We start from the raw sequence: 113,541 nt of genomic DNA on the forward strand, positions 1-113,541 counted from the left end.
CTTCCGCCATCTTTGCGGCTGCGAGCAGGGCTCAGAAGGCCGTTGATTGGATGCATGCGCAGCAACCTTCTAGCGAACTCAGCGCCGCCGCGTAGCCGACGGTTCAGCGGCGGGCCCCAATGCGGCTCGCCGCTGTACCGACGCTAATTGCCCCTCCACCGTCCTTGCTCTGTGAAGCAGGGCGAGGTTTTGGCTTGCCAGGCTACGCTTTTCTTCCGCATGCCGCTTGGCATCGGCGCGCAAGAGGGCAATTTCGGCCTCCAGCTCGCGAACCTTTTCGGCTAAGTCCTTCGAAGGCCCGGGTCCCTCAGCGGCGGCCTCGATTTCATCGAGGATGTCCCGATGTGTCGTGTAGAGCGGGTTTCGGCTTTTTCCCGCCTCACGTGCAACTGAAGCAGGGCTGATCCGGACGATCCGCCCCTGATGATCCGGATGGCGGCCCTCGCCGCGTACCAGCCGGGCCAAGGCGGCGCGGTAGGCTCGAGCCGCCGACGTAGCGGAAGGCGAGCGTGGTTCACTCATCCTTTTCTCCGATCCTGGTCAGGACAGTGTCGCACTGTTCGATCACCTCTGTCAGAACGGCGGCCGTCATGGCGTTGGCCCGCGGGAGTAGATCTAAATTCCGGCTTCGACGATCGCGCCAGTAAGGCGCATGGCGCAGTTCAATCACCATGTTCGCGCAACCCAGGCAGACGGCCGGGCTCCGGCCAGCCTCGCTCGGACCGACCTCGCCGCCGCAACGACTGGTCTCCCGCTGGAACACGCACCAACCATAGTCGCAGGCATGGATGCGCAGATCGGTATCGGTGAGAACGAACTCGATGTAATCCCGGCGTACCTGCTCACCCGCTCGTCCCCGGAAACACGCGTTGTTCGCTGCGATTCGCTCGCCCATGCGACCGGCAAGTCGATCACTCAGCAGCATCCTTTCCAACGCCGTCGCCGTTTCAGCCCGGTTTTCGTGTTCGATCAGTTGGCGGAGATCGAAGTCGTTGCCGACGTACCCCCGCGCGGTCATGGCGACCGATGCATGCTTGAAGTGTTCGGCAAGGCCAAGAAGCTGCGACCTGTCCTTTCGGGCAATGAATCGTGCAAAGGTCTTGCGGAACTGGTGTGTGCTGAACGACCAGGGCTCTCCCTCGTGCAGCGGCACCCCGACGTGGCGCGCAAAATCGTTGATCCGCCAGCCGATATGCATATGGGTCACCGGTACGACCTCGCCATACTGCGTGTTCTTGACGAGGAAGAGCTCACGCCTTCCGGATGCTTTGCGCAGCGGCGCGCTCAACTGTTCAAGCAGTTCCACTGCCTTCACAACCGGCTCTGGGGCAATCCAGCGTTCCATTCGACCGCCATGCTGGTCAACCGTCTTGAACAACCTCGCCACCAGGTAAGCTTGTTCGACACCGGTTTCTGCAATCGGGTGGGACTCTATGGCGCCAATTTCGATCGACAGAATCTCGCTCACGCGCATGCCGACAAAGCCGGCGATGACGATGTAGCACGCCTCCACGAGACGAGTGGCGGCGTGGCGGACCGCATGGGCGCCGAGCAGTGCTTCACCGGCAGGGCCTGTCAGGTTTATGCTGCGCAATGCCTTTCGAACATGATCCGAGGCCTGCCTTCTGGTCCCTTGTGTCAGCCCAGTTTCATGGGCCTGGCGGCGGACAGTCTCGGCTCTCACGATGGTCGGGCCATAAATTTCCACCCACTGAAGCGCGGTATTCAGCAATGAGATCGCAATGGGGTCGGGGATGAACGGGATCGCACCGCGCGTAGCTGGGGTCAATCCTGCCGCTTCATAGGTGGTTTCTTGTGGCAAGGGATCGACCAACGGGGCATCATTGAGCTTGGCTCGCTGTCGATAGAGATCCTTCAGCACCAACATGTAGTTGACGATGGTGTTGGCGGTGATTGACTTCGCCTTCAATCCTGGACGCGTCGGCAGCCAAGTCCGCAGGCGCTCCACGGCCCCGGCATCAATGCTGCTGAACGTCTCCAGTCCGTCAAGCGCCATCCACCCAATCATGGTTTTTAGTGTCACGGCTTTGCTATGCACCGACGCTGGCGACAGACGTTTGCGCCCGGTCGGAGGGTTCACAGTCATCGACCATAGGAACTGCTTTGCCGCCCTATGGAGACTGCGCCATGCCGTTTCGCTGATGACAGCTCCCTCCGGCAACTCTGGCGTCCAGTTTATCTTATTCTGGTCAGCGCGCCGGCCGGCAGTGCGGATATCGAGCAGCCATTCATCGTCGCCGAAGCGACTCCATGGCGAGACCGGCGCTTCAGCCCATCCGGCCACAACGGGATTTTCGGCGAGCAGCGTTTTCATTCGATCACCGGCAAGGCTGGCGCCTCTTTCATAGACGCAGCCAGGTGAAGCTCGGATGAGAAGCGCGGCAAGATGTCGTTCTCGAGGATTTCCAGTTTCGGGGCGTAAAGAAGACGCCAGCGATCTGGCGCCAGTTCCTGACGCGCCGCGACAAGCGCATCGCGCGTGGATATCAGCCGCGCCAGAACATCCGGATCGAGCGGGATGACGGCGTTCGGGCAGGTGAAGCAGCCAAGCCACGCCGTACACAGCCGGCCAACTTTCTGACCTTCCCCGACGCCGGCGAGGGGATCCTTGCAAGTGAAGCCGGCAGCCGTGGCATACGCGGCGTCGGTTGCCGATATTTCGTCCCTCCGCTCAGGAGCGTCAGTACCACGAACAATATCGACGAAGCGTGCCTGCAGGTCGCCGACGATGCGTTCTTGGGCTCGTCGGACGATCGGCCGATCGATATACCGTTGCGTTGTGTCGGGGGTGACATGGTTGGCGAGAACCTGGGTTTTCAGAATGTCGTGGCCGAGTGCCTCGTGTGCGAGGGTAAGTCCCGTTGTGCGCAGGGCCGCCAAGGTCAAAGCAAGCGGGTCTCCTTTCTCGTCAACGAGATCGTGGCGCTGCACAAAGAGCCGAACATGCTTGCTGGCCAGATAGTTGGGGATCAGCTGTGTTGCGCGTGAACCGTTTATGCTCGCAACAAGGAACAACCGATCGCGGTCGTCAGCGGGAACGTGCGGCAGCAACCCCGCCGTCATTTCCAGAACTCTGTCGACGAGGTTTGGTACCGACAGGCTCTTGTCGCGCAGGAAGCTTCGACGTTGGAGTCGGCTCGAACGGCCCTTCGACCATGTCATCACCTCTCGCCCCTCAAGAAGCAGATGATCGCTCATGCAGTCGCGCCGCAGGTCGCGCAGGGCTTCGGGGTTGGCATAGCTCTGCGCGCCTATGGCGATCATGTATGGGATCAGCGTTTCGGGCAGGGCATGAAGATAGCTGGAAAGCTTTTGGTTTCCGCCGTGTCGAACCGAGGCGAAGTGAAGCCGCCAGCGCCCGGAACCTCGCTTCAGCGTAACGTTCTGCGGAGGCATCAGTCCGCCGTAATGCTCGACAATAACTGCAAGCATCACGCCGAGGTCGTCGAGGTTTAGCCGGCTGAGGTCACGTTCCCTTGCGATCGCTTCTCGGTCAACCTGTGAGAGAAGTGCCTTTCCCCTTTGGAAGGTCGCCCAGCTCGCCTCGATGTCTTTCCGGGCCGCCGCCAGAACAGCTTCCATCTCTGATCGGCTTAGCGCCTCTCGCGGGCGCGTCTCCGCATTCTTACGAGGAAAGGCATTGAACGGGATTTCAAGATCGCAAGCAACGAGGTCGGGTCGGTTGTGCTTGAGCCAGCCGATCATCTGCTTGAGCACCGACCAGCTGCCATGACGAGAACTCTTGGTCCATGGCTTAGCATTGAGCCAGGCTATAAAGGCGTGCAGCACCGCCGTATCGACATCCCCCATCGACGTGATCTCGGAAGTATGATCGTTCAGGAAGGCAAACCAGCGAGAAAGTGTGTTGAACGCGCCTTCGCGAGTAGCCGGGCTGTGGCCGGCATGATGGTGACGGAAGGCAAGCGCAATTTCGGCTGCAATCCTCGGCGCAGTTCGATAGACGGTGAAGTCGAAGCTGCTTTCCGGTCGACCGTTGGGATCAAGGAAGTTGACCACTAGAGAGCCAGGCACGCCCACAAGACCCACTGGTGATGGATCGAGCCGATAATCCTTGCGTCGCTGTGCCATTATAACAAAGCCTCATAAAGGTTTTCGACCGATGCCTCCGCAAGCGTCAGGTCTGTCGCCACAACGCGCAAATAGATCGCCGTAGTGGTCAGATCGGCATGTCCCAGGAGAACTTGCAGAGTGAGGAGCGGATTGAGCTCCGGCTCCTGTTGTGTCCGCCGTTGCAGGAACCGGAGCATCGAGGTCGCAAAAGTATGTCTCAGCGCGTGGAAGCTAGCAGTCACACCGGCTGCCGTGGCAGCAGCGGCGAACATCGCGCCTACGCGCCGAGCACTCACCGCCCGTCCAGCTTCCGTCAGAAAGACCGTATTTGGTTCCGCATAGTTCGGGTTTCGGGATTTCGCGCGCCGTATAATGGCGGCGCGCTCCTCACGTACATAGGCAAGCGTACGGTCGACCAAAGGCTGTGGCGGATAAACGGTCCGCGCTTTCCCGCCCTTGGTGGTCTCGATCTTTATTGCGGTAAGGGCATCCGAGCTTTCCCGCGGAAGCACGCGCAGCCGCAATCCGGCAACTTCCATCCGGCGCATACCGGTGGTGACAGCCCACTCCACAATCAATCGATTTCGCGAGTCCAGCCCGCTCATCACCTGGCGCATTGTTGCGGGTGACAGAGGTCTCGGCAATGTCGATGTTTGTCGGACCGTCAGCTCATTGACAGTCTGGCGTCCACCAGTGGCGTCGACGTGCGCCAGGAAACCCTGCGGTCGGCTTCGCGATAGTGCCAACTCGTCCGCGGTAAATGGCAAGTGGTGAGCAAGGCCCGCACCAACGCACCATCGGTAGAACAGGGCCAACGTTCTGATGCGACCATTGATCGTACCGCGCGCGTAAGCGCGCCTGGTATGATCGCTTGGACGAAAGAGCATTCGATCTCGGTAAGCTGCGATCTCCGCTACTCCGATCGCGTCCCACACCCATTCATTGGCCTCAAGCGTCTGCCACCAATCGTAGAGAGTCTCTCCATAGGTGCGCCATGTCTGCCGACTGCGCGTGCGTCCCCGCACCAGAGCGATGTGCAGCAGCCACGCGCAAGCTGGTTCGACAAGTCGCATCTCGTTATCGAGAAGCATGGGGACGCCCGGGCGTGATATGCCGTGCGGCGCAAACTCTTCGGTGGTGAATAACAGTTCGGCCATGGGTTCCCCAATTCGCGCCGCCCGCCGCTTTGCCGGGCAGGCCCTCGGGCCCGCCCGGCAAAGCGGCGGGCGTCCCACGCAACCAAAACTGTCCTGATTCTAGTTCAGGAAGATGACAGAAAGGACGCGCTGGAGACGGGTCCTAACACGAGCTTGGACACTGGACCGGCCACCCGAGGCGACTCGCGCGCGACCTGTCCGGCTCCTTCGGGTCCAACACCTATGCGCGCGAGGAACTGGTCGCCGAAATCGCATCAGCCTTCATCTGCAGCAGTCTCGGCATCGAGCCGAGCGTGCGCCATGCCGACTACATCGGCTCATGGCTGACGGTTTTGCGCGAGGACAACCGCGCCATCTTCCGCGCCGCAAGCCATGCCTCGAAAGCCGCCGATTTCCTGCTTGGCCGCAATGTCGATGTCGAAGGCGAGGCACATGCCGAAACCGCCTATGGGAGCGCGCAATCCTCACACGCGACCGCCTTGCGCCTCTGATGACGCAAAGCCGCGCGCAACCAACTCGACAGTTCTTTTGAGGTTGCCCTAACGCCGATGGCCGGCGTTGGCGTCGATCGTTCATCGGACCGAGGTTCGCAAAAAAAGAGGGCGGCATTGATGCCGCCCTCTCGTTGCGAAAGCTGCCAGAGCTGGATTAGAAATCCATGCCGCCCATGCCGCCCATGCCGCCGCCGCCCATGCCGCCAGGCATGCCGCCGCCAGCCGACTCCTTCTTCGGAGCCTCCGCGATCATGGCTTCGGTGGTGACCAGCAGGCCGGCGACCGAGGCCGCGTCCTGAAGAGCCGTACGGACAACCTTGACCGGATCGACGATACCCATGGCGATCATGTCGCCATACTCGCCGGTCTGGGCGTTGTAGCCGAAGGTCGCGCCCTTGTTCTCAAGGATCTTGCCGGCAACGATCGATGCTTCCGCACCGGCGTTGGCCGCGATCTGGCGGGCCGGAGCCTGAAGCGCACGACGCACGATGTTGATGCCGGCGGCCTGGTCGGCATTGACGCCGGTGGCCTTGATGTTGGCCGAAGCGCGCAGCAGCGCGACGCCACCACCAGCAACGATGCCTTCTTCGACGGCCGCGCGGGTCGCGTTGAGGGCGTCATCGACGCGGTCCTTCTTTTCCTTGACTTCGACTTCCGTCGCACCGCCGACGCGGATCACCGCAACGCCGCCGGCGAGCTTCGCCAGACGTTCCTGCAGCTTCTCCTTGTCGTAGTCCGAAGTGGTCTCTTCGATCTGCTGCTTGATCTGGGCAACGCGGCCCTGGATCTCGGCCTTCTTGCCGGCGCCGTCGACGATGGTGGTGTTCTCCTTGGAGATCGACACCTTCTTGGCGCGGCCGAGCATGTTGAGGCCGACGTTCTCGAGCTTGATGCCGAGGTCTTCCGAGATGACCTGGCCACCGGTGAGGATGGCGATGTCTTCCAGCATGGCCTTGCGGCGATCACCGAAGCCCGGCGCCTTGACGGCGGCGATCTTCAGGCCGCCACGCAGCTTGTTGACGACCAGCGTGGCCAGAGCCTCGCCTTCGACGTCTTCCGAGATGATGAGCAGCGGCTTCGAGGTCTGCACGACGGCTTCGAGAACCGGCAGCATGGCCTGGAGGTTGGACAGCTTCTTCTCGTGCAGGAGGATGTAGACGTCCTCGAGCTCGGCAACCATCTTGTCGGCGTTGGTGACGAAGTAGGGCGAGAGGTAGCCGCGGTCGAACTGCATGCCTTCGACGACTTCGAGTTCGGTCTCGGCGGTCTTGGCTTCCTCAACCGTGATGACGCCTTCGTTGCCGACCTTCTGCATCGCTTCGGCGATCATCTTGCCGACCGAAGCATCGCCGTTGCCGGCGATGGTGCCGACCTGGGCAACCTCTTCGGAGGTCTTGATCTTCTTGGCGTTCTTGATCAGGGTCGCAACGACGTCGGTTACCGCGAGGTCGATGCCGCGCTTCAGGTCCATCGGGTTCATGCCGGCGGCAACGGCCTTGTGGCCTTCCTGGACGATCGACTGCGCCAGAACGGTCGCGGTCGTGGTGCCGTCGCCAGCGATGTCGTTGGTCTTCGAAGCAACTTCGCGGACCATCTGCGCGCCCATGTTTTCGAACTTGTCCTCAAGCTCGATTTCCTTGGCGACGGTGACGCCGTCCTTGGTGATGCGCGGGGCGCCGAACGACTTGTCGATGACCACGTTGCGGCCCTTGGGGCCGAGCGTGACCTTCACCGCGTCAGCGAGGATGTTGACACCGCGCAGCATGCGCTCGCGGGCATCGCGGGAGAATTTTACGTCTTTGGCAGCCATTTTTAGCTCCTGGCAGGGGCTTCAATCGAGCCCGGGAATTCAGTTGACGAAAGGGCCTGATATGAGCCGATGATGCCCATGATGTCGGATTCCTTCATGATCAGAAGGTCTTCGCCATTGAGCTTGACTTCCGTGCCCGACCACTTGCTGAACAGGATGCGGTCGCCGGCCTTGACGTCCAGCGGGACCAGCTTGCCAGCTTCGTCACGAGCGCCGAAGCCGACAGCGATGATCTCGCCTTCCTGCGGCTTTTCCTTTGCCGTGTCGGGGATGATGATCCCGCCAGCGGTCTTGGATTCGGATTCGACCCGGCGAACGACCACGCGGTCATGCAGCGGGCGGAACTTCGACTTTGCCATTTTCGGATTTTTCCCTGGTGCGCTGTTGAGGGGTTTTTGTTAGCACTCGCGATGGACGAGTGCTAACGCGATAGTGAGGTAGGCTGTAAGCGGGCACTCGTCAAGACGGACGAGGGCAGGCGAGGAGCTCTGGCCCCCTCCCCGGTGGAACCCAACGCATACGCGGCATCCGCGTTGATGGCTGCGAGCCCCACATTTCCATTGAATTCGGCGTCATGACGCCAACTTGCTCGCGCCGCTTCCAAGTCGTCAGTCGTGCTGCCGTCAGCACGAACATAGGGCTGCGCTTCACTTCCCGTCGAAGCCGCGGCAAGCAGCGTCGCCGTCAGCACGCTCCTTTGCAGATGCTTGCCAAAGGTGGACAGTGAGCGCACCTGCGCCGGGCTGTTGGTGCGAACGTAAGACGTCATTGACAACTCCTTTTTGCAAGTCGAGCCCCTTCTCCACCTTCGGCCGCCGTCGACGCGAAGAAGTCCGCATCGCGTTGAAGACGAGCTGCGAAAAAGAGAAAGATGTGTTTGATGGCTGCGGCCCCAACGGTGCCTTCAGATTTGAGATCACTTCCGCCGCGAGCGGCTGAAGCTCCTCGCAACGTCAAATCGAATCTGCTGCCAAGCCTCCAGGAAAGGAGAGCATTGCTCATCTCGCGCTTGTGCATGCAGTCAACCTTCGATCCGTGTTGCCACATCAAGAGCAAATGCCGTGCCAAAGCTCACTGGGAAGTGAACGCATGGCTCTCCCTGAAAACCTCACAAATCCAGCATGGTCAATTGTGCGGAACCCGACATGCGTCTTCTGCCACTGTCAGCTTTCGGACAGGCATGACGCGTTTCGCGCCGACCACCGGTCGATCGGTTTTGGGGCCGGTCTGTTCGCCTCATAAGAGCGCGTTACATTGCGTAGCGGTTTCCCGAGCGCCGCCACATGACACTGGACCTGCAGGTAGCACCGGCTTCTCATCCAGCCTTACTTTGGCCCCCTCGCGTATCAAATTCCCGCTGGCGAGCCCTGCTTTCATAGATCGCACCATGCCGGATGTCTGCTCTGGCGCCCGACCCGCTGGCACGATCTCGATCCGGCATAAGGGCGCAGCATCTTTGCAGGCCGTTTCATCCCGGCGTCCTGCTTGGCTGACAGACCGCACTTGGCGAGCGGTCTCCATGCTCTCTCCAAGGACCATCCCTGCGGCTGGCTTGTCGACCTATGGGCGGGTCCGGCCGCCCGAAACCCTCGCGCCATCAGCTTTTTTCCCCGCCGCCTGCGGCGGCTTCCTCGCGCCGCTTCGCTCACAAAAAAGCTGCCCGCTCGGGTCCTTCACTGTCGCTGCGGCCCTGTCGGATTCAGGCGGTCCTGACGCGCCCATTACGGTGCGCCATCGCAGGGGATGGTCCCCGGCGAAACCACAAAAGGAGACTTCGAAATGACCGCGATCGGTTACGTCAACAAGCAGGAAAACGGCGCCTACAAGGGCCAGTTCAAGACGCTCAGCGTCCGCGCCGACATCGATATCGTCCCCAACCAGGCCAAGAGCGCCGATAACCATCCCGACTTCCGGGTGCTTACGCAAGGGGTCGAAGTCGGCGCTGGCTGGATCCGCACCGGCGAGACTTCCGGCAAGGATTATGTGAGCCTGTCGATTGCAGCGCCGGAGTTCGGACCGCGCAAGCTCTACGCCAATCTCGGCCGAGCCGCCGGCCAGGACGATCACGACACCTACGCCATCATCTGGAACCCGGCCGACTGACCGGCCGAGATAAGAGCCTCGCGCCGCAGCCCCGGCGCGGGGCTCATTCCCAGGAGTTCCACCCAAACCCCGTCCGCCCTAAAGGGCGGCGAAAACTCTCCCCCGACTCTTCGCCCGTCCCCGAGACGATCTCCCTCGCCCATCCTCGCCCTCGCTTGTCCGAAGCGAAACGAGGATCATCATGGACGACGAAAACGAACGCGCGGCCCGCGCGAAAAAGGGCAGCCCGTTTCTCAGCACAGCCCAAGCCGCCTTCTATATCGGGCTCTCCCAGCGCACGCTCGAAAAGATGCGGCTCAAGGGCGGCGGCCCGAAATTCCGCAAGCACGGCCGCTATGTCCGCTATCACATCGACGAACTCGACCATTGGTCGAAAGGACACCCGCAGCACTCCATCGCCGGCGATGGCAAGGCCGGTTCCGGCCAGGGCGGCACGGGAGGCCGTTCATGAGGCGGCGCCCTTCCATCCATCTGATCGGCAGCCGCCTGAGGCGTGTTCGAGCCCGTAAGACGGTCGCCTTGGCCGCGGCCGGTCTCGGTCTTTTGGGCTTCACGGCGCTGGGAAAGCCCGCCCCTTGGCTGGTCTGGAACGCCTCGGCCAGCGCGCCGATCGGCCTTTACCGCATCGCTGCGGGAGCGCTGGCGCGTGGCGATCTCGTGCTCGTGCGCCCGCCTGAATACGCGGCGTATCTCGCCGCCGAGCGCAGCTATCTGCCTCGCAATGTGCCGCTGGCAAAACGTCTTGCAGCGCTGCCGGACGATAATGTCTGCGCCTTCAATGACGCCATCATCATCGGCGGCGACATCGTCGCGCGCCGGCTCAAAATCGACGCCGAAGGCCGACCTTTGCCATGGTGGAACGGCTGCCGAGCGCTCGGGGATAACGAGGTTTTCCTGCTCGGCAGCGACAAAAACCGCTCCTTCGACAGCCGCTATTTCGGGCCTGTTCCCACTCAAAATGTCATCGGGAGGCTCGTACCACTATGGACCGAGTGACCCTCCTCTTGTTGGGCATGATCGCCATTGCGCCATGCGCCTGTTCCGCCTCGACCGGCGCTGAGCCGGTCGCCATCTCCCAAAGTCCGCAGCTGCGAAAGTGGCAGACGTTGGTATCGGAAGCAAGCCGGCGCTTCCATATTCCCCAAGCCTGGATCTATGCCGTCATGGCTGCCGAAAGCGGCGGCAAGACAATGCGCGGCGGCCGCCCCATCACCTCCCCCGCTGGCGCCATGGGCCTCATGCAGGTGATGCCCGGCACCTATGAAGAGATGCGGGTCGAACACGGCCTTGGGCCTAACCCCCACGATCCGCGCGACAATATCCTGGCCGGCACGGCCTATCTCAGTGCCATGTATGACCGCTTCGGATTTCCTGGCCTGTTTGGCGCCTACAATGCCGGTCCCGAGCGCTACGACGAGCATTTGAAGCGTGGCAAACCGCTGCCAGAAGAGACCGTCGAGTACCTCGACCAACTCAAGGCGGCCGGAGTTTCGGCGGCCGACATCGAGGCGTTCGAAAGCCAATCTGTCGCTCCAAAGGCGCAAATCGCTCCTCTCGGACGGTCGCTGTTCTTCATTCATGACGGTGTTCACTCAGGCGTGCGAAACGGCGATCTCTTCGTGCCGCTCGGCAAGGACGGCGCGCAGCCGAAGGAGCCGGTGCGTTAGCCATGGCGGACGGGGGCGCGTCTGGCGGGGCTGGGCGCGGAAGGCAAGATAAAGGTACCGCCTCCAGGAGGCGGTTAAATCTTTGTCTGCACATCGTTTTTCCGGGAGGCTGCCGCCGGTGCCAAGAGGGTTTGACGTGTAAGTGTCTGATTTTGCTTGATATGTCTGGGAGGCTCGCATTAAGGATGACGAGTTCAGGCCGAAGCTCGGCAAAATCGGGTCGCGCGGCTCGAAGGCCGGCAAACGCTATGCCGGCCAGGTTCGTGCGGCGATCAACCGGGCTGGCGGCCGGCCGCAACGCGGTGGTCGCTTCACAGGAAGCCGGACAGGGCGCGGCGGGGCGGCCGCCGCACTGCTGAAATCGCGCGACCGGTATGCCGCCTTCCGCCAGCGCCGGGTGATCGTCAAGGCGCGGGTCGTCAAGCTCGCCGGCAAGGGCGCGGACGGGGCGCGTGCCCATCTACGCTATCTTCAGCGCGACGGGGTCACCCGCGAAGGTGAACCTGGCGAGCTCTACGGCGCCGACAGCGGCCGCGTCGACGGCAAGGCGTTCATCGATCGCGCGGACGGCGACCGCCATCAGTTCCGCTTCATCGTCGCTGCCGAAGACGGCATCGAGTACGACGACCTCAAGGCGCTGACGCGGCGGCTCATGGCGCAGATGCAGGAAGACCTCGGCACGAAGCTCGACTGGGTCGCGGTCGATCATTTCAACACCGGCCACCCGCACAGCCACATCATCGTCCGTGGCAGGGACGACCGTGGCGAGAACCTGGTCATCGCGCGCGAATATATCTCATCTGGCATCCGCGAGCGGGCGGCCGAGCTGGTCAGCCTCGATCTCGGTCCGCGAACCGACCGCGAGATTGAGCTTCGCCTGCGCCGGGAAATGGAGCAGGAACGCTTCACCAGCATCGACCGTCGGCTGCTCAGCATGCGTGATGATGACGGCCTGGTCTCGCCGGGCGGTCCCGACGCCATTCGCCAGACGCTGCACCAGGGACGGCTGCGCAAGCTCGAGCGGATGGGTCTGGCCGCGGAGGTCGGCGCTGGCTCCTGGCGCCTCGACGATGAGCTCGAAGCCACGCTGCGCCGCACCGGCGAACGCGGCGACATCATCAAGACCATGCACCGCGAACTGACCGGCAAGGGGCTTGCCCGCAGGGCCGCCGACTGGGTGATCCACGATCGATCCGGCGAGCCCGTCCAGTCTCTCGTCGGTCGCGTTGTCGCGCGTGGACTGGCCGACGAGATCAATGACCGCCATTACATGATCGTCGACGCCGTCGACGGTAAGAGCCATTGGATCAACATCGGTAGAGGCGAGGCGATGGAAACGATGCCTAATGGCTGCATCGTGCGTGTCGCGCCAAGGAACACCGAGCCGAGGCAGGTCGATCGTACCATCGCCGAAATCGCCGCCGCGCATGGCGGCCGTTACGACGTCGATATGCACCTGAAGCATGACCCATCCGCCACCGAGAGCTTTGCGCGAACGCATGTGCGGCGGCTGGAGGCGATCCGCCGCGCGACCGGCGGCGTCGAGCGAGAGCCGAACGGCACCTGGCTCATCGCGCCGGACCATCTCGATCGCGTCGCGAATTATGAGGGCCAGCGGGCCAGGGCCGAGCCTGTCGTTGCCGACAAGCTCTCCTCAATGGCGCTGGAGCGACAGGTCAGCTTCAACGGCGCCACCTGGCTCGACCGGGAGCTGGTTGCCGATAGACCCGAGCCTTTGCACGGATCCGGCTTCGGCCGCGACGTGAGAGAGGCGCAAGCTCGCCGGCGGCAGTGGCTGATCGCGCAAGGCCTCGCGCATAAAGAACAGGATGGGATCGTCTATCGAGCCAACATGCTTTCGATCCTGCGCCAGCGAGAACTGAACCGTGTTGCTGGCCAACTGTCGGAGGAACTTGGCCTGCCCTATGCCGAAGCGCGATCCGGAGGACGAGTAGAGGGTACGCTCCGCCGCTCCGTCGAGCTTGCCAGCGGAAAATATGCCGTCGTTGAAAAGTCGCGCGAGTTCACGCTGGTGCCATGGCGGCCGGTGCTTGAGCGCCATGTGGGCAAGGAGGTCTCCGGTGTCGTAAGTGGGGAGGGGATTTCATGGACCGTCGGCCGGCAAAGGAGCGGACCTGGTGTTTCGTGAGATGGTGTACAGCTTTTTAGCCAGCGGCGCGGGCAGCCATGCGAGCCCGCGTAGACCTTATGGCCGCACGCCCGCAATCGGTCGCATGGACCTGCCAGGCGGGGCGGCTTTGGAGCGTTCGGACCCGACACGCTGCGTGAGTGGCCAGACTTCGAGCGCTCGAAGATGCGGACTGTTGTCTGCTGGCCGGCGTTATTCCGGCTGGCCTATGACCGCGGCGCAACAGTTCACCGCTGAAGTTGCCACGGGCGAACATCGACAAGAGAAAAAACACCATTGCGCGATACAAATCGCCGTTGAAAGCGTTTAGGTTGCATGCGCTTCGCCAAGTAAACGGATACCCCAGAAGAGAGCCATGACCACGGCCCGCCATATCGTGACGCTGCTTAAAAGCCACATTGCCGGCGACGAGGATCGTTTCCTCTCTATCGCGATGCAGCTTGCTGCGCATGAGGCACGTCAAGGCCATGGTAAGCTTGCTCAGGAGCTCAAGGATCTGGTCGACGCAGCCAAGAGCAGGGACGCCCGGATTGTCAAGAGCAGTCGGCCGGTTCCCCTTTTTCAGCCAAAGGGCGAGCTCGCAGGGCTCCTGCATGTGCGCTATCCGGACCTGCGACTGACCGACATGATTTTGCCGGACAGTCTGCGCTCGCGCCTGCACCGCGTGCTGGGAGAGCAGCGCCAACAAGCAAGCTTGCGCGAGCACGGGCTTGTTCCCCGTCGCAAACTGCTTCTGGTCGGCCCGCCAGGATCAGGCAAGACGATGACCGCATCGGCATTGGCCGGGGAGCTTCATCTGCCCCTTTTCACGATCGTCCTCGATGGTTTGATCACCAAGTTCATGGGAGAGACTGCCGGAAAGCTGCGGCTTGTTTTTGATGCAATGCAGGCGACGCGGGGCGTCTACTTCTTTGACGAATTCGATGCCATCGGCGCGCGTCGAGGCGAACGCCAGGATGTTGGCGAGATTCGGCGCGTGCTGAATTCGTTTCTGCAGTTTCTCGAGCAAGACGACAGCCACAGCCTGATTATTGCGGCAACAAATCATCCCGAGCTGCTCGACAGAGCTTTGTTCCGCCGTTTCGACGATGTCATCGAATACGCCGTGCCCGATCGGCCGATTATAGAGGCGCTGCTTCGGGCTCGACTCGACCGCTTCGACACCAGAGGGCTTGCCTGGAACGAGGCGATCTCTCAGGCAGAGAGACTGTCGCAGGCCGAGATCACGCGCGCGGCCGACGACGCTGCAAAAACCATCATATTGCGGGGGGGAAGCGGATCACCTCGGAAGCGCTCATCGACGCTCTGAAGGAACGCCGGCAGGCGTCGCTGTTTGAGTAGCGACAGCACAGATCATAATGGCAGACGATTTTCCGCGCGACCGCGCCCATATCCACCTTCGCAACAACGGCATTCGGGAAGCCTATCGGCGGCCCAACCAACTTATACATGCACCGCCGCTGCCGGCGCGTGATCGGGCGTCGCATGCTGCGGCCTTGACGCAATCCATCGAACAAGCGGTCGAAAGTGCACGCCAGCAGATTGCGGCGCGTGACCCCCAGCTGTCGGTCGGCACGCCTGGCTTTTACCTCGCGATCGATCTGCCCATGTCCGGACGGGCGGCCCTCGACCAGTTGGCCGATCGTCGCCAGCACATGGAGCTGGTCGCCGTCCATGAGCCAACTCAACCCGGTGCTCCCATCACAGCGTCGGTGTTCCTGCCGCAAAGCGCGCAAGCCTATTATTTGCGGAAAGTCGAGGCGTATCGAGACGTTGATACTGACCGCGGCAGACCGCGCAACGAGCCGCTCGTCTCCCGCATGGAGACAGTCAGGCTGGCGACTGCACGATCGTTGTTTACCGACCACGACGACCTCTTCCCCCAGGCCGCTGACGAGCAGGTGTGGTGGGAAGTCTGGCTGCGCGACGGTCGCCGCGAGAACTTCGAGCACATTGCCGAAGCCCTGAACATCACTTTGCGCACGCATGCGGTTAGGTTTCCGGAGCGGGTGGTCATGCTGGCCCTCGCCAGCACGGCAATGCTCGACCGCATGATTGCGCACAGCGATGTCGTCGCCGAGCTGCGGCGCGCGAAGGATACGCCGTCCTTCTTCCTGGGCCTTGGCGGCGCGGAGCAAAGGGACTGGAGCGACGAGCTTCTCGGGCGCGTCAGACCGCCTCAATCCGATATTGCGGTCTGCATTCTCGACAGCGGCGTGCGTCGCACCCACCCGTTGATCGAACCCGCACTTGCCGTTTAAGACTGGCACACCGTCAAACCGGCATGGGGCAGCGACGACACACCTGCGTGGAGCGGCCACGGGACGCGAATGGCAGGTGTCGGCCTGTACGGTGATCTGGTCCCGCTCCTGGTCGGAGGCGATCCAGTTCCATTGCCCTTTCGGCTGGAGAGTGTTCGTATCCTTCCGCCAGAAGACGAGGCAAACGATCCAGAACTCTATGGCGCGATCACCGCGGAAGCGATCGCCCGCGCCGAGGTGCAGGCGCCGGAGCGCCGCCGCGCGATCGCAATGGCTGTGACAAGCGCCAGTCCGGCGCGTGGAAGGCCCACATCGTGGTCTGCCGCTATCGACCAACTCTGTTTCGAAGAGGAACAGCGACGCTTGATCGTTCTCTCTGCCGGCAACATCGGCGATGACCTCATGCCGGCCGAGCATTTGACGCGCAACGATCTGGAAGCAGTCGATGATCCTTCTCAGGCCTGGAATGCGCTGACGGTCGGCGCTTTCACAGAAAAGGTCGATATCATTGACACCGACTTTTCGGGCTACGCTCCGATCGCGCCGGTCGGCGAGCTCTCGCCGCGCAGTCGCACTTCGGTCGTTTGGGACAGGCAGTGGCCGGTGAAGCCCGAGGTCGTCTTCGAAGGCGGCAATCTCGCCCATGACGGTGTGTTGCCCGGCGAGCCGATCGACGATCTGCAGATATTGACCACTTTCTGTCGACCCGAACTGCGCCACTTCACCACCCTCGGAGATACGAGCGCGGCAACGGCCCATGCCGCACGGATGGCGGGACTAATTCTATCAGCGCGCCCCGAGCTGTGGCCTGAATCGGTTCGCGCCCTGATCGTCCACTCGGCCGAATGGACTCCGGCGATGCGCGCACGCATCGATGCGTGCAACGGAGCGAAGGGCGAGATCCAGGCGCTCGTGCGGCGCTATGGTTACGGCGTGCCAGATCTTGGGCGCGCGCTTCTGTCAACGGTGAACGACCTCACGCTTATCGTTGAAGATGAGCTTCAGCCTTTCCAGCGCGAGGGCGGCGCGGCTGCCAAAACGCGTGACATGAAGCTGCATCGCCTGCCTTGGCCGAAGGAGCAGCTCGCGGCGCTCGGCGCTGCCCAGGTCGAGCTCCGCGTCACGCTGTCCTATTTCATCGAACCCAACCCCGGTGAACGCGGATGGACCCGCCGGCATCGTTACGCGTCCCATGGTCTTCGGTTCAGAGTAAAGTCAGCGACCGAGACAGTCGACGAATTCCGAGCCCGCATCAATCAGGCCGCTCGGGACGAGGAGGAAGGGGCGCCTGCTGGAGGCGGAGAAGAGTGGCTGCTCGGCACCTTCCGCGATCGCGGCTCGTTGCACGCCGATTTCTGGTCGGGCAGCGCCGCCGATCTCGCCGAGCGTGACGCGATCGGCGTGTTCCCGGTCGGGGGCTGGTGGAAGGAGAAGCCTTACCTGGAACGCGTCGACGCTCTGGCTCGGTACGCCCTGATTGTGACGATTCGGGCGCCTGGGGTCGATGTTGACATCTTCACACCCGTCGAAGCAGCCCTGACTGTCGAGACGTCGGTCGAGACCTGATGCAGCACTGTCCAAACCGGCCAACAACGGAGGTTTGACCAGCCTCTGGTGCCATGGCGGCTGGTGCTGGATCATCACGTCGGCACGGGATCATGCGCGGAGGACGATAGGCCGGCAAAGGAGCGGGCCAAGCGTGTCATAATGGCGCCCATGGTCACGCCCACAAGCCGCGCCCCCTGCGTCTACGGAGAGGTGCGCGTCTGCTTAGGCGGCCGAGACATCGCTTACCTGATCAACGCGCTCCGTATTTGCGCCTGTAAGCGGCAATGAAATCGTCGTCGCTACAGATGCAGCGGCCGCTGGAGTCCTTGGCCTTCGGATCGTGCAAGTGAGAGCCAAGGGGGCGCAGAAGATTCACCCGAGTGCTCGTCGTCGGGCTCATGGGAAACCCCGCACTATGCTTGACCAAATCCGCGGCAAGCATAATCCCGGCAAGCACCGACTGAAAGGCCATCGGAACCACAGTTCGAACGCGGCGACTTCCTTCGCTAAGCTGGAACACCAGACCGCCGCAGATAGCCTGCTGATAAAAGGAGCGCAGGGGCTGGCCGACAAACGGGGCTAGCGGTTCAAACGGCACAGCCATCGCTGTAGCCACGCGAACTACAAAGTCGTTGGGAACTCCGGCATTTGTCTGCAGGAGCGTTTTCACCTGCTCGTGTGCTTCCGGTATTCCGAGTTCCTCGGCAATCAGCTGGTGCTCGTCCTTGGATTTTCCGGATGGCAGGTACATGCAACAAAGGCAAGCCTGGCCGTCATCGAAACCATGCCGGGAGATACCGAGATCGTGCTCCTGCATCCAAGCGTTTGCGATCCATCGCGGCAGTGCACCTTGGACAGCCAGACGGTCGGCGGCGGTGTCAAGCGCCACACCCACTTGGTCTAAGACCCAATTGCCCCGGCGCGCAACATATTCTGCCCACGTCAGAGGGTGCGCCTCGACCTCAAGGCCAGTCGATCTAAGGGCGGTGGCTGCAAGAACCGCCTTGGACATACCAATCTCCGCCTGGCCGGCCAATGCGTAGCGCTGCAGGTTTGAGAGTTCGATCGCTTCGTGATCGATTACATGCAGACGACCCTTGAGATCGGGTTGTCTCGCTAGCGCCCAAAGCGAGCCATGGCCTATCGCACCGAGCCCAACGAGGTGGGTTTCGCCAAGGTCGACTGGGAAGTCGATCGGGCCAGCCTCCCCGGCTTTGGTCTTGTCGTAGCTGCATAGCGAGAGGTCGATGGTTTCGTCCAACTCGGCGCCGGTCAACTGGGCGGCGAAGATAGTTCGAAAGACGTTGGCGGCGCCGAAGCAACTGGCGGCGCCAGCTCCAAAAGGCAGCAGACTTGGGCCAGAGCCCACCGGGTCCGTACGCGACAGCTTTGCCGCCCAACCGTCCGATCCCACGAAAAAGATCGGGCACCGGAGTGATGGGCGCGTTACCCCTGCAACGACGCAGACGGTGGCAGACTTGCCGGAACGCCGGATGCCGACTTTTGGATTGATCGACTTTGCCAAGCGCTCCAGCGCTTGGGCTTGAGAGCTCGCCGCGCTGTCCAGCGGGAGTATCGCCAGAACCGGGTAGAGCCTAGCGAGCAATCTCACCGCAAGATCTAGTGTCGCCTGGCCTTCGGCGCAGGAAGCGGCCTGATGGTCGAAGGCGACTGCCACGACCTGCTTTTCAAGAGCTGCTTTGAAGTCTCCCAGATGAAAATCGGCCAGGACCTGAGATGCCGCCGTGGCGGCACGATCGATGAAGTTAGCGAATGCCATTGTTCAACTCGATATCATGATCATTCGCGACAGTGCCGCGGGAGGGAGCGCATTCCATTTGGCCTTTTCGTCAAGCCGATAGGCGGCGACCCGAGCAAAATCGAAAGGCTCGCGGGCGAAATTCGGCACTACCAGCGACAGACACCCAACCGTGGTAGCAACCGCATAAGCGTCGTCCGTCGTCGAATGGTAGGCGCGGCCCGGATGGCTGTGAATCTGGGCCAAGAGTTTCAGGCCGCTTTTGTAGAGCCAGACATTGAGCCGGTGCAGTTCTTCGGCCGCAACGATCACGCAAACGCCATCGTTTGTCCGAATGTGACGCTGCGCCGGGATAACCGTCTCTGTTACGGCAAAGTGCCGGTCTTGCTGAACGCCGACCCAGAGCGCCATCCCCTCATTGCCTTCGCGACCAACTGAGCGCAGATGCCCATGCGTGGTCGAGATGCAGCCGCGCGGGAGAGTCACGATCGTTACATCTCTCAAACCAGTCATTCTTGTATCGCCTGAGGGGATACCACCATTCCTACGATTGCCGGTGGGAGTTGAATCTGCAACTGCTCTATAGGAATGATTCCGTACTTGATGATCTTGTCCAGGATGAAGGCCAAACAGCCTTCGCCAGAACCCCGATGAAGTAGCCATGGATCACCTGAATGGGCTGGATTGTCGTGGTATTCCCGGACGCCCGCCATGCACAGGAATGGTTCGTCCTCGGGACTGTTGGCCTGGATGAAGTCCGTCAGCGGCACGGCGTTCTGCTGGATGAGAGCTCCTATCATCTCCGGCGGCGTTCCGGGCAGCGGCGGACGTCTAAGCATTTTCAGGTATAGATCTTTCCGGGCAATCGGATGACGCGTAAACGGATCGACGAAGACCACGGACGGTGGTCTTAAGTCGTAGTCGGTGAAGTCGACCTCGCTCGCTGCGCTGATCACCCGTGGTTTTAACTTGAGGCTTGCGAAAATGAAGAAAGCGCGCGGAAAGGTCGCCTCGATCAAGAAGCAGCCCTGAGCCCGATAGACATCAGCATATGGCCGGAACCGGCCGATCTCCCGATCAAACTTCGCTCGGGAGACCTCCGGATCCACACTTTGGGGTTTAGGCACCTGCGACGCCCGCCTTCAGGCTGAGGAACAGGGTCACAGTATTCGGGAAACCGAAATCGCCAAGCTTCTTGTCGACGTCGAGCAAGTTGCCGGCCTCATCCTTCAATTCCCAATTCTCGGCTGGTTGGGCGACATTCTGCGTGTTCTCAAGGGCTTTGGTACGAATGACGTGAAGCGGCTGGTTGGGATTGGCTTCGACCTGCGTGGGCTGGCCGTTCACCACCATCGTGATCTCGATCTTGCCCGGCCCGCCGCCGTGATTATCGCCCTTACCCGAATCCTTCGACATTGTCCTACTCCTGTGGCTTGCCAACCGTCCCACGCCCTGGCGCCCACCTGCGAGTGAGACCGGCGGTCTTCAATCGTTCACCCGGCGCCACGGCCGCGAGTACGCGAAAGACAGGGGATAAGCTACCGAATCGGTGCTTGCCTTCTTTTATGGGTGACTTGAGCCGCAAGTAAATGGTCTCAAATTGCTCCTCACAACTATAATCGATTATAGCAATGCGAAAATATTGGCGACACGCCTATTCATCTGCTCTCTCACTCGCCTGCTCCGTGCTTGGCAAGGGGAGCTTTGACTGCGTCACGCGTCCCCCAATCCTGCAACGCATTCACCCGAGCCTGCGCGACACCAGCGCCCGCACCGGCCGTGATCCGCAGAACGAAACGCTGATCGTGGCGTTCTATCGCGAACTGGCGCTGCTGTTCTGGCTAGACGATTGCAACGACGTTGGCCTGATCGCGCCGGAGCAGCTCGCCGCCGTGGAGCAGGCGCTGGGGCACGGCGTACCGTGCGTTCTCTCCGGATTCGAGGGCTGCGCTCAGCTGCGCGCTTCGCTGGTGCTGGATCGGCGAACGGCGCCGGCCACGGTGGCCGCTGGCTGGGAGTACATCCATTTCGAACACTGCGCACTGCCCGAGTTGGACCTGACGCAGATCGACCTGCGCGCCTCGCTGCTGGGCAAGGCTATGCGCGCGCCGCTGCTGATCAGCTCTATGGCCGGCGGCATGCCACGGGCCGAGGCCATCAACCGGCATTTGAGCGAGGCAGCGCAAGCCTTGCGGATCGCCATGTGCGGTTCGCAGCGTGTGAGCCTGCAATCCCGTAACTCCCAGGGGCTAACGCGCGCGCTGCGCCGCCTGGCGCCAGACATTCCCTTGCTGGCCAATATCGGCGCCGCGCAACTGCGGGAGGCCGACGGCCTGGACCTGGCGCGTCGCGCGGTGGACGCGCTGGAGGCCGATGGGCTCATCGTCCATCTCAATCCGCTGCAGGAAGCGGTACAGCCGGGAGGGCGACCGCGACTGGCGCGGCGTCCTGGCGCTGATCGCTGGCGCCGCGCGCATCGTGGGCGTGCCGATCGTGGCCAAGGAAGTGGGGGCGGCCTGTCCGCCTCGGTGGCCTGTGCGCTCGTCGAGGCGGGCGTGGCGGTAATCGATGTCGCCGGCGCCGGCGGCACCAGTTGGGCCGCAGTGGAGGGCGAGCGCGCCCGCAATGCCGCCGACCGTGCAGTGGCGATGTCATTCGCCAATTGGGGGATTCCCACCCTGACCAGCGTGCAGGCGGTGCGTCGGGCGCTGCCAACGGTGAAGCTGATCGCGTCGGGCGGGATCCGCGATGGCGTCGACGTGGCCAAGGCCATCCGCCTGGGCGCGGACATCGCCGGGCAGGCGGCCAGCGTGCTGGGCGCGGCGACAGTGTCCACCGAGGCCGTTGTCGCGCATTTCGAGATCGTCATCCGCCAGTTGTTGGGTCACCATCAAACCAATTTGACGCCCCGGGACAATATCGTCCGGCATTGTCCGGTGTGCGACGATGTTGGGGATGCGACATAGGCGGATTGCCGTGTATTAAACCGCTTTTCCTTTGGCACGCATATTGCGCCCTATCGGTAAACCTCGTCATGGGCCGGCGGCAATCGCTCGGAGATTGTCGAAATAGCACAATCTGCCGGGGTGACATCCGGCCCGACTAGAGCAGGACCTTTCAGATGATGCAGAAAAGCAAGCGGCCATACTCGCGGGGAAATAGTCGCGTCAGGGCTGCATGGACGCTCTTTCCTGGTTGTTTCGGCGACGGACGCCAACTCTTCAATCGGCACCCGAACCAGTGCCTGGATGTCCAAGGAGCGCCCCTGTTGCGCGTGCCTGGCTGCACCCGCGTGCTGGCTCTCCTCCAAGGCGACGCTCGGCGCTGCTGCAGACCGGCGACGAGAACCCAACTTCAAAATTAGCATTCCGAAAACCGAAAGAAGTGAACAGGTATGTCCAGGATCGGCGCTTTGACGCGCGCGGCATGGCGATCGGCAACTCAGACGCTGGCCAAGGGTTCGAAAAGTTTACACCCGACGCTAGCGCCGGCCGATTTCAAGCGCGCACTTACGATCAACGATCGATATGGCGGGCTCACTGTCAATGTCCCCAAAATGCCTTTCTGGCTGACCGGGGGTGAAGCCTTCGTCTACCGCCGGACTAGCCACGGCGAGCAGCAGTTCATGCAGGTCGATGCTGCCACGGGTTTCAAGCGGCCCGCTTTCGATCAGGCGCGTCTGGCGGCAGCGCTAAACAAGGTGAGCCATGAGAGCTATCAAGCCGGCAATCTTCCGTTCGACCGTTTCGAACTGAGTGAGGATGGTCGCAGGCTCGACTTCCAGATTGAAGACACCCGGTGGAGCTGCGACCTTGCAAGCTATGACTGTACCAGCACCACATTCGATGCAAGGAAAGGGGACCGTAGGGAGCTCAGCCACCGCTACACGCCGCCAGCGGAGAACAACCCCGACAAGAGCAACGCGTCGCCCGACGGCAAATGGATCGCCTATATCAAGAACTGCAACGTTTTCCTGCGCAGCGAGGACGGATTGCAGGATGTTCCTCTGAGCCGGGACGGAGCCGAAGGCAATTGCTACGTCTTTTCGACGCTGAGCTGGTCGCCGGACTCGCGCCACCTCGCCGCTTACCTTGTTCGCCCCGGCTATAGGCGAGAGGTCCGCTACCTCAATTCATCGACGGACCAGTTGGAGCGGGAATATTCAACAATATTCTATCCCAGGCCGGGCGATGTCCTTCCGCTGCCCCAACCAGTCCTGTTCGACATTGCCGGCCGGCGCCAGATCGTGATTGACGGTGCCCTCTTCTCGAACGTCTTCGAACTTTCCCCTCTCCGGTGGTGGGCGGACAGCCGCGGCTTCACTTTCGAATATAACCAGCGCGGGCATCAGCTCTATCGCTTGGTCGAGGTAGACGCCGCCTCGGGCCGCGGGCGCTCCCTGATCGATGAGACCAGCGAGACATTCGTGGATTATTTGCCGCTGGGGCATGGCCAGGAGGATGCCGGAAAAATCTTCCGTTACGATGTCGATGACGGGAAGGAGATCATCTGGGCATCAGAGCGCGACGGGTATGAGCATTTGTATCTTTTCAACGGCCGGACAGGCGCGCTCGAAAACCAGATCACCCGAGGTGAGTGGGTCGTCCGGAGGGTCAACCATGTCGATCCGGTGAAGCGTCAGATCTGGTTCGAGGCGAGCGGGATGAACTCGCAGGAGGACCCCTATTGGGTCCATGCTTACCGCATCGGCTTTGACGGCAAGGGACTGACTGCACTGACGCCCGAACCGGCCAACCACCATATCGAGTTCTCGCCTGACAGGCGCTATTATGTCGATCTCTGGTCACGCATCGATCTGCCCCCGCGCATGGCACTCTACCGCGCCAGCGACAATGCCAAGCTCCAGCAGATCGAGACGGCCGACATTTCCGAGCTCGTCGCCGCAGGCTGGCAGCCGCCGCTCAGTTTCCATTCCAAGGGGCGCGACGGCAAAACTGACATCTGGGGTGTGCTCCACCTGCCAGCCAACTTCGACCCGACGAAGAAATACCCGGTTGTGGAGAATATCTATGCTGGACCCCACGGCTCCTTCGTCCCAAAATCCTTCTCGCGGTGGACAGAGCCGCTCACGCAGCTGGGCTTCGTCGTTGCTCAGATCGACGGCATGGGCACCAACAACCGCTCCCGCGCCTTCCATGATGTTGCTTGGAAGAATCTGAAGGACGCAGGATTTCCCGATCGCATTCTGTGGCACAAGGCGGCGGCCGCGCAATATCCATGGTACGACATATCCAACGTCGGCATTTTTGGCGCATCCGCCGGCGGCCAGAGTGCAGTCAGCGCGCTGCTCTTTCACCCCGATTTCTACAAGGTCGCCGTCGCCAAAAACGGCTGCTTCGACAACAGGATAGACAAGACCTGGTGGAATGAACTGTGGATGGGGTGGCCGGTCGGCATTGAATATTCGCAATCCTCCGCCGTTGACAATGCTCACAGGCTGCAGGGCAAGCTGATGATCGCGGTCGGCGAAATGGATGATAATGTCGATCCGTTTTGCTCGTTCCAGCTTGCCGATCGACTCATCAAGGCAGGAAAAGATTTTGACATTGTCTACGTTCCTGGTGCCAATCACCATACTCTAGGCACCTACACCGAGCGCAAACTCCTAGACTTCTTCGTTCGCAACATTCTCGGTCAGACCCCGCCCGACTGGAACAGCAAACCGATCGAGCTGGAGTAGCTTGTGGCTCTTGCAATTGTTAGCTCGCCTTATCGGCTGTAATCAGGGCGAGGCGCGAGCAAATCTGCACCGAAGGACGATCGTGGAGTCTAGGACTTGCGCTGCGTATTGAGGATAGGCTCGCCGCGACGTTGGTCTGAGCAAACTGCTTGATAGGCACGCCTGCAGACCGCGTGTGTGCGATTGCAAGATCCCCTATCAGCCTGGTGTGAAGCGTTCAGGGGAAAAGCCGCACCCAACGCCGCTTCCGCTCGCCGTAACGCTACGGCGGTGCGGCCCACCCGATCCGCTCGACGAGCATAGGAACACATAGGTCCCCGAACGGACGATTACCTTGGCAATAGAAGACCCTCGTCGGTCATCGCCGCTGTGGGTGGCAGCCCGTCGGTCTGGAGCTGCCACGATTCTCATCCTCGCGTCACATATGAGCTGAAGCTTTCCGGATCGGGTATCCAATCGGCATCCAGTTGCTCGGCGATATGGTTGAATTCTACCTCAGGACAAGAGTGAGTAGAGCAGCCCCGCTACGAAAATCCTATCCTGGTTCGTTTGACGCATCGACTATTCAGATTGATTGGCGTGATACCCGGCGCGGCCGCAACACGCTAGGCCGTCAACCGCTGAGCAGAAAACCAGCCTTCGCCTTCCGCGGCGGCGGACCTCGTCAGCCTTTCGAAAGCTTGCCTGAGTAGGTTGCTCATGTGATCTGTGGAAGTGAGGCTAGCGTGCACCCGTACAAACTGGACATTCATCGTAGCAGCTTGGCTGCAGGTGCAGCACGCCGTACCGCACGAGCAAGCGGACAAGCCGGCCAAGCCGGTTTTGAGCAGCACTTGGGCGAATTGCAGGCGGCGGATGAGTTGATGAGTGCACCAGGCGAGGATGTCCTCGTCAATGGCTCGCATGGCAAAGGTGAGTTGAGACCAACGAAGAGGCAGAGGATCCAAAGCAATCTGCAGCATGCTGTCACTGAGCGGCAACCAGGTCAGGTTGGTGACTCAGGCGCTCGCGCGATGATGCAACTCCCTGCCCATCAGGTGGGTACATCGGAACGGGAGGCGCAGCTCGCGATGCAGGGGGATGAGCACGAATACACCCCAGCGCCGCATCTCGATGGGTCGATGCCCTCGACAGTGCAGCCGGATCGTCCAATTGTGGCCCCCGACGGTGCCGACAAGCGTCCTGTTTATTCCAACGATGCCACCGCCATCGAAGGGCTGAAGTCTGCACTCCTTGCGGGTAAAGCCAGGCCGGACACGGTCACTCGCAGCGCAAATTCTCTTTTCGGCTTTAGTCGTTGGCTCTTTCAAAACAAAAAGCCAGGGTTTGCTGCTCGGCTTTACCATCCGTCGCTGAGCCAGGATCTCGAGGAGTACGAGAGTAGGGGTGGTTCCTCCACAGTGGCTGGCGCACTGCGTCAACTGATGAAGCCGATAGGCGGAGCCGCCCCGATTGTGGGTCGCGCTGTCCTGAACCCCCATCCTGACGACGCCGCGCTCACTAGACATTTCAGATCCGCGAGCGGCTACGCAACTGCTCTTAACCATTTCAGTCATTACCTACGTCAAAATGACAAGCTCGGGATTGCGGGCCGGATTTACGATGAATCGCTGGATAAAGATGTTGAGAGCTACAAGGCCGCCTCCTCTACTCGTGGAGCTCCGATCGAATCTGCACTGGTTTATATCCGCAAGCACCCGCCGCGCGTTATACTCGGGAGTCATCTGGAAAACGCGGTCAGCATGGAGGCTCGTCCCCGTGGCGACGCTGCTCAGCATACCGCACCACAGCAGGGATTCGATTGGCCAGAGGAGCTCCTGCCGGTAGGTTATAAGGAGGGCACCGATCTACCATTGTCTCTCGCCCCAACCGCGCACCAACACCAAGCACCCGACTTTGGAGAGGCCGTCCCTCACTTGAACTGGCGCCACGGCGACCAGGGCGCCCCGGAGGGGCTGGTAGCTGCACGGGACAGGAGCAGCCCGCTGCCAAGCGAGGCGGTGCCACATAAATCTGGACGGGGACTCGCTACGCAGCCCAGATTGTGGGCGGAGAAATCCGCCTCGCCAGAGCTCTTTCGACGGCGGGCGGAGCAGGCTCTGCCGGCGTCCGCCAGAGGTGTGGAGACATCCTCCGCGGTTGATGAAGCCGCCGCTCGCCAAGCTTTGGCTTGGTTGCAGCAGGAGATGGAGGGGATCGAACCGATGCAGGATCCTCATAAGGTGGCTACACCGGAATCTGAGGCGCAGCTCGTCAGGCAGAGGGATGAACACGAATCCACCCCAGCACCGCATCCCGGAGGTGGTGGTTCGATGTCCTCGACAGTGCAGCCGGATCGTCCAATTGTAGTCCCCAACGGTTCCGACAAGCGTCCTGTCTATTCCAACGATGCGACCGCTATCGAAGGGCTGAGGGCAGCATTCCACGCGGGTAAGGCCAGCGCGAACACGGTCACTTTCAATGTAAATTCTCTTTTCGGCTTTAGTCGGTGGCTCCTTCAAAACAACAAGCCAGGGTTTGCTGCTCGGCTTTACCATTCGTCGCTGGATCAGGATCTCAAGGAGTACGAGAGTACGGGTGGTTCCTCCACCGTGGCTGGCGCACTGCGTTACCTCAAGAAGTCGACAAGCGGAGCCCCGATTATGGGTCGCCCTCTCGTGATCCCCTATCCTGACGATGCCGAGCTCATTAGAGATTACAGAGCCGCTTCGACCAAGGAGTACCTGGCAGCGCCTGCGACCGGACGGAATCCAGATACCGTGGGCGGCTATACAAATTTTCTTAGACATTTTAGCCAGTATCTGCGTCAAAATAACAAGCCTGGGATTGCCGCTCGGATTCACGACAAATCGCTGGATAAAGATGTTGAGAGCTTCAAGGCTGTCTCCTATGGTAATAGACTAAGTATCGGTTCTGCATTGGCTCACCTCCGGGATATCCTGCCGCGCATTGTGCTCGGGCGCGAAACTGTCCTTGCTGCTCATCCGGCAGACGCAGTCACCAGGCGCGTTGGGGCCGCTGCTGAAGCTGGGCCAGCGGCACCGGCAAGAGCTCCCCAACCCGCCTCGCCAGCAACCGCTAAGCTGCCAGGCACCTACCGCGGCCTTCCACTGGTTGATGTGACCACACTGACGACCAGTTCCTCTGGGGCTCAGATCGGGGCGCTCGATCCGACAGCCCCGTCCAACGTTGCAACGGGGCGGGTGCTCGGCGCCGCCGAATGGCTGAGCGACGCCCATGTCCAGAGAGATTACAATTTGCTGGAGCGGCAACTGCAGGGGATCAATCCGGCGCTCGCTGCCCGGACTCGGCTGGTGGATCCTTCCGTATCCCATCTACTGCGACACACGTCGCCGCAAGACGCTCGAGGCATATTGCAGTCCATCTATAATCAAAACAACGCCACAGCCGACTTCCTGTTCTTGCCAGTGAATAATGGCACGGCTACTAGCCCCGGCACCCATTGGTCGCTGCTGCTCGTTGATCGCCGCGACCCCGAAAGGCGGTTCGCCTATCACTACGACTCCCTCCAGCGAGAGGGATATAACGACGTGCCTGCAAAACAGCTCGCAGGACTGCTGAATGCTACCTTGGCGCCAGCCCCCATGGCCAGACAGACGAACCATTATGATTGCGGCGTATTTGTCCTGGAGGGCACGTGGGCGCTGGTTGAACGATTGGTGAAAGGGCAGCGGCCAGACCACGAGCCGCTGCCCCTCGACAACCTCGTTGCCGATCGGCAGGCGCTGCAAGACCGGCTAAGGAGGCGCTTGCCGCACGAGGAAGAGCCGCGGCAGCTGCTGGAGGATGAACCCGCCTCCCCACCGATGATGGCATTCGAGCCAGGGGAACTGCGGCAACTGTTGGAAGACGAGCCTGACTCCCCACCAATGATGGCGTTCGAGTCAGGGGAACTGCGGCAACTGTTGGAAGACGAGCCTGCCTCCCCACCAATGATGGCGTTCGAGTCAGGGGAACTGCGGCAACTGTTGGAGGACGAGCCTGCCTCCCCACCAATGATGGCGTTCGAGCCAGGGGAACTGCGGCAGCTGTTGGAGGATGAACCCGCTTCCCCACCGATGATGGCGTTCGAGCCAGGGGAACTGCGGCAGCTGTTGGAGGATGAACCCGCTTCCCCACCGATGATGGCGTTCGAGCCAGGGGAACTGCGGCAACTGTTGGAAGACGAGCCTGCCTCCCCACCAATGATGGCGTTCGAGCCAGGGGAACTGCGGCAACTGTTGAATGATGAGCCTGCCTCCACTTGGGCACAAATCAATTCGACCCCACATGCGCGAGCGGACGGTGTTCATCAGCCAGCCCAGGCGCCCTGGCTCCCTGAACGCAGAAGATAACTTTGCGGAGGAGCGGTCACGCAACTGTCGGCGGCGCCGGGCCTCAGGGTGAATGGAGAGGATGGTGTCGCGTGAAGGCGCAACACGCGTGCTGACCGACCTGCATAGTAGGAAGTCGTTCATTGCTCCCAAATCGTATGTGAGGAACATTCCTGTCCCGGCTGCACCGCGCGATGCTAGGTCGCGTTGTTCAGCGGGCCAAGCCGATGACACCTACGAAGCTACTGATCGGGCAGATCGCCGTTGTGTGCGCAATTGTCATTATCGGCGTATGGACGGCAACCCAATGGTGCGCTCAAATGCTGACCTACCAGACGCCTCTCGGCGCACCATGGTTTCTCTTCGCCGGCTGGCCAATCTACAAGCCGTGGAAGCTGTTTGAATGGTGGTTCCACTTCGATGCTTATGCGCCGGAGGTCTTCGACAAAGCCGGTACGCTTGCAGGCGCCAGCGGATTCCTGGGCTGTGCCGCCGCAATCGCAGGCTCGCTTTTGCGCGCGCGACAGCGCGGGTCGGTTACGACCTATGGGTCTTCACGGTGGGCCACGACTCATGAGGTCGAGACGGCAGGGTTGTTACGGCCGGCGGGCGTTTTCCTCGGTAGGCTGAACGATCGCTATCTGCGCCATGACGGCCCGGAGCACGTCATGGCATTTGCGCCGACGCGTTCGGGCAAGGGCGTGGGGCTGGTTGTTCCAACGCTACTTTCCTGGACCGGGTCTGCCATCATTCATGATATAAAAGGCGAAAATTGGCAGTTGACCTCCGGCTGGCGGTCGAAATTCTCGTACTGCCTTCTGTTCAATCCGACCGACCCGAGATCGGCACGCTACAACCCGCTGCTGGAGGTGCGCAAAGGCCCAGATGAGATCCGGGACGTTCAAAACATCGCCGACATCCTCGTCGATCCCGAGGGCGCGCTGGAGCGACGGAATCACTGGGAGAAGACCAGCCATTCACTCCTAGTTGGCGCCATTTTGCACGTGCTCTACGCTGAAGAGGACAAGACGCTAGCCCGCGTCGCCACCTTCCTGTCGGACCCGCAACGCTCGTTTGCCGCAACGCTACGGCGGATGATGACGACAAACCATCTCGGGACGGGGCATAACCCTCAGGTCCATCCCGTAGTGGCCTCGGCGGCTCGCGAACTCCTGAACAAGTCGGAAAACGAGCGCTCAGGCGTCCTCTCGACCGCCATGTCCTTTCTTGGGCTTTATCGTGATCCAACGGTCGCGGCGGCCACTTCGTCCTGCGACTGGCGCATCGCTGACCTAGTGGATGGAGAGCGACCGCTGTCGCTCTATCTGGTCGTGCCGCCTTCGGATATCTCGCGCACCAAGCCTTTGGTGCGACTGATCTTGAACCAGATCGGCAGGCGGTTGACGGAGCGTCTGGAGGGGGACCCGAAGAAGAGCCGTAAGCATCAGCTGCTCATGATGCTGGACGAGTTTCCGGCGCTCGGTCGCCTCGACTTCTTCGAAACGGCGCTCGCCTTCATGGCAGGTTATGGCATTCGCTCCTATCTGATCGCACAATCTTTGAACCAGGTTTCAAAGGCCTATGGCGAGAACAATGCTATTCTCGACAATTGCCACGTGCGAATTGCCTTTTCCTCCAATGACGAACGCACGGCCAAGCGCATCTCGGATGCCCTCGGCACCGCAACCGAACTTAGGTCGATGCGCAACTATGCGGGCCATCGGCTTGCGCCCTGGCTTTCACATGTCATGGTGAGCCGCCAGGAAACCGCGCGCCCGCTCCTGACGCCAGGCGAGGTGATGCAATTGCCGCCGTCAGACGAATTGGTCCTGGTTTCTGGGTTGCCGCCGATCCGCGCCAAGAAGCTGCGCTATTATCAGGATCAGAATTTCACAGATCGGGTGCTGCCTGCGCCGGTGCTGCACGACGGACCCTATGCGGACTGCCCTGCATCACGCCCGGACGGCTGGACTGGACAAGTGTGCAGCGTCGATAGCCGACTTGCTGCGGACGAGGAAAGCGCCGACGCGCCAGTTGAAGACGAGGGAGGCGTTCAGCAGCAACGCCATCCAAGCCTGCCCGAAGAAGACGTTGTTGTCTCTCAAGAGCCCGATCAGGCCGATCTGTACAAGCCCGCAGACGATGACAGCGAAGCGCTCGCGGACAAGCGTGTCATGGATCGGATTTCCACTGCGGCCCGCGCCTACGGTATCAACGAGGGCAGGGGCGACGATGTCATTCCCGGCTTCTGAAGTCCGCTGAGTTGCAGAGCGCACCTCAGCGTAGATAACGGCCATAAGCAATTTTGAGCGTCTGGCCGATGCTTCTCCCGTCGCCGGCGCAACGCCGGGCCGTCGGAACGAGCCGCATGAAGCCGCACCGCATTCGCCATCAGTTTCTGCTTGAGCCGGAGCTCAGCGAGAAACTGGACAACCTCAGTCGCGATCCGTCAACGACCAAATCAGCGATCGTGGCGAAGGCGATCGAGGCGTTCATCGAGCGGCGTGGCGAGAGCGAGTTCGATCGGCGCTACGGCGTAAGGCTTGACCGGCTCTCCCGCGATCTTGCCCACGTCAGGCGCGATTCCGAGGTGATCCTGGAGAGCCTGGCGCTCTTCATCCGCTTTTCGATCACCCTTCACGCCCACACGCCGGTCCCGGATCGGGCAACGCAGGCTATTGCCCAAGAGCGTTTCGAGAAATTCGTTGAGAAGGTCGGCCGCCAGATCGCTTCCGGCAAAAAGTCGCTTAGCAAAGACAATGGTGGGGGAGGGGAAGGATGAGCTCTCATCCCGAGGCCGACCACCGGCGGCGTGTCATGCTGCGCACCGCCATGGGTCCGGCAATCACCGAAGCCCTGGCCGATCCGTCCGTCATCGAGGTGATGGTCAATCCCGACGGCGCGCTGCGACTCGACCGGTTAGGCGAAGGTCGGGTCGATACCGACGTTCACATGCACCCGTCCGAGGCAGAACGTATCATCCGCCTGGTTGCTTCGCACGTGCGCGCCGAGGCGCACGCCGACAACCCGATCGTCAGTGCCGAATTGCCGTCTGGCGAACGCTTCGAAGGCCTGCTGCCACCTGTGGTGTTGGCGCCATGTTTTGCCATCCGCAAGCCCGCCGCGAAAGTCTACACCCTGGCCGACTATGTTGCCGAACGCATCATGCTGCCGCTGCAGGCCGATGCGCTGAAAAAGGCCGTCCGCGAGCGGCGCAACATGCTGATCGCCGGCGGCACTTCCTCGGGGAAGACAACACTCGCCAACGCTCTGCTGGCTGAAGTCGCCGAATGCGACGATCGGGTGATCCTGATCGAGGACACACGCGAACTGCAGTGCGCGGCCAGGGACTGCGTTGCCCTGAGAACAAGGCGGGGCTCGGTCACCCTTGCCGATCTCGTGCGCTCGACGCTGAGGCTCAGGCCGGACCGCATCATCGTGGGCGAGGTGAGGGGCGCGGAAGCGCTCGACATGCTGAAGGCATGGAACACCGGGCACCCAGGCGGCATCGCTACCGTACACGCCAATTCCGCGCGCTCGGCTCTCTATCGCATTGAGCAACTCGCCCAGGAAGCGGTGGTCACCGTTCCCCGCCGGCTCATCGCTGAGGCGATAGATCTGATCGTCTTCATAGCGGGACGCGGCTCGTCGCGCCACATCGACGCAATCGCCGAGGTCACCGGTCTCGACGGCAGCGGCGATTACGCCGTTGCCCCGCTCACGCTTTCGCAACTCCAGCAGCTTTGAAAGGCCTTCCTCATGCGCAAGAAGCTTCGCTTTCTTTCGTCCACAGCGCTCGCGTTTCTTAACACGGCCCCGGTTTATGCCGCCGGCTCCGGCATGCCGTGGGAGCAGCCGCTGCAGCAGATCCTGGAGTCCGTGCAGGGACCGGTCGCCAAGATCGTTGCGGTGATCATCATTATCACCACCGGCCTGACGCTTGCCTTCGGCGACACCGCCGGTGGTTTTCGGCGCCTGATTCAGATCGTCTTCGGTCTGTCAATCGCCTTCGCGGCATCGAGCTTCTTCCTCTCCTTCTTCTCCTTCGGTGGTGGGGCGCTCGTCTGATGGCCGCCGGGGAGCAGCATATCGAGGGCTTCGCAGTACCGGTCCACCGGGCGCTGACCGAGCCGATCCTGCTCGGCGGGGCTCCGCGCGCGGTGGCGATCCTCAACGGTACAGTGGCCGCGGCCATTGGCTTCGGCTTGCAGCAATGGATTGCTGGTCTGGTGCTTTGGATCGCAGGCCACTCGTTAGCGGTGTTTGCCGCAAGACGCGATCCGGACTTCGCCAGCGTGCTTGTGCGCCACCTACGTCTGAAGGGGTGGCTTGCATGCTGAACCTTTCGGAATATCGAAGCAAAGCCGACCGGCTTGCCGACCATCTACCCTGGGCTGCCTTGGTGGCGCCCGGCATCGTGCTCAACAAGGACGGCAGCTTTCAGCGGACGTTGCGGTTCCGCGGCCCGGATCTCGAAAGTGCGACGGAGGCTGAACTCGTCGGCATTTGCGCCCGGGCGAACAATGCTCTCAGACGCCTTGGCTCTGGCTGGGCATTGTTCTTTGAGGCCGAGCGCACAGAAGCGCTGGGCTATCCGAACTCGCATTTTCCTGACGCCGCGTCGTGGCTGGTCGACGAAGAACGCCGCGCTGCTTTCGAGGGGAAGGTAGCGCACTACGAGAGCCGCTATCATCTGACCTTGGTGTTTATGCCACCGCCGGACGCCCAGGCGCGCGCAGAAAGCGCGCTCGTCGACTCTCATTATTCCCGAGGAGAAAGAGACTGGCGCCAGGATCTGGCGAGGTTCCGTGACGAGACCAACCGCGTGCTCGATCTCTTCTCGGGTTTCATGTCCGAAGTACGCGTCCTCGATGATGCTCAGACGTTGACCTACCTCCACGGCACGATTTCGCCTCGTCGCCATCCTATCATGGCCCCGGAAACGCCGATATATCTGGATGCAATCCTGGTCGATGCGCCGCTTACCGGTGGCCTGGAGCCGATGCTGGGTGAGCAGCATCTTCGCACACTGACCATCCTCGGCTTTCCGAACCTCACCCGGCCCGGAATCCTCGATACCCTCAATCATCAGGATTTCGCCTATCGCTGGATGACGCGCTTCATTCCGCTCGAGAAAACGGAAGCCACGAAGACGCTGACGCGATTGCGCCGGCAGTGGTTTGCCAAGCGCAAATCGATCGTGGCAATCCTACGCGAGGTCATTACCAACGAGCCGGTCCCGCTTGTCGATAACGATGCCGACAACAAGGCGCTCGATGCCGACGAAGCCCTTCAGGCATTGGGCGGTGATCATGTGAGTTTCGGCTATCTCACCACCACCGTGACGGTGTGGGGCGAGGATCGCCAAGCCGCTGCAGAGAAGCTTCGCGCGGTCGAGCGCATCATCAATGGGCTCGGCTTCACCACGATCCGAGAAGGCGTCAATGCGGTCGAGGCTTGGCTCGGCTCATTGCCTGGCCATGTCTACGCTAACGTTCGCCAACCGCTCGTTCATACATTGAACCTTGCCCATCTCATGCCGCTGTCGTCGGTTTGGGCCGGTCCTGCGACAAACGAGCATCTCGCGAAAGTCACCCAAACCGAAGCGCCACCGCTTTTCGTTGCCGAGACCAGTGGGTCGACACCGTTTCGGCTTTCCACCCACGTCGAAGATGTCGGCCACATGCTGGTTGTTGGTCCGACCGGCGCCGGCAAGTCGGTTCTGCTTGCTCTGATTGCTCTGCAGTTCAGGCGCTATGCCGGCGCCCAGGTTTATGTCTTCGACAAAGGCAATTCGGCCCGTGCTGCAACACTTGCCATGGGTGGAGAACACCACGCGCTAGGAGCGGACGGTTCCCTTGCCTTTCAGCCACTGCGCAGCATCAACGACCAGGCTAGCCGAAGCTGGGCGGCCGAATGGATCGCCAGCCTTGTTGCCCACGAGAACGTCACCGTCACGCCGGAGGTGAAGGAGGCTATTTGGTCAGCGCTGGCCAGCCTTGCCACCGCGCCGGCGCAGGAACGCACACTGACCGGTCTTTCGGTCCTGCTTCAATCCAATGCGCTGAAGACCGCATTGATGCCCTACACGCTCGACGGTCCCTTCGGCCGCCTGCTCGATGCCGATCATGATGGGCTGGCCTTGTCGGATGTGCAGTGTTTCGAGACCGAGGAGTTAATGCACAGCCAAGGCGCTTTGCTGCCGGTGCTTACCTATCTGTTCCAGCGACTTGAGGAACGGTTCGACGGACGGCCCACGCTGATCATGCTCGACGAGGCGTGGGTCTATCTCGACAATCCGCTGTTCGCCGCCCGCATCCGCGAATGGCTGAAGGTGCTGCGAAAGAAGAACGTGTCGGTTGTCTTCGCTACGCAGTCGCTGGCTGATATCGCGGGCTCTGGCATAGCGCCGGCAATCATCGAAAGCTGCCCGCAGCGCATTTTCCTTCCCAATGATCGTGCCGTGGAACCCCAGGCGCGCACAGCCTACGAGCGCTTCGGTTTAAGCGAGCGGCAGATCGAATTGATCGCCCGCGCCACGCCGAAGCGTCAGTATTATCTGCAATCGCGCCGCGGCAACCGTCTGTTCGAGCTCGAGCTTGGCCCCATCGCTCTTGCGCTTTGCGGTGCTTCCGATCCGGCCACGCAGACTCTGATCGACAGGATCATGTCCGAAGACGGGCAAGGCAGCTTTGCCTCGCAGTTCCTGATCGCGCGCGGCCTCGATTGGGCCGGCGAACTTCTCAAGCAATTCCCTCAACCAGACAAGGAGCAATTCTCATGATGCGGCGACGCCTTCTCTCCGGCCTGATCACCGTTTCCCTGATCGCCAAGCCTATGGCCGACTATGTGCAGCCCGCGTACGCCCTTATCGTGTTCGATCCGTCCAATTATGCGCAGAACGTGCTGACGGCCGCGCGCGCATTGGAGCAGATCAACAACCAAATCCAGTCGCTGCAGAATCAGGCGACCATGCTGCAGAACATGGCGCGCAATCTTCAGCGTCTGGATTTCTCTTCCGTTGGCCAACTCACCGGTTCGCTCCATCGCATCGACGGCTTGATGGACCAGGCGAGTGGCCTCAGCTTTGATCTGGGCAAGCTTCAAGACCAGTGGCGCAGCCAATATCCGGAAAGCTACGACGCCACGATCAAAGTCAGCGATGTGGCGAGTGCTGCGCGGGAGCGTTGGCAAACCGCCATGCAGGCGTTCCGCCAGACCATGGGTGTCCAGTCGCAAATCGTCGAGAACGTCCGCGCCGACGGCGATCTGCTCGCCGATCTCGTCAACCGCAGCCAAGGGGCGGCCGGTGCGCTTCAGGCAAGCCAGGCCACCAACCAGCTGATGGCGCTTTCGACAAAACAGCAGATGCAGATCCAGACGCTGCTCGCAACGCAGTTTCGAGCTGAGGCCGAGGATGCCGCCCGCAAGGCCCAGTCAGACGAAGCCGCCCGCGAGATGACGAAGCGGTTCTTGGGTACCGGCTCGGCTTATCCCGGCAATTAATCACGAGTTCATCACGACGAGAAAGGCAGCGGCATGAACGACCTTGGCGTCATCGATCGCTTCATGGAGACCTTCATCCGCTACATCGACAGCGGGTTCGGTCTGCTATCGGGCGACCTCGCCTTCCTCACTACCATTCTGATCGGCATTGACATCACACTTGCCGGCCTGGCGTGGGCGCTCGGCGACGAAACCAGCGTTCTCGGCCGGCTTGTCCGCAAGGTGCTCTATGTTGGCGTCTTCGCCTTCATTCTGAACAATTTCAAGAACCTCGCCGATATCGTTTATCGTTCTTTTGCCGGTCTCGGGATTAAGGCGTCGGCCGGCAATCTGTCGGCAGACAATCTCTTGCGCCCGGGCCGCATTGCCGCGACCGGTTTCGAAGGTGCTTGGCCAATGCTTGACCAAGCCAGTCAGCTCCTGGGCTTCCCGGAAATCTTCGGCAACGCACTGACCATCTTCGTGCTGCTGATGGCCTGGTTCCTGGTTATCATCGCCTTCTTCATCCTTTCCATCCAGCTTTTCATCACCATCCTAGAGTTCAAGCTCACCACGCTGGCAGGTTTTGTTTTGGTTCCATTCGCACTTTGGAACCGTTCAGCGTTCCTGGCCGAACGCGTGCTCGGCCATGTTATCTCGTCAGGCATCAAGGTGATGGTGCTCGCCGTCATTGTCGGTATCGGCTCCACGCTCTTCGGGGAGTTCGCTTCCGCATTGCAAGGCAAGGAGCCGGATCTTGCCGGTGCCATGTCCCAGGTACTGGGCGCACTGGCACTGCTTGGCCTTGGCATTTTTGGGCCGGGGATCGCGTCGGGTCTTGTCTCAGGCGCACCGCAGCTTGGGGCGGGCGCCGCCCTCGGCACGACCGCGGCGGCAGCGGGTGTATCACTCGTTGCTGGAGGCACAGCATTTGCTGGCGCGCGTATGGCAACCAGCGGCGGTCTCGCCGCCATCCGAGCCGGCACAACAATGGGATCGGCTGCTTCCACGTCATGGCAGATCGGGCGCGCAACCTCGCCCGACGCTGGCCTCTCCGGTGTGGCTGCTGGAATGCATGGTGTAACCAGTGCAGCTGGCGGCGCCGCTATACGCATAGCGCGATCCGCCACTGCAAGTGTTGGGCGCAACGCCGATGCCGGGCGCGATGCCGCGTGGACCGCGACCGGCGGCGCGCCGACAGCGTCAATGACCGAACGCTCTGCCGGTTCGGCCACTGTTTCGGCGCCGACGTGGGCAAGGCGCCTACGTTCTGAACAGACCGCCCGGGCAAATCGCCACGCTGCCATGCAAGCTGTCCGAGACGGAGACCGGCCGGGAGGCAGCGCCAACCCCTCTCTCAACGACAAGGATGACTAGATGCTCTTCAAGCGACCCGTGCACCGTTACGGCAAAACACCCGAACCGGTCACGCCGTATCAAAAAGCCGCCCAACTGTGGGACGAGCGCATCGGCTCATCTCGACTGCAGGCCAGGAACTGGCGGATCATGGCCCTTGGCTGCCTGGCCTTGGCGACCGGGCTTTCCGGCGGACTCGTATGGCAGTCGATGCAAAGCCGTGTCGTGCCTTATGTCGTCGAGGTCGATGGCTTCGGCGAGACGCGCGCCGTCGCGCCGGCGGTCCGGAATTATGAGCCCTCGGATGCTCAGATCGCCTGGCATCTCGGCCGCTTCATCCAGAATGTCCGTTCCGTTTCCACCGATCCGGTTTTGGTTCGGCAGAACTGGTTGGCAGCGTACGACTTTGCTAGCGATCGCGCAGCGCTCTTCCTCAACGAATACGCCAAGGCGAACGACCCCTTCGGTCAGATCGGAACGCGCAGTGTTTCGGTACAGGTCACCAGCGTGGTCAGAGCCTCCGAAAGTTCATTCCAGGTCAAATGGACCGAGCAGGTGTTTGAGCGCGGAAGCCTTGCCAGCACGATGCGCTGGACTGCGATCCTCACGATCGTGATCCGCTCGCCAAGCAATACGGATCAGCTGCGCAAGAATCCGCTCGGCGTCTTCATCAATGCCATTGACTGGTCACGCGAGCTCGACAGCGCCGTCCCAGCCCCCCTTTCTCCGACGGAGTCCACCAATGAAAGGTAAAATGTCACCGATTCGTGCCGTGCTGATCCTATCGGTGTCGGCAGCGGTCGTTTCCGCTTGTGCATCGAAGAAGGTGCCGCCGCCTGAGATTTCCTATGACGCTGCCGACTTCAAACCGGCCGCGATCGAAAAAGCGCCGGAGAGGCCGATTAGAATTGTCGAGGTGCCAAAACCACTGCCGCTGCCTGGCCAAATGCAGCCCGAGCCCGGCAAGGCCGAGGACAAGCGCCCTCCTGAAGAACGCGTCGCTGATGCCAACAAAGCCGCGACCCAGCAACCCACCAAGTACGGGTATGTTAATGCAGTGCAAGTCTACCCCTTCACCGATGGCGCGCTTTATCAACTCTATGCCGCGCCGGAGCGCGTGACCGACATCGCTCTGCAGCCGGGCGAGAAACTAACCGCCGTGTCGGCTGGCGACACCGTGCGCTGGGTCATTGGCGATACCGCAAGCGGCACCGGTGACAATCAGCGCACCCATGTTCTGGTAAAACCCTTCGCGCCGGGTCTTGCCACCAATGTCGTCATTACGACGGACCGGCGGACCTATCATTTGCAGCTTCAAAGCACCGAGAAGACCGCAATGGCGGCAATCTCCTGGACCTACAGCCAAGACCAGATCATCGCGCTTCGCCAGCGCAATGCTCAAGCCGAGGCAGTTACACCGGTCGCGTCGAACATCGCGCTCGAAAACCTTCGCTTTCGCTACTCAATCAGTGGCGACACACCGCCCTGGAGACCGACGCGAGCCTTCGACGACGGCAGCAAGGTCTATATTGAGTTCCCTCGTCGCATAGATCAGGGCGAGGCGCCACCACTCTTCATCGTCGGCGCAGATGGGAGCAGCGAGCTCGTCAACTATCGCGTGCGCGGCAACTATTACATCGTCGATCGGCTCTTCGCCGCGGCCGAACTTCGCCTCGGCACCAAGCGGCAGCAGGTGATCCGCATCAGCAGGATTGACGGCAGGCAACCGCAACGGCGGATCTCGCTCTTTCGCGGCAGCCGGCGAGGTGAGGGCTCATGATCGAAAATTCCCGCTCTGGCATCCCGCCGAAACTGGATCCCGAGGAACTGCAGCTTCGGGCCTCTCCCCGCCGCGTGGTGCGGTTCAGGCGCGGTGTGATCATCGCTATCGCAGCGCTCGGATCCGGCGCTGTCTTCGGCGTTACCATGATCGCCCTCCAGGGGCCGGCCCTTCGCATCAGGGATCAGGCGGAAGATCTCTACAACACTGAGCGCAAACCAACCGCCGAGGGACTCGATACGCTTCCCCATGACTATTCCGGCATGAAGCCAAAGCCTCCCGTCCTTGGGCTACCTTTGCCGGGCGACCTCGGCCGCCCCATCCTCGAGCGGCAGCGCCAGCTCGGCATCGTGCCGGGCCAAGACATCTCGGCCGAGGAGCAGCGTCTAGCGCAGCAGGCGATCGAAGCGCGTGAATCGCGGGTGCTTTTCCGCGTCGAAAATCGAGCTCAACAGACAGATGTCGGAGAGAGCGTGCAAACTGCTCAGCATCCATTTGAGGCGCTTCCCCAATCCGAAGCAGGACGCGCGTCAGCCTCGGTGGCGGCGGCGGAAGGCGACCAGAACAATCAGCAGCGAAAGCTTGATTTTCTCAGCCAGCGGAGCACTGGCGGGATCTACAATCCGCATGCGCTTCAGACGCCGATCTCGCCATATCAACTGATGGCTGGCAGCGTGATTGCCGCCAGCCTGATCACCGGCATCAATTCCGATTTGCCGGGCCTTGTCGTCGCGCAAGTCACCGAAAATGTGCACGACACGGTCACGGGCAACATATTGCTGATTCCGCAGGGCTCACGTCTTATCGGCGTCTACGACAGCGTCGTCGCGTTCGGGCAAAAGCGAGCGCTGCTGGTCTGGCAGCGCATTCTGCTGCCCGACGGCTCGTCGGCCGAAATCGACAATCTGCCCGCGAGCGACACCGCCGGCTACGCAGGGCTGGAAGACAAAGTCGATTTCCACACTTGGCAGATGATCAAGGGAGTGGCGCTTGCCACATTGCTCGGTGTCGGCACAGAATTCAGCCTCGGCGAAAACGAGAGCGATCTGGTCAAGGCGATCCGGGAATCAGCCCAGCAGAACGCCAGTCGAGCCGGCCAGCGCATCACCGAAAAAAACCTCAATATCCAGCCCACCATCGTCGTCCGCCCAGGTTGGCCACTGCGCGTCATCGTGCACAAGGACATCGTGCTGCGGCCATACGCCAGTTGAGCAGGAGTTATCATGGCTGACCTGAAACTTGGAAAACTTCCGGACCGAACAGCTTCGAAGATCACCATTACCGTCAGCGCGGAGCTGAGCCAAACACTCAAGGAGTATGCTGCACTTTACCGTCAGACCTATGGTCAGTCTGAAACCGTGGCAGAACTCATCCCTTTCATGCTGGCGGCGTTTCTGGAAGGCGACCGAGCCTTTGCCAGGGCCAGAAAAGAACGTCTGCCGACGGAGCTTGCCGGAAAATCGTGACTCCTCCGCTAGGGCAGCTGGAACATTGCCTAGCTGTCGCGACCTACCTGCTCCTCGCGAAGCATAGGATCAAACCCCTTGGAATGTAGGTATGCGCAAGAGAGGATGTGGAAGGAGATACCGCGCAACAGCCTAAGTTTGCATTTTCGATTTGATGCGGTAGTCGCCTATGAGCGGTCAAAACGAACGCAGCTGGTTCGCCGATCGACCAAACGGCGAGCGCACTGTGCTTTGCTCAGACCGCCACCGAGTGCCTCGCCGTTCCCCCTTTGAAATATGTATCGAACTTGGCCGCGATGGTTCGAATGAAGGGGCGACTTTCAGTCCGTACGAGGAAACTGTCACCATCGAATTCAAGCGCTCGGGCAGGATCGTGGAGTGCGATGGACCTCGAGCGATGAAGGAGCTGCTCGCCGGCTTTGCCGAACCGCTCCACCAGATCGACTGCCGAGAAGGCAAAATCACACATCAGCCGCTCGATGATCCAGCCACGGACGCGATCGTCGTCGGAAAGGGCAACGCCGCGGACGGCAGCCAACCCGCCATCCGCAACCATGCGCCCGTACCCGGCAGTCGAAGCCATGTTTTGCACGTAGCCTTGGCGAAAACGACCGATGGACGAAGGGCCAAGTCCGATCAGTGTCGGGCAGCGATCCTCAGTGTAGCCCTGAAAATTGCGATGCAAAACCCCTGCGCGGGCCGCTATGGCCAGCGCATCGTCGGGCTTCGCGAAATGATCGAGTCCTATTGCCTCATATCCCTTGGCGACAATTGCCCGCGCCGCGAGTTGAGATTGGGCGAAACGCTCAGTGGGACTCGGCAGCCATGCCTCGTCGATCATCGTCTGATGCTTCTTGAACCAGGGCACATGTGCGTAGCCGAACAGGGCCATCCGGTCTGGCTCCAAGGTCAGTGCCTGCGCCACCGTGGAACAGATCGTCTCGCGTGTCTGATTCGGGAGCCCGTAGAGCAGGTCCAGATTGACCGATTCGACGCCCCGCGAACGAACCCCGTCGACGACTGCCTTGGTCTGCAAAAAACTCTGCTCACGATTAATTGCTTTTTGCACTTGCGGATCGAAATCCTGCACGCCGAGGCTCGCCCGGGTTACGCCGATTTGAGCAAGTGCATCAAGGCGCGCCTTGTCCATGTCGTTGGTTTCGATTTCGATGCTGACCGTAGCATCCGGGAGAAAGTCGAAGCTGTCCCGCAAGGCCGCTCCAAGAGCAACCATATCATCGGGCCTCAGAATAGTTGGCGAACCGCCACCGAAGTGGATTGCACGGACATGTGCCTTGCCGCTCAGCAGACCGGCAATCGTGACGATTTCGGCATTCAGCGAGCGCAGATAAGCGGCCACCGGCTCATATTGGTGCGTCTGCTTGGTGTGGCAGGCGCAGAACCAGCAGAGCTTGTCGCAGTAAGGAATGTGCAGGTACAGCGAGATTTCGTCGCCGCTTTCCAGCGTCTCCAACCAGCCACGGTAAATGGCAGCATCGATCCCCGAATGGAAATGCGGCGCCGTCGGATAGCTGGTGTAGCGTGGGACGTTCTCGCTGAGTTTGACAGCTATTTCCGATTGCATCTCGCGTTCACCGTGTTGCCCGCCGGAACACTGCACGCATCGCTGAAGCAGACCCTGATCTCGATCAGCCGCGCTCATGGACAAACCGCCGCAGGATTTCTCTACCCTGGATGGGTATCCTGCCGGCAGTTAGGATCGGGTAAGGCGAACGCATGACCTTTCGGCAAGACATTCATAGTTCCGGCATTCCTGTTCTTTGCTTCCCTTGCGAGGCACGGCGTCGCGGTGTCTGCGGTGCGCTCGATCCAGACAATTTGGTTGGGCTCGCCAAGACTTGCTCGCGTCGCCGGATCGAGTCAGGAATGGAGTTGACCGGCGAGGCACAGAACGTCGACAGCTACTCCAACGTGCTTTCAGGCGTTGTAAAGCTATCAAAGAGCCTGTCGGATGGGCGCCAGCAGATCGTCGGTCTCCAGTTTGCACCGGATTTTCTGGGACGTCCTTTCAAGGTGGAAAGCTCGATCAATGCGGAAGCGGCAACAGCAGTCACGCTGTGTTCGTTTCCGCGAGCGGCCGTCGAACGGATGATGAAGGCGTCACGGGAATTCGAGCATCGCCTGCTCAAACAGACGCTGAATGAACTCGATGAGGCGCGCGAGTGGATGGTGACGCTGGGGCGCAAGACAGCTCCGGAAAAGGTAGCGACTTTTCTCCTCATGATGGCCCGGAATATCGATTCCAGTCTCGATGCGGCTTCCGGGTCGGCGTCCTTCGATCTGCCGCTGACGCGTGTCGAAATGTCTGATTTCCTTGGAATCACCAACGAGACCGTGAGCCGCCAACTGACGCGATTGCGGGCTGACGGGGTGATTCGGATTGAGAACGCACGCCATGTGACGGTGGACAGCATAAGCCGTCTGGAGAAGCGCTGTGGCGGCGGACGCGAGCGGCCCTAAGCGGCGAGGCCATGTCGCATGACTCCGGGGCGGGCCGTGTTTGCCTTTTAATGCGATGTTGCCGCGCCTTCGACGAAGCGGCGTCACGGTCGAGACAAACAGCTTTCGGGCTTTGATAGGAACGTGACCAATCGCCAGGTGTGTTTCGGCACATACCGGCGAAGCATGGTCCTTAATCTGCCACGGCTCGGCGGAACGATCGCGTTCGTTTCCAATGGGATCCGAACAACGTTTGGCAGGGCATCGGCAATAGCATCCAACGCGCGCAGGGCCTCAGCTTTCGCCTCAGCGATCGCGTCTGCGCCCGCCCAACCCAGGGAACGCCTTCCATGAGGGGGGTGAGCCCGCGCTGCGTTCCTCGTTCATTCGCCACCTGCTGATTGCGCCGCCGACACAAAATCTTGCGGCCTGACATAGATCAGGGCGAGGGGGCGGCGGCTGCGCGATTAGTGCGCTGCGGATTTGGCATCCACCAGATTCGAGATCGGGATCTGCAATGAAATTCGGCACAGAGATCGTCCTTCTAAGCGTGTTCGCTTTTGCGGCCCTGGTGGCCGCCGGCTTCGGCGTGGATGAACCTTTCCGCCGACACATGTGGGTGTTGTTCTTCGCAGTGGCTGGTTTCACTGCGATCCTGTTGCGCAACACGGAGTTCAAGCCAGCAGCTCCGATTGACCCATCCGCTTACATGGATGGTCCGATCCGCTACGGCGCGATCGCCACCGTGTTCTGGGGTGTCGTCGGCATGCTGGTCGGCGTGGTGATCGCGCTGCAGCTCGCCTACCCCGATCTCAACATCCAGCCCTGGTTCAATTTCGGTCGTTTGCGGCCGTTGCACACATCCGGTGTCGTCTTCGCCTTCGGCGGCAACGCGCTGCTTTGCACGTCTCTGTATGTCGTGCAGCGCACCTGCCGCGCCCGCCTCTTCGGCCGTGATCTGGCCTGGTTCGTCTTCTGGGGCTACCAGCTGTTCATCGTCATGGCCGCGACCGGCTACCTGCTCGGCATCACCGAGGGCCGCGAGTACGCCGAACCCGAATGGTATGTGGATGTCTGGCTGACCATCGTCTGGGTCGCCTACCTCATTCTGTTCCTTGGCACGATCCTGAAGCGCAAGGAACCGCATATCTACGTGGCCAACTGGTTCTACCTGTCGTTCATCGTCACCATCGCGATGCTGCATGTGGTCAACAACCTGTCCATACCAGTCTCGTTCCTGGGCTCCAAGAGCTACTCCGCCTTTTCAGGGGTCCAGGACGCCTTGACGCAATGGTGGTACGGCCACAACGCGGTCGGCTTCTTTCTCACCGCCGGCTTCCTCGGCATGATGTATTATTTCGTGCCCAAGCAGGCGAACCGGCCAGTCTATTCGTACCGGCTGTCGATCGTCCATTTCTGGGCGATCATCTTTCTCTACATCTGGGCCGGGCCGCATCACCTGCACTACACCGCCTTGCCCGATTGGGCGCAGACGCTCGGCATGGTGTTCTCGATCATGCTGTGGATGCCGTCCTGGGGCGGCATGATCAACGGCCTGATGACGCTGTCCGGCGCCTGGGACAAGCTGCGCACCGATCCGATCATACGCATGATGGTGATGGCCGTCGCCTTCTATGGCATGTCGACCTTCGAAGGCCCCATCATGGCGATCCGGGCGGTCAATTCGCTGTCGCATTATACCGACTGGACGATCGGCCACGTCCATTCGGGCGCGCTCGGCTGGGTTGGCATGATCTCGTTCGGCGCAATCTACTACATGGTGCCGAAGCTCTGGAACCGGCAACGGCTCTACTCGTTGCGGCTGGTCACCTGGCATTTCTGGCTGGCGACACTTGGTATCGTTGTCTACGCCGCGGTGATGTGGGTATCCGGCGTCATGCAGGGCCTGATGTGGCGCGAATACGACGAGCAGGGCTTCCTGGTCTACTCCTTCGCCGAGACCGTCGCCGCCATGCACCCCTACTATGTCATGCGCGCCATCGGTGGGGCCATGTACCTCTCCGGCGCGCTGATCATGGCCTGGAACATCACCAGGACCATCCTCGGCCACCAGCGCGAGGAGGAGCCGATGCCGAGCCCCGTCGCCATCCGACCTGCGCGATCAGGAGCCAGGTAATGGGCTTGATGGACAAACACGCAATCATCGAGAAGAACGCCACGCTTCTTCTCGTTGGCTCGCTGCTCGTGGTGACGGTCGGCGGCATCGTCGAGATCGCGCCTCTCTTCTATCTCGACAATACGATCGAGAAGGTGGAAGGCATGCGCCCCTATTCGCCGCTCGAACTTGTCGGGCGCAACATCTATATGCGCGAGGGCTGCTACCTCTGTCATAGCCAGATGATCAGGCCGTTCCGCGACGAAGTTGAGCGCTATGGCCACTACAGCCTAGCTGCCGAGTCCATGTACGATCACCCCTTCCAGTGGGGATCGAAGCGCACCGGGCCGGATCTCGCCAGAGTTGGCGACCGCTACTCGAATGCATGGCATGTCGCGCATCTTACCGACCCGCGCTCGGTGGTGCCGGAATCGATCATGCCGAGCTATGGGTTCCTGAAAGACACGCCGATCGACGTGAAGGATTTCTCAACGCATCTGGTCGCCAACAGGCTTGTAGCCGTCCCTTACACCGATGACATGATCGTCCACGCCAATGCGGATCTGGCGGCGCAGGCCGATCCCAATGCCGACACATCAGGCCTTGAGGCGCGTTACCCAAAAGCCAAGATCGGCGACTTCGACGGCAACCCGCAACAGGTCACCGAAATGGATGCCCTGCTCGCCTACCTGCAGATGCTTGGCACACTGGTCGACTTCAAAAATTACGACGAAGCCGCCGGCTACCGCTGAGGAGAACGCTGATGACCTACAATTTGATGCGGGCGTTTGCCGACAGCTGGGGCCTGGTTGCGATGGCGCTGTTCTTCGTGGGGTGCATCGCCTTTGCCCTACGCCCCGGCAGCCGAAGGCTGGCCGACGAAGCGGCCCGCATTCCGCTCGAGGACGAGTGATCATGAGCGACGAGCATATCGATGAAATCTCTGGCGTCTCGACCACCGGCCACGAATGGGATGGCATCCGGGAGCTGAACAACCCGCTTCCCAGATGGTGGGTTATCACCTTTTACGTCACCATTGTCTGGGCGATAGGCTACACCATCGCCTATCCAGCATGGCCTCTGTTGCACTCGGCGACGAAGGGTGTGCTCGGCTATTCCAGCCGCAACGAGGTCAGGAACGAGCTGACTGCGGCTGAGGCCGCCAAGGGCAAATATATCTCGGCGGTGGAGTCCAAGAGCGTCTCGGAGATCTCCGCGGACGACGGCCTGCGCGAATTCGCAATCGCCGCCGGTGGCGCCGCTTTCAAGGTCAATTGCGTACAATGTCACGGCTCCGGCGCCCAAGGTTCCAAGGGCTTTCCCAATCTCAACGACGACGACTGGCTATGGGGCGGCAAGGCCGAGCAGATCCAGCAGACGATTACGCACGGCATCCGCTTCGCATCCGATCCGGACACGCGCCTGTCGGAAATGCCGGCCTTCGGCGACATCATTACCGCCGACCAGATCGCACAAGTCAGCGCCTACGTGGCCAGCCTTTCCGGCAAGGTCCGCGATGCAAGTCTGATCCAACCCGGCGCCAAGGTCTTTGCCGAGAACTGCGTCGCCTGTCACGGCGACAATGCAAAAGGCAACAGGGAATTCGGCGCCCCCGACCTGACCGATGCGATCTGGCTCTATGGATCCGGTGAGACAGCCATCGCCGCACAGGTCCGTGCGCCAAAACAGGGCGTCATGCCGGCCTGGGTTGGCCGTCTCGGCGAGATCAAGGTCAAGGAACTTGCAGTTTATGTCCATTCGCTTGGCGGCGGAGAATAGGAATGGAAGTCCTATTCTTCGGTCCCCCCTGCCAAGCGGACGAGGCCCGGCGTGAGCCGGGCCTCGACACCATCCCTAATGCGATCTGCACAACCCGGCAAGGCTATCCTACCGCGAGGCTTTACGACAGGTGCCCCTGACATTGGCTGGGAAAGTGGAGTTGCACATGCGTGATAAGACGCAGTTGACACGGCTCGAAACAGAAACTGTCAATTCCGCCAAAACCCGCAAGCCGCTTTATGCCGCGCGTCAAAAGATCTTTCCGAAGCGCGCCTCGGGCAACTTTCGTCGCTTCAAATGGCTGGTGATGACGATCACACTTGGCATCTACTACCTGGCTGCGTGGCTGCCTTGGGCTCGCGGTCCATTTGCCCCGGACCAGGCAGTCCTGCTCGATCTCGCGAACCGGCGCTTCTACTTCTTCTTCATCGAGATATGGCCCCAGGAATTCTTCTATGTGGCCGGCCTCCTGGTCATGGCGGGCGTCGGTCTTTTCCTGATCACCTCGACTGTCGGCCGTGCCTGGTGCGGCTATGCATGCCCTCAGACGGTGTGGGTCGATCTGTTCCTCGTCGTCGAACGTGCGATCGAGGGGGACCGCAACGCCCGCATGAAACTTGACGCAGGTCCCTGGACCGCGCGCAAGCTCATGCTGCGTGTGTCCAAGCACACCATCTGGCTGGTCATAGGGGCGGCGACTGGCGGCGCCTGGATCTTCTACTTTGCCGATGCACCGACGCTGCTCGGCGAGCTCTTCACCGGCACTGCGGCGCCCGTCGCCTACATCACTGTCGCCGTCCTGACGGCTACCACCTACACGTTCGGCGGTCTGATGCGCGAACAGGTCTGCACCTATATGTGCCCGTGGCCCCGCATCCAGGCGGCCATGCTCGATGAAAATTCCCTCACTGTCACCTACAATGACTGGCGCGGCGAACCGCGTTCGCGCCACGCCAAGAAGGTGCTGGCCGCAGGCCAGCCCGTGGGCGACTGCGTCGACTGCAATGCCTGTGTCGCGGTCTGCCCGATGGGGATAGACATTCGCGACGGCCAGCAGCTCGAATGCATCACTTGCGCGCTCTGCATCGACGCCTGTGACGGCGTCATGGACAAGCTCGGCAAGGAGCGTGGGCTGATCGCCTATGCGACGCTCTCCGACTACAACGCCAACATGATGCTGGCGACTGCAGGCGGGTCCAGCTCAGTCAATCCATCGCTGATCAGGACCGCTGATGGCCTGTTCTCCGACAAGGTGGCGCATTTTCACATCCGCAAGATCTTTCGGCCGCGCACCTACGTCTACATGGGCTTGTGGTCGCTGATCGGCCTCGGCCTGCTCTATTCGCTGCTGACGCGCGATCGGCTCGAACTGAACGTATTGCATGATCGCAATCCCCAGTTCGTCACGCTGACCGACGGATCCATCCGCAATGGCTATACCGTCAAGCTGCTCAACATGATCCCCGAGCCGAGGACGATCGTCGTAACCATGCAGGGCCTTGAAGGCGCTGACATGGTCGTCGTCGGCGACGACATCCCCGCAGGCCGTTCCTTCGCCATTCCGGTCGAACCCGACCGCCTGAAAATGCTGAGGGTCTTCGTTCGCCAGCCGGCGGACCAGATCCGCGCTCCGGCACAGACCTTCAAGTTCCGCGTCGAGGACAGAGCCAGCTTTGAGTCGAACGAGTACACCGCCACCTTCAACGCGCCGGAGCCCCTCAGATGACTGCCAATGTACAAAAGCCTCGTGAATTCACCGGCAGGCACATGCTGGTCATCATCCTGGCCTTTTTCGGCGTGGTCATCGCAGTCAATCTGACCATGGCAACGCTCGCCAGCACAAGCTGGACTGGCCTCGTCGTCGAAAACACCTATGTGGCGAGCCAGCAATTCAACAAGAAGGCCGAGGAAGGACGGGCGCAGGCAGCACTTGGCTGGACCGGCAAGCTGACCATCGCATGGGGCGAAGTTCGCTATGGCCTCGCCGACGTCGCCGGCAAGCCGGTTCCCTTGCACGGCGTCAAGGTGCTGTTTCGCCATCCCGCGTACGAGAAGGAGGACAAGTCGGTCACCCTCGCACCCGCCTCGGGCCAGGAATTCGCAGCCCAGCACATGCCGAAGGACGGCGTCTGGATTGTCGAAGTCGACGCCGACGCCGGTCTGGACAAACCGTATCGCGACGTCCGCCGGATCATGATTTCCAATGGAGCGCTGCAATGAGTTGTTGTGCACCGGGCGCCGAAATGGCGCTTGATCTGGTCAACACCGGATCGGTCCTGCCGTCCAGCCAGGAGATCAGGCTGGCGAGCCGATCGCTTGGCGATGATCTTCACCAGACCGATCTTTCAGTACCGACGGTTCATTGCGCAGGCTGCATCCAGACGATCGAGACGGCGCTGGGAAAGCTCGATCGCGTCGAGAGCGCCCGCGTCAACCTGTCGACGAAACGGGTCTCTGTCCGGTGGCGTGGTGACGAGGTCCCACCGTTCGTCGTCGCGCTTGGGCGGCTAGGCTACCAGGCGCATCTCTTCCCTTCCGAGGTCGGCGACAAGGACAGGACGTTATCGGATTTGATCCGCGCGGTCGCGGTTGCCGGCTTTGCGGCGGGCAACATCATGCTGCTTTCGGTCTCGGTCTGGTCCGGCGCCGAAGGTGCTACCCGCGACCTGTTTCACTGGGTCTCGGCGCTGATCGCCATTCCTGCCCTCGCCTTCGCCGGCGGCATCTTCTTCCGTTCGGCCTGGAATGCTTTGCGCCATGGCCGCATGAATATGGACGTGCCGATCGCGGTCGGTGTTTCGCTCGCCTACGCCATGAGCCTCTACGAGACGATCAACCATGGCGATCACGCCTATTTTGACGCGTCGGTATCGCTGCTGTTCTTCCTGTTGATCGGCCGCACGTTGGATCACGTGATGCGCGAACGTGCCCGGACCGCTGTGAAAGGCCTGTCCCAGTTGGCCGCACATGGCGCCATGGTGCTGCGCAGCGACGGCGCGCGCGACTATTTGCCGGTCGGCGAGATCGAACCAGGCATGCGGTTGTTGATCGCAGCCGGTGAGAGGATCCCCGTCGACGGCAAGATCATCCAGGGAACGTCGGATCTCGACTGCTCGCTGGCCTCAGGCGAAAGCACGCCGAAAAACGTGGCGCCGGGCGAAGCAGTTCAGGCCGGCGTGCTCAATCTTACCGGCCCGCTGACGATTGAGGCGACAGCCGCCGCGAAGGATTCGTTTCTGGCGGAAATGGTTCGTCTTATGGAAGCCGCAGAGGGCGGCCGCGCGCATTATCGCCGGATCGCCGATCGCGTTTCAGCGCTCTATGCCCCGGTGGTTCATCTCACAGCCTTCGCGACGTTCCTTGGCTGGATGGCGGTGACCGGCGACTGGCACCGGGCGATAACCATCGCCATTGCCGTTCTGATCATCACCTGCCCGTGCGCGCTCGGCCTCGCCGTACCGATCGTTCAGGTGGTCGCCGCGCGGCGCCTGTTTGAGAACGGCATCATGGTAAAGGACGGTTCTGCCATGGAGCGCCTGGCGACGATTGATACAGCGGTGTTCGACAAGACCGGAACGCTCACGCTCGGCCAGCCCCGGCTGGTCAATGCATCGTCGATCGATCCGGCCATGCTGGCAGTCGCGGGAGACATGGCTACGCATTCCCGCCATCCTTTTTCAAAGGCCATAGCCGGTTTTGCCCATCCCGGCGGGCAGTACAAATTTGATGCCGTCACCGAGCATCCAGGGTTTGGAATCGAAGCCACTGGAGCCGGAAGCACCTGGCGGCTAGGCCGACGCGGATGGGCTGGATGGAGAGCCCGGACCGGTGGTGAAGGCAAACATGGCGGAACCGTGCTGACAAAAGACGGGTTCATTGTCGCGACCTTCGATTTTGAGGACGCGCTGCGCGCAGACGCCAAGGCGGCGATCGGGCAATTGAGCCATGCCGGGGTGTCAGTGGAAATGCTGTCGGGCGATACTGCGGGTGCCTGCGGTGAAGTCGCAGAAATGCTGGGTGTCAAGGACTTCGTTCCGTGCCTGCTGCCATCCGGCAAGGTCGAGCGCATCGAGACCCTGGCGAAAGACGGACACAAGGTTCTGATGGTTGGCGACGGCCTCAACGACACGCCGGCGCTCAGGGCGGCGCATGTCTCGATCGCTCCAGCTACCGCCGCCGACATTGGCCGCAATGCCGCCGACTTCGTATTCCTGCGCGAAAGCCTTCTGGCAGTGCCTCTCGCGCTGGACGTCTCGCGCAAGGCGGGACACCTGATCCGCCAGAACATCGCGATTGCGATCGTCTACAATGCGGTGGCAGTACCAATCGCCATCCTCGGGCACGCCACGCCTTTGTTAGCGGCGATTGCCATGTCTGCCTCATCGGTGCTTGTTATTGGAAACGCATTGCGCTTGCACGGCTTCGGGGCGAATGCGACGCTGCAAGTTATTCAAAAAGTCGGACGCTCCGCAGTCAGCTATTCGGCATAATCCTCGTGACGACGTTGCTCTATCTCATACCAGTGGCCCTTTTTCTGGGTGCACTGGGTGTGTCCGGCTTCGTCTGGGCATTGCGAAGCGGTCAATACGAAGATCTCGACGGAGCCGCCGAGCGGATACTAATTGATCGGGACGACAAACCGGAACGCTGATTTCAATCCGCTGTGCATAAGATGCGCGGATCGCGCTCGTCAGTCGAGCCGGCTCGGTCGGGAACAAGCTGTCCATGCTCCATGCTCCATGCTCCATGACCATCTTGACCTAAGCTGCACACTACATTTGTGAAAAGCCTCTGTCGTGCGAAGGACTGCCTCCCATTGCACCCAGTATGAGGCGGCTGATGCCACGAGAGTACCTCGCGTGGCCGGACGAGAGCTTGGCCATGTGCGCACGGGTTCCAAAGTGGAACGTCACGGTCGATCACCTGACCGTGAACCGCCAGTGCCGATTGGTCATGTCTGGCTGATCCAGATCAGGGTCATACTCATCGGTGTGTTCTATTGACCAGTCTTCGACGGAGAAATGCATGACTTACGGAAAGATTGGTCGTCATTATCAGCACCTTCACGGTTCTGGGTTTTCTGTCGTGTGGTCGGCCATGCCTTGTGCTTACGGCGCAGCCATTAGCTGACCGGCGTCGTGTGTATCTCGCTTGCTGGCTGACCATCCGCGTGGCTGCGCGGACACGGGGGCCGATCAACAGCTTTCGCCTTTGATGGGTTGTGTGCGTCGAAAGTGGCCTTCTTTGGGCTGACTTCGTAGAAATGTTCCAGGGCTCGCATCCAGCGCCGAAGATCCTCGTGATGTCAACGTGCTGCGGAGCATCATCGGGGTTGGGACGTGCGTTTTCGAGATCGATCAACCGTCCGAAGTTGATCATTGGTTCGAGTGACGCGCGCTATTTCGACGACTATGTCGCCGCGTGGGCTTTGCTCTATCGGCGACTGAATTGCAAGGACATCGACATCGAAGCCATGCAGCAGGTTCTTGATGAGATATGCGCGGTCGTGGATAAAAGTTTCCGCTACCTTGGCTGGGATGACGAGAGAGAGCGCTACGTTCGATACCCTCGCAAGAGAGCCCGCTTCGACGTCGTGGAGCGTGAGTAGTATGCGCAAGGGTTCCAGGTGGAATGTGGCGATCGATGCGGCGCGGCCGTGGCTGACCAGCGTCGCGAGTGTCTCGCTTGCTGGCGGCGATCTGCGCGGCTGCGCGGCCAAAGGGCGGGATCGGTTAGCCGCATCCACCTCTGAGCGCTTTGAGTGCTTCGTTGCCGATCGATGCGAATCTCCCGGCCCAGCGCCTTTAGGCAATGCGGCGGCCACGGAGCTCATGTCACTCGGCTCAGTTCCACCGTTACACGAGGATAGGCGACCGGATGGCGGCACGCTGATGGGCTCTGACGATAATTTTGACATCGTTGTCGTTGGAGCCGGCCCGGTCGGCCTTTCGTTCGCTGCGTCGCTTGCCCAAAGCGAACTCAAGGTGGCAGTTGTTGAACAGAACACATTCGATAGTCTGGCGAATCCGGCTTTCGATGGTCGCGAAATCGCGCTGACCAACGCTTCGATCAGAACCCTTCGCGAGCTCGGCGCCTGGGATGTCATCCCGGCTTCGGACAAATCAGCACTTCAAGGCGCGCGCGTGCTCAACGGCTCGAGCGCATTCGCTCTTCGTTTCGATCCTCCCAGCAACTCTGGAGAACCGCTGGGGGTTTTGGTTCCAAATTGCCGGATCCGCGAGGCGCTGTTCAAAATCGTCCGCTTGCAGGATCGCGCCCGGCTGTTGTGCGGCCACTCGGTCGTCGATGCAACAAACAGCCAAGAAGGAGCAGTCGTAACGCTCTCTAATGGCGCGCGTTTAACTGCTCGGCTGGTTGTTGCCGCGGATTCGCGTTTGTCCGCCACGCGTGATCTGCTAGGCATCGGCGCCGATATCAACCGGCTTGGCCACTCGATGCTGATTTGCCGAGTGAGGCACGAGCGCGCCCACCACCAGATCGCCATCGAATGGTTCGATCACCATCAGACGATAGCGATGTTGCCCCTCGCGGAGGGCATGTCGTCGCTGCTGCTCACATTGCGCTCAAACGAGGCCTATAGACTGCTTGCCTTCGATGATGATTTGTTCCTGTCGGAGTTGACGAAACGGTGTCGAGGGCGCCTTGGAAAAATGACCTTGGCAAGCAAGCGCCACACCTATCCGCTGGTCACGACCTGGGCGCACAAATTCCGGGCGCCGAGCGCCGCACTCATCGGCGACGCTGCCATCGGCATGCACCCGGTGACCGCTCACGGATTCAACATCGGTCTCAGCAGCCAGAAGCAACTCGCCCGTGGAATCATGACTGCGTGCCGCGACGGCCGCAATGTTGGCGACCCCGACATGCTGCATATATACGAAAGGCGGCTGCGCCTGTCGGCGGCGCCGCTCTACCATGCAACGAACATATTGATTGGACTCTACTCCAGAGACCACCTGGCGGCACGGCTTGCAAGGCATCTGGGGCTTCGCTTTGCCCAACATGTTCCCCTTGTCCGGCATGGGATATCGGCGGAGCTCCAGCGGTGATACTGCACCAGCAGTCGCATTTTTGCGCGTGCTGGGCGAGCGATGGGAGAGAGTGCATGATGCACCGGAGTAATCCTGCTCCCCGACGCTGATCTCCGATTGAAGAATTAACCCGTCCTTCAGGGGGGCTGCATAGGCTGCGGACAAGCAGGAGTAAGCAAGCTGACCCGTCCAGCCTTGGAAAAGAAGATCCGCTGGAGGCGAGAATCCTTCAGGACCAGCTCGCTGATCTGAGGGCAGGCCTTTTCGTCTCAATGCCGATAAGCATTGTGCTGTCCGGGCTGATTTTGACCGTGCAGGCCCTTTCCGGGAACGGTCTTGCTGGCGCGGCCTGGTTTTCGGTCGTTAATGCGATAAATGCCGCCCGCCTTGCACTCGCCCGTCATCAGCTGAAGGAACCCGGAGTCCAGGATGATCTGACACGGGTTTGGCTGCGGCTTCGCTGGTTTGGCAGGCTTGCTCTTCTGGCGGGATTCACCTGGTCATTCCTTGCCATCCTAACGGCTGGATACACGACGTCTCAAGCATCGCTGCATCTAATAATTCTGGCGGGCATTTCAGCTGGCGCGGTCACGTACGGCAGCTCATATGCTGCGGCAGCGATATGCTTCATCACACCGCCACTCCTCATTGCCGCCGCATGTTTGCTGACGAAGGGAGCCCCGGAAAACTACATTCTGGCTTTTGCCGTCCTGCTTTTCGAGGGCGGCCTGGTTCGATCCTCGTTCGTTGGACAAGCGCGCTTCCGTGACGCGAGCCGCCTGAGACATCAAGCCGAGCGGCTTGCCGCGGAAATGGAGCGCAATTCCAGGGAGGACCATCTTACCGCGCTCCTCAACAGGCGGGGCCTCGAACATGCAATCGATCAGTTTGAGAACACCGATGGACCCTTTGTGGCCATGCTGATTGATCTGGACGGGTTCAAATCTGTCAACGGTACCTACGGTCACAGAACGGGTGACGAGCTGCTTGCCAGGATCGCCCGCCGAATAGAGGAAGAAGCACCGGAGGGCTCAACGCTCGCCCGCATCGGTGGGGATGAATTCGTGCTGGTTTTTTCTTCGCGAAAGAATTCTCCTTCTCCCACCAATCTCGCGTCCAATCTCATAGCCAAGCTTGCTCGCCCCTATCCTGGGATCGCATCCGTCCGCATTGGAGCGTCTATAGGAATCTACTTGGCTGAAAACCCCGGACTGACGGAAATGTTGTTGCGGGCCGACATCGCCCTTTACACAGCTAAGCGCCGCGGCAGGAATGAATTTTGTCTGTTCGGTGCCGAGCTAGCCCGGGAACTGCAACGCCGCCAGTCAATCGAACGCGATCTTCATTCGGCGATAACGATGAGAAGCTTGGTCGCTTGGTTTCAGCCAATCGTAAGACTCGAAACTGAAGCGTCGTCGGTTTTGAAGCCTTGCTAAGATGGTCTCACCCGCTTCACGGTCCCATTTCTCCGCCCGAGATCATGACAGCGGCACGCGAAACTGGAATGCTTCAGCTGCTAACTCAAACGGTATTCGCCGACTGTTGCGCTCTTATCGAGGGCTTGGTCAAAGCTGACCGTCGTGATGTTCGTGTGGCGATGAATGTTTCACCGCGCGAGTTGGAAGCTGGCGATATTGACGAGATGATTCTTAATGGTCTGGCGGCAAAAGACCTCCCTGCAACGATGTTCGACATCGAGATTACCGAAGAAGCCCCAGTGGATCCGGACAGAGTGGATGAAAAGCTCGGCCAGCTTTCACATGCTGGCATTTCTATCGCGCTCGAGGACTTCGGCACCGGTTTTTCGACGTTGGCATCGCTCAAGGACAGTCGGATCAGGAAAGTGAAAATAGATCAGGGCTTCATTCGCGGCTTAGCCAAGTCCCGGGAGAATCGGCTGCTTGTCAAAGCGGTGATTGACCTTGGTAGGACGCTCGGGATCGAGGTCATGGCCGAGGGCGTTGAAACAGAGGCAGATCGGCAAACTCTGTACAAGCTTGGCTGCAGAACCGCGCAGGGCTTCCTGTTCTCTAAGGCAGTGCCTCTCCATTTGGCACTTGATTCGGTAGTAAAAGAGCACGCGAAGGAGTTGTGACCGGCCTCTCCGTCCGTGCTGCTCGCGGAACTTTCATGTGGGGTGGACCTGACGCGCGAAAGCCGTTTCGGACGGTAGAGTTATTACGGGGGCGAAACTGAGCACGTGGTTTGGATAGCAGCAATCCGGTCCACCGGCGCACATGCAGCGGCTTCATACAAGCGTTCAAGTTGCGAGATGAGCTTGAGTGAACGACGTCGGAGAATTGCGTCCCTTGGACGCTGGTTTCGCGGTTCCCGTAGGATTCGATTACGGGAAGCGTTCTTGGCTGCTTCTCGGCTCAGCGCTCATCTGGATGAACAACGTACCCGCGGTCAAGGTTTTCGCGACCTCAACCCAGTCACCATCCCGCAACAGCAGCGGTCGGGTCCTGATCAAGCGCTCAGCCTCAGCACAGGTGCTGGAGCAACGGTAGAGCGCGGAAAACGTGTATCGGAATGCGCTGGCTCACCATAGGAAGCTGCCACGGCATGTCGAATGTCCCCAGGGGGCGGGACCGTTCCCTTGCATTTGTCTCGATGACGGGCTCTCAAAGCTAAAGCCAAGAGAGCTTTATAAAAATCGCACCCGATCGGCTGCGCAACGACGACCAGCTGAGGCCCGATCGGGTGCTAAGGTCGTGCCAAAAAAGGCGCGTCACTGTCGCATTTCTAGCCGGCTTGCGATCGGACGTCATCTCTTGGCGATCGTTGCCCCTTCTCTCAAATGCGCTTAGCGGCGCCGACGGCGAATAGCGCAAGCTTTTCCACCCGTTTCTACTCCACTACCGAGACTCGTCACCAACCTCCTTTTATTCGCTTCCATATGGCCCATCCTGTCTCCAATCGAGGAGGAGCGCGAACATGGGCCAAGCCGTAGAACGTCTCAGTCTCGGGAATTCTTCTGCTCGCCAAACTGCCGTTGTCACCGGCACCATATTTGGCAGGGTGACAGTGAACGACAAGATATCAGGCGTTCTTGTCTGGGCTGAACTATGCTTGCAAGCCATAACCCAAAAATCGCCGATCCCTTTGAATTCGAGCCGGATGAATGGGTGTTTCAAAATTTTTGGCGGTTTTAGGCAGAACCCTCCGATGGCCCGCGTACCGGTCAAGCTTCGTGAGCACTTTAGGTTCGTCGATCAGGCATAGGTTTGTATCCCATGCCACATGCTGGCCGTTTGCCTAGTTCGGAAGCCCTCGAGAGGCGTTGCTCGTCTTGGTATGGCGTCGCCCCTTTTTCCGATCCATCGGCCACGGAGCTAGAATGCTGTCTAGCTGTTGCCGCCTACTTGGTCATCCGGCATGGAGATGCCTATATACCGACCTTCGAAAGGCTGGAATACGAGGTCGAACAAATGCGGCGGAAGCTCGGAAATCGCGAGCGAGCGCAGCGCGTGCTGGCCACGCTCAACCTAAATGGCTCGGACAGCTGGAGCCGTGAGGTTGGTTCTCAAGGCCTGGATGGCGCCGCAATCACATTCGCCCGGGCGGGGTAAAAGCGATTTTTTGAAGCCACTCGCGCTTTTGCGCTAACGAAGGTCCCGCGCCGTATTTGGGCCGGATCCATTTGTGGCCCATCAGAGAAGCAATTACCTTCTCCGGCGCCTCAACTGCCGTCAGCCGGTCCTCGAAAGTGTGTCGCAGGCTATAAAGACTATGCTCGGAAGTCGGCAGAAGTTCCTTGCTGGCGAGCACCTTGTTGACGAGCGCTGAAAGTGACGCGGCCTTGTCGCGATAACGAGGAAAGCCGTCCGGATGGAGCTTGATGGCTGCAAGTGCGCCGCCAACCAAGGGAATGTCACGGGCTGAATGACCGGTCTTCAAGCGACGGCCATTGGGGCGCACCCGCACATGCGGGATTTCTTGATCGAGGTGGATTGTTTCGGTGGTGAGGTTTGCCGCTTCAGAAAGCCTGAGTCCGGTATCGGCAATCACATAGATTAGATGGCGGGCTTCGTCATTGAGTCCGTCGAGCGCGCCTTCAGCGAGTATCTTCTCCTGAATGAACTCCGCTGTGAACGCAGCGCGTTGCCCGGGGACGGCGCCGGAAAGACGCAGGTTTCGAAAAACCGGCTCCAGCTTGAGCTGGTGAGTCAGATCGACGACGCGCAGCATTTTCGAAACATGGCCGATGTCCTTGTTGGCCGTACCGATATCAAGTCCATCCTCAACGATCCGCTTTTGCCACCACTCGCGGAACGCGATTGCGTCGTCCCGAGTGAGGCTTGCGATCTCCTTGTCGCCAATGACTCCAACCAGATTGGCAACTGCGCGCTTTTTGGGGTTACGCCATTTCTTGATTTGGTTAGGCGACATGGTCAGCAAGTTCTGTTGCTCGATCGTCTCGAATTCCTTGATAAGACCGCTCAGGCGGACCGCTGGCCGCTTCTCCCCACCCATGACGGCCGAGACGTCCTGCGCGTCCTCGATCGATTTTTTGTCGAGGAGCAGCTTGATACGGGCCATGAGTTCGTCGAGCGGCCCCGCTGCTAGTTCCTCGTTAGAGCGATAGGCCAATCCAAATGACCGCGCGCGCTTCCTCGCGGCTTCGAAACGCAGCCCCGCCTCGGCGGATTGGCCTTCCCGCAGTCTACGCCAATACGCCTCCAGCCCCGCGCCGAGGCTTTGCACTGCATCTCGCGCCCGTACACCGCGGGGATCGTCAGCCACGGCGACGCCCGTGGAAATGCGTACTAGGCAGCGGCGATCAAACGCCGCGAATTCCTTCGGCACCCTGCGGACGAGATACCAGATGCCTTCACGTTTATGCGGCTTTGGCGCTGCGGAACGTCGCATTATCTTTCTCTAATGTTACACAGTTTGTTACACAGTCTAAGATAAGTTTCGCTTCGCGCTGGTCAAGCGCAACAAGGAAGCTTTTGAAAGGAAACGATTATTATGGAAGCTAAATGGCGGAGAGGGAGGGATTCGAACCCCCGATACCCTTGCGAGTATGCCGCATTTCGAGTGCGGTGCATTCGACCACTCTGCCACCTCTCCGCGAGGTCATGGTCGGCCGTTGCCGGCGCGGCGCACTAGATAACGGCTGACCGCCGCAGTTACAAGGCCCTATTCGACCGATTTCCCGCTTCTTGAAAAGGCCTCGGCGGGGCGAGCGCGACCTTTGCCGGCAACGCGGGCCGCGGCCTCCTCCAACAGCGCGGTCCGCTTGCCTTGACTTCCGCGCAACCTTCGGTTAGGGACAGCCCGCATTCGGCGTGGGGGCTTCTCCGCGCCGCTTGTTTTTTGAACCCGCAGACTGACAAAAAGACGGCCGAACTGCTCGAGGCGGTTCATCGAGGCCGACCGAACAGCGAAAGGCAAAAAATGTTCGCAGTCATCAAAACGGGCGGCAAGCAGTATCGCGTCGCCGCCAACGATCTCCTGAAGATCGAGAAAGTCGAAGCCAAGGTCGGCGACATTGTCGAGATCGGCAATGTGCTCGCGCATGGCGAGGGCGAGAATGTCACCTTCGGCGCGCCGTTCGTCGATGGCGCCATGGTCACGGCGGAAGTCGTCGAGCAGGGCAAGAACCGCACCGTCATCGCTTTCAAGAAGCGCCGCCGCCAGAATTCGCGCCGCAAGATCGGCCACCGCCAGCTTCTGACCACCGTCAAGATCTCCGAGATCCTGCTGGGTGGCGCCAAGCCGTCGAAGAAGGCCGCTGCCAAGCCGGAAGCCAAGGTGGAAGTCGCCGCCGAGGCGAAGGCGGAGGCCGCCCCGAAGGAGGCCAAGGCCAAGAAGGAAGCCAAGGCGGAAGTTCCTGCGAAGGAAGAGGTCAAGGCCGAAACCGCCGCCGCGCCGCTGTTCAAGGCGCCGAAGGGCGAGCCGGATGACCTCACCGTGATCAAGGGCATCGGCCCGGTCGCGGCGAAGGATCTCGCCGAACAGGGCATCGTCACCTTCGCCCAGCTCGCCAAGCTCACCGACAAGGATGTCGCCAAGATCGACGAGCACATGCCGTTCAGCACCGACCAGATCAAGGACTGGCGCGAGCAGGCCAAGGAACTGGCGAAGAAGAAGTAAGACGGGCCGGCGACAATCGTCGCCGGTGCGGACTTGAAACGGAACGCGAACGCGTTCATAAGACAATTCAAGCGCCCTCGGGCGCATCGGAGTTAGTTAGATGGCACACAAGAAAGCTGGCGGTTCGTCGCGCAACGGTCGCGATTCGCACTCCAAGCGTCTCGGCGTGAAGAAGTTCGGCGGCGAAGCCGTCGTCGCCGGCAACATCATCATTCGTCAGCGCGGCACGCAATGGCATCCGGGCACCAACGTTGGCATGGGCACGGACCACACCCTTTTTGCGCTCGAAGCCGGCGCAGTCGCCTTCAACAAAAAAGCCAACGGCCGAACCTACGTCTCGGTAAACCCGATCACCAAAGCAGCGGAGTAGCCGGTTCCGCACCATAACACCGGCGCCCATCTCGGGAACCGGTGTCTGGCCAGGCCAGGAAAAGGATCAGGAGAGATGGGCTTCCATCTCTCCTTTTCATTTTTCTTATGCCCTGGAGGACTAAATGGTTGCCGAAGCGGAAGACACCGAAGACGAAAGTTACGCGATCGATTGCCCGGTGCTCGCCACCGAGCGTCTGGTCATGCGCGCCCCGCGCGAGAGCGATCTCGAGCAACTCGTTGCCTTGGCCGACAATCGCCACGTCGCCGAAATGCTGGCCCGCATGCCGCATCCCTATGGCGAAGCCGAGGCCAGAGCCTTCCTCGCCATGGCCTCGTCGCGCCGCGCCGGCATCGTCTATGCGCTGACGCTTGCCGGCACCGGCACCTTCGTCGGCTGCGCGGGATTGAACACCACCGATCGCGGACTGGAGCTCGGCTACTGGATCGGCGAACCTTACTGGAAGCGCGGCTATGCGACGGAAGCCGCGCACGCGCTGGTCGACCTCGCCTTCCAGAAGACCTCGATCCAGGTGCTGCATGCCTCGACCAGGGTCATCAATCCGGCTTCGCGCCGCGTCATCCACAAATGCGGCTTCCAGTATGCCGGCCAGGGCATGCTGAACTCGATCGTCGCCGGCCAGGTGCCGGTCGAGCGCTACCGGCTGGATCGCAAGACCTGGACCAGCCTGCGCAACTGGGTGCATTTCTAGCCCAGCTCAACCCAGACCGGCAGGTGATCCGAGCCGCGAGCCTGCCGGTCGATCCAAAGGCGCTTCAGCGAGCCGGCGAGCGACGCGCTGGTGAAGACATAGTCGATGCATTTGTGGCGGCTTGCTTCTTCGGGGCGCTCGGGATCGACCCAGGTGACCAGGTCGGCAACGTCGAGGCGCTGGGCGACGTCGACGGCGAGATCGGCGGTCAGCGGCATGCCGAACTCATGGTCCGGGCGTCCGGCGAGTTCGACATATTCGGGCGATCCGGGCAGCATGTTGAAGTCGCCCATGACGATGAAGGCTTCCGGGTAGGGCAGGTCCGGCAGGCCGATCTCGGGAATGCCGGAAAGGCCTCCGCCTTCCAGCGCGTAATTCAGCAGACGCTGGCGCAGGAAACGGATCTGGCTTTGGCGCTCGACGGGGCTGCGATGATCGAGATGGGTGGAATAGAAGCGGATGAAACCGAGCGGTGTCTCGATCAGGGCCTCGAGCGCGCCGCGCTGAAAATTCATCCGCTCCAGGCTGCGGCTGCGCGGCAGAAGGAGATTGCGCGACAGATGAATGGGCGTCTTCGACAGTACCATGTTGCCGAGCTGGAAGGTCCTGGTGACGGCGCGGCCGGCATCCAGGCGCGAGCCGATATTGACCTCGAAATTGCTGCCAAAGGCGATGAAATAGTCCGGCAGCGCCTCGCCGATCTCGGCCACCATGTCGTGGTCGCCGTTGCGCGGGTTGTTGCGGGTCACTTCCTGAAGGGCAATGACATCGGCGCCGCGCACGGCGTCGGCGATGCGGCCGACATCGTATTTTCCGTCGAGGCCGATGCCGTACTGGATGTTGTAGGTGGCGAGCTGCATTCCGGTACTCCAACACCAACGCAGAACCGCGAAAACCGGCAACGATCGTCGCGCGGGATCATTCGCAATCGGCCGGCGCTAGCGTGTTCCCGGCGTGCGCAAAAGCATGTACCAGCGCTTTCGTCACAAAACAGCCTCGCCCTTGACCCCGCCTTGGTTTAGAGCAATCGCGCAAGGCAATCAGCAGAAACCTGAAAAATTCCGATGAAATTCCTCGATCAGGCCAAAGTTTACATCCGTTCCGGCGACGGCGGCGCCGGTTCGGTGTCGTTCCGCCGCGAGAAATTCATCGAGTTCGGCGGCCCGGACGGCGGCGACGGCGGCCGCGGCGGCGATGTCTGGGTGGAGGCGGTCGATGGGCTGAACACGCTGATCGACTACCGCTACCAGCAGCATTTCAAGGCCAAGACCGGCATGCACGGCATGGGCCGCAACATGACCGGCGCCAAGGGCGCCGACATCACGCTCAAGGTGCCGGCCGGCACCCAGGTCTTCGCCGAGGACAATGAGACGCTGATCTGCGACCTGACCGAGGTCGGCCAGCGCTTCCTGCTCGCCAAGGGCGGCAATGGCGGCTTCGGCAACCAGCATTTCAAGACCTCGACCAACCAGGCGCCGCGCCGCGCCAATCCCGGCCTGCCCGGAGAGGAGCTGAGCATCTGGCTCAGACTCAAGCTGATCGCCGACGCCGGCCTTGTCGGCATGCCCAATGCCGGCAAGTCGACCTTTTTGGCCGCCGTCACCGCGGCCAAGCCGAAGATCGCCGACTATCCGTTCACCACGCTCCATCCCGGCCTCGGCGTCGCCCGCATCGACGGCCGCGAATTCGTGCTGGCCGACATTCCCGGCCTGATCGAAGGCGCGCATGAGGGGGTCGGCATCGGCGACCGCTTCCTCGGCCACGTCGAACGCACGCGCGTGCTGCTCCACCTGGTCTCGGCGCAGGAGGAAAATCCCGGCAAGGCCTATAAGGTCGTGCGGGCCGAGCTCGATGCCTATGGCCATGGGCTGGCCGAAAAGCCCGAGATCGTCGCGCTCAGCCAAGTCGACATTCTCGACGCGGACGCCCGCAAGAAGAAGGCGGCCTCGCTGAAGCGCGCCGCCGGCCGCGCGCCGATGCTGCTGTCGGCCGTCACCGGCGAAGGCGTCGAGGCGGTTCTGCGCGCGCTGATGTCGGTGGTCGCCGAGGCGCGCGATGCGGTTCCCCCTCCCGTCGACATGCGCTGGCGGTAAAATCCATGAAATCGCTGACAAAATACCGGCGCATCACCGTCAAGATCGGCTCGGCGCTGCTCGTCGACCGTGCGACGGGGTTGAAGCGCGACTGGTTGGCCTCTTTGGCCGACGACATCGCGATGCTGGCCCATGCCGGCGCGGAAGTGCTGGTCGTCTCGTCGGGCGCGATCGCGCTCGGCCGCACCATCCTGGGTCTTGGCAAGCGTGCGCTGAAGCTCGAGGAGAGCCAGGCCGCGGCTGCTGTCGGCCAGATCGCGCTCGCCGGCGCCTGGTCGGACGCGCTCGGCAAGGACGGGCTGAAATCCGGCCAGATCCTGCTCACGCTTGGCGATACCGAGGAACGCCGCCGCTATCTCAATGCGCGGGCCACCATCTCGACCTTGCTCAAGATGAAAGCGGTGCCGGTCATCAATGAGAACGACACGGTGGCCACTTCCGAAATCCGCTATGGCGACAATGACCGCCTGGCCGCGCGCGTCGCCACCATGATGGGCGCCGATCTTCTGGTGCTGCTCTCCGACATCGATGGCCTTTACACGGCCCCGCCGGCGAAGGATCCGAAAGCGAAATTCATCCCGGTGGTCGACCGCATCACGCCCGACATCGAGGCGATGGCGGGTGCGGCTGCGTCCGAATTGTCGCGCGGCGGCATGCGCACGAAGCTCGATGCCGGCAAGATCGCCAACGCCGCCGGCACCGCCATGATCATCACCGCCGGCACCAGGCTTTCGCCGCTGATGGCGATCGAGCGCGGCGAACGCGCGACTTTCTTCCGTCCGAGCGCCAACCCGGTGAAGGGTTACAAGACCTGGATCGCCGGCCAGCTCGAGCCAGCCGGCCGTCTCACCGTCGATGCTGGCGCCGTCGGCGCGCTGAAGTCGGGCAAGTCGCTGCTGCCTGCGGGTGTGAAGCTGGTCAGCGGCAATTTTTCCCGCGGCGACACGGTGGCGATCCTGTCGCCCGAGGGCCGCGAGATCGCGCGCGGGCTGGTTGCCTATGATGCCGCCGATGCCGTAAGGATCGCGGGTCTGAAGACGGCCGAGATCGAAACTGTGCTCGGCTACGAGGCGCGCTCGGCGATGATCCATCGCGACGACCTTGTGGTAAGCGTCGCCGGCGACCACGTATTGGCCGACGACTAGAGCAATTCCAGGAAAAGTGTGACGCGGTTTTCCGTCCGGAATTGCGAAAAAACGAAGAGAGAGCGGAGGATGAACCATGCTGAAGCAGCATGAAAAATCCGGGGAAGACACGGTGGCGCTGATGGCCGATATCGGCCGCCGCGCCCGCGCCGCCGCCCGACCGTTGGCCATTGCCACCACCGCCGCCAAGAACGCCGCGCTTGTCGCCATGGCCGAAGCCATTCTTCGCAACGAGCAGGCGATCCTCGACGCCAACGCAATCGACGTCTCGAATGGCGACGAATCCGGCCTTTCCGGTTCCTTCATGGACCGGTTGAAACTGACACCGTCGCGCATCAAGGCAATGGCCGAGGGCACCCGCGAGATCGCAGCGCTCAAGGATCCCGTCGGCGACGTGATTGCCGAGTGGGACCGGCCGAACGGGCTGCATATCGAGCGCGTGCGCACGCCGCTCGGCGTCATCGGCGTCATCTATGAAAGCCGGCCGAACGTGACGGCCGATGCCGGCGCGCTCTGCCTGAAGGCGGGAAATCCGGTGATCCTGCGCGGCGGCTCGGATTCGCTCAATTCGTCGTCGGCTATCCATGCCTGCATGGTCGAAGGGCTGAAGGCCGCCGGCCTGCCCGAGGATGCCATCCAGCTGGTGCCGACCACCGACCGCGCCGCGGTCGGCGAGATGCTCAAAGGTCTCGACGGCAATCTCGATGTCATCATCCCGCGCGGCGGCAAAAGCCTGGTCGGGCGCGTGCAGAGCGAGGCGCGCGTGCCGGTGTTCGCCCACCTCGAAGGCATCTGCCATCTCTATGTCGACCGCTCGGCCAAGCTCGACATGGCGGTGAGGATCGTCGTCAACGCCAAGATGCGGCGCACCGGCGTGTGCGGCGCGGCCGAGACGCTGCTGGTCGACCGCGCGGTTGCCTCCACGCATCTGGTGCCGATCCTCGAGGCGCTGCGCGCCGCCGGCTGCGAGATCCATGCCGACGCCGAGGTGATGAAAGCTTTCTCGGATGCCAGCGCGGCGACCGATGCCGACTGGGTGACGGAGTATCTCGACGCCATCATCGCGGTGAAGCTGGTCGACGGCGTCGCCGGCGCGATCGAGCATATCGAGACCTTCTCGTCGCACCACACCGAGGCGATCGTTGCCGAGGAAGCGCGCGCGGTCGAAAAATTCTTCAACGAGATCGACTCGGCGATCCTGCTGCACAACGCCTCGACGCAGTTCGCCGATGGCGGCGAGTTCGGCATGGGCGCCGAGATCGGCATCGCCACCGGCAAGATGCATGCCCGCGGACCGGTCGGCGTCGAACAGCTGACCTCGTTCAAATACCGCGTGCGCGGGTCGGGGCAGGTGAGGCCTTGAAGCTGTTTGCCCCAAGGGCCTGAAGCTTCATGCTTTCCCAGCTTGAACAGCCCGTTCCCGCCCCCTACCTCCGCATGCCGCATGCCGGCAGGGGGCTGACCGTCGGCCTGTTCGGCGGTTCCTTCAACCCGCCGCATGCCGGTCATGCGCTGGTGGCCGAGATTGCGCTCCGGCGCCTGGCGCTTGACCAGCTGTGGTGGATCGTGACGCCCGGCAATCCGCTGAAAAGCGCGCGCGAACTGGCGCCGCTCGCCGAGCGCATAGTGCAGTCCGAAAAGGTCGCCAGGAACCCGAGGATCAAGGTCACCGCCTTCGAGGCGGCGCAGCATGTCCGCTATACCGCCGACACGCTGGCCCTGGTCAAGGCGCGCAACCCGGGCGTCGACTTCGTCTGGATCATGGGCGCGGACAGCTTGCGCGATTTCCATCGCTGGCAGCGCTGGCGCGAGATCGTGCTGACCTTCCCGATCGCGGTCATCGACCGGCCGGGCGCCACGCTCTCCTTCCTGTCGTCGGTCGTCGCCAAGACCTTCGACTATGCCCGCATCGACGAGGGCGATGCGCCGCTGCTTGCCCGCATGCGGGCGCCGGCATGGACCTTCATCCACGGCCCGCGCTCGTCGCTCTCCTCCACAGCGATCCGCAACGCGGGGAAGGGCTAGCGCCTTCCTTCTCCCCTTGTGGGAGAAGGTGGCCGCGAAGCGGCCGGATGAGGGGTGCTCCAGGGAAAGCCGACGTCTCACTCCGCTGGAACACCCCTCATCCGTCTCGGCGCTATCGCGCCGATCCACCTTCTCCCACAAGGGGCCTGTTGCGCAGTTAGCGCGAACAGACCCTCGAGGCGGTTTGGCCCGTGAGGTCTCGCTCATTTTTGGCTTTTGGGGTGGAGTTTGATGGTGGCGGGCGGCCTTAGGCTGGATGCTAGAGCGTTTCAGGTTTTGACGGAAGCGTATCCGGCGTTGTTGAAGTAGTTTGAGCATTCGTCGGGTTCTATGGTGGCGACGAGGTGTCCGATGTGTCGCCAGGTGTCGTCGATGGTTCGCTTCTGGGCAGTTCGCATCCAGTGCTTGATCTTGGCGAAGGCCTGCTCGATCGGGTTGAGATCTGGCGAGTATGGCGGCAGGTACCAGAGCCTGGCGCCTGCGGCGCGGATCATCTGCCGGATGGCTGCCGACTTGTGGGAGCCGAGATTGTCCATGACGACGATGTCGCCCGGCTCAAGCACTGGCACGAGCTGCTGCTCGACATAGGCGCGGAAACACTGGCCGTTGATCGGCCCGTCGAAGACGCAAGGTGCAGTCAGCCGGTCGCAGCGCAGCGCGCCGAGGAAGGTCAGCGTGCGCCAGTGGCCGTATGGAGCCAAGCCGCGCAGGCGTTTGCCCTTCGGCCCCCAACCGCGCAGCGGCGCCATGTTGGTCTTGATCCAGGTTTCGTCGATGAAGACCAACTGCCGTGGGTCGAGACCGGACTGCCAGGAACGCCAGCGTTGTCGCCGTCGCGCGATGTCAGCGCGGGCTTGCTCAAGGGCCAACAGAGTTTTTTTTGAACCGCAAACCCTCGCGCCGCAGGAACTGCCACACCGTATCGTGCGATACCTTCACACCGCGCGCCGCAAGTTCGTCCTTTAGCCGATGCAGCGACAGATGCGGCGTCTGATTGATCCTCTCCACGATGAAGGCCCGGTGCGGCTCCAGAACCCGCTTGCGATGGCCGCCCATCTTGCCGGGCGCGACCGACCCACTCGCTCGATAGCGCTGCGACCACTTCACCGCCGACGACACCGCTATGCCAAAACGAGCCGCAACCGTGCGGCAGCTCTCACCAGCCGCGATCGCCACAACAACACGCTCACGAAGATCATTCGAAAGAGGTCGCGTCATCCGATGCTGGCCTCCGATCCAGCCAGCATCTTGAATCACAAAATCAGCCTCTCCGGAATCCCTCTTCGATTCTGTCAAAAGCTGAACCGCTCTAGGCGCACCTATCCTGTGATTGCCGCCCATCGGCGCATGTTGAAAGCGATCGCGGCAAGTGTCACCTGGGCTGCGGCCTTGGCCAGTCCGACATAGCGGATTGTGGTCAGTTTCATGCGGTTCTTGAGCGTGGCGAAGGTCGTCTCCACCGCCGCCCGCCGTCGTGCGATCAGGCGATTGTAGCGCTTGAGCCGCTCGGGCAGCGAATGGTGCTTATTGGGGCGGCGGGCAATGCGCGGCTTCCTGCCCTCGGCCTTGAGCCGAGCACGCCGGGCATGCGTGTCATAGGCGGCATCCGCCCACACCGTCTTCTCGTCGCCTCGGATCAAGTGATCGGCCACTACCGTGTCGTTGACGTTGGCCGGCGTGGTGATCACCGTGCGGATCAGACCAGAGCCCTCGTCGACCCCAACATGGGCCTTGTAGCCGAAGGTAAAGCCGCCCTTGCCCCGCCGCACGGGACGGGCATCGGCATCCTTCGAGGGCCGCTCGGCTGTCGGCGGCGCCGAGACCGCATCGATCAGCGTCGCATCCAGCATCGTGCCGCGCTTCAGGATCACGCCGGCCTTCTCCACCTGCCGGTCCAGTTCGCCAAACAGCCTTTCCATCAGCCCTTCGCCGACAAGCAGGTTGCGGAAGCGCGACAGCACTGTGTGATCGGGAATGCTCTCCTCAAGGCCAAGCCCGACAAAGCGCCGGAACGACAGCCGGTCACCCAGCGCTTCCTCGAGTTCGCGATCCGATAGCCCATAGAGCGATTGCAGCAGCAGTGCTTTGAACAGAACCAGCGGAGGCCAAGCCGCACGTCCCGGGCCGCCATCGCGTAGCGGGTTGAGCAGCTTCTCGAAGCGATACCACTTCACCAGACCGGACAGCCGATCGAGCGGCGAGGATCCACCAGCAAGCTTCTGGCCCAGAAATGCTTCCGCCAGGCTCAACTGACCCGTCCGCTTCACCGCCATCGCGATTCCCTCCGAGTTCCAACTCAGAGAATCACAACCAGCCAATTATGCAACAGGCCCACAAGGGGAGAAGGAGAAGGCGCGCCATGTCGCTTTTACAGCGGCCTTTCATTCGCCGATCAGCCAAGCTGGAGCCAGCATGCTGGAGAAGAGCCGCACCACCACCGATCCGGGCGCGCAATCGGCGCCGCTGATCGCCATTGCCAGCGTCATCGTGTCGATGGCGCTGATCGCGATCGGCAACGGGCTGATGTTCGCCTTCATTCCGGTGCGGCTCGGCGCCGACGGCTTCGATCCGACATGGGCCGGGCTGATCGTCACCGGACTTTCGGCCGGCGGACTCGCCGGCTGCATCCTGACCGGACCTCTGGTCCGGCGCGTTGGCCATGCTCGCGCGTTCATGGTGCTTTCGGCGCTGATCGCGCTCTCCAACGTGGCGATCGGCGCCGGACCGATCCCGTTGCTGTGGATCGCGGCGCGGGCGCTCTACGGCTTTGCCATTTGCGGGTTGTTCATCGTTGCGCAGAGCTGGCTCAACGATGCCTTGCCGAACGCCATACGCGGCCGGGTCATGGCGGTGTTCTACGTCGCCTATATCGGCGGATTGGGCGTCGGCTATGCGACGCTTGCCGCGATCGACATTCAGACGGCGGCGGCGCCGCTGATCGGCATCGCCTTCACCGCGCTGTCCATCCTGCCGGTGGGCATGACGCGGCTTGCCCAGCCGCCCGCGCCGCAGGCGGCTTCGGTGGCGCTCGGGCAAGCCTGGAAGATCTCGCCGGTCGGCGTCGTCGGCATGCTCGCCGTCGGCGGCCTGTCGATGATAATTTCCGGTTTCGCGCCGATCCACGCCACCGCCAAGGGCTACAGCCAGGCGGATGTGGCGCTGCTTTTGTCGGCGATGCCGGTCGGCACGCTGATGCTGCAGATCCCGCTCGGCTGGCTTTCGGACCGCACCGACCGGCGCTACGTGCTGGCGGGCGCGGCGGCGCTGGCGGTGGTGGCGAGCCTGCTCGCCATCGCCTTCGACGGCGGCGCGCTGATGGCGCTGGTGGTGATCTATCTGATCTGGGACGGCGCGTCGGAATCGATCTATTCGCTTTCCAGCGCCCACGCCGCCGACCGCTCCAGGAAGGACGAGATGCTGGCGCTCTCGAGCTCGCTGCTTTTTGCCTGGTCGCTGTCCGGCTTCATCGTGCCCGGCATCGTGACGGCGCTTTCGGCCGTCTTCGGCACCGCGACCTTCATCTATGTCGGCATCTTCATCGCTTCGGCTTTCTGCCTGTTCGTGCTTTGGCGCGTGTTTGCGGCGCGGCCGACACCCGCGGCCGCCACCGGCAGCTTCGCGCCGATGTCGGCGCAGACGCCTCTGCCGGTGGAGCTCGCCTTCGCGCCGGACGAGCCGGCGACCAGGAACTGAAAGGTTATTGCTTGCGAGCCTCCGCGGCCGGCGCCTCGGGCGGCGGCAAGGGGATCGAAATGCCCTCATTGTCGAAGGCCTGCTTGGCGCGCTTGGTCATGTCGATCTGGGTGGCGAAGTAATCGGCCGCCGACGTCCAGTAGCGCAGCGTCAGCGAAACCGTGGTTTCGCCCAGGCCCGCCACGAAGGCGATCGGCGCCGGTTCGCGCCGGATGCGCTTCTCGGTGCCGGCGATGGCAAGCAGCGTCTTCTGCCCGCGGTCGATGTCGTTCCACGAGCCGATGCTCAAGCTGATGTCGGTGCGCCTGACACCGTTGCGGGTGAAGTTGCGCACCGGCTGGTTCCACAGTGTCGAGTTGGGCGCCAGGATGTAGACGCCTTCGACGGTGCGCAGCTTGGTCGCGAACAGGCCGATCTCCTCGACCGTGCCGGCAATCGAGCCGACCTCGATGGATTCGCCGATACGGAAAGGCCGCAGCGCCAAGAGCATGATGCCGGCGGCAATGTTCTGCAGCGTGCCCTGCAGCGCCAGTCCGATGGCCAGGCCAACGGCGCCGATGGCGGCAATGATGGAAGCGGTCTGCACGCCGAACTGGCCGAGCACCATGATGACGACAAGGATCAGGATGGCGTAGCGGACGATCTTCGAGAAGAAATGACGCAAGGTGGCGTCGAAGCCGTGGATGTGGCCGAGGCCGGCGAAGATCGAGCGCTCGGCAAGGCCGGCGACGAAATAGCCGACAACCAGAAGGATGACGGCGCCGATCGCCGAGAAGGAATAGGAAACGATGAGCGTGGAGAGCTGCGCAAGCCCGGCCTGAACAACGAGAAGTGCCTCTTGCGGGTCTGTCGGCATGATAAGTCCCCTTTGATCGTTGAGCCGATAACCCGTGCCAGGCGCAAAGGGTTCCGACTTTTTTCGGGCGCTGCGGAACCTGCCGAAGAGGGGCGCGTTGGCCCCGGCAGGGCGCCCCGTCTTGAAACTGCAATGGAACTCTGCCTATCTAAGTGGTGTCACCTGATTTGGCGGGTGATTTGGTTGTTCTTGTTGGGAAAGGAAACACACTGAGAACAGCACTGCGGAAGAAGGCCGATATCGTGCCTTCGCCGGCCGGGATCAGCGGAAACGATGCTGCGTCCCTCGCCATCACGACAGTCCTTGCCAGTCTGGAAGACTCCAAGGCCGAAAACATCGTCTCAATCGACATCCAGGGTAAATCGAGCCTCGGCGACTACATGGTCATCGCCTCGGGCCGATCGCACCGTCATGTCTCGGCTGTCGCCGATCATCTCCTCAAGGCGCTCAAGGATGCCGGTCTCGGCATGGCGCGCGTCGAGGGGCTGGCCAGCGCCGACTGGGTCCTGATCGATTCGGGCGACATCATCGTCCACGTCTTCCGTCCCGAAGTCCGCGAATTCTACAATCTCGAAAAGATGTGGCAGGCGCCGGACCTCGAGGAAGAGACCTTGCACTGAGCCACATCGCATGCCGTGACCGTTCCGGTCCGGCGCCGATAGGGTGCTCGCCGAGGCGAGGATGAAGATCACCGTTCATGCCGTGGGCCGAATGAAGACCGGCCCCGAGAGAGAACTCGCCGACCGCTATTTCGAGCGCTTCGCCAAGAGCGGGCCTGCGGTCGGGCTGGAATTTGCCGGCATCGTCGAGATCCCCGAGAGCCGCGGCCAGAGCGCCGACGAGCGCCGCCGCGAGGAGGGCCAGAAGCTGCAGGCCCAGTTGCAGCAAGGCACGGTGCTCATCCTGCTCGACGAACGCGGCAAGGCGCTCTCCTCAGAGGATCTCGCCGCGCGCATCGGCCAGTTGCGCGACAGCGGCCGCAAGGCGCTGGTCGTCGCGATCGGCGGCGCCGACGGGCATGACAGATCCTTGCGCGACGAGGCCGATCTGATGCTGTCTTTCGGGGCGCTGACCTGGCCGCACCAGCTGGTGCGCGTCATGCTCGGCGAGCAGCTCTATCGGATCGCCACCATCTTGTCCGGGCATCCCTATCATCGCTCTTGAGTCATGGTTTGCGATATGGGCCCCGAAAGCTGGGGATCACCTCGGCCTGCACGGATTTCCGCCTCAATGACCCGACATCACGGTTGATGCGGGTGCTTCCAACATGGTTGATGGTTCGTTAACGAAGCGGCGGATAGAGTCGAGGCCTGATGTCTGAAGGCTGGAATTCGAGAACGCGCGCCTGGCGCAGCCGCTGCGGCTTGACACTTGTCGCCGCGCTGATTGCGCTCGGGCCGGCCATGGCGGCGGAAAACACGCTCGATGTCGCGCCGGACCCCGACCGGAGCCGGGCCGAATACGAGCAGGTCTCCAAGGAAATCACCCTGTCCTCCGAGCGGCTGGCCAAGCTCTCCGCCGACGTCGCGACGGTCAAGAAGGACCATGCCTCGATCAGCGCGGCGCTGATCCAGTCGGCCATGACCGAGCAGAAGCTCGGCCAGGACATCGAGGATATCGGCGCCAAGCTGGAGGGGCTGAAGGCTGAGGAAGAGAAGCTGCACGCCTCGCTGGTGGCACGGCGCGACGTGCTGGCCGAGGTGCTGGGCGCCCTGCAGCGCATGGGGCTCAACCCGCCGCCGGCGATCCTGGTCAAGCCGGAGGATGCGCTGTCGTCGGTGCGCAGCGCCATCCTGCTCGGCGCCGTGGTGCCGGAATTGCGCCAGCAGACCGACAGGCTGATGGCCGATCTCAAGGAACAGACCCGGGTGACGGCCTCGATCGAGGCCGAGCGGGGACGGCTCACCGCTGCCGTCACCGAGCAGACGGCGGAAAAGAAGCGGCTGACCATGCTGCTCGAAGCCAAGCAGAAGCTGCAGGCCGATACCGAGGCGGCGCTGACCGCCGAGCAGCAGCGCTCGCAGCAACTGGCGGCCAAGGCCAGCAGCCTCAAGGACCTCATCGCCTCGCTCGAGGCCGACAAGGTACGCAAGGCGGCCGATCAGGCCAGGGCGGCCGATCGGAAATCGGCTGATGGCGATACGACGGCATCGACGACGGAACCCGCCGCGCCGCCGGTGCCGGAGGGCAATCGTTTGACCGCTTCCGCCCCGTTCGCGGCGCTGCAGGGCCAGGTCGCGCTGCCGGTCATCGGCAAGATCAAACGGCGCTTCGGGACCGACGACGGCAACGGCGCGATGATGCAGGGCGACATGGTTGCGACACAATCGGGGGCCATCGTCACCGCGCCGGCGGATGGAAATGTGCTTTATGCGGGGCCGTTTCGTTCCTATGGTCAACTCTTGATCCTCAATGCCGGCGATGGGTATCATGTCGTCCTGGCTGGGATGAGCAGAATCAGCGTCGCGACCGGACAGTCGGTGCTCGCAGGAGAGCCGGTTGGCGCGATGGGAGAGGCCCGGGTGGCAAGCACCTCGGCCTCGCAGAATGGAAATGCCACGCCGGAGCTCTATGTGGAGTTCCGCAAGGATGGAAAACCCGTCGATCCTGCCCCCTGGTGGGCGGACCGATTTTCTGGAAGGACGTGAAATGATGCGGAAATTGTCGCTTCTGTTTGCCGGCGCGCTGATGGGCGCATCGGCAATGAGCCTGGTCTACGGCGCACCCGGCTCGGCGGCGAACGCTGCGGGTTCCGAGACCTACAAGCAACTGGCGATCTTCGGCGACATCTTCGAGCGCGTGCGCGCGCAGTATGTGACGCCGCCGGACGACAAGTCGCTGGTCGAGAACGCCATCAACGGCATGCTCGCCTCGCTCGACCCGCACTCCTCCTACATGAATGCCGAACAGGCGCAGGACATGCGCGTGCAGACCAAGGGCGAGTTCGGCGGCCTCGGCATCGAGGTCACCATGGAAAACGACCTCGTCAAGGTGATCACGCCGATCGATGACACGCCGGCCGCCAAGGCGGGCGTGCTTGCCGGCGACTACATCGCCAAGATCGACGGCGAGGAGGTGCGCGGCCTCACCCTCAACGACGCCGTCGAGAAGATGCGCGGCCCGGTCAACACGCCGATCAAGCTCACCATCCTGCGCCAGGGCGCCGACAAGCCGATCGAGCTGACGGTCGTGCGCGACATCATCAAGGTCAAGGCGGTGAAGTACCGGGTCGAGAACGACGTCGGTTACATGAAGATCACCTCCTTCACCGAAAAGACCTATGACGATCTCGAGAACGCCATCGAGAACATCAAGAAGCAGGTGCCGAACGACAAGCTGAAGGGCTATGTGCTCGATCTGCGCCTCAACCCGGGCGGCCTGCTCGACCAGGCGGTGAGCGTGTCGGACGCCTTCCTGAAGCGCGGCGAGATCGTTTCGACCCGCGGCCGCGACCCGAAGGACGTCACCCGTTTCGACGCCAAGCCGAAGCAGAGCGACGACATCGGCGGCAAGCCCCTGATCGTGCTGGTCAATGGCGGCTCGGCGAGCGCGTCCGAGATCGTCGCCGGCGCGCTGCAGGATCTGCGCCGCGCCACCGTGGTCGGCACGCAGTCCTTCGGCAAGGGCTCGGTGCAGACCATCATCCCGCTCGGCGAGAATGGCGCGCTCAGGCTCACCACGGCGCTCTATTACACGCCGTCGGGCAAGTCGATCCAGGGCAAGGGCATCACACCCGACATCAAGGTCGACCAGCCGCTGCCGCCGGACCTGCAGGGCAGAGACCTGACCCGTGGCGAATCCGACCTCAAGGGCCATATCAAGGGCGCCGACGAGAGCTCGACCGGCTCGGGCTCGGCCGCCTATGTGCCGCCGGAGCCGAAGGACGACCTGCAGCTGATCTATGCCGAACAGCTGCTGCGCGGCCAAAAGACCGATCCGGCCTTCCCGCCGAACCCGGACAAGGCTGTGCTGAACCAGTAAAGGCGGATGGCCGGAGCATATCGCTCTGGCCGACCGAGCGAAGCGATGCAATGCTGCCGGGACCGCGAGGTTCCGGCAGTTTGATCCGGGGATGGGCGCGCCGGGGCGCCGAGGGTTGAATTCGCTCGTGAGCGCTGACAATGCGATCAGCAGCGTCACGGGCTTGGGGATGCGGCTTGGCTGACATCGACAAGGACATCGAACGCCCGCTCGGACAGACGATCCGGCTTCAGCGCCCTGCCGCGCGCGGCATCAGCGCCGGCGCGCTTGGCGCGGCGGTTGCCGTCCTTGCCGTGGTCGGCATTTCCGGTGCGATCGCGTTGCGGGAAAAGCCTTTCCGCAAGCCGGAAGGGGTGGCCGTTTCGACGCCGAAGGTGACCGTGGCGCCAACCCCAGCGCCGGCACCGGCGGCAACGCCGGCACCGGCCGAGGTGGCGACGGCGAGCCCCAATGCGAGCACACCGATGAAGAGCGGCGGCCCGCAGATCATCCATGTCCAGACCGAAGAAGGCGACGGCCCGCCCAAGGCGGGTATCGTGATCCGCGATCCTTCGGCACTCGGGCAGAACCTGAAGGTCGCGCATATCCCGGACAGGGCGCTGATCGAGGCCGGCGACAGCGGTCCGCTGCCGGTCCGCTCCGCCGACGGCAGGCGGCCGTTCGACGTCTACGCGCGGCCGTGGTCCGGCGCGCGCGGCGCGCGCGTGGCGATCGTCATCGGCGGGCTCGCCGTCTCGCAGACCGGCACGCAGGCGGCGATCGCCAAATTGCCGGCCGAGGTGACGCTGGCTTTCGCGCCGCAAGGCAACAGCATCGACCGCTGGATGAAGGCGGCGCGGCAGGGCGGCCACGAGATCGTCATGCAGGTACCGCTCGAGCCGTTCGACTATCCGAACGTCAATCCGGGCCGCAACACGCTGACGGTCTCGGCGAGCCCGGAGGAGAACCTGAAGAGCCTGCACTGGGCGCTGTCCAGGACGACCAACTATACCGGCGTCATGAATTACATGGGCGCGCGCTTTTCGGCGGATGCCAACGCGATGGCGTCGTTCATGGCCGAACTCGGCAAGCGAGGGCTTGCCTATGTCGACGACGGCTCGTCCGCGCGGAGCCTGGCGCCCGACCTCGCGCTGAAGGACGGGGTGCCGTTCGTGGCCGGCGACATGGCGATCGACGCGGTGCAGGACCGCGGTGAGATCCTCAAGAAGCTGGACAGCCTGGAAGCGACGGCACGGGCCAAAGGCACCGCCGTCGGCATCGGCTCGGCTTTCGATATCACCGTCGACACGGTCGCGTCCTGGGTGGCGGAAGCGAAGAAGCGCGGCATTGAGATTGTGCCCATCTCGGCTGTCGCCATAGATCCCCAAAAAGGCTAGTCACGGCTTCCCGCCGATACCGGAATCCGGAAATGTCCAAGAAATTGATCGATCCCGAGACACTGCCTTATCGTCCCTGCGTCGGGCTGATGATCCTCAACCGCGCCGGGCTGGTCTGGGTCGGGCATCGCATCGCCGAGCCGGACAGCGAGTTTTCCGGCACGACGAAACTCTGGCAGATGCCGCAGGGCGGCATCGACAAGGGCGAGGAACCGCTGACGGCCGCCGGGCGCGAGCTTTACGAGGAAACCGGCATGCGCAGCGTGTCGCTGCTCGCCGAGGCGCCGCACTGGATCAACTACGACCTGCCACCGCATCTGGTCGGCGTCGCCTTCAAGGGTCGCTATCGCGGCCAGACGCAAAAGTGGTTCGCCTACCGCTTCGAGGGCGACGAGAGCGAGATCGAGATCAATCCGCCGCCGGGCGGCCACACGGCCGAATTCGACCGATGGGCATGGCGGCCGATGCAGGAACTGCCCGACCTCATCGTGCCGTTCAAGCGCCAGGTCTACGAGCAGGTGGTGGCGGCGTTCCGGCATCTGGTCCGCTAGAAGTCGAGGCCGCGGTTGCCGCGCTGGCACCGGCGTCCTAATGATTTGCCTTGATGCAATGAGGGGGTCGCCATGAATGACGACACCGGACGCGGTTTCCCGGCTCCAGACGGCGCCGGCGGTTCGACGGTCAGCGAAGCGGCGGCCGGCGCGATCCTGACCATCGATCTCGGCGCCATCCGCGAGAACTACCGGCGGCTGAAGGCGCGGCTGGCGGGTGTGCGCTGCGCCGGCGTGCTCAAGGCCGACGGCTATGGCCTCGGCGCCGCGCAGGTGGCCTCGGCGCTGATCAAGGACGGTTGCGACATCTTTTTCGTCGCTCTGCTCGGCGAGGGCATCGCGCTGCGCAAGGCCCTTGGGCCAGGACATGACATCTTTGTCCTCAACGGCCTGCCGCCGGGCTCCGAACCGGAAGCTCTTGCTGCCGGACTTCATCCCGTCATCAACAGCACCGCTCAGCTGAAGGCGTGGCGCGAGGCGGCGCGGGCAGCCGGCCGAAAGCTGTCGGCCGCGGTCCAGGTCGACAGCGGCATGTCGCGTCTCGGCATGCCGCCGGCCGACGTCGAGGCGCTCGCGACGGATGCGTTCGACGGCATCGATATCCGCTTCGTGATGAGCCATCTTGCCTGCGCCGACGAGCCGCGCAATCCCGCGAATGAAGCGCAGCGGCTGGCCTTCGAGCGGTTGCGCAAAATGCTGCCCGCGGCGCGGGCTTCGCTCGCCAATTCGTCCGGCATCTTTCTCGGGCCAGCTTATCACTACGATCTCGCTCGTCCCGGTGCGGCGCTTTACGGCGTCAACCCGACGCCGGGCGAGGCCAACCCGATGCTGCCGGTGGTGCGGCTGCAGGCGAAGGTGGCGCAGACGCGCAGTGTCGGAGACGGCGCCGGCATCGGCTACGGCCACACCCATCATGCGCGCGGACCGCTCCGGCTGGCGACGATCTCGCTCGGCTATGCCGACGGCTGGCACCGGCGCGCCGCTTCGGCCGCCTGGTTCGAGGGCGCGCGGCTGCCCTTCGTCGGGCGGGTGTCGATGGATTCGATCATCCTCGACATCTCGGCGCTTCCAGCCGGCACACCGGGCGAGGGCGACCTCGTCGAGCTCATCGGCCCGTCGCAAAGCGTCGACGACGCGGCCGCGCATGCCGGCACCATCGGCTACGAGGTGCTGACCAGCCTGGGCGCGCGTTTTCACCGCCGCTACATCGGCGGATGACCGGCAACCCCTTGGCGGACGCTGCAAAATCCGGCAGACAGATTGAACGACCGGGACGCGGCTGTGCCGCGATCGGCTTTGAGGGAGCATTGAATGACAGTCCTGGTGCTGGGCGGCGGCGTGATCGGAATCACCACCGCCTATTTCCTTGCCGAGGCCGGCCATGAAGTCACGGTTATCGACCGGCAGCAGGGGCCCGCGCTGGAAACCAGCTTCGCCAATGCCGGCGAAGTGTCCCCCGGCTATGCCTCGCCATGGGCCGGGCCCGGCATCCCGGTGAAAGCCGTCAAATGGCTCTTGATGAAATACGGCCCGCTGGTGGTGCGGCCGGCCTTCGATCCGCATATGTGGACGTGGCTCTTGAAGATGCTGCGCAACTGCACCGCCGAGCGCTATGCGCTGAACAAGTCGCGCATGGTGCCTCTGGCCGAATACAGCCGCGACACGCTGAAGGCGCTGCGCGCGGCAGCCGGCATCACCTATGACGAGCGGTCAAAGGGCACGCTGCAGCTCTTCCGCAAGCAGAAACAGCTCGACGGCACCGGCGGCGATGTCGAGGTGCTGAAGAAATACGGCGTTCCCTATGAGCTCCTCGACCGGGATGGCTGTATCGCGGCCGAGCCGGCGCTGGCCGGCGTGCGGGAAAAATTTGTCGGCGGGCTGAGATTGCCCGGCGACGAGACCGGCGACTGCAAGATGTTCACCGACAGGCTGGCCGAGCTTTGCGTGGCGCGCGGCGTCGCGTTCGAATACGGCACGACCATCCGGCGCGTCGTCAGGAACCGCAACCGTGTCGTCCAGGTCGGCACCGACAAGGGCTGGCGGACGGCGGACGCCTATGTGATGGCGCTGGGCAGCTATTCGGCACCCTTCATGCGCAAGATGAAGCGGCCGATCCCGGTCTATCCGGTCAAGGGCTATTCGATCACCGTGCCGATCACGGATGCGGCGGCAGCGCCGGTTTCGACGATCATGGACGAGACCTACAAGGTGGCGATCACCAGGCTTGGCGACCGCATCCGCGTCGGCGGCACGGCGGAGATTTCGGGCTTCGACCTCCGCCTGCATGAATCGCGCCGCCGCACGCTCGAGCATTCGGTCGGCGACCTGTTTCCGGGCGGCGGCGACCTCAAGGCGGCGAGTTTCTGGTGCGGCCTCAGGCCGATGACGCCGGATGGGCCGCCGCTGATCGGCCAGAGCGAGCTGTCCAACCTCTATCTCAACACCGGCCACGGCACGCTGGGCTGGACCATGGCATGCGGCTCGGCCCGGGTGCTTGCCGACATCATGTCCAGCCGGGTTCCGGAGATCAACGCCCTCGACCTCAGCCCGGAACGGTACCTCAGGGCTTAATCTCAGAACGCCTGCCTGACCCAGGCGTCGCTGAACAGCAGCCGGTAGGCCCAGCCGATCGTGACATTGGTGGCGACCGGCTGCGAATGGGCGAGATAGTCGTCATAGATCGGCTTCATGCGGCGGTAGAACGCCGGGTCGAGCACCACCATGCCATTCTCCGAGTCGTGGAAGAAGCTGCGGTTGTTGAGGTTGACCGAGGAGATGGTCACCAGGCGCTGATCGATCATCATGATCTTCGAATGCAGCACCACGTCGGGCGCCTTGAACTCGCGGATGTCGATGCGGTCGCCGTATCTCTCGACGAACAGCTTGTTGAGCGCGGTGAGGAAGCGGCCGCCGATGTCGCCCTTGAGGTCGATGCGGCCGACGACGGCGATCGTGACCCCGCGGGCCAGCGCCCGGTCGAACGCTCGGGCGAGGCTGGGCGTTAGGTTGAGATAGGGATTGACGATCTCGATCCGGTGCTCGGCCGTGTCGATCAGCTCGACGAAGTAGCTTTCGAGCGCGTGGCCGCCGACGAAGCCGCCCGGATGTGGGCGCCGCTCGCCGATGACGCCGAGAAGGTGGTGAGCTCATTCGTGCTGGATCCGCCTTGAAGGTGGATCTACACGAACAGCCCCTTTTCCCGCTCCACTGCCTTGGTGATGAAATTGGCGACGAGCTGGACGCGGCGCAGCGGCCGCACCGATTCGTGATAGACCAGCCAATAGGCGCGGCGGATCGGCGCCACGATGTCGACCGGCACCAGCTCCGGCATCGAGCGGGCTACGAAGGTGTGCAGGATGCCGATGCCGGCGCCGGAACGCACGGCTTCCGCCTGGCCGAGCGCCGAGGAGATGGCGAAGCTCGAGCGCCAGTCCGGGCTGAACTCGGCGGCATAGTCGAGCGAGGGGCTGACGATGAGATCCGGCACGTAGCCGATCAGCGTATGCCGGCCGAGATCGGCCGCCGTCTTCGGCAACCCGTTCGCCTCGACATAGGCGCGGGAAGCGAACAGCCCGAGCGTATAGTCGACCAGCTTGCCCGCCACCAATCGTCCCTCGGTCGGTCGCTCGACGGTGATGGCGATATCGGCCTCGCGCCGCGACAGCGAGAAGGAGCGCGGCACCGGCACCAGCTGGATGGTGAGCTCGCGGTGAAGCGCGGTCAATTCGCCGAGCCGCTTGGCGAGGAAGGCGACGCCAAATCCGTCGGGCGCGCCGATACGCACCGTGCCCGACACATCGTCGCCCTCGCCGGCGACGGTCGAGCGCGCGGCGATCATGTCGCCTTCCATGCGCTCGGCGATGTCGAGGAAACGCTCGCCGGCGGGCGTCAGCTCGCTGCCGGTGGTCAGGCGGCGGAAGAGTTTTGTGCGCAGCGCGTCCTCGAGCGCCGCGATGCGGCGCGAGACGGTGGCGTGGTTGAGCTCCAGGCGTTTCGCCGCGCCGAGGATCTGGCCGGCGCGCGCCACGGCGAGAAAGATGCGCACGTCATCCCAGTTCATGGGGGTGGTCCGGCAGAACAGAGGGGTGTGCGAAGGAACGCAAGCGTCGGCCCTTTCAGCAATCCATCATTTGCGGCAATTGATGCGCAGTCAATGGCCGTTGTCTATTTTCCGCACAACGGTTGCGATTCCGCTCGCGTTGCCTTCGCCGTCGCAAAGGCGGACAATGCGCCATCACCAAAACAGGGAGAGAAACCATGATCGAGTACGGTCATTTCATCGGCGGCAAGCGTGTCGCCGGCACCAGCGGGCGCAAGCAGGACGTGATGCAGCCGATGGACGGCTCCGTGCGCGGTACGGTGGCGCTGGCTTCGCAGGCCGAACTGCGCGCCGCCGTCGAAAACGCCAAGGCAGCGCAGCCCAAGTGGGCGGCCACCAACCCACAGCGCCGCGTGCGCGTGCTGATGAAGTTTCTTGAGCTGGTCCAGCGCGACTATGAAGAGCTGGCCGATATCCTGGCGCGCGAGCACGGCAAGACGCTCGCGGACGCGCGCGGCGACATCCAGCGCGGCCTCGAGGTCGTCGAGGTCTGCATCGGGGCGCCGCACATGATGAAGGGCGAGTTCACCGACGGCGCCGGCCCCGGCATCGACGTCTACTCGATGCGCCAGCCGCTCGGCGTCGTCGCCGGCATCACGCCGTTCAACTTCCCGGCGATGATCCCGCTGTGGAAGATCGCGCCGGCGATCGCCTGCGGCAACGCTTTCATCCTGAAACCGTCGGAGCGGGACCCGGGCGTGCCGATCCGCATCGCGGAGCTGTTTATCGAGGCCGGCCTGCCGGAAGGCGTGCTGAACGTCGTCAACGGCGACAAGGAGGTGGTCGACGCCATCCTCGACGATCCGGACATCAAGGCAATCGGCTTTGTCGGCTCGACGCCGATCGCCCACTACATCTACTCGCGCGGCACCGCCTCGGGTAAGCGCGTTCAGTGCTTCGGCGGCGCCAAGAACCACATGATCATCATGCCCGATGCCGACATGGACCAGACGGTCGATGCGCTGATCGGCGCCGGCTACGGCTCGGCCGGCGAGCGCTGCATGGCGATCTCGGTGGCGGTCCCGGTCGGCAACGACACCGCCAACCGGCTGATGGAAAAGCTGGTGCCGCGCGTCGAGAGCCTGAAGGTCGGTCCCTCGACCGACTCCTCGGCCGATTTCGGCCCGCTGGTGACGGCGCAGGCACTGGAGCGCGTCAAGGGCTATGTCGACATCGGCGTCCAGGAAGGCGCCAAGCTGGTCGTCGACGGCCGCGGCTTCAAGATGCAGGGCTACGAGAACGGCTACTATATGGGCGGCTGCCTGTTCGACAACGTGACGGCCGACATGCGCATCTACAAGGAAGAGATCTTCGGGCCGGTGCTGTCGGTGGTGCGCGCGCCGCGCTACGAGGATGCGATCAAGCTCGCCAACGACCATGAGATGGGCAATGGCGTCGCCATCTTCACCCGCGACGGCGACGCCGCGCGCGACTTCGCCTCGCGCGTCCAGGTCGGCATGGTCGGCGTCAACGTGCCGATCCCGGTGCCGATCGCCTACTACACCTTCGGCGGCTGGAAGGCGTCGTCCTTCGGCGATCTCAACCAGCACGGCCCGGACGCGTTCCGCTTCTATACCAAGACCAAGACGGTCACTTCGCGCTGGCCGTCCGGCATCAAGGATGGCGCCGAATTCGTCATCCCGACGATGAACTGACCGGACGGTTTCTCGGTTGCGCGTCCCCGCCTGCGGCTGCGGCGCGCGGCAGGCATCAAGGATGGCGCCGAATTCGTCATCCCGACGATGAACTGACCGGAGACGATCTGAGAGCTAGCACTGAGGGAGCGCGGCGCGAGCCGCGCTTTCTTTTTGGTTGCGCCGCAACTTCAGGTACATGATTTTCGAAATGGCGCGTTGGGAGAGCATCCGCACATTCTAATAATTCAACTGCTCTGTGATGGAACCAACAGACCATCATCCGCCTTAGGCTGTATTCCTGCCATCATGTGCAGGCCAATCAAACAGCGCCGGTGGCAGCCGGGGTTCTCGTCTGGCGCGAGGAGGTGTCGGATGACACGATTTCTTATGGCGGCGATTATCCTTGCGGCGGCTGCGATTTACGGCATCGCGCAGGCCAATGCGGCCGCGCAATGCGCGCCACGCTCCGACGTCGTCAAGGCGCTCGGCGACAAGTTCCACGAAAGCGTAGCCGGGCGCGGGCTGATCAATCCCAATGTCGTGCTCGAGATTTTCGTCTCCGACCAGGGCAGCTGGACCGTCCTTGCCTCCGACACCAAAGGGCAAAGCTGCATCCTGTCCGTCGGCGAGGGCTGGGACAGTCCTACGATCGCGGCAGCCATGCCAGGTGCCTGAACGCTCGCTGCCGGGCGCCCGCACGGTCGGGTTGCGGTGGCCAGGCGCTCTCCACTGCGCCTGCTTGTTTACGGGGCGGGGGCTCACCATATCGAATCCAGGGAGTCATAGTCTCCCTGCGACAGACCGGAAACCAGAAGGAGTGACGTGATGAAGACGTCGAATCCGGCCTGGAACGTTCCGGCACACTGAGGCGGCCGCATGTGCCTCCCTTGCCGGAATGCGAAGGCGAAGGAGGTGCCCTATGGCACGCATATTTTCGTTTCGATGGATCAAGCTGGCGGTCGTCGGCGCCATGGTGGCGTTGCCGGCACTGTCTGCGCGGGCGCAAGTCATCTGCGGCGGCCATGACTATCTGGTCTCGAGACTGGCAGAGGCGTTCGAGGAGAAGCGGCTCGGCTATGGCGTGGCCGGAGAAGCCGCCATCTTCGAAGTGTTCGTCTCGGCCAAAGGGACCTGGACCATCCTGATGACCGACGTCAAGGGCCAGGCCTGCATCCTGGCGGCCGGTGACGGATGGGAAGACACGCTGGCCACCGCGGTCCGGCAGCCGGGCGGCTGAATTGCGCAAATAGCCAACCGGAGCGGTTCGGCGAAGGCCGGACCGCTCCGCTCAGCGCGTCGCCGCCATCTCGGCGTGGCCGCGCAGCAGCGCCATCAGCTTCTTGGCGTCCTTGGCGGCGGACTCCTCGTCGCCGTCGAGGATCGAGCGGATCAGCGCGACATGGTGCTCGGCCGATTCGGCCAGGCCGGTGTCGGCCTTGTAGCGGAACCAGAAGCGACGGCTGTGCGTCTGCAGGGGCGCCGCCACGCGCGCCGCGAACGGATTGTCGGCGGCGATCGCCAGCGCTTCGTCGAGCTGCTTGTCGGCTTGGATGAAGGCAAGTACGTTGCCCGAGATCACCGCCTTCTGCATGGCGAGCGCCGCCTCGTGGAACAGGTCGGCCGCCTCGCGGGTGACGAAGCGGGCGGCGGAGCGGGCAAGCACGACCTCGACGCCGCGCCTGGCGTCGATGACGCGCAGCCAGTCGCCGGCGTGAAGCGGCGCGACCGCGATGCCCGCGCGGGGTCTTATGTCGAGAAGCCCTTCCCAGGCGAGCCTTTGGATCGCCTCGCGCACGGGCGTGCGCCCGAGGCCCAGCCGCTCGATCAGCGCGCCCTCGGTGACGAAGCTCGAAGGCGCCAGCTCGAGCGTGACGATCATGTGCTCCAGCGCTCGATAGGCCTTGGTCGCCGCAGGCTCGAAGGTCGCGTTCGTCTCAACGGATATCAGCGGGGATATCAATGGCGGGCTCCTGATATATTTTTCATATATCATAACGGATTCAGCGTTGACAGACCAGTTCTTGATAGATATATGCCTGATATATCAGAGGAGAGATCGCCATGTGGGCCGGAGTTTTTCCAGCAGTCACGACCAAATTCACCGCCGACGACCGCCTCGACCACGCCGAGATGGAGCGCTGCTATGGCTTGCAGATGGAGGCCGGCTGCGACGGCATCATCGTCTGCGGTTCGCTCGGCGAGGGGCCGATGCTGTCGCCTGACGAGAAGATCGAGGTGCTGAAGACGGCGCAGAAGGTCGCCGCGGGCAAGCCGGTGCTTTTGACCGTCAATGAGCCCGGCACGCGCGAGGCGGCGAGCATCGCGCGCCGCGCCGCCAGGGAAGGCGCCAACGGCCTGATGGTGGTGCCGAGCCCGATCTACCACACCGACCGCCAAGAGACGGTGGCAGCGCTGCGCGCCGTCGCCGAAGCCGGCGACCTGCCGGTCATGATCTACTCCAACCGGCTCGCCTATCGCGTCGATGTCACCGTCGACCTGATGGAGGAACTGGCGTCGGACAAGCGTTTCGTCGCCATCAAGGAATCGTCCGACGACATCCGCCGCTCGACCGAGATCATTAACCGCCTTGGCGACCGTTACGATCTCTTCACCGGCGTCGACAACCTCGCCTTCGAGGCGCTCTCGGTCGGCGCCATCGGCTGGGTGGCCGGCCTGGTCACCGCCTTCCCGCGCGAGACGGTCGCCATCTACCAACTGATGAAGCAAGGCCGCCGCGAGGAGGCGCTGGCAATCTACCGCTGGTTCCGGCCGCTGCTCGACCTCGATGTCTCGACCTATCTGGTCCAAAACATCAAGCTTGCCGAAGTGCTGGCGATCGATACCAATGACCGCGTTCGCATGCCGCGCCAGCCGCTGTCGGGCGAACGCCGCAAGGCGGTGGAGAAGATCGTCCGGGATGCGCTGGCGGTGCGGCCGAAGCTGCCGGCGTTCCAGAATACTCCACGACCGGCGGAGAAGATGGTGGCGGCCGAATAAGGGGCAGCACTGACGTGCAAGGAAATTCCAGATCCCCGGGAATGGGGCGCCGCCCCGCCCCCGAGGCTTCTTCTCCCCGTGAGCGGGGAGAAGAAGAGGACGTCGCCATCATCGGCGGCGGTATCATCGGTATCTGCGCCGCCGCCTTGCTCGCCGAGGCCGGGCGCAGCGTCGCCGTTTTCGACCGCACCGGCATCTGCGAGGAGACGAGCTCCGGCAACGCCGCCGCCTTCGCCTTCTCCGACGTGCTGCCGCTGGCGCATAAGGGGATGATCAGGCAGTTGCCGAAATGGCTCGCCGATCCGCTTGGGCCCTTGGCCATTCCGCCAGCCTATCTGCCCAAGCTCCTGCCCTGGCTGATCCGCTTCTGGCGCGCGGGCGCCGCTAGGCACTACGAGGCGAGCCTCGCGGCGCAGGCCGGCATGATGAAGCTCGCCGAAGCCGAATGGATGGGCCTGCTCGACCGCTCCGGCACCAGGCCGATGCTGCGCGAGGACGGCTCGCTGGAACTCTACGAAAGCGAGGCCGAGTTCCGCGCCGCGCTTCCCGGCTGGGCGGCGCGCGAGCGCTTCGGCATCGGCTTCCGCCATGTCGAGGGCGAGGAGATGGCCGGCTTGCAGCCGGGCCTCGCGCCGCGCTTCGTCAAGGGCACCTTCGTGCCGAGCTGGAAGACGGTCGCTGATCCGAAGCTGCTCGGCAAGGCGGTCTTTGCCTATGCGCAGACGCTCGGCGCCCGTTTCGAGCCCGCGCGGGTCGAGCGCATCGCGGCCGGAACGGACGGCGCCACGATCGTGCTTGCCGACGGCACGGCCCAAAAGGCGAAGCAACTCGTCATCGCGGCCGGCGCGCGGTCGCATCTCCTGGCCAAAGACCTCGGCGACCGCATCCCGCTCGAGACCGAGCGCGGCTACAACACGACGCTGCCGGTGTCGGCCTTCGACGTGAAGCGGCAGTTGATCTTTTCCGGGCACGGCTTCGTCATCACGCCGCTGGAAACGGGCCTGCGCGTCGGCGGCGCCGTCGAGCTCGGCGGCATCGAGCGGCCCCCGAATTTCCAGCGCTCGAAGGCGATGCTGGAAAAGGCCAGGCGCTTCCTGCCGGGGCTCGATCCGTCGGGCGGCCGCGAGTGGATGGGTTTTCGCCCCTCGCTGCCGGATTCGCTGCCGGTCATCGGTCGGGCTCGGACGCCGAACGTCTTCTACGCTTTCGGCCACGGCCATCTCGGCCTGACCCAGGCGGCGGCGACCGGCCGCTTGATCCGTGATCTCGTTCTCGGGCAGACTCCGCCGCTCGATCTCAACCCTTTCCGTCCGCAACGGTTCTGAAAGTCTTTTCGTTTTGACGCAATTCCGGACGGAACGTTACGGCGAAGGCGCCGAACTTAATCGCTTCACACTTTTGCTGAAATTGCTCTAGGAAGCATCATGGCCAAGAAATCCTTCTTCTGCATCGACGGCCACACCTGCGGCAATCCGGTGCGGCTGGTCGCCGGCGGCGGGCCGCTGCTTGAGGGCTCCACGATGATGGAGCGGCGCGCGCATTTCCTCGCCGAGTACGACTGGATCCGCACCAGCCTGATGTTCGAGCCGCGCGGCCACGACGTGATGTCGGGCTCGATCCTCTATCCGCCGACGCGCGAGGACTGCGATATCGCGATCCTGTTCATCGAGACCTCGGGCTGCCTGCCGATGTGCGGCCACGGCACGATCGGCACGGTGACTTTTGCGATCGAGCATGGGCTGGTGAAACCGAAGACCCCGGGCGTGCTGAGACTCGACACGCCGGCCGGCCTGGTCGTCGCCGAATACAAACAGGTCGGCGACTATGTCGAGGAAGTGCGCATCACCAACGTGCCGTCCTTCCTCTATGCAGAAGGGCTGACGGTGGAGTGCCCGGTGCTCGGCGAGATCGGCGTCGACGTCGCCTATGGCGGCAATTTCTACGCCATCGTCGAGCCGCAAAAGAACTATCGCGACATGGCCGACCATTCGGCCGGCGACCTCATCGCCTGGAGTCCGGTGGTGCGCCAGCGCCTCAACGAGAAATACTCATTCGTGCACCCGGAGAACCCCGGCATCAATCGGCTGTCGCACATGCTGTGGACCGGCAAGCCGAAAGATGCCGAGGCCGATGCGCGCAACGCCGTCTTCTACGGCGACAAGGCGATCGACCGCAGCCCTTGCGGCACCGGCACCTCGGCGCGCATGGCGCAGCTCCACGCCAAGGGCAAACTGAAAGCGGGCGACAGCTTCGTCCATGAATCGATCATCGGCTCGCTGTTCAAGGGCAGGGTCGAAAAGGAGGTCAGCGTGGCCGGCACGCCGGCTATCATCCCCTCGATCGGCGGCTGGGCGCGCATGACCGGATTGAACACCATCTTCATCGACGACCGCGATCCGTTCGCGCATGGCTTCATCGTCACCTGATCGCTCCCGATCGAGGCGTCAGACCGCTTCGTCGTCCGTCGAAACCTGACTGCGGAACCAATCGGCAAAGGTGATTTCGGCGGCCGAGGGCTGCGCCGACATGGTGAGATAGTAGCCTTTGTCCTTGTCGGTCGCGATGTCGGAGACGACAACGAGATCGCCGCGTCGCAACTCCTCGCGGAAAACCTCGATCGGGCAAAGGGCGACGCCGTGGCCGGCGATGACGGCGGTCGCCAATATGTTGAAATCCGCAAAGACAGGCCCGTTGCCGACATCGGCTCCGGCCATGCCGGCTTGCGAGAACCACTCGCGCCAGCCCTGCCGCGTCTCATCATGCAAAAGGTCCACCGCGGCCATGTCCGCCGGCGTGCCAAACCGGCCTTTGCGGGCCAGGTAATGCGGGCTGCAGGCGGGCTGGCTGACACGGGAAAAGAGCTTCAGGCTGGTGGCCCTCGGAGACGGATCCGCGCCGAGCGTGATCAGGATGTCATTGTCGTCGTCCTCGAGCCGGTCCTCGGCTTTCGCATAGGCGACGCGGATCGCAATCTCGGGGTGGCGGGCGGTAAAGTCCGGCAGGCGTGGTACCAGCCAGCGACTGGCAATGGATGGAATGCAGCCCACCGAAATCGACGCGACAACCGCGTTCCTGCGGATACGCCGGCAGGCAGCCGCGAGGTCGGAGAGCGCCGCGTTCGCCGAGGCCTGGAGAGCCAGTCCGGCGTCGGTCAGGCGGACCTTGCGGGCATCCCTGTGGAACAAGGGCACGCCGAGCCACTCTTCGAGTCGCCTGATCTGATGGCTGATCGCTGGATGGGTAACGTGCAGCTCCTCGCCGGCGGCTGAGAAGCTGAGATGGCGCGCGGCGGCTTCGAAGGCGCGAATGGCATTCAGCGGCAAATAGTCCATCTGTAAATTTTTCTAATGCGTTGGGCGAAAATCGGTCATTTGAACTTCCCGGCCGCTTACGACATTTCCTCACCCGGTTCCGAAAACGTAACGCATCGAACCCGCAAAAACCACATCAATCCGAGAGACTGTCGCTCTCGCTGCAACTCACAAGAAAGAGATGCCATGTTCACCAGACAATTGGCCGATGTAGAAAAAACTGACTTCTTCGTCGATTGGGGCAACGGCACGAGCCACCGGTTGCTCACCCAGCGGGACGGCATGGGGTTCACAGTCTGTCATACGGTCGTGCGTGCCGGCAGCGAGTCGCGGCTTCAGTACCGGCGGCACCTGGAGGCCTGCTACTGCATTTCCGGCAGCGGCGAAGTCGAGGATATGTCGGGCGCGGTCCATCGGATCGAATCCGGCACGATCTACGTTCTCGATGCCCATGACGATCACTATCTGCGTGCCGATGCGGCCGGCGACATGGTGCTGGTCAGCGTCTTCAATCCGCCACTCCACGGCACAGAACGGCATACTCTCAGCGGCGAAGGAAGCTCTGCTTACTGAAACTTCGGGCCGGGTGAAGCGCTTCATTGGCGAGGCGAACATTCGCGGCGTCGCCTCGCCGTCACATGACCGTCACACTGAGCAGAATCCTGACCCGGCGGAATGTGTGGGACGGCAAAATCGAGCGCTCCCGTTGACGCAAGGAATCTTCTCATCAACTTATTTTGACGGCGATTTCTTCGAAACGGCGCGCATCATACGGCTGAATCGTCAAAGACATTGCGTTGTGCCAATGATAGGGTCCGCGATAGTCCAGGGGTCGGGTGCGAAAAAACGGGCAATCGGGTGGCGTGCGTCCAAACCACGCTCGGCGATTGAAAAATCACGTTGCAATCCGGGCTCGAAACTTTACGACTAGGGGAAATACGAACAAGGAGTGCGACCGGGGAACGGGCGACATTCCAGGGGAGCCGCATAAATATGCAGTACTTCGTCCAGCAGCTTATCAACGGGCTGACGCTGGGATCTATCTACGGGCTGATCGCGATCGGCTACACGATGGTCTACGGCATCATCGGCATGATCAATTTCGCCCATGGCGACATTTTCATGGTCGGCGCCTTCACGGCCCTCATCGTCTTCCTCATCCTCGGCGCGATGTTCTACTCGGTGCCGGTGGTGGTGGCGCTCCTGATCATGATGATCGTGGGCATGCTGCTCACCAGCCTATACAACTGGACGATCGAGAAGGTGGCCTACCGGCCGTTGCGCGGCTCGTTCCGGCTGGCGCCGCTGATCACCGCAATCGGCATGTCGATCGCGCTGTCCAACTTCGTGCAGGTCACGCAAGGGCCGCGCAACAAGCCGATCCCGCCGCTGGTCAGCCAAGTCTACACCATCGACGGCATCAGCGTCTCGCTGAAGCAGATCATCATCGTCTTGGTCACCGCCGTGCTGCTGGCGATCTTCTGGTACCTCGTCAACAGGACGGCGCTGGGGCGGGCGCAGCGCGCCTGCGAGCAGGACCGCAAGATGGCGGCGCTGCTTGGCGTCGACGTCGACCGCACTATCTCCATCACCTTCATCATGGGCGCAGCACTTGCCGCTGTCGCGGGCACGCTGTTCCTGATGTATTATGGTGTGGTGGTGTTTTCGGACGGCTTCGTGCCGGGTGTGAAGGCGTTTACCGCGGCGGTGCTCGGCGGCATCGGCTCGCTGCCGGGCGCGGTGCTCGGCGGGCTCCTGATCGGCTTCATCGAGAGCATGTGGTCGGCCTATTTCTCGATCGACTACAAGGACGTCGCAGCCTTCTCGATCCTGGCGATCGTGCTCATCTTCCTGCCCTCCGGCATCCTGGGCCGGCCTGAAGTCGAAAAGGTCTGATCCTCATGGCCGTTACCGTGTCTCCGGAGCGCGACGTCGTCGTCCCTCCCATCCAACGCGCATTCCGCGAAGCGCTCTACGCCGGCGCCATCGCGCTCGGCCTGTTCGTGCTGTTCATCGGCCTCAGGACCGACCAGAACATCAGCAACGAATTGATCTTGGTGCAACGCTGGGGCCTGCTTGCCCTGGTGGTCATTGCCACCGCCGTCGGCCGCTTCCTCTATGTCGGCTACGCGCAGCCGGCGATGGAGCGGGCCAAGGCGGAAAAGGCCAAGGCGCCGGCCGCCGTCGCGGCCGAACCGGGCTTTGTGCGGCGCAACTTCAACAGGATTGGCGTCACGGTGCTGATCGCCTATCCAGTCGTGATGGTCCTGGCGTTCGGCTTCCAGGGCTCGCTGAAATGGGTCGACAATTTCGGCATCCAGATCCTGATCTACGTGATGCTGGCCTGGGGCCTCAACATCGTCGTCGGGCTGGCAGGCTTGCTCGACCTCGGTTACGTCGCCTTCTATGCCGTCGGCGCCTATGCCTACGCGCTGCTCGGCACGCATTTCGGCCTGTCGTTCTGGATCCTGCTGCCGGCCGCTGGCATGATGGCCGCGTTCTGGGGCGTCATGCTCGGCTTCCCGGTGCTGAGGTTGCGCGGCGACTACCTGGCGATCGTGACGTTGGCCTTCGGGGAGATCATAAGGCTGGTCATCATCAACTGGCGCGAGGTGACCAACGGCTCGGCCGGCGTTTCCGGCATTCCGAAAGTGTCGTTCTTCGGCCTGATGTCGTTCAACGTCTCTGACCCTAACTACATCGCCAAGGTGCTGCACATCGCCCAGTCGGGCGCCTACTATAAAATCTTCCTGTACTACCTGATCCTGGGCCTCTGCTTCATCACCGCCTTCGTCACCATCCGGCTTCGCCGCCTGCCGGTGGGCCGGGCCTGGGAGGCATTGCGCGAGGACGAGATCGCCTGCCGCTCGCTCGGCATCAACACCACCACCACCAAGCTCACGGCCTTCGCCACCGGCGCCATGTTCGGCGGCTTCGCCGGCTCGTTCTTCGCCGCCCGGCAAGGCTTCGTCAGCCCCGAATCCTTCGTCTTCCTGGAATCGGCGATCATCCTCGCCATCGTCGTGCTGGGGGGCATGGGCTCGCTCGGCGGCATTGCGGTGGCGGCGCTGGTGATGATCGGCGGCACCGAGATCCTGCGCGAGCTCGGCTTCCTCAAGGCCGTGTTCGGTCCTGACTTCACGCCGGAACTCTACCGCATGCTGCTGTTCGGCATGGCCATGGTCATCGTCATGCTGTGGAAGCCGCGCGGCTTCGTCGGCAGTCGCGAGCCGACAGCCTTCCTCAAGGAGCGAAGAGCGGTCTCAGGCTCCTTCACCAAGGAGGGCCACGGCTGATGGACGTGCAAGCTTCCACGAGCGATTTCATCCTCCAGGTCGAGCATCTGTCGATGAAATTCGGCGGCCTGGTCGCCATCGGCGACCTGTCCTTCCAGGCCAGGCGCGGCGAGATCACCGCGCTGATCGGGCCGAACGGCGCCGGCAAGACGACGGTGTTCAACTGCATCACCGGCTTCTACAAGCCGACGGAAGGCATGATCACGCTCAACAAGCGCGACGGCTCGACCTTTCTGCTCGAGCGCCTGCCCAACCACGAGATCCCGGCGCGCGCCAACGTGGCGCGCACCTTCCAGAATATTCGGCTGTTCTCGGGCATGACGCTGCTCGAGAACCTTTTGGTCGCGCAGCACAACAAGCTGATGAAGGCCTCGGGCTACACCTTCCTCGGCCTGTTCGGCTTTCCGAGCTATCGACAGGCTTCCGCCGAATCGATCGAGCTTGCCAGGCATTGGCTGGAAAAGGCCGACCTCGTCGACCGCGCCGACGATCCGGCGGGCGACCTCCCCTATGGCGCGCAGCGCCGGCTGGAGATCGCGCGCGCCATGTGCACCGGCCCCGAGTTGCTCTGCCTCGACGAGCCGGCCGCCGGCCTCAATCCGAGAGAGTCGGCGGCGCTCAATGAACTCTTGATGGACATCAAGAACAGCACATCGATCCTGCTGATCGAGCACGACATGTCGGTGGTCATGCAGATCTCCGACCATGTCGTCGTGCTCGAATATGGTCGCAAGATCTCCGACGGCAATCCGCAATCAGTCAGGACCGACCCGCGCGTGATCGCCGCCTATCTCGGCGTCGACGACGAGGAGGTGGAAGAGGTGCTGACCGAAGTCGGCGACGAGGCCGTCATCGAGCAGCTGGATACCGGTCCCGATGCCGCGCACGGCCCTGGAAGCTCGGCCTCGATGATGGCGGGGCCGGTTTCCGATACCGTCGAACACGCGGACGAAGGCGAGCGGGTCACGGTGTCGAAGGGCGCCTCGAAAGCGGCTCAGGTCGACGCGCGCGCGAACTCGACAAGAAGCAAGCCGGCCTCGCAATCCGGACAGCCCGCAGTGAAGCCGAAGCCCTCGGCCAAAAAGTCCATCTCGCCGGCCAAGCCGGCTGCGAAATCCTCGACAGCTAAGCCGCGCGGAGGGCGTAAATAATGGCCGGCACATCGCTGCTCGATATCAAGGGCGTGCAGACCTACTATGGCAACATCCGGGCGCTGAACGGCGTCGACGTCAGCGTCAACCAGGGTGAGATCGTGGCGCTGATCGGCGCCAACGGCGCCGGCAAGTCGACGCTGATGATGACCATCTTCGGCGCGCCGCGCGCCCGGGCCGGCACCATCACCTTCGCCGGCACCGACATCACTCAGTTGCCGACGCATGAGATCGCGCGCCTGCGCATCGCCCAGTCGCCGGAAGGGCGCCGCATCTTCCCGCGCATGACGGTGATGGAAAACCTGCAGATGGGCGCCAGCATCGACAACCTCAAGCATTTTGACGAGGATGCCGAGAAGGTCTTTGCACTGTTCCCGCGGCTGAAGGAGCGCATCAACCAGCGCGGCGGCACGCTGTCGGGCGGCGAGCAGCAGATGCTGTCCATCGGGCGCGCGCTGATGGGGAGGCCGAAGCTGCTCCTGCTCGACGAGCCGTCGCTTGGATTGGCCCCGCTGATCGTCAAGCAGATCTTCGACGCCATCCGCGAGCTCAACAGGTCGCAGGGGTTGACCGTGTTCCTGGTCGAGCAGAACGCCTTCGGCGCGCTTAAGCTCGCCAATCGCGGCTACGTCATGGTCAACGGCAATGTGACGATGAGCGGCACCGGCAAGGAGCTGCTCGCCAATCCGGAAGTGCGCGCCGCATATCTCGAAGGCGGGCATCACTAGGGCAGTTTTGATGCAATTCCGGACGGAAAACCGTTTCACACTTTTCCTGGGATTGCTCTAGGGTCGGGAGACATCAAATCATGCAAGGCGTTCTCTACGAAGAAGCCTCGATCTGGCACTTCTTGTTCGTCACGGGCCTGCTCGGCGGCGGGGCGGCTTGGATGACCGGCAAAGCTGTGGCCCAGACCTGGGGCACCCACGTCCGCCTGTTCATTTACATGCTTGGCCTCGGCATCGGGGTAAGGTTCATCCATCATGCCCTGTTCGGAGGCACGATGTTCTCGCTGCATTATTACATCGTGGATACCATCGTGCTGATGTTATTCGGCTTCCTCGGCTATCAATACACGCGCACCAACCAGATGGTCACACAGTATAATTGGCTCTACGAAAGAGCTTCCTTATTGAGCTGGAAGCCGAAGGGCTGAAGTTCATGATTAACGTCGTTTCAGGGATGAATCGGCGTGACAAGTGCCTGAAAATCGGCATTCTACGCTTTCTGCGATAAGGGTGGGCATCGCATGAAAGTATCATCCACGCCCACTCCGTAAATGGGAGCGTTTCAATGAAAAAATCACTTTTGTCCGCCGTGGCGCTGACCGCGTTCATCGCGTTCAGCGGCAACGCGTGGGCCGACATCCTGATCGGCGTCGCCGGTCCGATCACGGGCCCGAACGCCGCCTTCGGCGCGCAGTTGCAGAAGGGCGCGGAACAGGCGGTCGCCGACATCAACGCGGCAGGCGGCATCAATGGCCAGCAGCTCAAGCTCGAGATCGGCGACGACGTCTCCGATCCCAAGCAGGGCATCTCGGTCGCCAACAAGTTCGTCGCGGACGGCGTCAAGTTCGTCGACGGCCACTTCAACTCGGGCGTGACCATTCCCGCTTCGGAAGTCTATGCCGAGAACGGCATCCTCGTCATGACGCCGGCGGCGACCAATCCGAAGCTCACCGAGCGCGGCCTGTGGAACACATTCCGCACCTGCGGTCGCGACGACCAGCAGGGCAAGGTGGCGGGCGACTACATCGCCAAGAACTTCAAGGACGCCAAGATCGCCATCATCCACGACAAGACGCCTTACGGCCAGGGCCTTGCCGACGAGACCAAGAAGAACCTGAATGCCGGCGGCATCACGGAAGTGATGTATGAAGGCGTGAACGTCGGCGACAAGGACTTCTCGGCCCTCATCGCCAAGATGAAAGAAAATAACGTCACCCTGATCTACTGGGGCGGCCTGCACACCGAAGCCGGCCTGATCATCCGTCAGTCGGCCGACCAGGGCCTGAAGGCGCCGCTGTTCTCGGGCGACGGCATCGTCTCCAACGAACTGGCCTCGATCGCAGGCGACGCCGTTGCCGGCACGCTGAATACCTTCGCTCCGGATCCGCGCAAGAATCCGGCCGCCAAGGAAGTGGTGGAGAAGTTCCGCGCTGCCGGCTTCGAGCCGGAAGCCTATACGCTCTACTCCTATGCAGCCATCCAGATCATCACCCAGGCCATCGCAAAGGTCGGCTCGGCCGATGACGCTCAGAAGGTCGCCGACACGATCAAGTCGGGCGGTCCGTGGAAGACGGCCATCGGCGAGATCGGCTACGACTCCAAGGGCGACATCACCCGTCCGGACTACGTCATCTACGAATGGAAGAAGGGCGAGGACGGCAAGTACAGCTACTTCGAGAAATAAGCCGGCAAACAGAAGCCGGCTTTTCGGATGCCCGGCGCTAAGCGCCGGGCATTTTTTGTTGACGGTGCCGTCGTCCCGGTCGGCGGCGTCGTCCCGCATCGAGGACAACCCGCAAATCGTCCCTGAACCGCTTTGGGGGAACGGCAGCGGCAGCCCTGGCGCAAACAGAGGATTTAAATCGTTTTAGGTGTCGCGCTATTTTGTTTGCGCTGCAGCATTTTCACGCTAATCATTGCCCGTCCATCTCACCTTCCGCTGCTGGAGCCCAGTCCTTGGCAATCACGAAAATCCTCGTCGCCAACCGGTCCGAAATCGCCATCCGCGTCTTTCGCGCGGCCAACGAGCTGGGCCTCAAAACCGTGGCGATCTGGGCGGAAGAGGACAAATATTCGCTGCACCGCTTCAAGGCCGATGAAAGCTACCAGGTCGGGCGCGGGCCGCATCTGGCCAAGGACATGGGGCCGATCGAGAGCTACCTTTCGATCGAAGAAGTGATCCGCGTCGCCCGGCTTTCCGGCGCCGACGCCATTCACCCCGGCTACGGCCTGTTGTCGGAGAGCCCGGAATTCGCCGAGGCATGTGCGGCCGCCGGCATCACCTTCATCGGGCCGAAGCCGGAGACGATGCGCCGGCTCGGCAACAAGGTCGCCGCGCGCAACCTGGCGATCGAGGTCGGCGTGCCGGTCGTGCCCGCCACCGATCCGCTGCCCGACGACATGGAAGAGGTGAAGAAGCTCGCCGCGCAAATCGGCTATCCGGTGATGCTGAAGGCCTCGTGGGGCGGCGGCGGCCGCGGCATGCGCGCCATCCGCTCGGAGGCCGACCTCGCGCGCGAGGTGATGGAAGGCAAGCGCGAGGCGAAGGCCGCCTTCGGCAAGGACGAGGTCTATCTCGAGAAGCTGATCGAGCGCGCCCGCCATGTCGAGGTGCAGGTGCTCGGCGACACCCATGGCAACGCCGTGCATCTGTTCGAGCGCGACTGCTCGATCCAGCGCCGCAACCAGAAGGTCGTCGAACGCGCGCCGGCGCCCTACCTCAGCGAGGCCCTGCGCGAGGAACTCTGCGGCTATGCGCTCAAGATTGCGCGCGAGACCAGCTATATCGGCGCCGGCACGGTCGAGTTCCTGCAGGACGCCGACACCGGCAAGTTCTACTTCATCGAGGTCAATCCGCGCATCCAGGTCGAGCACACGGTCACCGAAATGGTGACCGGCATCGACATCGTGAAGGCGCAGATCCACATCCTCGACGGCTTCGCCATCGGCACGCCGGAATCGGGCGTCCCGGCGCAAAAGGACATCAAGCTCAACGGCCACGCGCTGCAGTGCCGCATCACCACCGAGGATCCGGAGCACAATTTCATCCCGGACTATGGCCGCATCACCGCCTATCGCGGCGCCACCGGCTTCGGCATCCGGCTCGACGGCGGCACCGCCTATTCGGGCGCGGTCATCACCCGCTTCTACGATCCGCTGCTGGAAAAGGTGACGGCCTGGGCGCCGACGCCGGCCGAGACGATCGCGCGCATGAACCGGGCGCTGCGGGAGTTCCGCATCCGCGGCGTGGCGACCAACCTCACCTTCCTCGAAGCGATCATCAACCACCCGAGCTTCGCCGACAATTCCTACACCACCAAGTTCATCGACACGACGCCGGAACTGTTCCAGCAGGTGAAGCGGCAGGACCGCGCCACCAAGCTGCTCAACTACCTGGCCGATGTCAGCGTCAACGGCCATCCGGAGACGCGCGGACGGCCGATGCCGAAGGCCGATGCGTCGGCGCCTGTCGTGCCCTATCTCAACGGCAAGGTGCCGGACGGCAGCAAGCAAAGGTTCGACGCGCTCGGGCCGCAGAAGTTCGCGGCATGGATGCGCGAGCAGCCCCAGGTGCTGGTCACCGACACGACGATGCGGGACGGCCATCAGTCGCTGCTCGCCACCCGCATGCGCACCTATGACATCGCCGGCATCGCCGGTACCTATGCGCGGGCGCTGCCGCAGCTGTTGTCGCTGGAATGCTGGGGCGGCGCCACCTTCGACGTCGCCATGCGCTTCCTCACCGAGGATCCGTGGGAGAGGCTGTCACGGGTGCGCGAAGCCGCCTCCAACCTTCTCCTGCAGATGCTTTTGCGCGGCGCCAACGGCGTCGGCTACACCAACTATCCGGACAATGTCGTGCAGCATTTCGTCAAACAGGCGGCCGCCGGCGGCGTCGACCTGTTCCGCGTCTTCGACTGCCTGAACTGGGTCGAGAACATGCGCGTCGCCATGGATGCGGTGGGCGCCGAGGGCAAGCTGATCGAAGCGGCCATGTGCTACACCGGCGACATTCTCGACCCGGCGCGTGCAAAGTACGACCTCAAATACTATGTCGGGCTGGCGAAGGAACTGGAGGCGGCCGGCGCGCATATCATCGCCGTCAAGGACATGGCGGGCCTGTTGAAGCCGTCGGCGGCCCGGGTGCTGTTCAAGGCGCTGCGCGAAGAGACCGACCTGCCGATCCATTTCCACACGCACGACACGTCCGGCCTGTCGGCGGCGACGGTGCTGGCGGCGGTCGAAACCGGCGTCGACGCCATCGACGCGGCGATGGATTCCTTTTCCGGCAACACCTCTCAGCCTTGCCTCGGCTCGATTGTCGAGGCGCTCAGGGGCACGGAGCGCGACCCAGGCCTCGACCCACAGTGGATCCGCCACGTCTCCTTCTACTGGGAAGCTGTCCGCAACCAGTACGCCGCCTTCGAAAGCGACCTCAAGGGTCCGGCCTCGGAGGTCTATCTGCATGAGATGCCGGGCGGCCAGTTCACCAATCTCAAGGAGCAGGCGCGCTCGCTCGGCCTCGAAACCCGCTGGCACGAGGTGGCGCAGGCCTATCATGACGTCAACCTGATGTTCGGCGACATCGTCAAGGTGACGCCGTCGTCGAAAGTGGTCGGCGACATGGCGCTGATGATGGTGAGCCAGGACCTCACCGTGGCCGATGTCGAGAACCCGGCCAAGGACATCGCCTTCCCTGACTCGGTCGTCTCGATGCTGCGCGGCGATCTCGGCCAGTCGCCCGGCGGCTGGCCGCAGGCGCTGCAGAAGAAGGCGCTGAAGGGCGAAAAGCCGATCACGGTCAGGCCGGGCTCGCTGCTCAAGCCGGCGAATCTCAAGGCCAGCCGCAAGGAGATCGAGGAGAAGCTCGAGCGCAAGCTCAGCGAGTTCGAATTCGCCTCCTGGCTGATGTATCCGAAGGTCTTCACCGACTTTGCTGCCGCGCAGGAAACCTACGGTCCGGTCAGCGTGCTGCCGACGCCGACCTATTTCTACGGCATGAAGTCGGAAGACGAGATCTTCGTCGACATCGAGAAAGGCAAGACGCTCGTCGTGCGCTGCCAGGCATTTGGCGATGTCGACGAAAAGGGCATGGTCACCGTCTTCTTCGAGCTCAACGGCCAGCCGCGCCGCGTGAAGGTGCCGGACCGGGCCCACGGCGCCTCGGCCGCCAAGGCGCGGCGCAAGGCGGAACCCGGCAACGAGGCGCATATCGGCGCGCCGATGCCTGGTGTGGTGTCGGCGCTTGCCGTCGCAGCCGGCCAGGCGGTCAAGGCGGGCGACGTGCTGCTCTCGATCGAGGCAATGAAGATGGAGACGGCGCTGCACGCCGAGCGCGACGGCGTGGTCGCCGAAGTGCTGGTCAAGGCCGGCGACCAGATAGATGCCAAGGATCTGCTGATCGCTTTCGGCTGAGGTGCGCTGATATTCCAGGTGAGGCCGGCCTGCAAACGCCGGCCTCCTGCGCCTCCGGCCTTCGCCGGCCGAAGCATCATGGCATGAGAGCGGTGTGGCAGTTAAGGCTACGGTCGGCGTGGGCCGGTACTGACGTACGTTAAGTACGCTCCGCCCCGGCCTTCGCCGGCCGAAGCCCTCATAAGTGTTTCCGCTCTATGAAGGCTACGCCCGGCGTAGGCCGGTTCTCGGAAGCCACCGTTTTCGACTCGGCCTGACCTGAATCTCAGCACACCTCAGGTGCCGCAACCCTTTCATGCCGCATCGATAGTGTCTTGACCCGCCGCGCCTGCTCGGGCATCGAACCGGCTCCAATTTTGCCGGCCGGCTTCCGAGTCGCCGGAAGTCAACGACGCGGAGAGAAAAATGGCCGACGAGATCACCGAGACCAGCCAGACTGTAGCCGCCGGCCAGCTGCGCGCCATCATCGAGCGCATCGAGCGGCTCGAGGAAGAGAAGAAGACGATTTCCGACGACATCAAGGATGTCTATGGCGAGGCCAAAGGCACCGGCTTCGACACCAAGGCGATCCGCACCATCATCCGGCTGCGCAAGAAGGACCAAGCCGAGCGCCAGGAGGAGGAGTCGATCCTGGATCTCTATAAGGCCGCGCTCGGCATGGTCTGACCCTCATGGCCGGAGACCGGCCATGAGTGAGTTCGACTTCGGCGGCCGGCGCGCCTCGGAGTTCCGCCATCGCGGCTTCTGGGCGCTGTTCGCCGAGCGGCATCCGGAAGAAAGGCCCCGGCTGGCGAGGCGCGGGCCCTGGTTCTGGCAGCGCGGAATGCCGGAGTTCGCCCTGGTGCTTTCCATGTATGTCGCGCCCAGCGAGAACGTGGTCGGCGTCTTCTTCGGCCGCAATGAGAAGCTTGGCGCGACCGGTGTCTGGACACGGCTGAAGCCGTTCCAGCGGGCGATCGAGGCACGGCTGAAGCTCAGGCCGGAGCAGAGTGCGCAAAACCTCGGCATCAATTCGCAGTGGCGGGTCAACTGTTTCGCCGAGGACAACTGGCCGGCCATGGCCGACTGGCTGGTGACCGAATGTTCGCGCTTCGAGCAGGCTGTTCTCGCCGTGCTGGGCGACGAAGACAGGCCATAGAAGCTCAGCGCCTTTACAGGTGGGCGCCCGTTTCAGCCCGCTTGCGACTGGTTGCGGCCAATCTCTTCGAGATGCTGCTGCAGCGCCATCTGATCGAGCGAATGTATCGGCAGGTTCGTGAACAGGCCGATGCGGTTGCTCATCATGCGGAAAGCCTCGGCGAAGGCCAGATGCTGCTCGGCGTCCCTTCCACCGGCCCTGGCCGGATCCGGCACCGCCCAAAGCGCCGTCATCGGATGACCGGGCCAGACCGGACAGCTTTCGTTCGCGGCGTTGTCGCAGACGGTGAAGATGAAGTTCATCTCGGGCGCGTTTGGTCCGGAAAACTCGTCCCAGCTCTTGGAGCGGGCGAAGGAGGTGTCGTAATTCAGGCTCTCCAGCAGTTGAAGCGTGTATGGGTTGACGGTGCCCCTGGGGTTGGCGCCGGCTGAATAGGCCTTGAAACGGCCGGCGCCGAGCCGATTGAGAATGGCCTCGCCCATGATCGAGCGGGCCGAGTTGGCGTTACAGAGAAAGAGGACGTTGTAGACTTGACCGCTCATTTTCGAACCTCTCTGTGTTTGCTGGTGCAAATGACAGAATACGATGTGGGGGTCACAGATCGGTGATGATACACGTTATGGCGGCCAGCTTCTGTTTCGTCTGCGTCGGATTCTGCGACATCGAGGTTCGTCGATGGGTTTGAAACTCTCGTTCGGCTCAATGAGGCTCGATTGATGGACAAGCCTGAACCCGCGGCCCCCCAACCAGCGAAAATCGATCGCGGGGCGGCGGACTTCTTCCGCATGCGCTGGCAAGGTGAAGCACCGCTCGACCGGCTGTTCTGGCGCGACATGCTGCTCGCCGGGACGGCGATCAACATCGCCTCGTCGGGGCTGGCGCTGACGCTGCTCGGGCTGAAGCTGCCGCTGTGGCTGGTGCTGACGGTGCATCTTCTGCCGGTACCCTACAACATCTTCCTCGCCCTTGCCGTCTGGCGAACGGCGGAGAAGGCGGGCGGCGCCAAGGCCTCGCTGATGATGCTGGGCTCGGCGCTCTGGCTGATCGCGACAGTTGTCGCCTGAGGGACCGTCCGCAAAACAAAAAGGGCGGCCGAAGCCGCCCTCCAGTGTGCGTTGTGGCCGTTCAGGCCGACGGCTCGAACTGCAGCGCCACGCCGTTGATGCAGTAGCGCAGGCCGGTCGGCGGCGGGCCGTCCTCGAAGACATGGCCGAGATGGCCGCCGCAGCGCGAGCAATGGCACTCGGTCCGCACCATGCCGTAGCTGCGGTCGACGGTGGTCTCGATCGAGCCGGGGACCGGATCGTTGAAGCTCGGCCAGCCGGTGCCGCTCTCGAACTTCAGCTTGGATTCGAACAGCGGCTGGTCGCAGCCGACGCAGAAGAAAGTGCCGGCGCGCTTCTCGTAAAGCAGGGCGCAGCTGCCGGGGCGCTCCGTGCCGTGGTTGCGCATGACGGCATATTGCTCCGGCGTCAGCCGGGCGCGCCACTCGGCATCGGTGCGGGTGACGGGGTAGGCGTGGGTGTCCATGAAATCTCCTCGGCCTTGGCGGCTCGTTGTTGGTTTGCAGCCTGTATTCGCGCAAACATAGGCTTTTGTTACAGGCGCTGCCAGCGGCAGTGGACTAGTGCTTGCGGGACAGCTGCTTCGTCGCTGCCTCGAGCCCAGCCAGCGTCAGCGGGAACATGCGGCCGCCGAAGATGTCGCGGATCAACTGGATCGAGTGGGTGTAGCCCCAGTTCTTCGGGCTTTCGGGGTTCAACCAGATTGCATTCGGCCATTGCTGCAGCAGGCGGCCGAGCCAGATGCTGCCGGCCTCCGGGTTCCAGTGCTCGACGGAGCCGCCGGGATGGGCGATTTCGTAGGGGCTCATCGACGCGTCGCCGACGACGATCACCTTGTAGTCCGGCCCGTATTTGTGGATGAGGTCGAAGGTCGGGATCGTCTCGGCAAGGCGGCGGCGGTTGTCCTTCCAGACGCGCTCGTAAAGGCAGTTGTGGAAGTAGAAATATTCGAGCTGGCGGAATTCGGCGCGGGCGGCGGAAAACAATTCCTCAACGCCGCGGATATGATCGTCCATCGAGCCGCCGACATCGAAGAACATCAGGAGCTTCACTGCGTTGCGCCGCTCGGGTCGCGTCTTGACGTCGAGATAGCCGTGCTCGGCGGTGGCGTGGATGGTGCCGGGCAGGTCGAACTCTTCTTCGGCGCCCTCGCGCACCCAGCGCCGCAGGCGCTTCAGCGCCACCTTGATGTTGCGGGTGCCGAGCTCGACCGCGTCGTCGAAATTCTTGAATTCGCGCTTGTCCCAGACTTTTACCGCGCGACGGTGGCGGCTCTCAGCCTGCCCGATGCGCACGCCTTCGGGATTGTAGCCATAAGCCCCGAAGGGCGAGGTGCCGCCGGTGCCGATCCATTTCGAGCCGCCCTGGTGGCGGCCCTTCTGCTCTTCCAGCCGCTGTTTCAGGGTCTCCATCAGCTTGTCGAAGCCGCCCAGTGCCTCGACCAGCTTCTTCTCCTCGTCGGTCAGGTGCTTTTCGGCCAGCCGGCGCAGCCATTCCTCGGGGAGGTTGGCGACATCGAGGGCGTCCGGCCCGGCAAGCGCCTCGACGCCCTTGAAGACATGCGCGAATACCTGGTCGAAGCGGTCGAGATGGCACTCGTCCTTCACCAGGGCTGAGCGGGCGAGGTAGTAGAAACCCTCCACGTCATAGTCGACCAGCCCGGCCTCCAGCCCTTCGAGCAGCGACAGATATTCCCTGAGCGAAACGGGAACCCGCGCGGCTTTCAGTTCGAGGAAGAAGGGGATGAACATGGTCGGATTGTTATCTGTGTCCCTCGATCTTTTCTCTGGCAGCGCTCGCAATGAAAGCGGAGCGCGTGAGTCCACGCCGGCCAGCCTCTTCGTCGATTGCCGCCAAAAGGCCGGCGTCCAACGAAAGGTTGGCTCGTACAGGTCGCCCGGAATCGATCAGCACAGGAATCATCACCGCCGACTCGCCGGCACTGCTGTCGATTTCGCCCGCCAGCAACAAATCCGCCACGGTACGTGGGGCAGGCATGGGCAACTGCTTTGCCATCCGTGTTTCGGCCCATTCCCGCATGGCCGAGGTCGCGTCGGCAATCGCTTCCTCGGGGCTCGCACCGCCGCCATGGCAGCCGGGAAGATCGGGAACGCGCACGCCCCAAGTATCTTCGGCGCCATCGAGAATTCCAACATAATGCGTCATGCAATTGGTCCTCAAAGCCATCCGGCAAGCCGCGCGATCGACCGCGCGACGCCCGGAGACTGTTCGCGATGCCTCGGCACGACAATCATGATCTCCGGTTTCTCCGGATGCTCGTACTTGTCGTGCTTGCCTCCGCCTACGCTAACCCAGCCGTCACGCAACAGCCTCGCGATGATCTTGCGCGTGTTAATCTCGATCAGCGGCATGACCAGCATCGATCGATGCGCAATATATTGCGCAAACTCGGTGAATTCAACCGGCGCTGCTTCACAACAGATCGTACTCGATGAAGCCCGTGCGGCGCGCGACATGGTCGTAGAGCCGGCGCGCGGTGGCGTTGGTCTCGTGCGTCATCCAGTAGACGTTCTTCACGCCGATCTTGCCGGCCTCCTCTTGCACGGCTTTGATCAGCGCCGCGCCAATGCCCTTGCCGCGCACTTCGGGGTCGGCGAACAGATCCTGCAGATAGCAGTTGTCGACCAGCGACCAGCAGGAGCGGTGGTAGAGGTAGTGCGTAAGACCTACCGCCTTGCCGTCGAGCGTGGCGATGAAGCCCTTCGGCTCGAATTCGCCTGCCGTGAACAGGCGCTTCCAGGTGAGGTCGTAGACCTCGTCCGGCAGCTTGGTCTCGTAGAAAGTGAGGTAGGCGGTCCACAACCGGCGCCAGTCGGCGTGGTCGGACTGGGCAAGCGGGCGGACGGTGATCTCGGTCATTCTTTCCTCCAATGCTTTCGCCCCGAAGCTGCGGCAGCGGCTGCTTGGCGGCAACGGTCCACAGCCGAAGAATGCGCTATTGCTGCCGATTATTGTTGCCGTCTCGCCATGAAGGCCAGGCGCTCGAACAGGTGCACGTCCTGCTCGTTCTTGAGCAGCGCGCCGTGCAGCTTCGGCAGCGCGTTTTTCGGATCGGCGCGCAGGTCTTCCGGCGCGATGTCGTCGGCGACCAGCAGGCGGATCCAGTCGAGCGCCTCGGAGGTCGACGGCTTCTTCTTCAGTCCGGGCACCTCGCGGATCGCGTAGAACTGGGTGAGCGCGGCGCGCACCAGGTTCTGCTTGATGCCGGGATAATGCACGTCGACGATCCGGTGCAGCGTCTCGATGTCGGGGAAGCGGATATAGTGGAAGAAGCAGCGGCGCAGGAAGGCGTCGGGCAGTTCCTTCTCGTTGTTGGAAGTGATGATGACGATCGGCCTCAGCGCCGCGTGAATCGTCTCGCCGGTTTCGTAGACGAAGAACTCCATCCGGTCGAGTTCCTGCAGGAGGTCGTTGGGGAACTCGATGTCGGCCTTGTCGATCTCGTCGATCAGAAGCACGACCTTCCTCGGCGCCGCGAAGGCATCCCAAAGCTTGCCGCGCTTGATGTAATTCCTGATGTCGCTGAAACGGTCGTCGCCGAGCTGGCTGTCGCGCAAGCGCGAGACGGCGTCATATTCGTAAAGGCCCTGCTGCGCCTTGGTGGTCGACTTGACGTTCCATTCGATGAAATCCAGCCCGAGCGCCGCCGCCACCTGGCGGGCGAGCTCGGTCTTGCCGGTGCCGGGCTCGCCCTTGACCAGCAAGGGCCGCTCCAGCGCGATCGCGGCGTTGACCGCCACCATCAAATCCCTGTCGGCGACGTAAGCCGCGGTGCCTTCGAAACGCATTTTTTCTCCTGGCCGTTTTGCGGCGACCGTAAGGAGGCGGCTCGGAGCGCGCAAGGGCGGGATGTCGAGGGGGTGTTTGGACGATCCTGGCGGTTCGAATAACGTCGCCCTCGGCGTCCGTTCCTATGTCGGTTGTTTCTCTGGCGCTTGGCCAGCCATCGGCCTATATTGGCGTTGGCGGTCTGCGCTTCCCGGCAGGAGAAACTTATCCCCGGGGCCTTATCGATCCTTAGGGAGCTGTCCCTGGGAAGACCCGTGGGTTTTCTCACACGGCGCCCACCTACTTTGTAGGCACCCGGGATCGACCTCTCCACCGGTTGTGTGGATCGTCGCACTCCCTTTTTGGCAAGCCGTGCGGTAGAAGACGTCGTTCCTGCAACTTCGCCCGGATACGACCTTCTCTACCATCGTCGCATGACACCTTCCAAAGACCTGAAAAAACAGCTTCGCAAGGACGCCTTGGCGCGCCGGGACGCGCTGGATGAATTCTGGCGAGTCGAGATCGCGCTCGAGATGGCGGAAACCGCGAAGGAGAAGATCGCCGTCGAGCCGGGCCAGATCGTCTCAGGCTTCTGGCCGATGCGCTCCGAGGTCGATGTGCGGCCGCTGATGTTCGCGCTGCGCGAAAAGGGCGCCAGGCTCTGCCTGCCGGCGATCCTCGACAAGACCACCATCGTCTTCCGCGAACTGGTGCGCGGCGCGCCGATGGTCGAGATGGGCTTCGGCACGGTCGGGCCGCATGCAGAGGCGGAAGTCCTGGACCCGTCGATGATGCTGATACCGCTTGCCGCCTTCGATGCGCGCGGCCATCGCATCGGCTACGGCGCCGGCTACTACGACCGGGCGATCGCGAGGCTGGCCGACAAGGGCCTGACACCCCGGCTGATCGGCATCGCCTTCGACTGCCAGGAAGTCGAAATGGTCCCTGACGAGAACCATGACGTCATCATCCCGGAAATACTCACCGAGAGCGGGTTGCGCCGGTTCACGCCGGAATTGTAGAAATGCGTTTGAGAAACGCATGATCTTTTGCGGAAAGTCATGCAGCTTTTGCTTGGCGGACCTTCGGCGCAGGATCGTATGAGACTTTTCTTTCTCGGCGACATGGTTGGAAAAACTGGACGCACGGCGGTGTGGGAACAGCTGCCCGGGCTGATTTCCGACTTCAAGCTCGACTTCGTCATCGTCAACGGTGAGAACGCCGCAGGCGGCTTCGGCATCACCGAGGAGATCTTTCGCGAGACGCTCGCTGCGGGCGCCGATGTCGTGACCACCGGCAACCATGTCTGGGACCAGCGCGACGCGCTGATCTTCGCGCCACGCGAGGAGCGCTTCTTGCGCCCCTCCAATTTCCCGAAGGGCACGCCGGGGCGCGGCTCGGGCGTCTACATCGCCAGGAATGGCGCGCGGGTGCTGGTCGCCAACATCATGGGCCGCGTCTTCATGCATCCCGAGCTCGACGACCCGTTTCAGGCCGGCGAGCGCGAGCTTGCGGCCTGCCCGCTCGGCGAGCAGGCGGATGCGGCCGTCATCGATTTCCATGCCGAGGCGACCTCGGAAAAGATGTGCTTCGCGCATTTTGTCGACGGCCGCGCCAGCCTGGTGGTCGGCACGCACACGCACCAGCCGACGGCCGATCATCAGATCCTCAACGGCGGCACCGCCTATATTTCGGACGCGGGCATGTGCGGCGACTATGATTCCTCGCTCGGCATGGACAAGGAGGAACCTCTCAACCGCTTCCTGTCGAAAGTGCCGAAGGGCCGTTTCGAGGCGGCGAACGGACCAGCGACGCTGTGCGGCATCGGCGTCGAGATTTCCGATCGCACCGGGCTGGCCGAAAAGATCGCGCCGTTTCGTCGCGGGCCGCGGCTTGAGGAAACGGCGCCGTCCTTCTGGTCGTGACATTGATATGGGCGAGGCCAGTACCTAACTGGCGACGAAACCCGCGAAAACTTCTCTAAACCACGCAATTCCGGACGGAAAACCGCTACGCACTTTTCCTGGGATTGCTCTCGATCGTAGAGGGGACGACCTTCATGCAGCTTGTCGAATTCCTGGCGCCGCACTTTGCCTTCGTTTCCGATCCGACCGCATGGATCGCGCTGCTGACGCTGGTGGTGCTGGAGGTGGTGCTCGGCATCGACAACCTGATCTTCATCTCGATCCTCACCAACAAGCTGCCGGAAGCGCAGCGTGCACGCGCGCGCCGGCTGGGGATCTCGGCGGCGCTGGTCATGCGCCTCGTCCTGCTCGCCACCATCTCGATCATCGTGCAACTGACGACGCCGGTGTTCACGGCGCTCGGGCACGGCTTTTCCTGGCGCGACCTGATCCTGATCGCCGGCGGCCTGTTCCTGGTCTGGAAGGCGACCAAGGAGATACACCACACCGTCGACCCGCAGGACCATCAGGATACAATGGTGGGCACGCTGCAGTTGAGCCTGGCCGGCGCGATCTTCCAGATCCTGCTGCTCGACCTCGTCTTCTCGATCGATTCCATCATCACCGCCGTCGGCATGACCGACGAGATCGCCATCATGTATATCGCGGTGATCGTGGCGGTAAGCGTGATGATGCTGGCGGCGACCCCGCTCGCCAATTTCATCGCCAAGAACCCGACCATCGTCATGCTGGCGCTGGGCTTCCTGCTGATGGTCGGCATGACGCTGATCGCCGACGGCATGGGATATCATGTGCCCAAGGGCTACATCTATGTCGCCATGGGTTTTTCCGCCCTGGTCGAGGGGCTCAACATGCTGGCGCGGCGGCGGAAGGAGCAAAGGCCCGGCGAAGGGCATTGATGCTGGCACACCTTCGTCATTCTAGGGCGGAGCGACGCGAAGCGGAGCGCAGACCCTAGAATCCATGCCGTTACCCACGCCGAAGAATGCAGCGTGGCAGAATCTTGCACTGTTGCAACGCCTTAAGGTTACGGCATGGATTCTATGGTCTGCGCCGCGTCGCTTCGCTCCTTGCTCCGCCATAGAATGACGAAGCATAGGCGTTTCGGCCAATCGCCAAAGCATCTGCCAACGCAAACACTGTCCGACCTTATGACCTAGTCGCTTACGGCTAGGCCGATACACCCTTCGGGTGCCGGTCGCCGATAAGGCCGAGCGTCAGGCCCTGTTCCAGCCATGCCTTGGCGCCGGCAAGCACCAGCGCAAAACCGCCGGTCGAGCCGATCGCCTGGTTCACCTGGGCGTCGCCTGAGCCGGCGAAGCCGAAATTGCGGACCTCGAGAAAAGTCGCGTCGCCCGGCATCCGGGTGAAAGTCCAGACAACGGTGGTCGGCGGCTCGCTCCATTGCATGACGATCTTTTCGTTGGGGACGATCTCACTGACCTCGACCTTGGTCGAGACACCGTACATGCGCCATTCCCACTGAACCGGCCTGCCCTCGTCCAGCCGGCCGCTGGAATGCATGAACCAGAACTTCGTCGTGATTGCCGGATCGACAATGGCCTCGAAAACTTCGGCGACCGGCCGGCGGATAAGCATGCCGGTCTCGGCGGTAGGGGCGTGGTTGAGTTCCATGACATCCTCGAATTGCTCAGGGCAGGTTGATCTGCCAGGAGACGCCGAACTGGTCGTTGAACCAGGCGAAGCGGCGGCTGAAGCCGTAATTGCCGGCCGGCATCAGGAACGCACCACCCTTGGAAAGAACGTCGATGATCTGCTCCTGTTCCTCTTCGGACGAACAGTCGACAAAGAACGAGAATGACGGCGTGAAGGTGAAGGCGTGGTGCACCGGGCTGTTGAAGATCATCACCTCGTGGCCGCCGATCGAGGCGCGTGCCAGCTTGACCGTCCCTTCGGGCCCGTCCTCGCCTGGACCGTAGCGTGTGACGTCGAGGACGCTGCTCTCGGGAATGGTCCCGCAATAGAGTGTCATGGCCTCTTCGGCCCGGCCTTCGAACATCAGGAACGGCGTAACTTTCACAACCGACCTCCTTGGCTAGGATGTTGGGGCTCAGATGTTGGTTTCGTTGGCCGGCTCGCCCTTCATCTCGGCGCGGTAGTAGCCGTCGCGCAAATTGATGCCGTGTTCGAGATAGGCCTTCATGCAGGCCAGCATCTGCGACCAGCCCTCGCAATTGAGGTAGGATTTCTTCAAGCCGAACTCGCCTTCAAGCCAGCCCTCCTCGGCGATGGTGACGAAGGTGCCGCCGTCGTCCAGCGGCTCGAAATTCATCTCGATGCGGGTCTTGTAGGCCGGCTTGCCGCCGGCGTCGGTCGCGTCCCAGCGCAGCACGATGCGTTTGTCCCTGGTCACCTCGTCGACCTCGACAGGCACCGTCTTCCACCAGGTGACGGTGGTGCCGGCGACCAGCGGAGCGGAGGCGCCGCCGATGGTGGTGAAGTAACCGCTGAGCTTCGCCGGATTGACGACAGCGTCGAAGACCTCGTCGACCGGTTTGCCGATGCGTCCGGAAATCCTGAATCCAAGAGACATATCCACAGCTCCTTCCTTGCTCGTCCAAACGATATGTTATAGAAATATAACATGTCAAGTCAAACTGCGGACGACCATGTTTTCAAGGCCTTGGCGCATCCGCGCCGGCGCGAGCTGCTCGACCGGCTGAAGGATCGGCCGCAGACCACCGGCTCGCTCTGCGAGGCATTCCCGGACATGGACCGCTGCACGGTGATGATGCATCTCAAGGTGCTCGAAGAGGCCGACCTGGTCGTGGCGCGGCGCGAGGGGCGCGAGCGCTGGAACCATCTCAACGCGCTGCCGATCAGGCAGATCCACGACCGCTGGATCAGCCAGTATGCCGGCCACGCCATCAGCATCCTCGACCGGCTCAAGTCGGATCTGGAGGGATGATTTCCTGCCATGCGGGCCGTGCTCGTCCGCCGTCTTGCGGGGTCCACGGCGCGGCTGGACGAATTGAGCCGATTTATCTATAAGCCGGCCATTCCGACAGAGAGCGCCGTGTGCCTTCGCAGGCATGCTTGCAGCGTTCTGAAATTATGAATTCGAGCATTTGCCGATGCCGGGTGATCGCTCCGGCCGAAAGATGCTCTAGCCGAACACGACAGGGGTGCCATGGCTGGCCATTCGCAGTTCAAGAACATCATGCACCGCAAGGGCCGCCAGGACGCGGTGCGGTCGAAAATGTTTTCCAAGCTGGCGCGCGAAATCACCGTCGCCGCCAAGACCGGCACGCCCGATCCGGCGATGAACCCGCGCCTGCGTCTTGCGGTGCAGAACGCCAAGGCGGTGTCGATGCCGAAGGACAACATCCAGCGCGCCATCAACAAGGCCTCCGCCGGCGATGCCGAGAACTACGAGGCGGTGCGCTACGAGGGCTACGGCCCGGGCGGCGTGGCGCTGATCGTCGAGGTGCTGACCGACAACCGCAACCGCTCGGCCTCCAATGTGCGCGCCGCCTTCACCAAGGCCGGCGGGGCGCTCGGCGAAACCGGCTCGGTGTCGTTCATGTGGGACCGCATCGGCGAGATCTACTATCCGGTCGCTGCCGGCAGCGCCGACAAGGTGATGGAAGCCGCGATCGAGGCCGGCGCCGACGACGTGGAGTCGGACGAGGAAGGCCACACCATCTACTGCGGCTTCGAAAATCTCGGCGAAGTGTCGAAGTCGCTCGAAGCCGCGCTCGGCGAGGCGGAATCGGTGAAGCCTATCTGGCGGCCGCAGAACAATGTCCCGGTCGACGAAGAGCGGGCGCAGTCGCTGATGAAGCTGGTCGCCACCCTCGAGGACGATGACGACGCGCAAAGCGTCTACGCCAATTTCGAGGTCGACGACGAGACGATGGCCAAGCTCAGCGCGGCCTGAGCCACGTCGCCATGAGCGAAAAGCCGCTGCCCACCATTCGCATCACCTACTGCACGCAATGCCACTGGCTCTTGCGTGCCGGCTGGATGGCGCAGGAACTGCTCTCGACCTTCGGCACCGATCTCGGCGAGGTGACATTGGTGCCGGGCACCGGCGGCATCTTCACCATCACCTGCAACGAGGTGCTTATCTGGGAGCGCAAGCGCGACGGCGGCTTTCCGGATGCGGCGAAGCTCAAGCAACTGGTCCGCGACGTCATCGACCCGGATCGCGACCTCGGCCATGTCGACCGCACAACGCACAAGAAGACAGACCCCGCCTGATGCGGGGTCTTTTACATTGTGGAGTGCTGTCTTCAGATCAATGCCATGATGAAGCAGGCCATCGCCACGATGGCGGTGATGGTGCGGACGTGGTTCCACATCACCCATTCGCTCAGATAGTTCGTCCAGATCGCGGCGCCGTTGGCGTTCGCCGGATCGACGGCGGCTAAAGCATCGTTGAGCGGCACGTTGAAGACCATGGTCACGATCGGATTGCCGACGAGATAGATGATCGCGCCGGCAAGCAGCCAGTACGAGCCTGACTGACTCCAGCCGAAGAAAACGGCGGCGATCAACACCAGGCAGATGAGGCCGGTGCCGAACAGCGCCGTCATGAAGGTCGGCGTGATCACCGTGATGTTGATCGAATTCATGGCTGCGATGCCGCCGGCGGCCGGCAGGCGGGCGAGCGCCGGCATGACGAAATTCGAGAAAGCGAAGAAAACGCCGCCGACAACGCCGGAGCCGATCGCGGCAATGAAGGTGAGGGTGGGAAGAAATTTCATCATGTCGGTTGCTCCAGATTTTGCAGCCAGGATCGCCGGTACGGTTGAAATATGAGAAACCCTCATGTTTGCAAAACGTGATAAACCCTCGTATTTTTCGAGTCAAGCCAGTTTTCGAAGTATCGTCTCGGAGAGAGTCATGGATGACAAAGTCGCGGCGAAGATCGAGCAGGCGGCCCTCGCTTCACCGCGGCGGGCGCCGACGCAGCAACGCAGCCGCGAGCGCGTGGAGCGCATGCTCGCCGCTGCCTCGGCGCTGATTGCCGAGCAAGGCAGCGACGCCATGCGCATGGGCGAGGTTGCGGAAAGGGCGGGCGTCTCGATCGGCTCGCTCTACCAGTTCTTTCCCGACAAGCGGGCGATCGTCTGGGCGCTGGCCGAGCGCTACACCGCCGAAAGCCAGGCCTGCATTGCATCGGCGCTGAAGGATGTCGACGATGCCGACGGCCTGAAGCAGGCGTTCTCGGAACTGGTCGATATCTATTACCGGCTGTTCCTGGCCGAGCCAGTGATGCGCGACATCTGGTCGGGCACGCAGGCCGACAAGGCGCTGCGCGAGCTCGAGCTGGCCGACAGCCGGGCCAACGCCGAATTCCTCGTCGCGGTGCTCAAGCGGCTGAGGCCCAGTGCCGATCCTATCGCGCTGGAGACGACGGCGTTCCTCGTCTGGCAGATGGGCGAGACCGCCATGCGGCTGGCGATCTCGGTCGACCGGGAAGAAGGGGACCGGCTGGTGGCGGCCTACAAGCGCATGGCGCTGCGGGAGCTATTGGCTGAGTAGGCGGCCG

General features: G+C 62.4%; 104 protein-coding genes, 1 tRNA gene, 1 other RNA gene and 7 pseudogenes (1 of these 113 cut by a window edge). 80 read left to right on the forward strand and 33 right to left on the reverse strand.

All coding sequences use genetic code 11. The annotated features are described in order from the left end of the window. Positions 1-95 carry the end of a zincin-like metallopeptidase domain-containing protein gene (locus EJ067_RS20010; RefSeq protein ID WP_126085774.1) on the forward strand. It extends 802 nt beyond the left edge of the window, so only the last 95 of its 897 coding nucleotides appear in the window; its start codon lies beyond the left edge, outside the window; it ends in the stop codon at positions 93-95. Here EJ067_RS20010 and EJ067_RS20015 read toward each other — a convergent pair. The 4 genes from EJ067_RS20015 to EJ067_RS20030 are packed head-to-tail and all read right to left on the reverse strand — an operon-like array spanning position 79 to position 5,249. After that, entirely contained in the window at positions 79-522 is a 444-nt protein-coding gene (locus EJ067_RS20015) for a hypothetical protein (protein WP_126085775.1), read from the reverse strand. The genes EJ067_RS20010 and EJ067_RS20015 overlap by 17 nt on opposite strands. Then, a complete protein-coding gene (locus EJ067_RS20020; RefSeq protein ID WP_126085776.1) occupies positions 515-2,335 on the reverse strand; it encodes a hypothetical protein in 1,821 nt (606 codons plus the stop codon). Before EJ067_RS20020 ends, EJ067_RS20015 begins: the two co-directional genes overlap by 8 nt. Then, positions 2,332-4,110 (reverse strand): site-specific integrase, encoded by a 1,779-nt coding sequence (locus EJ067_RS20025; protein ID WP_245467990.1) that lies wholly within the window; start codon positions 4,108-4,110, stop codon positions 2,332-2,334. The genes EJ067_RS20020 and EJ067_RS20025 overlap by 4 nt, the downstream gene beginning before the upstream one ends. Further along, entirely contained in the window at positions 4,110-5,249 is a 1,140-nt protein-coding gene (locus EJ067_RS20030; protein WP_126085777.1) for a site-specific integrase, read from the reverse strand. Before EJ067_RS20030 ends, EJ067_RS20025 begins: the two co-directional genes overlap by 1 nt. Before the next feature lie 140 nt (positions 5,250-5,389). Between EJ067_RS20030 and EJ067_RS20035 the strand changes: the two are divergent. After that, a pseudogene (locus tag EJ067_RS20035) lies at positions 5,390-5,740 on the forward strand (zincin-like metallopeptidase domain-containing protein); the annotation flags it as partial. A gap of 157 nt (positions 5,741-5,897) precedes the next feature. Here EJ067_RS20035 and groL read toward each other — a convergent pair. The 3 genes and pseudogenes from groL to EJ067_RS20050 all read right to left on the reverse strand — a co-directional run bounded on the left by groL (position 5,898) and on the right by EJ067_RS20050 (position 8,322). Further along, complete coding sequence (groL, locus tag EJ067_RS20040; protein ID WP_126057772.1) at positions 5,898-7,553, reverse strand: chaperonin GroEL; 1,656 nt, start codon at positions 7,551-7,553, stop codon at positions 5,898-5,900. Between the two features lie 65 nt (positions 7,554-7,618). Next, a pseudogene (groES, locus tag EJ067_RS20045) lies at positions 7,619-7,912 on the reverse strand (co-chaperone GroES); the annotation flags it as partial. A gap of 62 nt (positions 7,913-7,974) precedes the next feature. Then, a complete protein-coding gene (locus tag EJ067_RS20050) occupies positions 7,975-8,322 on the reverse strand; it encodes a hypothetical protein (protein ID WP_063169239.1) in 348 nt (115 codons plus the stop codon). Positions 8,323-9,332: 1,010 nt separating this feature from the next. On the opposite strand from EJ067_RS20050, the gene EJ067_RS20055 reads away from it, so the two are divergent. From EJ067_RS20055 to EJ067_RS20085, 7 genes and pseudogenes are all read left to right on the forward strand, one after another. Further along, positions 9,333-9,656 (forward strand): DUF736 domain-containing protein, encoded by a 324-nt coding sequence (locus tag EJ067_RS20055; protein ID WP_024505644.1) that lies wholly within the window; start codon positions 9,333-9,335, stop codon positions 9,654-9,656. 181 nt (positions 9,657-9,837) lie between these two features. Further along, a complete protein-coding gene (locus EJ067_RS20060) occupies positions 9,838-10,107 on the forward strand; it encodes a helix-turn-helix domain-containing protein (RefSeq protein ID WP_024505645.1) in 270 nt (89 codons plus the stop codon). A 92-nt stretch (positions 10,108-10,199) separates the two neighbouring features. Further along, positions 10,200-10,652, forward strand: a complete 453-nt coding sequence (locus EJ067_RS20065) for a S26 family signal peptidase (protein ID WP_244514236.1) — start codon at positions 10,200-10,202, stop codon at positions 10,650-10,652. Beyond that, a complete protein-coding gene (locus EJ067_RS20070) occupies positions 10,640-11,323 on the forward strand; it encodes a lytic transglycosylase domain-containing protein (protein WP_024505647.1) in 684 nt (227 codons plus the stop codon). The genes EJ067_RS20065 and EJ067_RS20070 overlap by 13 nt, the downstream gene beginning before the upstream one ends. A gap of 178 nt (positions 11,324-11,501) precedes the next feature. Continuing rightward, positions 11,502-13,472 (forward strand): relaxase/mobilization nuclease RlxS, encoded by a 1,971-nt coding sequence (gene rlxS, locus EJ067_RS20075; RefSeq protein ID WP_024505648.1) that lies wholly within the window; start codon positions 11,502-11,504, stop codon positions 13,470-13,472. A gap of 355 nt (positions 13,473-13,827) precedes the next feature. Beyond that, positions 13,828-14,813 (forward strand): annotated as a pseudogene (locus tag EJ067_RS20080) (ATP-binding protein). Positions 14,814-14,830: 17 nt separating this feature from the next. Continuing rightward, positions 14,831-17,299 (forward strand): annotated as a pseudogene (locus EJ067_RS20085) (S8 family peptidase). Between the two features lie 232 nt (positions 17,300-17,531). On the opposite strand, the gene EJ067_RS20090 reads toward EJ067_RS20085, so the two are convergent. The 4 genes from EJ067_RS20090 to EJ067_RS20105 are packed head-to-tail and all read right to left on the reverse strand — an operon-like array spanning position 17,532 to position 20,456. Next, the gene (locus EJ067_RS20090) at positions 17,532-19,061 is read right to left on the reverse strand and encodes an E2 ligase fold family C protein (RefSeq protein ID WP_126057776.1); all 1,530 of its coding nucleotides are present in this window, start codon (positions 19,059-19,061) and stop codon (positions 17,532-17,534) included. A gap of 3 nt (positions 19,062-19,064) precedes the next feature. Further along, complete coding sequence (locus EJ067_RS20095; RefSeq protein ID WP_126057777.1) at positions 19,065-19,553, reverse strand: Mov34/MPN/PAD-1 family protein; 489 nt, start codon at positions 19,551-19,553, stop codon at positions 19,065-19,067. After that, on the reverse strand, positions 19,550-20,167 hold the full coding sequence (locus EJ067_RS20100; RefSeq protein ID WP_126057778.1) for a putative metal-binding protein: 618 nt from the start codon (positions 20,165-20,167) through the stop codon (positions 19,550-19,552). The genes EJ067_RS20095 and EJ067_RS20100 overlap by 4 nt, the downstream gene beginning before the upstream one ends. Beyond that, on the reverse strand, positions 20,160-20,456 hold the full coding sequence (locus EJ067_RS20105; RefSeq protein ID WP_126057779.1) for a DUF2604 domain-containing protein: 297 nt from the start codon (positions 20,454-20,456) through the stop codon (positions 20,160-20,162). Before EJ067_RS20105 ends, EJ067_RS20100 begins: the two co-directional genes overlap by 8 nt. 311 nt (positions 20,457-20,767) lie before the next feature. Here EJ067_RS20105 and EJ067_RS34965 point away from each other — a divergent pair. From EJ067_RS34965 to EJ067_RS20180, 16 genes and pseudogenes are all read left to right on the forward strand, one after another. Beyond that, positions 20,768-21,007 (forward strand): annotated as a pseudogene (locus EJ067_RS34965) (hypothetical protein); the annotation flags it as partial. Then, positions 20,996-21,919: pseudogene (fni, locus tag EJ067_RS20110) on the forward strand (type 2 isopentenyl-diphosphate Delta-isomerase); the annotation flags it as partial. The pseudogenes EJ067_RS34965 and fni, both read left to right, overlap by 12 nt. 515 nt (positions 21,920-22,434) lie before the next feature. Beyond that, positions 22,435-24,741: a S9 family peptidase gene (locus EJ067_RS20115; RefSeq protein WP_126080685.1), complete on the forward strand. Its 2,307-nt coding sequence runs from the start codon at positions 22,435-22,437 to the stop codon at positions 24,739-24,741. A gap of 833 nt (positions 24,742-25,574) precedes the next feature. Then, the gene (locus EJ067_RS20120) at positions 25,575-29,096 is read left to right on the forward strand and encodes a Ulp1 family isopeptidase (RefSeq protein WP_245454737.1); all 3,522 of its coding nucleotides are present in this window, start codon (positions 25,575-25,577) and stop codon (positions 29,094-29,096) included. Between the two features lie 206 nt (positions 29,097-29,302). Next, positions 29,303-31,327, forward strand: a complete 2,025-nt coding sequence (locus tag EJ067_RS20125; RefSeq protein WP_024502848.1) for a conjugal transfer protein TraG — start codon at positions 29,303-29,305, stop codon at positions 31,325-31,327. Between the two features lie 116 nt (positions 31,328-31,443). After that, on the forward strand, positions 31,444-31,857 hold the full coding sequence (locus tag EJ067_RS20130; protein ID WP_095488561.1) for a CopG family transcriptional regulator: 414 nt from the start codon (positions 31,444-31,446) through the stop codon (positions 31,855-31,857). Then, positions 31,854-32,822 (forward strand): P-type conjugative transfer ATPase TrbB, encoded by a 969-nt coding sequence (gene trbB, locus EJ067_RS20135; protein WP_024502850.1) that lies wholly within the window; start codon positions 31,854-31,856, stop codon positions 32,820-32,822. Before EJ067_RS20130 ends, trbB begins: the two co-directional genes overlap by 4 nt. A gap of 12 nt (positions 32,823-32,834) precedes the next feature. After that, complete coding sequence (locus EJ067_RS20140) at positions 32,835-33,143, forward strand: TrbC/VirB2 family protein (RefSeq protein ID WP_126057781.1); 309 nt, start codon at positions 32,835-32,837, stop codon at positions 33,141-33,143. Continuing rightward, positions 33,143-33,415, forward strand: a complete 273-nt coding sequence (locus EJ067_RS20145; protein ID WP_024502852.1) for a VirB3 family type IV secretion system protein — start codon at positions 33,143-33,145, stop codon at positions 33,413-33,415. Before EJ067_RS20140 ends, EJ067_RS20145 begins: the two co-directional genes overlap by 1 nt. Beyond that, a complete protein-coding gene (gene trbE, locus EJ067_RS20150; protein ID WP_126057782.1) occupies positions 33,409-35,859 on the forward strand; it encodes a conjugal transfer protein TrbE in 2,451 nt (816 codons plus the stop codon). Before EJ067_RS20145 ends, trbE begins: the two co-directional genes overlap by 7 nt. Beyond that, positions 35,856-36,581 carry a P-type conjugative transfer protein TrbJ gene (gene trbJ, locus EJ067_RS20155; protein WP_024502854.1) on the forward strand — a complete coding sequence of 242 codons (726 nt, stop codon included), beginning with the start codon at positions 35,856-35,858 and terminating at the stop codon, positions 36,579-36,581. The genes trbE and trbJ overlap by 4 nt, the downstream gene beginning before the upstream one ends. A gap of 33 nt (positions 36,582-36,614) precedes the next feature. Further along, a complete protein-coding gene (gene trbL, locus EJ067_RS20160; RefSeq protein WP_126057783.1) occupies positions 36,615-37,937 on the forward strand; it encodes a P-type conjugative transfer protein TrbL in 1,323 nt (440 codons plus the stop codon). Further along, on the forward strand, positions 37,938-38,669 hold the full coding sequence (trbF, locus tag EJ067_RS20165; protein WP_126063930.1) for a conjugal transfer protein TrbF: 732 nt from the start codon (positions 37,938-37,940) through the stop codon (positions 38,667-38,669). 1 nt (position 38,670) lies between these two features. After that, positions 38,671-39,696, forward strand: a complete 1,026-nt coding sequence (gene trbG / locus EJ067_RS20170; RefSeq protein WP_127232321.1) for a P-type conjugative transfer protein TrbG — start codon at positions 38,671-38,673, stop codon at positions 39,694-39,696. Further along, on the forward strand, positions 39,693-40,907 hold the full coding sequence (locus EJ067_RS20175; RefSeq protein ID WP_126057785.1) for a TrbI/VirB10 family protein: 1,215 nt from the start codon (positions 39,693-39,695) through the stop codon (positions 40,905-40,907). Before trbG ends, EJ067_RS20175 begins: the two co-directional genes overlap by 4 nt. Before the next feature lie 12 nt (positions 40,908-40,919). After that, positions 40,920-41,162, forward strand: a complete 243-nt coding sequence (locus tag EJ067_RS20180; RefSeq protein WP_126057786.1) for a DUF2274 domain-containing protein — start codon at positions 40,920-40,922, stop codon at positions 41,160-41,162. 235 nt (positions 41,163-41,397) lie between these two features. On the opposite strand, the gene hemN is transcribed toward EJ067_RS20180, so the two are convergent. Then, on the reverse strand, positions 41,398-42,747 hold the full coding sequence (gene hemN / locus EJ067_RS20185; RefSeq protein WP_126059321.1) for an oxygen-independent coproporphyrinogen III oxidase: 1,350 nt from the start codon (positions 42,745-42,747) through the stop codon (positions 41,398-41,400). Between the two features lie 152 nt (positions 42,748-42,899). Here hemN and EJ067_RS20190 point away from each other — a divergent pair, with 152 nt between their 5' ends. From EJ067_RS20190 to EJ067_RS35510, 13 genes are all read left to right on the forward strand, one after another. After that, complete coding sequence (locus EJ067_RS20190; protein WP_126057787.1) at positions 42,900-43,643, forward strand: Crp/Fnr family transcriptional regulator; 744 nt, start codon at positions 42,900-42,902, stop codon at positions 43,641-43,643. Positions 43,644-44,139: 496 nt separating this feature from the next. Further along, positions 44,140-45,759: a cytochrome-c oxidase, cbb3-type subunit I gene (ccoN, locus tag EJ067_RS20195; protein WP_126057788.1), complete on the forward strand. Its 1,620-nt coding sequence runs from the start codon at positions 44,140-44,142 to the stop codon at positions 45,757-45,759. Then, entirely contained in the window at positions 45,759-46,490 is a 732-nt protein-coding gene (gene ccoO / locus EJ067_RS20200) for a cytochrome-c oxidase, cbb3-type subunit II (protein WP_126057789.1), read from the forward strand. The genes ccoN and ccoO overlap by 1 nt, the downstream gene beginning before the upstream one ends. Positions 46,491-46,501: 11 nt before the next feature. After that, complete coding sequence (locus EJ067_RS20205) at positions 46,502-46,651, forward strand: cbb3-type cytochrome c oxidase subunit 3 (RefSeq protein WP_024502864.1); 150 nt, start codon at positions 46,502-46,504, stop codon at positions 46,649-46,651. A 2-nt stretch (positions 46,652-46,653) separates the two neighbouring features. After that, positions 46,654-47,517 carry a cytochrome-c oxidase, cbb3-type subunit III gene (gene ccoP / locus EJ067_RS20210; protein ID WP_126057790.1) on the forward strand — a complete coding sequence of 288 codons (864 nt, stop codon included), beginning with the start codon at positions 46,654-46,656 and terminating at the stop codon, positions 47,515-47,517. Positions 47,518-47,683: 166 nt separating this feature from the next. Further along, the gene (gene ccoG, locus EJ067_RS20215; protein WP_126057791.1) at positions 47,684-49,243 is read left to right on the forward strand and encodes a cytochrome c oxidase accessory protein CcoG; all 1,560 of its coding nucleotides are present in this window, start codon (positions 47,684-47,686) and stop codon (positions 49,241-49,243) included. After that, positions 49,240-49,737 (forward strand): FixH family protein, encoded by a 498-nt coding sequence (locus tag EJ067_RS20220; protein ID WP_126057792.1) that lies wholly within the window; start codon positions 49,240-49,242, stop codon positions 49,735-49,737. Before ccoG ends, EJ067_RS20220 begins: the two co-directional genes overlap by 4 nt. Continuing rightward, positions 49,734-52,007: a cation-translocating P-type ATPase gene (locus EJ067_RS20225; RefSeq protein ID WP_126089669.1), complete on the forward strand. Its 2,274-nt coding sequence runs from the start codon at positions 49,734-49,736 to the stop codon at positions 52,005-52,007. Before EJ067_RS20220 ends, EJ067_RS20225 begins: the two co-directional genes overlap by 4 nt. 5 nt (positions 52,008-52,012) lie before the next feature. Continuing rightward, positions 52,013-52,168: a cbb3-type cytochrome oxidase assembly protein CcoS gene (gene ccoS / locus EJ067_RS20230; RefSeq protein WP_081714250.1), complete on the forward strand. Its 156-nt coding sequence runs from the start codon at positions 52,013-52,015 to the stop codon at positions 52,166-52,168. 681 nt (positions 52,169-52,849) lie between these two features. Then, positions 52,850-53,125, forward strand: a complete 276-nt coding sequence (locus EJ067_RS20235) for a hypothetical protein (protein ID WP_126063931.1) — start codon at positions 52,850-52,852, stop codon at positions 53,123-53,125. A gap of 280 nt (positions 53,126-53,405) precedes the next feature. After that, positions 53,406-54,587 carry a 5-demethoxyubiquinol-8 5-hydroxylase UbiM gene (gene ubiM, locus EJ067_RS20240; RefSeq protein ID WP_185928959.1) on the forward strand — a complete coding sequence of 394 codons (1,182 nt, stop codon included), beginning with the start codon at positions 53,406-53,408 and terminating at the stop codon, positions 54,585-54,587. A gap of 269 nt (positions 54,588-54,856) precedes the next feature. Then, positions 54,857-56,005, forward strand: coding sequence for a GGDEF domain-containing protein (locus tag EJ067_RS35505; RefSeq protein WP_245454738.1), 1,149 nt, complete (start codon positions 54,857-54,859; stop codon positions 56,003-56,005). Then, positions 55,999-56,664 carry an EAL domain-containing protein gene (locus EJ067_RS35510; RefSeq protein ID WP_245454739.1) on the forward strand — a complete coding sequence of 222 codons (666 nt, stop codon included), beginning with the start codon at positions 55,999-56,001 and terminating at the stop codon, positions 56,662-56,664. The genes EJ067_RS35505 and EJ067_RS35510 overlap by 7 nt, the downstream gene beginning before the upstream one ends. Before the next feature lie 1,454 nt (positions 56,665-58,118). Here EJ067_RS35510 and EJ067_RS20250 read toward each other — a convergent pair. Together EJ067_RS20250 and EJ067_RS20255 are read right to left on the reverse strand one after the other, a co-directional pair. Continuing rightward, a complete protein-coding gene (locus EJ067_RS20250) occupies positions 58,119-59,441 on the reverse strand; it encodes an integrase (protein WP_126057794.1) in 1,323 nt (440 codons plus the stop codon). Positions 59,442-59,555: 114 nt separating this feature from the next. Further along, positions 59,556-59,645: transfer RNA gene (locus EJ067_RS20255), tRNA-Ser, on the reverse strand. A gap of 327 nt (positions 59,646-59,972) precedes the next feature. Between EJ067_RS20255 and EJ067_RS20260 the strand changes: the two genes are divergently transcribed. From EJ067_RS20260 to EJ067_RS20270, 3 genes are all read left to right on the forward strand, one after another. Then, on the forward strand, positions 59,973-60,671 hold the full coding sequence (locus EJ067_RS20260; protein ID WP_126087048.1) for a 50S ribosomal protein L21: 699 nt from the start codon (positions 59,973-59,975) through the stop codon (positions 60,669-60,671). Between the two features lie 100 nt (positions 60,672-60,771). Next, positions 60,772-61,041: a 50S ribosomal protein L27 gene (gene rpmA / locus EJ067_RS20265; RefSeq protein WP_059189273.1), complete on the forward strand. Its 270-nt coding sequence runs from the start codon at positions 60,772-60,774 to the stop codon at positions 61,039-61,041. A gap of 124 nt (positions 61,042-61,165) precedes the next feature. Continuing rightward, on the forward strand, positions 61,166-61,753 hold the full coding sequence (locus EJ067_RS20270; protein WP_126087049.1) for a GNAT family protein: 588 nt from the start codon (positions 61,166-61,168) through the stop codon (positions 61,751-61,753). On the opposite strand, the gene EJ067_RS20275 is transcribed toward EJ067_RS20270, so the two are convergent. Next, positions 61,750-62,613 (reverse strand): endonuclease/exonuclease/phosphatase family protein, encoded by an 864-nt coding sequence (locus tag EJ067_RS20275; RefSeq protein ID WP_126087050.1) that lies wholly within the window; start codon positions 62,611-62,613, stop codon positions 61,750-61,752. The genes EJ067_RS20270 and EJ067_RS20275 overlap by 4 nt on opposite strands. 204 nt (positions 62,614-62,817) lie before the next feature. Here EJ067_RS20275 and obgE point away from each other — a divergent pair, with 204 nt between their 5' ends. The 4 genes from obgE to EJ067_RS20295 all read left to right on the forward strand — a co-directional run bounded on the left by obgE (position 62,818) and on the right by EJ067_RS20295 (position 67,016). Beyond that, positions 62,818-63,846 (forward strand): GTPase ObgE, encoded by a 1,029-nt coding sequence (obgE, locus tag EJ067_RS20280; protein ID WP_126087051.1) that lies wholly within the window; start codon positions 62,818-62,820, stop codon positions 63,844-63,846. A gap of 5 nt (positions 63,847-63,851) precedes the next feature. Continuing rightward, positions 63,852-64,991: a glutamate 5-kinase gene (gene proB / locus EJ067_RS20285; RefSeq protein ID WP_126087052.1), complete on the forward strand. Its 1,140-nt coding sequence runs from the start codon at positions 63,852-63,854 to the stop codon at positions 64,989-64,991. Positions 64,992-65,067: 76 nt separating this feature from the next. Then, positions 65,068-66,354 carry a glutamate-5-semialdehyde dehydrogenase gene (locus EJ067_RS20290; RefSeq protein ID WP_126087053.1) on the forward strand — a complete coding sequence of 429 codons (1,287 nt, stop codon included), beginning with the start codon at positions 65,068-65,070 and terminating at the stop codon, positions 66,352-66,354. A gap of 74 nt (positions 66,355-66,428) precedes the next feature. Beyond that, positions 66,429-67,016 (forward strand): nicotinate-nucleotide adenylyltransferase, encoded by a 588-nt coding sequence (locus EJ067_RS20295; protein ID WP_126089670.1) that lies wholly within the window; start codon positions 66,429-66,431, stop codon positions 67,014-67,016. Between the two features lie 269 nt (positions 67,017-67,285). On the opposite strand, the gene EJ067_RS20300 is transcribed toward EJ067_RS20295, so the two are convergent. After that, positions 67,286-68,234 (reverse strand): IS630 family transposase gene (locus EJ067_RS20300; protein ID WP_126086483.1). Its coding sequence is split into 2 segments (ribosomal slippage): positions 67,286-67,897 and positions 67,899-68,234, totalling 948 coding nucleotides; the frame shifts between segments, so codons are not numbered across the junction. 101 nt (positions 68,235-68,335) lie between these two features. Beyond that, positions 68,336-69,289 carry an IS5 family transposase gene (locus EJ067_RS20305; RefSeq protein ID WP_126085982.1) on the reverse strand — a complete coding sequence of 318 codons (954 nt, stop codon included), beginning with the start codon at positions 69,287-69,289 and terminating at the stop codon, positions 68,336-68,338. 139 nt (positions 69,290-69,428) lie between these two features. On the opposite strand from EJ067_RS20305, the gene EJ067_RS20310 reads away from it, so the two are divergent. Beyond that, a complete protein-coding gene (locus EJ067_RS20310) occupies positions 69,429-70,709 on the forward strand; it encodes an MFS transporter (protein WP_126087054.1) in 1,281 nt (426 codons plus the stop codon). Positions 70,710-70,713: 4 nt separating this feature from the next. On the opposite strand, the gene EJ067_RS20315 is transcribed toward EJ067_RS20310, so the two are convergent. Continuing rightward, positions 70,714-71,565 carry a mechanosensitive ion channel domain-containing protein gene (locus tag EJ067_RS20315; RefSeq protein ID WP_126087055.1) on the reverse strand — a complete coding sequence of 284 codons (852 nt, stop codon included), beginning with the start codon at positions 71,563-71,565 and terminating at the stop codon, positions 70,714-70,716. Between the two features lie 242 nt (positions 71,566-71,807). Between EJ067_RS20315 and rsfS the strand changes: the two genes are divergently transcribed. From rsfS to EJ067_RS20355, 8 genes are all read left to right on the forward strand, one after another. After that, on the forward strand, positions 71,808-72,185 hold the full coding sequence (rsfS, locus tag EJ067_RS20320) for a ribosome silencing factor (RefSeq protein WP_126087056.1): 378 nt from the start codon (positions 71,808-71,810) through the stop codon (positions 72,183-72,185). A gap of 61 nt (positions 72,186-72,246) precedes the next feature. Beyond that, a complete protein-coding gene (gene rlmH, locus EJ067_RS20325) occupies positions 72,247-72,729 on the forward strand; it encodes a 23S rRNA (pseudouridine(1915)-N(3))-methyltransferase RlmH (RefSeq protein ID WP_126087057.1) in 483 nt (160 codons plus the stop codon). A 149-nt stretch (positions 72,730-72,878) separates the two neighbouring features. After that, positions 72,879-74,213, forward strand: coding sequence for a murein hydrolase activator EnvC (locus tag EJ067_RS20330; RefSeq protein ID WP_126087058.1), 1,335 nt, complete (start codon positions 72,879-72,881; stop codon positions 74,211-74,213). Position 74,214: 1 nt separating this feature from the next. Beyond that, positions 74,215-75,546 (forward strand): S41 family peptidase, encoded by a 1,332-nt coding sequence (locus EJ067_RS20335; RefSeq protein ID WP_189510041.1) that lies wholly within the window; start codon positions 74,215-74,217, stop codon positions 75,544-75,546. Positions 75,547-75,722: 176 nt separating this feature from the next. Then, positions 75,723-76,922, forward strand: a complete 1,200-nt coding sequence (locus EJ067_RS20340) for a divergent polysaccharide deacetylase family protein (RefSeq protein ID WP_126087059.1) — start codon at positions 75,723-75,725, stop codon at positions 76,920-76,922. A 32-nt stretch (positions 76,923-76,954) separates the two neighbouring features. After that, the gene (locus EJ067_RS20345) at positions 76,955-77,473 is read left to right on the forward strand and encodes an RNA pyrophosphohydrolase (RefSeq protein ID WP_126087060.1); all 519 of its coding nucleotides are present in this window, start codon (positions 76,955-76,957) and stop codon (positions 77,471-77,473) included. A gap of 72 nt (positions 77,474-77,545) precedes the next feature. Then, positions 77,546-78,691, forward strand: a complete 1,146-nt coding sequence (gene alr, locus EJ067_RS20350) for an alanine racemase (RefSeq protein ID WP_126087061.1) — start codon at positions 77,546-77,548, stop codon at positions 78,689-78,691. A gap of 93 nt (positions 78,692-78,784) precedes the next feature. Beyond that, a complete protein-coding gene (locus tag EJ067_RS20355) occupies positions 78,785-80,044 on the forward strand; it encodes a D-amino acid dehydrogenase (protein ID WP_126087062.1) in 1,260 nt (419 codons plus the stop codon). Between the two features lie 2 nt (positions 80,045-80,046). Here the strand turns inward: EJ067_RS20355 and EJ067_RS20360 are convergent, their stop codons facing one another. Next, complete coding sequence (locus tag EJ067_RS20360; RefSeq protein WP_348639547.1) at positions 80,047-80,529, reverse strand: phosphatidylserine/phosphatidylglycerophosphate/cardiolipin synthase family protein; 483 nt, start codon at positions 80,527-80,529, stop codon at positions 80,047-80,049. Between EJ067_RS20360 and EJ067_RS35700 the strand changes: the two genes are divergently transcribed. Then, a complete protein-coding gene (locus EJ067_RS35700; protein WP_281058926.1) occupies positions 80,509-80,643 on the forward strand; it encodes a hypothetical protein in 135 nt (44 codons plus the stop codon). The genes EJ067_RS20360 and EJ067_RS35700 overlap by 21 nt on opposite strands. An 8-nt stretch (positions 80,644-80,651) precedes the next feature. Here EJ067_RS35700 and EJ067_RS20365 read toward each other — a convergent pair whose 3' ends face one another. Further along, the gene (locus tag EJ067_RS20365) at positions 80,652-81,533 is read right to left on the reverse strand and encodes a LysR family transcriptional regulator (protein WP_126087063.1); all 882 of its coding nucleotides are present in this window, start codon (positions 81,531-81,533) and stop codon (positions 80,652-80,654) included. A 197-nt stretch (positions 81,534-81,730) separates the two neighbouring features. On the opposite strand from EJ067_RS20365, the gene EJ067_RS20370 reads away from it, so the two are divergent. The 3 genes from EJ067_RS20370 (at position 81,731) to EJ067_RS20380 (ending at position 84,446) form a co-directional block, all read left to right on the forward strand. Then, positions 81,731-83,227, forward strand: coding sequence for a CoA-acylating methylmalonate-semialdehyde dehydrogenase (locus EJ067_RS20370; protein ID WP_126087064.1), 1,497 nt, complete (start codon positions 81,731-81,733; stop codon positions 83,225-83,227). A 354-nt stretch (positions 83,228-83,581) separates the two neighbouring features. Then, a complete protein-coding gene (locus tag EJ067_RS20375) occupies positions 83,582-83,884 on the forward strand; it encodes a hypothetical protein (RefSeq protein WP_126087065.1) in 303 nt (100 codons plus the stop codon). A 244-nt stretch (positions 83,885-84,128) separates the two neighbouring features. After that, a complete protein-coding gene (locus tag EJ067_RS20380) occupies positions 84,129-84,446 on the forward strand; it encodes a hypothetical protein (protein WP_126087066.1) in 318 nt (105 codons plus the stop codon). A 51-nt stretch (positions 84,447-84,497) separates the two neighbouring features. On the opposite strand, the gene EJ067_RS20385 is transcribed toward EJ067_RS20380, so the two are convergent. Further along, positions 84,498-85,202 carry a GntR family transcriptional regulator gene (locus EJ067_RS20385; protein ID WP_245467991.1) on the reverse strand — a complete coding sequence of 235 codons (705 nt, stop codon included), beginning with the start codon at positions 85,200-85,202 and terminating at the stop codon, positions 84,498-84,500. A gap of 68 nt (positions 85,203-85,270) precedes the next feature. Between EJ067_RS20385 and EJ067_RS20390 the strand changes: the two genes are divergently transcribed. The 3 genes from EJ067_RS20390 to EJ067_RS20400 all read left to right on the forward strand — a co-directional run bounded on the left by EJ067_RS20390 (position 85,271) and on the right by EJ067_RS20400 (position 88,632). Then, positions 85,271-86,206 carry a dihydrodipicolinate synthase family protein gene (locus tag EJ067_RS20390; RefSeq protein WP_126087067.1) on the forward strand — a complete coding sequence of 312 codons (936 nt, stop codon included), beginning with the start codon at positions 85,271-85,273 and terminating at the stop codon, positions 86,204-86,206. 41 nt (positions 86,207-86,247) lie between these two features. After that, on the forward strand, positions 86,248-87,531 hold the full coding sequence (locus EJ067_RS20395) for an FAD-dependent oxidoreductase (RefSeq protein ID WP_126087068.1): 1,284 nt from the start codon (positions 86,248-86,250) through the stop codon (positions 87,529-87,531). Positions 87,532-87,630: 99 nt separating this feature from the next. After that, complete coding sequence (locus EJ067_RS20400; RefSeq protein ID WP_126087069.1) at positions 87,631-88,632, forward strand: 4-hydroxyproline epimerase; 1,002 nt, start codon at positions 87,631-87,633, stop codon at positions 88,630-88,632. A gap of 18 nt (positions 88,633-88,650) precedes the next feature. Here the strand turns inward: EJ067_RS20400 and EJ067_RS20405 are convergent, their stop codons facing one another. Further along, a complete protein-coding gene (locus tag EJ067_RS20405) occupies positions 88,651-89,538 on the reverse strand; it encodes a LysR substrate-binding domain-containing protein (protein WP_126087070.1) in 888 nt (295 codons plus the stop codon). A gap of 165 nt (positions 89,539-89,703) precedes the next feature. Here EJ067_RS20405 and EJ067_RS20410 point away from each other — a divergent pair, with 165 nt between their 5' ends. The 10 genes and pseudogenes from EJ067_RS20410 (at position 89,704) to EJ067_RS20455 (ending at position 101,245) form a co-directional block, all read left to right on the forward strand. Then, the gene (locus EJ067_RS20410; RefSeq protein ID WP_126087071.1) at positions 89,704-90,090 is read left to right on the forward strand and encodes an ectoine synthase; all 387 of its coding nucleotides are present in this window, start codon (positions 89,704-89,706) and stop codon (positions 90,088-90,090) included. A gap of 420 nt (positions 90,091-90,510) precedes the next feature. Further along, a complete protein-coding gene (locus tag EJ067_RS20415; protein WP_067001669.1) occupies positions 90,511-91,413 on the forward strand; it encodes a branched-chain amino acid ABC transporter permease LivH in 903 nt (300 codons plus the stop codon). A 5-nt stretch (positions 91,414-91,418) separates the two neighbouring features. Then, positions 91,419-92,813, forward strand: a complete 1,395-nt coding sequence (gene livM / locus EJ067_RS20420) for a high-affinity branched-chain amino acid ABC transporter permease LivM (protein ID WP_126087072.1) — start codon at positions 91,419-91,421, stop codon at positions 92,811-92,813. Then, positions 92,813-93,907: pseudogene (locus EJ067_RS20425) on the forward strand (ABC transporter ATP-binding protein); the annotation flags it as partial. The gene livM and the pseudogene EJ067_RS20425, both read left to right, overlap by 1 nt. A 56-nt stretch (positions 93,908-93,963) precedes the next feature. Beyond that, on the forward strand, positions 93,964-94,692 hold the full coding sequence (locus EJ067_RS20430; RefSeq protein WP_126087074.1) for an ABC transporter ATP-binding protein: 729 nt from the start codon (positions 93,964-93,966) through the stop codon (positions 94,690-94,692). Between the two features lie 80 nt (positions 94,693-94,772). After that, entirely contained in the window at positions 94,773-95,120 is a 348-nt protein-coding gene (locus tag EJ067_RS20435) for a DUF6867 family protein (protein ID WP_126087075.1), read from the forward strand. A 137-nt stretch (positions 95,121-95,257) separates the two neighbouring features. After that, positions 95,258-96,376, forward strand: a complete 1,119-nt coding sequence (locus tag EJ067_RS20440) for a branched-chain amino acid ABC transporter substrate-binding protein (protein ID WP_126087076.1) — start codon at positions 95,258-95,260, stop codon at positions 96,374-96,376. A gap of 272 nt (positions 96,377-96,648) precedes the next feature. Further along, complete coding sequence (gene pyc / locus EJ067_RS20445) at positions 96,649-100,107, forward strand: pyruvate carboxylase (RefSeq protein WP_126087077.1); 3,459 nt, start codon at positions 96,649-96,651, stop codon at positions 100,105-100,107. Positions 100,108-100,512: 405 nt separating this feature from the next. After that, positions 100,513-100,773 (forward strand): DUF2312 domain-containing protein, encoded by a 261-nt coding sequence (locus EJ067_RS20450; RefSeq protein ID WP_095804728.1) that lies wholly within the window; start codon positions 100,513-100,515, stop codon positions 100,771-100,773. Positions 100,774-100,795: 22 nt separating this feature from the next. After that, positions 100,796-101,245, forward strand: a complete 450-nt coding sequence (locus tag EJ067_RS20455; protein WP_126087078.1) for a hypothetical protein — start codon at positions 100,796-100,798, stop codon at positions 101,243-101,245. Between the two features lie 32 nt (positions 101,246-101,277). Here the strand turns inward: EJ067_RS20455 and EJ067_RS20460 are convergent, their stop codons facing one another. Then, positions 101,278-101,787 carry an arsenate reductase ArsC gene (locus tag EJ067_RS20460; protein WP_126087079.1) on the reverse strand — a complete coding sequence of 170 codons (510 nt, stop codon included), beginning with the start codon at positions 101,785-101,787 and terminating at the stop codon, positions 101,278-101,280. 174 nt (positions 101,788-101,961) lie between these two features. On the opposite strand from EJ067_RS20460, the gene EJ067_RS20465 reads away from it, so the two are divergent. Continuing rightward, complete coding sequence (locus tag EJ067_RS20465) at positions 101,962-102,309, forward strand: hypothetical protein (protein ID WP_126087080.1); 348 nt, start codon at positions 101,962-101,964, stop codon at positions 102,307-102,309. A 61-nt stretch (positions 102,310-102,370) separates the two neighbouring features. Here EJ067_RS20465 and msrB read toward each other — a convergent pair whose 3' ends face one another. The 6 genes from msrB to EJ067_RS20495 all read right to left on the reverse strand — a co-directional run bounded on the left by msrB (position 102,371) and on the right by EJ067_RS20495 (position 106,118). Then, complete coding sequence (gene msrB, locus EJ067_RS20470) at positions 102,371-102,775, reverse strand: peptide-methionine (R)-S-oxide reductase MsrB (RefSeq protein WP_126087081.1); 405 nt, start codon at positions 102,773-102,775, stop codon at positions 102,371-102,373. A 94-nt stretch (positions 102,776-102,869) separates the two neighbouring features. Next, entirely contained in the window at positions 102,870-104,060 is a 1,191-nt protein-coding gene (locus EJ067_RS20475; RefSeq protein WP_126087082.1) for a VWA domain-containing protein, read from the reverse strand. A gap of 10 nt (positions 104,061-104,070) precedes the next feature. After that, positions 104,071-104,475 (reverse strand): type II toxin-antitoxin system HicB family antitoxin, encoded by a 405-nt coding sequence (locus EJ067_RS20480; protein WP_126087083.1) that lies wholly within the window; start codon positions 104,473-104,475, stop codon positions 104,071-104,073. An 11-nt stretch (positions 104,476-104,486) separates the two neighbouring features. Continuing rightward, positions 104,487-104,681 carry a type II toxin-antitoxin system HicA family toxin gene (locus EJ067_RS20485; RefSeq protein ID WP_189510043.1) on the reverse strand — a complete coding sequence of 65 codons (195 nt, stop codon included), beginning with the start codon at positions 104,679-104,681 and terminating at the stop codon, positions 104,487-104,489. Between the two features lie 61 nt (positions 104,682-104,742). Next, positions 104,743-105,189 carry a GNAT family N-acetyltransferase gene (locus EJ067_RS20490; protein WP_126087084.1) on the reverse strand — a complete coding sequence of 149 codons (447 nt, stop codon included), beginning with the start codon at positions 105,187-105,189 and terminating at the stop codon, positions 104,743-104,745. 89 nt (positions 105,190-105,278) lie between these two features. Then, a complete protein-coding gene (locus EJ067_RS20495) occupies positions 105,279-106,118 on the reverse strand; it encodes a MoxR family ATPase (protein ID WP_126087085.1) in 840 nt (279 codons plus the stop codon). Positions 106,119-106,294: 176 nt separating this feature from the next. Here EJ067_RS20495 and ssrS point away from each other — a divergent pair. The 4 genes from ssrS (at position 106,295) to EJ067_RS20515 (ending at position 108,922) form a co-directional block, all read left to right on the forward strand. Next, a non-coding RNA gene (gene ssrS / locus EJ067_RS20500) (6S RNA) lies at positions 106,295-106,450 on the forward strand. An 82-nt stretch (positions 106,451-106,532) separates the two neighbouring features. Beyond that, positions 106,533-107,120, forward strand: coding sequence for a 5-formyltetrahydrofolate cyclo-ligase (locus tag EJ067_RS20505; protein WP_126087086.1), 588 nt, complete (start codon positions 106,533-106,535; stop codon positions 107,118-107,120). A 78-nt stretch (positions 107,121-107,198) separates the two neighbouring features. Then, complete coding sequence (locus tag EJ067_RS20510; RefSeq protein WP_126087087.1) at positions 107,199-108,023, forward strand: YmdB family metallophosphoesterase; 825 nt, start codon at positions 107,199-107,201, stop codon at positions 108,021-108,023. 134 nt (positions 108,024-108,157) lie between these two features. Further along, positions 108,158-108,922 (forward strand): TerC family protein, encoded by a 765-nt coding sequence (locus EJ067_RS20515; protein ID WP_126087088.1) that lies wholly within the window; start codon positions 108,158-108,160, stop codon positions 108,920-108,922. 271 nt (positions 108,923-109,193) lie between these two features. On the opposite strand, the gene EJ067_RS20520 is transcribed toward EJ067_RS20515, so the two are convergent. From EJ067_RS20520 to EJ067_RS20530, 3 genes are read right to left on the reverse strand one after another with little or no spacing between them, the layout of a single operon-like run. Further along, positions 109,194-109,658, reverse strand: coding sequence for an SRPBCC family protein (locus EJ067_RS20520; protein ID WP_126087089.1), 465 nt, complete (start codon positions 109,656-109,658; stop codon positions 109,194-109,196). A 16-nt stretch (positions 109,659-109,674) separates the two neighbouring features. Next, positions 109,675-110,064, reverse strand: coding sequence for a VOC family protein (locus tag EJ067_RS20525; RefSeq protein WP_292331132.1), 390 nt, complete (start codon positions 110,062-110,064; stop codon positions 109,675-109,677). A 30-nt stretch (positions 110,065-110,094) separates the two neighbouring features. Continuing rightward, complete coding sequence (locus EJ067_RS20530) at positions 110,095-110,577, reverse strand: SRPBCC domain-containing protein (RefSeq protein ID WP_126087090.1); 483 nt, start codon at positions 110,575-110,577, stop codon at positions 110,095-110,097. Positions 110,578-110,628: 51 nt separating this feature from the next. Here EJ067_RS20530 and EJ067_RS20535 point away from each other — a divergent pair, with 51 nt between their 5' ends. The 3 genes from EJ067_RS20535 (at position 110,629) to EJ067_RS20545 (ending at position 112,247) form a co-directional block, all read left to right on the forward strand. Further along, positions 110,629-110,952: a helix-turn-helix domain-containing protein gene (locus EJ067_RS20535; protein ID WP_126087091.1), complete on the forward strand. Its 324-nt coding sequence runs from the start codon at positions 110,629-110,631 to the stop codon at positions 110,950-110,952. 222 nt (positions 110,953-111,174) lie between these two features. Further along, positions 111,175-111,924, forward strand: a complete 750-nt coding sequence (locus EJ067_RS20540; RefSeq protein ID WP_126087092.1) for a YebC/PmpR family DNA-binding transcriptional regulator — start codon at positions 111,175-111,177, stop codon at positions 111,922-111,924. 11 nt (positions 111,925-111,935) lie between these two features. Next, entirely contained in the window at positions 111,936-112,247 is a 312-nt protein-coding gene (locus EJ067_RS20545) for a SelT/SelW/SelH family protein (RefSeq protein WP_126087093.1), read from the forward strand. A gap of 32 nt (positions 112,248-112,279) precedes the next feature. Here EJ067_RS20545 and EJ067_RS20550 read toward each other — a convergent pair whose 3' ends face one another. Beyond that, a complete protein-coding gene (locus tag EJ067_RS20550; RefSeq protein ID WP_126087094.1) occupies positions 112,280-112,756 on the reverse strand; it encodes a DUF1772 domain-containing protein in 477 nt (158 codons plus the stop codon). 136 nt (positions 112,757-112,892) lie between these two features. On the opposite strand from EJ067_RS20550, the gene EJ067_RS20555 reads away from it, so the two are divergent. Beyond that, the gene (locus EJ067_RS20555; protein WP_126087095.1) at positions 112,893-113,534 is read left to right on the forward strand and encodes a TetR/AcrR family transcriptional regulator; all 642 of its coding nucleotides are present in this window, start codon (positions 112,893-112,895) and stop codon (positions 113,532-113,534) included. Positions 113,535-113,541: the final 7 nt, after the last annotated feature.

It is taken from the genome of Mesorhizobium sp. M1D.F.Ca.ET.043.01.1.1 (assembly GCF_003952385.1).
Classification (GTDB): Bacteria; Pseudomonadota; Alphaproteobacteria; order Rhizobiales; family Rhizobiaceae; genus Mesorhizobium.

Coding starts and splice junctions, on each gene's coding strand:
- EJ067_RS20050 (WP_063169239.1), bottom strand. CDS start 8,322: ATGACGTCTTACGTTCGCACCAACAGCCCGGCGCAGGTGCGCTCACTG.
- groL (WP_126057772.1), bottom strand. CDS start 7,553: ATGGCTGCCAAAGACGTAAAATTCTCCCGCGATGCCCGCGAGCGCATG.
- obgE (WP_126087051.1), top strand. CDS start 62,818: ATGAAATTCCTCGATCAGGCCAAAGTTTACATCCGTTCCGGCGACGGC.
- EJ067_RS20455 (WP_126087078.1), top strand. CDS start 100,796: ATGAGTGAGTTCGACTTCGGCGGCCGGCGCGCCTCGGAGTTCCGCCAT.
- EJ067_RS20535 (WP_126087091.1), top strand. CDS start 110,629: ATGTCAAGTCAAACTGCGGACGACCATGTTTTCAAGGCCTTGGCGCAT.
- trbL (WP_126057783.1), top strand. CDS start 36,615: ATGAACGACCTTGGCGTCATCGATCGCTTCATGGAGACCTTCATCCGC.
- EJ067_RS20550 (WP_126087094.1), bottom strand. CDS start 112,756: ATGATGAAATTTCTTCCCACCCTCACCTTCATTGCCGCGATCGGCTCC.
- rpmA (WP_059189273.1), top strand. CDS start 60,772: ATGGCACACAAGAAAGCTGGCGGTTCGTCGCGCAACGGTCGCGATTCG.
- EJ067_RS20435 (WP_126087075.1), top strand. CDS start 94,773: ATGCAAGGCGTTCTCTACGAAGAAGCCTCGATCTGGCACTTCTTGTTC.
- EJ067_RS20375 (WP_126087065.1), top strand. CDS start 83,582: ATGACACGATTTCTTATGGCGGCGATTATCCTTGCGGCGGCTGCGATT.
- trbB (WP_024502850.1), top strand. CDS start 31,854: ATGAGCTCTCATCCCGAGGCCGACCACCGGCGGCGTGTCATGCTGCGC.
- EJ067_RS20190 (WP_126057787.1), top strand. CDS start 42,900: ATGACCTTTCGGCAAGACATTCATAGTTCCGGCATTCCTGTTCTTTGC.
- EJ067_RS20450 (WP_095804728.1), top strand. CDS start 100,513: ATGGCCGACGAGATCACCGAGACCAGCCAGACTGTAGCCGCCGGCCAG.
- proB (WP_126087052.1), top strand. CDS start 63,852: ATGAAATCGCTGACAAAATACCGGCGCATCACCGTCAAGATCGGCTCG.
- EJ067_RS20175 (WP_126057785.1), top strand. CDS start 39,693: ATGATCGAAAATTCCCGCTCTGGCATCCCGCCGAAACTGGATCCCGAG.
- EJ067_RS20545 (WP_126087093.1), top strand. CDS start 111,936: ATGAGCGAAAAGCCGCTGCCCACCATTCGCATCACCTACTGCACGCAA.
- EJ067_RS20025 (WP_245467990.1), bottom strand. CDS start 4,110: ATGGCACAGCGACGCAAGGATTATCGGCTCGATCCATCACCAGTGGGT.
- EJ067_RS20370 (WP_126087064.1), top strand. CDS start 81,731: ATGATCGAGTACGGTCATTTCATCGGCGGCAAGCGTGTCGCCGGCACC.
- ccoG (WP_126057791.1), top strand. CDS start 47,684: ATGCGTGATAAGACGCAGTTGACACGGCTCGAAACAGAAACTGTCAAT.
- EJ067_RS20460 (WP_126087079.1), bottom strand. CDS start 101,787: ATGAGCGGTCAAGTCTACAACGTCCTCTTTCTCTGTAACGCCAACTCG.
- hemN (WP_126059321.1), bottom strand. CDS start 42,747: ATGCAATCGGAAATAGCTGTCAAACTCAGCGAGAACGTCCCACGCTAC.
- ccoN (WP_126057788.1), top strand. CDS start 44,140: ATGAAATTCGGCACAGAGATCGTCCTTCTAAGCGTGTTCGCTTTTGCG.
- EJ067_RS20485 (WP_189510043.1), bottom strand. CDS start 104,681: ATGCCGCTGATCGAGATTAACACGCGCAAGATCATCGCGAGGCTGTTG.
- EJ067_RS20555 (WP_126087095.1), top strand. CDS start 112,893: ATGGATGACAAAGTCGCGGCGAAGATCGAGCAGGCGGCCCTCGCTTCA.
- EJ067_RS20530 (WP_126087090.1), bottom strand. CDS start 110,577: ATGTCTCTTGGATTCAGGATTTCCGGACGCATCGGCAAACCGGTCGAC.
- EJ067_RS20225 (WP_126089669.1), top strand. CDS start 49,734: ATGAGTTGTTGTGCACCGGGCGCCGAAATGGCGCTTGATCTGGTCAAC.
- EJ067_RS20430 (WP_126087074.1), top strand. CDS start 93,964: ATGGCCGGCACATCGCTGCTCGATATCAAGGGCGTGCAGACCTACTAT.
- EJ067_RS20490 (WP_126087084.1), bottom strand. CDS start 105,189: ATGACCGAGATCACCGTCCGCCCGCTTGCCCAGTCCGACCACGCCGAC.
- trbE (WP_126057782.1), top strand. CDS start 33,409: ATGCTGAACCTTTCGGAATATCGAAGCAAAGCCGACCGGCTTGCCGAC.
- EJ067_RS20355 (WP_126087062.1), top strand. CDS start 78,785: ATGACAGTCCTGGTGCTGGGCGGCGGCGTGATCGGAATCACCACCGCC.
- ccoO (WP_126057789.1), top strand. CDS start 45,759: ATGGGCTTGATGGACAAACACGCAATCATCGAGAAGAACGCCACGCTT.
- EJ067_RS20365 (WP_126087063.1), bottom strand. CDS start 81,533: ATGAACTGGGATGACGTGCGCATCTTTCTCGCCGTGGCGCGCGCCGGC.
- EJ067_RS20205 (WP_024502864.1), top strand. CDS start 46,502: ATGACCTACAATTTGATGCGGGCGTTTGCCGACAGCTGGGGCCTGGTT.
- EJ067_RS20125 (WP_024502848.1), top strand. CDS start 29,303: ATGACACCTACGAAGCTACTGATCGGGCAGATCGCCGTTGTGTGCGCA.
- EJ067_RS20440 (WP_126087076.1), top strand. CDS start 95,258: ATGAAAAAATCACTTTTGTCCGCCGTGGCGCTGACCGCGTTCATCGCG.
- EJ067_RS20060 (WP_024505645.1), top strand. CDS start 9,838: ATGGACGACGAAAACGAACGCGCGGCCCGCGCGAAAAAGGGCAGCCCG.
- EJ067_RS20330 (WP_126087058.1), top strand. CDS start 72,879: ATGTCTGAAGGCTGGAATTCGAGAACGCGCGCCTGGCGCAGCCGCTGC.
- EJ067_RS20540 (WP_126087092.1), top strand. CDS start 111,175: ATGGCTGGCCATTCGCAGTTCAAGAACATCATGCACCGCAAGGGCCGC.
- rlmH (WP_126087057.1), top strand. CDS start 72,247: ATGAAGATCACCGTTCATGCCGTGGGCCGAATGAAGACCGGCCCCGAG.
- EJ067_RS20345 (WP_126087060.1), top strand. CDS start 76,955: ATGTCCAAGAAATTGATCGATCCCGAGACACTGCCTTATCGTCCCTGC.
- ccoP (WP_126057790.1), top strand. CDS start 46,654: ATGAGCGACGAGCATATCGATGAAATCTCTGGCGTCTCGACCACCGGC.
- EJ067_RS20415 (WP_067001669.1), top strand. CDS start 90,511: ATGCAGTACTTCGTCCAGCAGCTTATCAACGGGCTGACGCTGGGATCT.
- EJ067_RS20400 (WP_126087069.1), top strand. CDS start 87,631: ATGGCCAAGAAATCCTTCTTCTGCATCGACGGCCACACCTGCGGCAAT.
- EJ067_RS20145 (WP_024502852.1), top strand. CDS start 33,143: ATGGCCGCCGGGGAGCAGCATATCGAGGGCTTCGCAGTACCGGTCCAC.
- EJ067_RS20105 (WP_126057779.1), bottom strand. CDS start 20,456: ATGTCGAAGGATTCGGGTAAGGGCGATAATCACGGCGGCGGGCCGGGC.
- EJ067_RS20260 (WP_126087048.1), top strand. CDS start 59,973: ATGTTCGCAGTCATCAAAACGGGCGGCAAGCAGTATCGCGTCGCCGCC.
- EJ067_RS20130 (WP_095488561.1), top strand. CDS start 31,444: ATGAAGCCGCACCGCATTCGCCATCAGTTTCTGCTTGAGCCGGAGCTC.
- EJ067_RS20315 (WP_126087055.1), bottom strand. CDS start 71,565: ATGCCGACAGACCCGCAAGAGGCACTTCTCGTTGTTCAGGCCGGGCTT.
- EJ067_RS20220 (WP_126057792.1), top strand. CDS start 49,240: ATGACTGCCAATGTACAAAAGCCTCGTGAATTCACCGGCAGGCACATG.
- EJ067_RS20030 (WP_126085777.1), bottom strand. CDS start 5,249: ATGGCCGAACTGTTATTCACCACCGAAGAGTTTGCGCCGCACGGCATA.
- EJ067_RS20270 (WP_126087049.1), top strand. CDS start 61,166: ATGGTTGCCGAAGCGGAAGACACCGAAGACGAAAGTTACGCGATCGAT.
- EJ067_RS20055 (WP_024505644.1), top strand. CDS start 9,333: ATGACCGCGATCGGTTACGTCAACAAGCAGGAAAACGGCGCCTACAAG.
- EJ067_RS20015 (WP_126085775.1), bottom strand. CDS start 522: ATGAGTGAACCACGCTCGCCTTCCGCTACGTCGGCGGCTCGAGCCTAC.
- EJ067_RS20020 (WP_126085776.1), bottom strand. CDS start 2,335: ATGAAAACGCTGCTCGCCGAAAATCCCGTTGTGGCCGGATGGGCTGAA.
- EJ067_RS20520 (WP_126087089.1), bottom strand. CDS start 109,658: ATGGAACTCAACCACGCCCCTACCGCCGAGACCGGCATGCTTATCCGC.
- EJ067_RS20480 (WP_126087083.1), bottom strand. CDS start 104,475: ATGACGCATTATGTTGGAATTCTCGATGGCGCCGAAGATACTTGGGGC.
- EJ067_RS20495 (WP_126087085.1), bottom strand. CDS start 106,118: ATGCGTTTCGAAGGCACCGCGGCTTACGTCGCCGACAGGGATTTGATG.
- EJ067_RS20465 (WP_126087080.1), top strand. CDS start 101,962: ATGGACAAGCCTGAACCCGCGGCCCCCCAACCAGCGAAAATCGATCGC.
- livM (WP_126087072.1), top strand. CDS start 91,419: ATGGCCGTTACCGTGTCTCCGGAGCGCGACGTCGTCGTCCCTCCCATC.
- trbF (WP_126063930.1), top strand. CDS start 37,938: ATGCTCTTCAAGCGACCCGTGCACCGTTACGGCAAAACACCCGAACCG.
- EJ067_RS20180 (WP_126057786.1), top strand. CDS start 40,920: ATGGCTGACCTGAAACTTGGAAAACTTCCGGACCGAACAGCTTCGAAG.
- EJ067_RS20385 (WP_245467991.1), bottom strand. CDS start 85,202: ATGATATATGAAAAATATATCAGGAGCCCGCCATTGATATCCCCGCTG.
- EJ067_RS20070 (WP_024505647.1), top strand. CDS start 10,640: ATGGACCGAGTGACCCTCCTCTTGTTGGGCATGATCGCCATTGCGCCA.
- EJ067_RS20510 (WP_126087087.1), top strand. CDS start 107,199: ATGAGACTTTTCTTTCTCGGCGACATGGTTGGAAAAACTGGACGCACG.
- EJ067_RS20405 (WP_126087070.1), bottom strand. CDS start 89,538: ATGGACTATTTGCCGCTGAATGCCATTCGCGCCTTCGAAGCCGCCGCG.
- EJ067_RS20275 (WP_126087050.1), bottom strand. CDS start 62,613: ATGCAGCTCGCCACCTACAACATCCAGTACGGCATCGGCCTCGACGGA.
- trbJ (WP_024502854.1), top strand. CDS start 35,856: ATGATGCGGCGACGCCTTCTCTCCGGCCTGATCACCGTTTCCCTGATC.
- EJ067_RS20310 (WP_126087054.1), top strand. CDS start 69,429: ATGCTGGAGAAGAGCCGCACCACCACCGATCCGGGCGCGCAATCGGCG.
- EJ067_RS20515 (WP_126087088.1), top strand. CDS start 108,158: ATGCAGCTTGTCGAATTCCTGGCGCCGCACTTTGCCTTCGTTTCCGAT.
- trbG (WP_127232321.1), top strand. CDS start 38,671: ATGTCACCGATTCGTGCCGTGCTGATCCTATCGGTGTCGGCAGCGGTC.
- EJ067_RS20395 (WP_126087068.1), top strand. CDS start 86,248: ATGGGGCGCCGCCCCGCCCCCGAGGCTTCTTCTCCCCGTGAGCGGGGA.
- EJ067_RS20380 (WP_126087066.1), top strand. CDS start 84,129: ATGGCACGCATATTTTCGTTTCGATGGATCAAGCTGGCGGTCGTCGGC.
- EJ067_RS20250 (WP_126057794.1), bottom strand. CDS start 59,441: ATGCGACGTTCCGCAGCGCCAAAGCCGCATAAACGTGAAGGCATCTGG.
- EJ067_RS20115 (WP_126080685.1), top strand. CDS start 22,435: ATGTCCAGGATCGGCGCTTTGACGCGCGCGGCATGGCGATCGGCAACT.
- EJ067_RS20475 (WP_126087082.1), bottom strand. CDS start 104,060: ATGTTCATCCCCTTCTTCCTCGAACTGAAAGCCGCGCGGGTTCCCGTT.
- EJ067_RS20410 (WP_126087071.1), top strand. CDS start 89,704: ATGTTCACCAGACAATTGGCCGATGTAGAAAAAACTGACTTCTTCGTC.
- EJ067_RS20505 (WP_126087086.1), top strand. CDS start 106,533: ATGACACCTTCCAAAGACCTGAAAAAACAGCTTCGCAAGGACGCCTTG.
- EJ067_RS20390 (WP_126087067.1), top strand. CDS start 85,271: ATGTGGGCCGGAGTTTTTCCAGCAGTCACGACCAAATTCACCGCCGAC.
- EJ067_RS20305 (WP_126085982.1), bottom strand. CDS start 69,289: ATGGCGGTGAAGCGGACGGGTCAGTTGAGCCTGGCGGAAGCATTTCTG.
- msrB (WP_126087081.1), bottom strand. CDS start 102,775: ATGGACACCCACGCCTACCCCGTCACCCGCACCGATGCCGAGTGGCGC.
- alr (WP_126087061.1), top strand. CDS start 77,546: ATGAATGACGACACCGGACGCGGTTTCCCGGCTCCAGACGGCGCCGGC.
- EJ067_RS20295 (WP_126089670.1), top strand. CDS start 66,429: ATGCCGCATGCCGGCAGGGGGCTGACCGTCGGCCTGTTCGGCGGTTCC.
- EJ067_RS20335 (WP_189510041.1), top strand. CDS start 74,215: ATGATGCGGAAATTGTCGCTTCTGTTTGCCGGCGCGCTGATGGGCGCA.
- EJ067_RS20095 (WP_126057777.1), bottom strand. CDS start 19,553: ATGACTGGTTTGAGAGATGTAACGATCGTGACTCTCCCGCGCGGCTGC.
- EJ067_RS20140 (WP_126057781.1), top strand. CDS start 32,835: ATGCGCAAGAAGCTTCGCTTTCTTTCGTCCACAGCGCTCGCGTTTCTT.
- EJ067_RS20090 (WP_126057776.1), bottom strand. CDS start 19,061: ATGGCATTCGCTAACTTCATCGATCGTGCCGCCACGGCGGCATCTCAG.
- EJ067_RS20290 (WP_126087053.1), top strand. CDS start 65,068: ATGCTGAAGCAGCATGAAAAATCCGGGGAAGACACGGTGGCGCTGATG.